General features: G+C 65.4%; 108 protein-coding genes, 2 tRNA genes and 2 pseudogenes (2 of these 112 cut by a window edge). 57 read left to right on the forward strand and 55 right to left on the reverse strand.

The features are described from left to right. From AAIO73_RS05330 to AAIO73_RS20270, 10 genes and pseudogenes are all read right to left on the reverse strand, one after another. A protein-coding gene (locus AAIO73_RS05330) for a DUF1376 domain-containing protein (RefSeq protein WP_345876705.1) crosses the window boundary here: on the reverse strand, positions 1-552 show its 5' portion. 411 nt of this gene lie to the left of the window's left edge; only the first 552 of its 963 coding nucleotides appear in the window; its start codon is at positions 550-552; the stop codon falls past the left edge of the window. A gap of 14 nt (positions 553-566) precedes the next feature. Continuing rightward, positions 567-923 (reverse strand): DUF1064 domain-containing protein, encoded by a 357-nt coding sequence (locus AAIO73_RS05335; RefSeq protein WP_345876706.1) that lies wholly within the window; start codon positions 921-923, stop codon positions 567-569. 10 nt (positions 924-933) lie between these two features. Next, the gene (locus AAIO73_RS05340; protein ID WP_345876707.1) at positions 934-1,617 is read right to left on the reverse strand and encodes a hypothetical protein; all 684 of its coding nucleotides are present in this window, start codon (positions 1,615-1,617) and stop codon (positions 934-936) included. A gap of 31 nt (positions 1,618-1,648) precedes the next feature. Next, positions 1,649-2,257: pseudogene (locus AAIO73_RS20265) on the reverse strand (DNA cytosine methyltransferase); the annotation flags it as partial. Then, on the reverse strand, positions 2,145-2,468 hold the full coding sequence (locus AAIO73_RS05345) for a hypothetical protein (protein ID WP_526023763.1): 324 nt from the start codon (positions 2,466-2,468) through the stop codon (positions 2,145-2,147). The gene AAIO73_RS05345 and the pseudogene AAIO73_RS20265, both read right to left, overlap by 113 nt. Next, the gene (locus AAIO73_RS05350; RefSeq protein ID WP_345876709.1) at positions 2,465-3,643 is read right to left on the reverse strand and encodes a DNA polymerase III subunit beta; all 1,179 of its coding nucleotides are present in this window, start codon (positions 3,641-3,643) and stop codon (positions 2,465-2,467) included. Before AAIO73_RS05350 ends, AAIO73_RS05345 begins: the two co-directional genes overlap by 4 nt. Further along, a complete protein-coding gene (locus tag AAIO73_RS05355; protein ID WP_345876710.1) occupies positions 3,640-4,674 on the reverse strand; it encodes a DNA-methyltransferase in 1,035 nt (344 codons plus the stop codon). The genes AAIO73_RS05350 and AAIO73_RS05355 overlap by 4 nt, the downstream gene beginning before the upstream one ends. Next, entirely contained in the window at positions 4,674-5,258 is a 585-nt protein-coding gene (locus AAIO73_RS05360) for a hypothetical protein (RefSeq protein WP_345876711.1), read from the reverse strand. Before AAIO73_RS05360 ends, AAIO73_RS05355 begins: the two co-directional genes overlap by 1 nt. A 40-nt stretch (positions 5,259-5,298) precedes the next feature. Next, complete coding sequence (locus tag AAIO73_RS05365; RefSeq protein ID WP_345876712.1) at positions 5,299-5,724, reverse strand: hypothetical protein; 426 nt, start codon at positions 5,722-5,724, stop codon at positions 5,299-5,301. A gap of 222 nt (positions 5,725-5,946) precedes the next feature. Further along, a complete protein-coding gene (locus AAIO73_RS20270) occupies positions 5,947-6,186 on the reverse strand; it encodes a transcriptional regulator (RefSeq protein WP_526023764.1) in 240 nt (79 codons plus the stop codon). 87 nt (positions 6,187-6,273) lie between these two features. On the opposite strand from AAIO73_RS20270, the gene AAIO73_RS05370 reads away from it, so the two are divergent. The 14 genes from AAIO73_RS05370 to AAIO73_RS05435 all read left to right on the forward strand — a co-directional run bounded on the left by AAIO73_RS05370 (position 6,274) and on the right by AAIO73_RS05435 (position 11,907). Further along, on the forward strand, positions 6,274-6,963 hold the full coding sequence (locus AAIO73_RS05370) for a S24 family peptidase (RefSeq protein WP_345876713.1): 690 nt from the start codon (positions 6,274-6,276) through the stop codon (positions 6,961-6,963). Positions 6,964-6,974: 11 nt separating this feature from the next. After that, a complete protein-coding gene (locus AAIO73_RS05375) occupies positions 6,975-7,382 on the forward strand; it encodes an HIRAN domain-containing protein (protein ID WP_345876714.1) in 408 nt (135 codons plus the stop codon). Between the two features lie 82 nt (positions 7,383-7,464). Continuing rightward, the gene (locus tag AAIO73_RS05380) at positions 7,465-7,923 is read left to right on the forward strand and encodes a hypothetical protein (RefSeq protein WP_345876715.1); all 459 of its coding nucleotides are present in this window, start codon (positions 7,465-7,467) and stop codon (positions 7,921-7,923) included. Next, positions 7,920-8,060: a hypothetical protein gene (locus AAIO73_RS05385; protein ID WP_345876716.1), complete on the forward strand. Its 141-nt coding sequence runs from the start codon at positions 7,920-7,922 to the stop codon at positions 8,058-8,060. The genes AAIO73_RS05380 and AAIO73_RS05385 overlap by 4 nt, the downstream gene beginning before the upstream one ends. Next, the gene (locus tag AAIO73_RS05390; RefSeq protein WP_345876717.1) at positions 8,057-8,290 is read left to right on the forward strand and encodes a hypothetical protein; all 234 of its coding nucleotides are present in this window, start codon (positions 8,057-8,059) and stop codon (positions 8,288-8,290) included. The genes AAIO73_RS05385 and AAIO73_RS05390 overlap by 4 nt, the downstream gene beginning before the upstream one ends. Then, on the forward strand, positions 8,290-9,024 hold the full coding sequence (locus tag AAIO73_RS05395) for a DUF1281 family ferredoxin-like fold protein (RefSeq protein WP_345876718.1): 735 nt from the start codon (positions 8,290-8,292) through the stop codon (positions 9,022-9,024). The genes AAIO73_RS05390 and AAIO73_RS05395 overlap by 1 nt, the downstream gene beginning before the upstream one ends. Then, a complete protein-coding gene (locus tag AAIO73_RS05400; RefSeq protein WP_345876719.1) occupies positions 9,017-9,211 on the forward strand; it encodes a conjugal transfer protein TraR in 195 nt (64 codons plus the stop codon). Before AAIO73_RS05395 ends, AAIO73_RS05400 begins: the two co-directional genes overlap by 8 nt. Next, positions 9,211-9,378 carry a hypothetical protein gene (locus AAIO73_RS05405; protein WP_345876720.1) on the forward strand — a complete coding sequence of 56 codons (168 nt, stop codon included), beginning with the start codon at positions 9,211-9,213 and terminating at the stop codon, positions 9,376-9,378. Before AAIO73_RS05400 ends, AAIO73_RS05405 begins: the two co-directional genes overlap by 1 nt. Next, positions 9,375-10,130 (forward strand): hypothetical protein, encoded by a 756-nt coding sequence (locus AAIO73_RS05410; protein WP_345876721.1) that lies wholly within the window; start codon positions 9,375-9,377, stop codon positions 10,128-10,130. Before AAIO73_RS05405 ends, AAIO73_RS05410 begins: the two co-directional genes overlap by 4 nt. Continuing rightward, on the forward strand, positions 10,127-10,507 hold the full coding sequence (locus AAIO73_RS05415) for a thermonuclease family protein (protein ID WP_345876722.1): 381 nt from the start codon (positions 10,127-10,129) through the stop codon (positions 10,505-10,507). The genes AAIO73_RS05410 and AAIO73_RS05415 overlap by 4 nt, the downstream gene beginning before the upstream one ends. 30 nt (positions 10,508-10,537) lie before the next feature. Continuing rightward, on the forward strand, positions 10,538-11,032 hold the full coding sequence (locus tag AAIO73_RS05420) for a DUF1643 domain-containing protein (protein WP_345876723.1): 495 nt from the start codon (positions 10,538-10,540) through the stop codon (positions 11,030-11,032). Continuing rightward, complete coding sequence (locus AAIO73_RS05425; protein ID WP_345876724.1) at positions 11,029-11,184, forward strand: hypothetical protein; 156 nt, start codon at positions 11,029-11,031, stop codon at positions 11,182-11,184. Before AAIO73_RS05420 ends, AAIO73_RS05425 begins: the two co-directional genes overlap by 4 nt. Next, positions 11,166-11,699 (forward strand): hypothetical protein, encoded by a 534-nt coding sequence (locus AAIO73_RS05430; RefSeq protein ID WP_345876725.1) that lies wholly within the window; start codon positions 11,166-11,168, stop codon positions 11,697-11,699. The genes AAIO73_RS05425 and AAIO73_RS05430 overlap by 19 nt, the downstream gene beginning before the upstream one ends. Then, positions 11,692-11,907 (forward strand): helix-turn-helix transcriptional regulator, encoded by a 216-nt coding sequence (locus AAIO73_RS05435; RefSeq protein ID WP_345876726.1) that lies wholly within the window; start codon positions 11,692-11,694, stop codon positions 11,905-11,907. Before AAIO73_RS05430 ends, AAIO73_RS05435 begins: the two co-directional genes overlap by 8 nt. On the opposite strand, the gene AAIO73_RS05440 is transcribed toward AAIO73_RS05435, so the two are convergent. Further along, positions 11,861-13,147 carry a tyrosine-type recombinase/integrase gene (locus AAIO73_RS05440; RefSeq protein ID WP_345876727.1) on the reverse strand — a complete coding sequence of 429 codons (1,287 nt, stop codon included), beginning with the start codon at positions 13,145-13,147 and terminating at the stop codon, positions 11,861-11,863. The genes AAIO73_RS05435 and AAIO73_RS05440 overlap by 47 nt on opposite strands. 163 nt (positions 13,148-13,310) lie before the next feature. Here AAIO73_RS05440 and AAIO73_RS05445 point away from each other — a divergent pair. Together AAIO73_RS05445 and AAIO73_RS05450 are read left to right on the forward strand one after the other, a co-directional pair. Further along, a tRNA-Pro gene (locus AAIO73_RS05445) sits at positions 13,311-13,387 on the forward strand. Between the two features lie 107 nt (positions 13,388-13,494). Further along, complete coding sequence (locus AAIO73_RS05450; RefSeq protein WP_345876728.1) at positions 13,495-15,531, forward strand: hypothetical protein; 2,037 nt, start codon at positions 13,495-13,497, stop codon at positions 15,529-15,531. A 5-nt stretch (positions 15,532-15,536) separates the two neighbouring features. On the opposite strand, the gene AAIO73_RS05455 is transcribed toward AAIO73_RS05450, so the two are convergent. The 7 genes from AAIO73_RS05455 to AAIO73_RS05485 form a co-directional block, all read right to left on the reverse strand. After that, positions 15,537-15,866, reverse strand: a complete 330-nt coding sequence (locus AAIO73_RS05455) for a type II toxin-antitoxin system YafQ family toxin (protein WP_345876729.1) — start codon at positions 15,864-15,866, stop codon at positions 15,537-15,539. Further along, on the reverse strand, positions 15,859-16,122 hold the full coding sequence (locus AAIO73_RS05460) for a type II toxin-antitoxin system RelB/DinJ family antitoxin (RefSeq protein WP_272815364.1): 264 nt from the start codon (positions 16,120-16,122) through the stop codon (positions 15,859-15,861). Before AAIO73_RS05460 ends, AAIO73_RS05455 begins: the two co-directional genes overlap by 8 nt. Before the next feature lie 177 nt (positions 16,123-16,299). Further along, positions 16,300-17,016, reverse strand: a complete 717-nt coding sequence (locus AAIO73_RS05465; protein ID WP_345876730.1) for a MobA/MobL family protein — start codon at positions 17,014-17,016, stop codon at positions 16,300-16,302. Positions 17,017-17,104: 88 nt separating this feature from the next. After that, positions 17,105-17,662, reverse strand: a complete 558-nt coding sequence (locus AAIO73_RS05470) for a hypothetical protein (protein WP_345876731.1) — start codon at positions 17,660-17,662, stop codon at positions 17,105-17,107. Positions 17,663-17,723: 61 nt separating this feature from the next. Continuing rightward, a complete protein-coding gene (locus AAIO73_RS05475) occupies positions 17,724-18,371 on the reverse strand; it encodes a hypothetical protein (RefSeq protein WP_345876732.1) in 648 nt (215 codons plus the stop codon). A 94-nt stretch (positions 18,372-18,465) separates the two neighbouring features. Beyond that, complete coding sequence (locus AAIO73_RS05480; RefSeq protein WP_345876733.1) at positions 18,466-19,296, reverse strand: 3'-5' exonuclease family protein; 831 nt, start codon at positions 19,294-19,296, stop codon at positions 18,466-18,468. A 269-nt stretch (positions 19,297-19,565) separates the two neighbouring features. Further along, on the reverse strand, positions 19,566-20,165 hold the full coding sequence (locus tag AAIO73_RS05485; protein WP_345876734.1) for a hypothetical protein: 600 nt from the start codon (positions 20,163-20,165) through the stop codon (positions 19,566-19,568). Positions 20,166-20,791: 626 nt separating this feature from the next. Here AAIO73_RS05485 and AAIO73_RS05490 point away from each other — a divergent pair. The 13 genes from AAIO73_RS05490 (at position 20,792) to AAIO73_RS05550 (ending at position 37,803) form a co-directional block, all read left to right on the forward strand. After that, positions 20,792-21,493: a hypothetical protein gene (locus tag AAIO73_RS05490; protein ID WP_345876735.1), complete on the forward strand. Its 702-nt coding sequence runs from the start codon at positions 20,792-20,794 to the stop codon at positions 21,491-21,493. A 79-nt stretch (positions 21,494-21,572) separates the two neighbouring features. Beyond that, positions 21,573-22,277 carry a Clp protease/crotonase-like domain-containing protein gene (locus tag AAIO73_RS05495; RefSeq protein WP_345876736.1) on the forward strand — a complete coding sequence of 235 codons (705 nt, stop codon included), beginning with the start codon at positions 21,573-21,575 and terminating at the stop codon, positions 22,275-22,277. Beyond that, entirely contained in the window at positions 22,277-22,798 is a 522-nt protein-coding gene (locus AAIO73_RS05500; RefSeq protein WP_293966106.1) for a hypothetical protein, read from the forward strand. The genes AAIO73_RS05495 and AAIO73_RS05500 overlap by 1 nt, the downstream gene beginning before the upstream one ends. A gap of 493 nt (positions 22,799-23,291) precedes the next feature. Next, complete coding sequence (locus AAIO73_RS05505; RefSeq protein ID WP_293966110.1) at positions 23,292-23,642, forward strand: hypothetical protein; 351 nt, start codon at positions 23,292-23,294, stop codon at positions 23,640-23,642. 4 nt (positions 23,643-23,646) lie between these two features. Next, the gene (locus AAIO73_RS05510; protein WP_345876737.1) at positions 23,647-26,124 is read left to right on the forward strand and encodes an Hsp70 family protein; all 2,478 of its coding nucleotides are present in this window, start codon (positions 23,647-23,649) and stop codon (positions 26,122-26,124) included. A 32-nt stretch (positions 26,125-26,156) separates the two neighbouring features. Beyond that, positions 26,157-27,488: an ATP-binding protein gene (locus tag AAIO73_RS05515; RefSeq protein ID WP_345876738.1), complete on the forward strand. Its 1,332-nt coding sequence runs from the start codon at positions 26,157-26,159 to the stop codon at positions 27,486-27,488. Between the two features lie 2 nt (positions 27,489-27,490). Next, positions 27,491-28,258 carry a hypothetical protein gene (locus AAIO73_RS05520; protein WP_345876739.1) on the forward strand — a complete coding sequence of 256 codons (768 nt, stop codon included), beginning with the start codon at positions 27,491-27,493 and terminating at the stop codon, positions 28,256-28,258. Between the two features lie 7 nt (positions 28,259-28,265). Next, entirely contained in the window at positions 28,266-29,846 is a 1,581-nt protein-coding gene (locus tag AAIO73_RS05525; RefSeq protein ID WP_110152610.1) for a hypothetical protein, read from the forward strand. Positions 29,847-30,008: 162 nt separating this feature from the next. Continuing rightward, positions 30,009-30,602 carry a hypothetical protein gene (locus AAIO73_RS05530; protein WP_345876740.1) on the forward strand — a complete coding sequence of 198 codons (594 nt, stop codon included), beginning with the start codon at positions 30,009-30,011 and terminating at the stop codon, positions 30,600-30,602. A gap of 60 nt (positions 30,603-30,662) precedes the next feature. Then, positions 30,663-33,509 carry a class I SAM-dependent DNA methyltransferase gene (locus AAIO73_RS05535; protein WP_345876741.1) on the forward strand — a complete coding sequence of 949 codons (2,847 nt, stop codon included), beginning with the start codon at positions 30,663-30,665 and terminating at the stop codon, positions 33,507-33,509. Between the two features lie 173 nt (positions 33,510-33,682). Continuing rightward, positions 33,683-34,522 (forward strand): hypothetical protein, encoded by an 840-nt coding sequence (locus AAIO73_RS05540; protein ID WP_345876742.1) that lies wholly within the window; start codon positions 33,683-33,685, stop codon positions 34,520-34,522. A gap of 13 nt (positions 34,523-34,535) precedes the next feature. Beyond that, positions 34,536-36,611 carry a DEAD/DEAH box helicase gene (locus tag AAIO73_RS05545; RefSeq protein ID WP_345876743.1) on the forward strand — a complete coding sequence of 692 codons (2,076 nt, stop codon included), beginning with the start codon at positions 34,536-34,538 and terminating at the stop codon, positions 36,609-36,611. Then, complete coding sequence (locus tag AAIO73_RS05550; protein ID WP_345876744.1) at positions 36,604-37,803, forward strand: GIY-YIG nuclease family protein; 1,200 nt, start codon at positions 36,604-36,606, stop codon at positions 37,801-37,803. The genes AAIO73_RS05545 and AAIO73_RS05550 overlap by 8 nt, the downstream gene beginning before the upstream one ends. A gap of 568 nt (positions 37,804-38,371) precedes the next feature. On the opposite strand, the gene AAIO73_RS05555 is transcribed toward AAIO73_RS05550, so the two are convergent. The 3 genes from AAIO73_RS05555 to AAIO73_RS05565 all read right to left on the reverse strand — a co-directional run bounded on the left by AAIO73_RS05555 (position 38,372) and on the right by AAIO73_RS05565 (position 42,377). Beyond that, positions 38,372-39,289, reverse strand: coding sequence for a DUF4238 domain-containing protein (locus AAIO73_RS05555; protein ID WP_345876745.1), 918 nt, complete (start codon positions 39,287-39,289; stop codon positions 38,372-38,374). Between the two features lie 126 nt (positions 39,290-39,415). Further along, positions 39,416-39,766, reverse strand: a complete 351-nt coding sequence (locus tag AAIO73_RS05560) for a hypothetical protein (protein WP_345876746.1) — start codon at positions 39,764-39,766, stop codon at positions 39,416-39,418. Positions 39,767-40,310: 544 nt separating this feature from the next. Beyond that, entirely contained in the window at positions 40,311-42,377 is a 2,067-nt protein-coding gene (locus AAIO73_RS05565; RefSeq protein ID WP_345876747.1) for a DUF4238 domain-containing protein, read from the reverse strand. A gap of 217 nt (positions 42,378-42,594) precedes the next feature. On the opposite strand from AAIO73_RS05565, the gene AAIO73_RS05570 reads away from it, so the two are divergent. Further along, positions 42,595-43,458: a DNA N-6-adenine-methyltransferase gene (locus tag AAIO73_RS05570; protein ID WP_345876748.1), complete on the forward strand. Its 864-nt coding sequence runs from the start codon at positions 42,595-42,597 to the stop codon at positions 43,456-43,458. A 199-nt stretch (positions 43,459-43,657) separates the two neighbouring features. On the opposite strand, the gene AAIO73_RS05575 is transcribed toward AAIO73_RS05570, so the two are convergent. Together AAIO73_RS05575 and AAIO73_RS05580 are read right to left on the reverse strand one after the other, a co-directional pair. After that, a complete protein-coding gene (locus AAIO73_RS05575) occupies positions 43,658-44,749 on the reverse strand; it encodes a hypothetical protein (RefSeq protein ID WP_345876749.1) in 1,092 nt (363 codons plus the stop codon). A gap of 628 nt (positions 44,750-45,377) precedes the next feature. Beyond that, a complete protein-coding gene (locus tag AAIO73_RS05580; RefSeq protein WP_345876750.1) occupies positions 45,378-46,766 on the reverse strand; it encodes an aminotransferase-like domain-containing protein in 1,389 nt (462 codons plus the stop codon). A 110-nt stretch (positions 46,767-46,876) separates the two neighbouring features. Between AAIO73_RS05580 and AAIO73_RS05585 the strand changes: the two genes are divergently transcribed. Together AAIO73_RS05585 and AAIO73_RS05590 are read left to right on the forward strand one after the other, a co-directional pair. After that, on the forward strand, positions 46,877-47,725 hold the full coding sequence (locus AAIO73_RS05585; protein ID WP_345876751.1) for a PhzF family protein: 849 nt from the start codon (positions 46,877-46,879) through the stop codon (positions 47,723-47,725). Continuing rightward, entirely contained in the window at positions 47,725-48,330 is a 606-nt protein-coding gene (locus AAIO73_RS05590) for a DJ-1/PfpI family protein (protein ID WP_345876752.1), read from the forward strand. The genes AAIO73_RS05585 and AAIO73_RS05590 overlap by 1 nt, the downstream gene beginning before the upstream one ends. Positions 48,331-48,495: 165 nt before the next feature. Here AAIO73_RS05590 and AAIO73_RS05595 read toward each other — a convergent pair whose 3' ends face one another. Both AAIO73_RS05595 and AAIO73_RS05600 read right to left on the reverse strand, forming a co-directional pair. After that, the gene (locus AAIO73_RS05595) at positions 48,496-48,735 is read right to left on the reverse strand and encodes a DUF3253 domain-containing protein (RefSeq protein ID WP_345876753.1); all 240 of its coding nucleotides are present in this window, start codon (positions 48,733-48,735) and stop codon (positions 48,496-48,498) included. 86 nt (positions 48,736-48,821) lie between these two features. Then, the gene (locus AAIO73_RS05600) at positions 48,822-49,724 is read right to left on the reverse strand and encodes a LysR family transcriptional regulator (RefSeq protein ID WP_345876754.1); all 903 of its coding nucleotides are present in this window, start codon (positions 49,722-49,724) and stop codon (positions 48,822-48,824) included. Between the two features lie 98 nt (positions 49,725-49,822). On the opposite strand from AAIO73_RS05600, the gene AAIO73_RS05605 reads away from it, so the two are divergent. Continuing rightward, entirely contained in the window at positions 49,823-50,995 is a 1,173-nt protein-coding gene (locus AAIO73_RS05605; protein ID WP_345876755.1) for an MFS transporter, read from the forward strand. A gap of 87 nt (positions 50,996-51,082) precedes the next feature. Here the strand turns inward: AAIO73_RS05605 and AAIO73_RS05610 are convergent, their stop codons facing one another. Beyond that, positions 51,083-51,979 carry an AraC family transcriptional regulator gene (locus tag AAIO73_RS05610; RefSeq protein WP_345876756.1) on the reverse strand — a complete coding sequence of 299 codons (897 nt, stop codon included), beginning with the start codon at positions 51,977-51,979 and terminating at the stop codon, positions 51,083-51,085. A 150-nt stretch (positions 51,980-52,129) separates the two neighbouring features. Between AAIO73_RS05610 and AAIO73_RS05615 the strand changes: the two genes are divergently transcribed. Next, a complete protein-coding gene (locus AAIO73_RS05615; RefSeq protein WP_345876757.1) occupies positions 52,130-53,146 on the forward strand; it encodes an aldo/keto reductase in 1,017 nt (338 codons plus the stop codon). Between the two features lie 300 nt (positions 53,147-53,446). Here AAIO73_RS05615 and AAIO73_RS05620 read toward each other — a convergent pair whose 3' ends face one another. The 4 genes from AAIO73_RS05620 to AAIO73_RS05635 form a co-directional block, all read right to left on the reverse strand. Then, a complete protein-coding gene (locus AAIO73_RS05620; protein ID WP_345876758.1) occupies positions 53,447-54,274 on the reverse strand; it encodes a hypothetical protein in 828 nt (275 codons plus the stop codon). A gap of 76 nt (positions 54,275-54,350) precedes the next feature. Then, complete coding sequence (locus AAIO73_RS05625) at positions 54,351-54,668, reverse strand: hypothetical protein (protein WP_345876759.1); 318 nt, start codon at positions 54,666-54,668, stop codon at positions 54,351-54,353. A gap of 250 nt (positions 54,669-54,918) precedes the next feature. Next, on the reverse strand, positions 54,919-55,164 hold the full coding sequence (locus AAIO73_RS05630) for a putative periplasmic lipoprotein (RefSeq protein ID WP_242116191.1): 246 nt from the start codon (positions 55,162-55,164) through the stop codon (positions 54,919-54,921). Positions 55,165-55,306: 142 nt separating this feature from the next. Then, positions 55,307-56,665 carry a M28 family peptidase gene (locus AAIO73_RS05635; RefSeq protein WP_345876760.1) on the reverse strand — a complete coding sequence of 453 codons (1,359 nt, stop codon included), beginning with the start codon at positions 56,663-56,665 and terminating at the stop codon, positions 55,307-55,309. 303 nt (positions 56,666-56,968) lie between these two features. Here AAIO73_RS05635 and ettA point away from each other — a divergent pair, with 303 nt between their 5' ends. Both ettA and AAIO73_RS05645 read left to right on the forward strand, forming a co-directional pair. Next, complete coding sequence (gene ettA, locus AAIO73_RS05640) at positions 56,969-58,648, forward strand: energy-dependent translational throttle protein EttA (protein WP_242116198.1); 1,680 nt, start codon at positions 56,969-56,971, stop codon at positions 58,646-58,648. A gap of 10 nt (positions 58,649-58,658) precedes the next feature. Further along, positions 58,659-59,834, forward strand: coding sequence for a sensor histidine kinase (locus AAIO73_RS05645; RefSeq protein WP_345876761.1), 1,176 nt, complete (start codon positions 58,659-58,661; stop codon positions 59,832-59,834). 282 nt (positions 59,835-60,116) lie between these two features. Here AAIO73_RS05645 and AAIO73_RS05650 read toward each other — a convergent pair whose 3' ends face one another. Continuing rightward, entirely contained in the window at positions 60,117-60,893 is a 777-nt protein-coding gene (locus tag AAIO73_RS05650; RefSeq protein ID WP_345876762.1) for an NYN domain-containing protein, read from the reverse strand. 32 nt (positions 60,894-60,925) lie between these two features. Continuing rightward, the gene (locus tag AAIO73_RS05655) at positions 60,926-62,572 is read right to left on the reverse strand and encodes a cation:proton antiporter domain-containing protein (RefSeq protein WP_345876763.1); all 1,647 of its coding nucleotides are present in this window, start codon (positions 62,570-62,572) and stop codon (positions 60,926-60,928) included. 174 nt (positions 62,573-62,746) lie between these two features. On the opposite strand from AAIO73_RS05655, the gene AAIO73_RS05660 reads away from it, so the two are divergent. Continuing rightward, positions 62,747-63,277 carry an isochorismatase family protein gene (locus AAIO73_RS05660; protein ID WP_345876902.1) on the forward strand — a complete coding sequence of 177 codons (531 nt, stop codon included), beginning with the start codon at positions 62,747-62,749 and terminating at the stop codon, positions 63,275-63,277. Here the strand turns inward: AAIO73_RS05660 and greB are convergent. Continuing rightward, entirely contained in the window at positions 63,268-63,750 is a 483-nt protein-coding gene (gene greB / locus AAIO73_RS05665) for a transcription elongation factor GreB (protein WP_345876764.1), read from the reverse strand. The two genes, AAIO73_RS05660 and greB, sit on opposite strands and share 10 nt — an antisense overlap. Continuing rightward, positions 63,747-65,786, reverse strand: a complete 2,040-nt coding sequence (locus AAIO73_RS05670) for a lytic transglycosylase domain-containing protein (protein WP_526023771.1) — start codon at positions 65,784-65,786, stop codon at positions 63,747-63,749. Before AAIO73_RS05670 ends, greB begins: the two co-directional genes overlap by 4 nt. A 78-nt stretch (positions 65,787-65,864) precedes the next feature. Between AAIO73_RS05670 and dapA the strand changes: the two genes are divergently transcribed. From dapA to AAIO73_RS05710, 8 genes are all read left to right on the forward strand, one after another. Then, complete coding sequence (gene dapA, locus AAIO73_RS05675) at positions 65,865-66,749, forward strand: 4-hydroxy-tetrahydrodipicolinate synthase (protein WP_345876766.1); 885 nt, start codon at positions 65,865-65,867, stop codon at positions 66,747-66,749. A gap of 65 nt (positions 66,750-66,814) precedes the next feature. Next, a complete protein-coding gene (locus tag AAIO73_RS05680) occupies positions 66,815-69,427 on the forward strand; it encodes an ATP-binding protein (RefSeq protein ID WP_345876767.1) in 2,613 nt (870 codons plus the stop codon). 74 nt (positions 69,428-69,501) lie between these two features. Beyond that, positions 69,502-69,984: an SsrA-binding protein SmpB gene (gene smpB, locus AAIO73_RS05685; protein WP_242116223.1), complete on the forward strand. Its 483-nt coding sequence runs from the start codon at positions 69,502-69,504 to the stop codon at positions 69,982-69,984. After that, positions 69,977-70,552, forward strand: coding sequence for a DUF2062 domain-containing protein (locus tag AAIO73_RS05690; RefSeq protein WP_345876768.1), 576 nt, complete (start codon positions 69,977-69,979; stop codon positions 70,550-70,552). Before smpB ends, AAIO73_RS05690 begins: the two co-directional genes overlap by 8 nt. A 394-nt stretch (positions 70,553-70,946) precedes the next feature. After that, positions 70,947-73,013, forward strand: a complete 2,067-nt coding sequence (locus AAIO73_RS05695; protein WP_345876903.1) for a M13 family metallopeptidase — start codon at positions 70,947-70,949, stop codon at positions 73,011-73,013. A gap of 213 nt (positions 73,014-73,226) precedes the next feature. Beyond that, entirely contained in the window at positions 73,227-75,614 is a 2,388-nt protein-coding gene (locus tag AAIO73_RS05700) for an ATP-binding protein (protein WP_345876769.1), read from the forward strand. A gap of 56 nt (positions 75,615-75,670) precedes the next feature. Next, entirely contained in the window at positions 75,671-76,024 is a 354-nt protein-coding gene (locus AAIO73_RS05705) for a response regulator (RefSeq protein WP_345876770.1), read from the forward strand. An 85-nt stretch (positions 76,025-76,109) separates the two neighbouring features. Next, positions 76,110-77,684 (forward strand): MFS transporter, encoded by a 1,575-nt coding sequence (locus tag AAIO73_RS05710; RefSeq protein WP_345876771.1) that lies wholly within the window; start codon positions 76,110-76,112, stop codon positions 77,682-77,684. 44 nt (positions 77,685-77,728) lie between these two features. Here AAIO73_RS05710 and AAIO73_RS05715 read toward each other — a convergent pair whose 3' ends face one another. After that, a complete protein-coding gene (locus AAIO73_RS05715; RefSeq protein ID WP_345876772.1) occupies positions 77,729-79,519 on the reverse strand; it encodes a sensor domain-containing diguanylate cyclase in 1,791 nt (596 codons plus the stop codon). A 376-nt stretch (positions 79,520-79,895) separates the two neighbouring features. Between AAIO73_RS05715 and recA the strand changes: the two genes are divergently transcribed. Then, positions 79,896-80,990 (forward strand): recombinase RecA, encoded by a 1,095-nt coding sequence (recA, locus tag AAIO73_RS05720; protein ID WP_345876773.1) that lies wholly within the window; start codon positions 79,896-79,898, stop codon positions 80,988-80,990. A 221-nt stretch (positions 80,991-81,211) separates the two neighbouring features. Further along, the gene (locus AAIO73_RS05725; RefSeq protein ID WP_345876774.1) at positions 81,212-81,856 is read left to right on the forward strand and encodes a glutathione S-transferase family protein; all 645 of its coding nucleotides are present in this window, start codon (positions 81,212-81,214) and stop codon (positions 81,854-81,856) included. Positions 81,857-82,049: 193 nt separating this feature from the next. Here AAIO73_RS05725 and AAIO73_RS05730 read toward each other — a convergent pair whose 3' ends face one another. From AAIO73_RS05730 to AAIO73_RS05735, 3 genes and pseudogenes are all read right to left on the reverse strand, one after another. Next, positions 82,050-83,501 (reverse strand): autotransporter outer membrane beta-barrel domain-containing protein, encoded by a 1,452-nt coding sequence (locus AAIO73_RS05730; protein WP_345876775.1) that lies wholly within the window; start codon positions 83,499-83,501, stop codon positions 82,050-82,052. 105 nt (positions 83,502-83,606) lie between these two features. Continuing rightward, a pseudogene (locus tag AAIO73_RS20275) lies at positions 83,607-83,774 on the reverse strand (autotransporter-associated beta strand repeat-containing protein); the annotation flags it as partial. After that, entirely contained in the window at positions 83,707-86,856 is a 3,150-nt protein-coding gene (locus AAIO73_RS05735; RefSeq protein ID WP_345876776.1) for a beta strand repeat-containing protein, read from the reverse strand. The gene AAIO73_RS05735 and the pseudogene AAIO73_RS20275, both read right to left, overlap by 68 nt. 1,185 nt (positions 86,857-88,041) lie before the next feature. On the opposite strand from AAIO73_RS05735, the gene AAIO73_RS05740 reads away from it, so the two are divergent. Then, positions 88,042-88,503: a hypothetical protein gene (locus tag AAIO73_RS05740; RefSeq protein ID WP_345876777.1), complete on the forward strand. Its 462-nt coding sequence runs from the start codon at positions 88,042-88,044 to the stop codon at positions 88,501-88,503. Positions 88,504-88,638: 135 nt separating this feature from the next. Then, the gene (locus AAIO73_RS05745; protein ID WP_345876778.1) at positions 88,639-90,126 is read left to right on the forward strand and encodes a ComEC/Rec2 family competence protein; all 1,488 of its coding nucleotides are present in this window, start codon (positions 88,639-88,641) and stop codon (positions 90,124-90,126) included. A gap of 216 nt (positions 90,127-90,342) precedes the next feature. Here AAIO73_RS05745 and AAIO73_RS05750 read toward each other — a convergent pair whose 3' ends face one another. Continuing rightward, positions 90,343-90,549 (reverse strand): hypothetical protein, encoded by a 207-nt coding sequence (locus AAIO73_RS05750; RefSeq protein WP_345876779.1) that lies wholly within the window; start codon positions 90,547-90,549, stop codon positions 90,343-90,345. A gap of 203 nt (positions 90,550-90,752) precedes the next feature. After that, positions 90,753-91,328 carry a hypothetical protein gene (locus AAIO73_RS05755; RefSeq protein WP_345876780.1) on the reverse strand — a complete coding sequence of 192 codons (576 nt, stop codon included), beginning with the start codon at positions 91,326-91,328 and terminating at the stop codon, positions 90,753-90,755. Between the two features lie 119 nt (positions 91,329-91,447). Between AAIO73_RS05755 and AAIO73_RS05760 the strand changes: the two genes are divergently transcribed. Continuing rightward, on the forward strand, positions 91,448-92,188 hold the full coding sequence (locus AAIO73_RS05760) for a helix-turn-helix domain-containing protein (RefSeq protein ID WP_345876904.1): 741 nt from the start codon (positions 91,448-91,450) through the stop codon (positions 92,186-92,188). Between the two features lie 127 nt (positions 92,189-92,315). On the opposite strand, the gene AAIO73_RS05765 is transcribed toward AAIO73_RS05760, so the two are convergent. Continuing rightward, positions 92,316-92,392, reverse strand: a tRNA-Arg gene (locus AAIO73_RS05765). Positions 92,393-92,448: 56 nt separating this feature from the next. On the opposite strand from AAIO73_RS05765, the gene AAIO73_RS05770 reads away from it, so the two are divergent. After that, positions 92,449-93,198: a queuosine precursor transporter gene (locus AAIO73_RS05770; protein WP_345876781.1), complete on the forward strand. Its 750-nt coding sequence runs from the start codon at positions 92,449-92,451 to the stop codon at positions 93,196-93,198. Position 93,199: 1 nt separating this feature from the next. Here the strand turns inward: AAIO73_RS05770 and purQ are convergent, their stop codons facing one another. Further along, complete coding sequence (purQ, locus tag AAIO73_RS05775; RefSeq protein WP_345876782.1) at positions 93,200-93,868, reverse strand: phosphoribosylformylglycinamidine synthase subunit PurQ; 669 nt, start codon at positions 93,866-93,868, stop codon at positions 93,200-93,202. After that, positions 93,865-94,095, reverse strand: a complete 231-nt coding sequence (gene purS, locus AAIO73_RS05780) for a phosphoribosylformylglycinamidine synthase subunit PurS (protein ID WP_242116258.1) — start codon at positions 94,093-94,095, stop codon at positions 93,865-93,867. Before purS ends, purQ begins: the two co-directional genes overlap by 4 nt. Positions 94,096-94,227: 132 nt before the next feature. Here purS and AAIO73_RS05785 point away from each other — a divergent pair, with 132 nt between their 5' ends. Continuing rightward, positions 94,228-94,707: a PH domain-containing protein gene (locus tag AAIO73_RS05785; protein ID WP_345876783.1), complete on the forward strand. Its 480-nt coding sequence runs from the start codon at positions 94,228-94,230 to the stop codon at positions 94,705-94,707. After that, positions 94,704-96,125 carry a PH domain-containing protein gene (locus AAIO73_RS05790; protein ID WP_345876784.1) on the forward strand — a complete coding sequence of 474 codons (1,422 nt, stop codon included), beginning with the start codon at positions 94,704-94,706 and terminating at the stop codon, positions 96,123-96,125. Before AAIO73_RS05785 ends, AAIO73_RS05790 begins: the two co-directional genes overlap by 4 nt. On the opposite strand, the gene AAIO73_RS05795 is transcribed toward AAIO73_RS05790, so the two are convergent. The 6 genes from AAIO73_RS05795 to AAIO73_RS05820 all read right to left on the reverse strand — a co-directional run bounded on the left by AAIO73_RS05795 (position 96,114) and on the right by AAIO73_RS05820 (position 103,294). Then, positions 96,114-97,388, reverse strand: coding sequence for a cell wall hydrolase (locus AAIO73_RS05795; protein ID WP_345876785.1), 1,275 nt, complete (start codon positions 97,386-97,388; stop codon positions 96,114-96,116). The two genes, AAIO73_RS05790 and AAIO73_RS05795, sit on opposite strands and share 12 nt — an antisense overlap. Beyond that, a complete protein-coding gene (cysK, locus tag AAIO73_RS05800) occupies positions 97,385-98,305 on the reverse strand; it encodes a cysteine synthase A (RefSeq protein ID WP_345876786.1) in 921 nt (306 codons plus the stop codon). The genes AAIO73_RS05795 and cysK overlap by 4 nt, the downstream gene beginning before the upstream one ends. Beyond that, positions 98,302-99,630 (reverse strand): MFS transporter, encoded by a 1,329-nt coding sequence (locus AAIO73_RS05805; RefSeq protein ID WP_345876787.1) that lies wholly within the window; start codon positions 99,628-99,630, stop codon positions 98,302-98,304. Before AAIO73_RS05805 ends, cysK begins: the two co-directional genes overlap by 4 nt. A 180-nt stretch (positions 99,631-99,810) precedes the next feature. Continuing rightward, a complete protein-coding gene (locus AAIO73_RS05810; protein ID WP_345876905.1) occupies positions 99,811-100,638 on the reverse strand; it encodes an alpha/beta fold hydrolase in 828 nt (275 codons plus the stop codon). Between the two features lie 84 nt (positions 100,639-100,722). Continuing rightward, on the reverse strand, positions 100,723-100,914 hold the full coding sequence (locus AAIO73_RS05815; protein ID WP_345876788.1) for a hypothetical protein: 192 nt from the start codon (positions 100,912-100,914) through the stop codon (positions 100,723-100,725). Between the two features lie 103 nt (positions 100,915-101,017). Then, on the reverse strand, positions 101,018-103,294 hold the full coding sequence (locus tag AAIO73_RS05820; RefSeq protein WP_345876789.1) for an ATP-dependent helicase: 2,277 nt from the start codon (positions 103,292-103,294) through the stop codon (positions 101,018-101,020). Between the two features lie 192 nt (positions 103,295-103,486). Here AAIO73_RS05820 and AAIO73_RS05825 point away from each other — a divergent pair, with 192 nt between their 5' ends. Together AAIO73_RS05825 and AAIO73_RS05830 are read left to right on the forward strand one after the other, a co-directional pair. Beyond that, on the forward strand, positions 103,487-103,789 hold the full coding sequence (locus AAIO73_RS05825; RefSeq protein ID WP_345876790.1) for a UrcA family protein: 303 nt from the start codon (positions 103,487-103,489) through the stop codon (positions 103,787-103,789). 116 nt (positions 103,790-103,905) lie between these two features. Then, positions 103,906-105,171, forward strand: coding sequence for an MFS transporter (locus AAIO73_RS05830; protein WP_345876791.1), 1,266 nt, complete (start codon positions 103,906-103,908; stop codon positions 105,169-105,171). Positions 105,172-105,173: 2 nt separating this feature from the next. Here AAIO73_RS05830 and AAIO73_RS05835 read toward each other — a convergent pair whose 3' ends face one another. The 3 genes from AAIO73_RS05835 to AAIO73_RS05845 form a co-directional block, all read right to left on the reverse strand. Next, positions 105,174-106,361 carry a GGDEF domain-containing protein gene (locus AAIO73_RS05835; protein ID WP_345876792.1) on the reverse strand — a complete coding sequence of 396 codons (1,188 nt, stop codon included), beginning with the start codon at positions 106,359-106,361 and terminating at the stop codon, positions 105,174-105,176. A 67-nt stretch (positions 106,362-106,428) separates the two neighbouring features. After that, complete coding sequence (rsmD, locus tag AAIO73_RS05840) at positions 106,429-106,983, reverse strand: 16S rRNA (guanine(966)-N(2))-methyltransferase RsmD (RefSeq protein WP_345876793.1); 555 nt, start codon at positions 106,981-106,983, stop codon at positions 106,429-106,431. Then, on the reverse strand, positions 106,983-108,512 hold the full coding sequence (locus tag AAIO73_RS05845; protein ID WP_345876906.1) for a pseudouridine synthase: 1,530 nt from the start codon (positions 108,510-108,512) through the stop codon (positions 106,983-106,985). Before AAIO73_RS05845 ends, rsmD begins: the two co-directional genes overlap by 1 nt. Before the next feature lie 116 nt (positions 108,513-108,628). Here AAIO73_RS05845 and AAIO73_RS05850 point away from each other — a divergent pair, with 116 nt between their 5' ends. Further along, complete coding sequence (locus AAIO73_RS05850) at positions 108,629-109,063, forward strand: response regulator (RefSeq protein WP_345876794.1); 435 nt, start codon at positions 108,629-108,631, stop codon at positions 109,061-109,063. A gap of 302 nt (positions 109,064-109,365) precedes the next feature. Further along, positions 109,366-111,003: an AmpG family muropeptide MFS transporter gene (locus AAIO73_RS05855; RefSeq protein ID WP_345876795.1), complete on the forward strand. Its 1,638-nt coding sequence runs from the start codon at positions 109,366-109,368 to the stop codon at positions 111,001-111,003. Positions 111,004-111,233: 230 nt separating this feature from the next. Here the strand turns inward: AAIO73_RS05855 and AAIO73_RS05860 are convergent, their stop codons facing one another. The 3 genes from AAIO73_RS05860 to trpA all read right to left on the reverse strand — a co-directional run. Further along, entirely contained in the window at positions 111,234-112,538 is a 1,305-nt protein-coding gene (locus AAIO73_RS05860) for a bifunctional folylpolyglutamate synthase/dihydrofolate synthase (RefSeq protein WP_345876796.1), read from the reverse strand. Between the two features lie 153 nt (positions 112,539-112,691). After that, positions 112,692-113,543, reverse strand: coding sequence for an acetyl-CoA carboxylase, carboxyltransferase subunit beta (accD, locus tag AAIO73_RS05865; protein WP_345876797.1), 852 nt, complete (start codon positions 113,541-113,543; stop codon positions 112,692-112,694). Beyond that, on the reverse strand, positions 113,540-113,672 hold the 3' end of the coding sequence (gene trpA, locus AAIO73_RS05870; protein WP_345876798.1) for a tryptophan synthase subunit alpha. It continues 671 nt past the right edge of the window; 133 of the gene's 804 nt are visible here — the last part of the coding sequence; its start codon lies beyond the right edge, outside the window; the stop codon is at positions 113,540-113,542. The genes accD and trpA overlap by 4 nt, the downstream gene beginning before the upstream one ends.

Below are 113,672 nucleotides of genomic sequence, written 5' to 3' on the forward strand. Positions count from 1 at the left end.
CTGTCTCTTGGATGCGTTGTCACCAGTGACATTTTCGCCTGTCACTGGTGACACGCTGGTATTGTCACGGGTGACAGCATCGTCACCACTCAGAGACAGATAGGGAACAGACGACGGGTGCTCATCCGCCACCCATTCGGCAAACGTCCGCTTCGCCTCAGCCGGACCGCCGCGCACCGCGCGCTGCTTGATCCGGGCGCATTCGGTGCGGTGCCGCTGGCGCAGCTTGCTTTCCCAGGCGGCATTGGCCTGCTCGGCGACGACCGGGTGATAGAGGCGGCCGTCGGCGCAGGCAACGAACCCGCGCAACGCGTCGGTCCGGTGCTTGCGCCATGTCCGGGTGTCGCGCCCGAGGCCGCACAGCTTCGTGAGCACCGCATCGTTATCGGGCAGCGACCCGGCTGGTAGCTGGTGCCACGCCGCCGCCCACAGCAGCACCGCGTACCAGCAGCCCTCAGGGTCGCCCTCGGCGGCAAGGTCGCTGTCGCGCAGCCGCGCGACGTGCAGCGGCATGAACGGGAAGTCCTGAAGGTCCGCTTCGGGCGCGACCATGGGGGGCGGGGGGCTCATGATTCTATGACCTCGATGTCGGGATAGCAGGCGCGGAACAGCGCCTTGCGCAGCGGCCAGTCGCGCACGCGCATGCCCTTGGCGTCTTCGACCACCGCACGGTTGTCCTTGACGCGCCGGTAGCGCCAGTCGGGCGTATAGACCGCCCGCCGGCCGTTATCGTGGACGAGCGGTCGGCCGTTGATCTCAAAGAAGAAGCGCGGACCGACCTCGAGCTCGTCAATCTCGCCCGCACGCTGAAGGATATGCAGGTCGGCGCACCGCTTCGCCTCGCGGCGCGACGGATGCGGCTTCGTGCAGAAGCCGCAGAGCGCCGCCTTGGCGCCGTATTTGTGGCCGCCAAGCCGCTTCATGCCGCCGCACTCACAACAGCAGTCCCTGCGCGGGCGGATCGATCGTCAGCAAATCGGACAGCATCGCCCGCTGCTTGGTCAGCCAGCAGTCCATGCAGCCGCACCCATGCGAGGGCTGCGGCGAGTGGCACGACCCCATTGCCGCAGTGTCGAAGCCGCTCAATCCTTCCGGCCACCCCATGAGCCACTCGACAAACAGCGGGTTCAAGCGACGGCGCGTCTCGGACGATGTCGAGCCAGAGGGGGTCGGCTGGTCCGGGCGCGAAGGGTCGCAGGCGTCCAGCGGCTGCCAAGCCTCCGCCCGCCAATCCAGCATGTCCATCCGGGTCTTGCCGTCCGATCGGACCGTCGCATCCCCGCCGCCCTTGTGGTCCCTCGCCATCGGCGATGGCCAGCGTGCCGCCTGCGACGGCAAGGGCGTTCCGCCCGCCCCGAATGCCATATTCGGCCCGCCCTTCTCGCCATCCGATGCTCGAGGCGTTGACCACTGCTCGGCTTGTTGCGTCAGGCCGGTCTGAGCCATGCGACCCGTCTCCGCGTCGTATGCACGCTGGCCCGGCGTCCAGTCGCTCCCGTCGACCGTATGCAACCGATCCAGCGTAATGCCCGGGTCCGCGACCGCCGGTGTCCGCCATTGCTCCGCCGCACCGGCAAGCGTCGGCGTGACGACCGGGGGATCCCGCCGAGCATCCAATTCGTACCCGCCCGACGCCACCTTCGCGGTAGGCCAAGAGGAAGAACCGCTCACGGCGGTGACTTGCTCCGGCCTCGGCCGCGCTGAAAATTCCGCACGCAACGCGGCAGCCCAACCGCTCCAATGCCGGGACGGCGGCGGCGATCTGTCCTGTGAGGTTCCCGACGACGTTCTCGCGGAAGAACACAGCAGCCCCGCTTTCGTCGAACACCTCGATCGCGCGGTCGAGCAGCCATCGGTCGTCGGCAGCGCCCAGCCGCTTTCCGGCGACGCTGTTCCCTTGGCAGGGGTCGCCCGACAGGACGCAATCCACTGCGCCGCGCCATGCGCCAGCATCGAAGGTTCGCAGGTCAGACCAGACAGCAGCCGGATGAAGCCGCCCCGCTTCCATGCTCGCGACCAAGCTTGCGGCTGCTGAAGCTTCCCTCTCCACGAAAGCGACACAGCGCGCGTCGGGTCGGGCAATTCGGACGCCGAGGTCGAGCCCTCCGACGCCGGCGCAGACACTGATGGTACGAAAAGCCATGTCACTGCGCCGCCTCGCGCATCTGGTTCGCCAGCGCGGCCAGTTCGCTCGCCCGCTGGTCGACGGCATCTGCCGCTCGCTGAAGGTCGGCATTGGTGATGCCGCGCGTCGCATCGAGCTTGCTCTGAAGCGTGCGCAGTTTCATATCCATCGCATCCGCCAGCGGCTGCTGCTTCAGGTGGCCAGCCGCCCGCTCGAGCAGAACCATGCGCGCCGCGATCGTGCCGATCGTCGGCGCGTTCGTCTTTTCACGAACGGGTGCGGCCTCTTGCGGCACGGCGGCTTGAACCGTGCTGCTGTTCGTTTTTTCACGAACGGCTCTCACGGCAGGCGCATCGGCATGAGTACGCCGGTCCACGCCGTATCGGCCGGGTTGCGCACGATCGCCGGCGCCGACGGATCGGTAGCGTCGAGCAGGACTTCCCCGCCGCCAGCCGCGGCGACGATCGACGCGAGATACCCGCCGTTAAAGCCGATAACGAGCCCGCGCATATCGTGATTGCAGGCAACGTCGATACTGGCCGACAGGTTCAGCGATACGTGCGACGCCGACAGGTTCACGACATCCGGCTTCGTGAAATCCATTCGCACCGCGCGATAGCTTTTCGCGCCGCCGGATATGGCGCGCAGGGCCCGACCTAGGTCTGGGGATGGCAGCAAAGCCTGGCGATCGCTGGCGGCTGGGACGACGCGCTGGCAGTCAGGGAACGTGCCGTCGATGGCCCGCACCACCAACCGCACCTCGGCGCCCGGCATCGAAAGGGAGGCGGATACCATGGGAGCGCCAGACCTGGGCGGGGCGGTGCTAGAGACGTCATTCGTGGGCGGCGCATGCCCGACCGATAGGCGAATGCCGTCAAGCGCATCCTTGCCAAGGGCGAGCAACAGGCCGACAGCCTTGCGCGGGATGATGACGCCACCGTCGGGTAGCGCCCCCTGCGCGTCCGGCACGACTAGTTCGACGAAATAGAGCTGGTGCCCGTTGGTGGCGGTGACACGAACTCGGTTTTCGCCGATCGAAGCAAAGTGCAGACCGTTGAGGTAATAGCGGGTCGCCTCGTCGGACATCGCGCCAACAACCCGCCCGATCTCGGTCAGGTGCTCCGTCGATAGGGTAGCACCGAAGGACTGCACGACGTCGCGGTCCAGCGACATTGGGAACTCGTCCGCCGGCAGGGTGGCCGACGACACCGAGAGAGCGCCCGATACGATGTCGACCATCCCGTCACGCGGCGCGATTGCGACATCGTTACTACCGGCGGCGTGCACGGCATGCACAACCTCGCGCGGATTGAGCAAGGCGAACGACACGTCCGGGCCCGGCTGGCGCGGGACCTTCACCGCCAACAGAATGTCGAGGTCGGTACCGACCACTTCGAGCGACCCGTTCGCGTGACAGCGAACGCCGCCGATAATGGGGATTGTGTTTCGCCGCTCGGTGACGCGAGTGGCGATGTTTACGGCGCGACGGAAGTCGGCCGTCGAAGCGACGACGTTCATGCTGCAACTCCTGTGGGGAGGGGGAGGGGAAGCGGCTGCTCGGCTTCCATGATGCCGAGCATGTCGCCGCGGTCGGCGGCGAGGCGGCGCTGCGCGATCACCGCATATTCTGGGTTCAGTTCGATCAGTACCGCGCTGCGTTGCATCCGGTCGGCGACCAGCCCGGTCGTGCCCGCGCCGCCGAACGGGTCGATCACGGTCCCGCCGACCGGGCAGCCGGCGAGCAGGCACGGCGCGACCAGCGCGGGCGGGAAGGTGGCGAAGTGCGCTTCGCTGAACGGCGCGGTCGCGATCGACCACACCTCGGGCGGCACGATCGGCGAGAGGTCGGGCTCCCAATTGCGGAGGAGGCGGCCGGCAGGCTGGGTGCTGTCGTTCCGAGCGACGACGTCGCCCTGTCCCGCGCCGAGCGACTTCCGATTGCTCCCGATATGGAGGTCGCCGCCGCCCTTCGTCCCGGTCACGTCGCGTTCGGCGGGCATGCGAACCGCAGCCGCATCGTAATGACTCTTAGCAGACTTCGTCAGCAGGAAGATCTTCTCGTGCGCGCTCGACGGCCGATACCGGCCGCTGCTGTCGGGCATTGGGTTCGGCTTGCCCCAGACGATCTCCGACCGGACCCACCAGCCGGCATCCTGCAGCGCGATCGCCAGCCGGTTCGGGATCATGCACAGATCCTTCGGCTTCAGGCTGCCGCCGATCGTGCTGAACGGCTTGTCGCGGAACGTGCGGTCGTCGTTGCCCGCCGCCTTCGTGTCCGCCGCGCTGCGCCCATTGGGCTTGGTCGCGTAGCAGTCGCCATAGTTGAGCCAGAGCGTGCCCTCGGGCTTGAGCACCCGGCGCACTGCGTCGAACACGCGGACCATGACGTCGAGATGCTCGGCGAGCGTCGGCTCGAGCCCGATCTGCCCGGCCACGCCATAGTCGCGCAGGCCCCAATAGGGCGGGGAGGTGACGCAGCAATCAATCGAGTCCGCCGGCAGTTCCGCCAGCCGATCGAACACGTCGCCGATGAGGATCGAGACGGGCATCAGTATGCCTGCGCTTTCTCGCGCTCGGCGCGGATGCGCTGCGCGTCCTGGTGGTTGGCGATGGCGCGACGCGCGTGCTCGGGGGTGCCCGGAACGTCGGCAAGGATGATCGCCTTGCGCTCGGCGAGACCGTAGCCCTTCGCCTTGAGGCTGGCGTTCAGCCCGTAATATTCGGGCGGACACCAGCCGAGGTGTCGTGCGCGGGTCGCAGCAGCGGCGCGGCCGCGCGCTTCGGGTGTGTTCGCCAAGGGGAAGTTCGGCGCCCCGTGCTTGCGCCCATTCTCGCGCAGGCGCTCCATTGCCGCCGGGTCTTCCAGCCGCTTCGCGATAGCCGCCCGCGTCGCGGCCTTGTGCCTCGCGCGGACGGTCGCGTCGGCTTGGTACGTCGCCAGCGCCGCCCGCGACCGGCGAGCGACGACGTCCGGGTCAGCGCTCAGCGCGCGGCAGCGGCACGCACGGCAAAGGCCGTGCTGGTTCTTGATTCCCAGCGTCACGCCGCAAGGGCAGGTGCCCCTCGCGGCAGCGCGCGACTGTTCGCTCGCGGAAACGGCCCCAGCCGCGCCCGCGCCATTCGTGGCGGTCATGGTCGTATCCTTCGGCCAGCGGCGGCTGGCGGTTAGAGCCTCAGTCTTCTTCCGTGAGATCGCTCAGCACGGCGGTTACGGTGCGCGCTCGCGCCCGAAGGGACGCGCGCTCGACATGGTTGATGACGCCGTCCGACCGGGCGACGCAGATCTCGGCGACCAGTCCGGCGGTTAGCGCGGCGGCCTCGTCCCAGCAGGCGTCCGTGTGCTGCACATCGACCAGCCGCATGCCAGCCGGCTCGGACAGCATGTTGATCGCCTCGCGCGGCAGGAACTTCGCCAGCGCCAGCACCGTGTGGAACGGCATGGCCGCGCCGGCGGCGTAGCTCTTGAGCGTGCTGGTCGGGATGCCGCTCGCCCGCGACAGCGCCGCACGGCTGGTGAACAGCCCGTCGCCGACGAACATCGCGAACATCGCGGTCTGCCGCTCGGCGATATCGCACCCGAAACGACTATCAGCGGACATGATGACGCACCTCGGTTTTGGTACCACCCTGCATATGAACAGGGGGCAGATCATTGGCGGGAACGGGCGCGACGACGTGGGGGGCTGCTGGCGACAAGTGGGAAGCGCCAGGGGCCGTCGCGCCCGCCTTCGGGGCATTATGCCCGCGAAGCTCACAATTGGTGTTGAGGCAGCTGCGCACCTCGGGGTGCCAGGCGCTCGCGCCGCAGCGGTTGCAGGCGGTCATGCAGCAACCTGCTCGCGGGGGTACAGATCGGAGCGCAAATCGTGGCGGGAGCCGTATCCAGCCGCTTCGGCCTTCAGAACGTACTCTGCCGGTAGGGCTCTGCCCTTACGAAGCCAGTACGAAACGAGCTGTTGGGATGTGCCGATGTCGGCGGCAAACCTTGATTGGTTGCCGCCGGCTATTGCAACCGCATCCCGGAGCGCTTGATGATGCGCGCTGACTGTCTCGCTGCTCATACCACGAGGACATACAGCAAAATTGTAGGTTTACAACAGGACTTTTGTAGAACCCGTAATCGCAGTATTTTTGTAGAGCGGTCTACTATGGAAACCTACCCGATAGACCCCGCCGAGGCCGCCGAATGGCAGAAGCGCGAACGAGCGAAACGAGGCTGGTCCACCACAAAGCTGGCAGACGTCGCGCGAGCGATTGCGCAACGCGAGCGCGCCACCATTAAGCTGACGCAACAGTCCGTTTCGGGCTTTGAGCAGCCGGGAAAGGTCAAAAAGCTGCCGGATTGGATACGTTACGTCGAGATGGCCTTCCAAGAGGGAGAGGCGCCGCACCAGGGTGAGGTCGAAGCACGGGACGAACTGGCGTATGTTCGGCAGGTCGACATTCGCTACGCAATGGGTGATGGCGCGGTAATCGATGACTATCCCTCGTCCCGGCTGATACCGTTCAATCTCAACTTTTTGCAGATGGTTAGCCGCGCGCCGGCTGATCGGCTTTTCCTTGCGACCGGACACGGCGATAGCATGGAACCAACGCTGCAGCGGGACGACGTTGTTTTAATCGATACGACCGAGACACGGGCCACGCTCGGCGATCTTATCTGGGCAATCGAATACGCTGGCAGCGGATACATCAAGCGGCTGCGTCGCGTGCGCCGAGAAGGAAGGGATCGCATACTTATCCTTTCGGACAACCCAAGCGTACCACCCGAAGAGGCCGACCCGGCAGAGGTAACGATCGTTGGAAAGGTCGTCTGGATAGCGCGGACGATGCGCTGATGCCTGGGCGCGTGCTGAGCCTGCATGTTGTCGGCGCCGCCCATTTGAACGCGAACGGCACGAACCGGCGATCGGAGATCATATTCGCCAACCCCGGTGATCCTATTGAACTCCGGCGTGAACCGAAGAACCCGGTCGATCCCTATGCAGTCGCCGTCTACACTGCCCGCGGTTTCCAAATCGGCTATCTGACCGCTGAGCGAGCACCTTGGATTGGAGGCATGCTCGCGCAGGGGAAGGAGGTCGCCGCAATTTTCCAAACCGAGACACCTTGGGGCGCGATGCTCCGCGTAGGATTGGATGGTGCCGTCCCGACGCTCCCTCCACAATCCGCCGATAGCGAAAAGGACGAGGTCCGTGAGTACGACGACGACGGATTCTGGCCCGATCCTGAGCCGCCCGACGACTTCGACTATTGAACGTCTACAAAACTACTGTTGACATACCTACAAGAGATTTGTAGGCCAGCTTCAACGGCCACCCCGGCCGGTGGAGCGCAACGTGTTGCACGAACCCATCATTCAAGCCGGTGATGTCGACCCCGACGTCACGCAGGCAATCCGAGATTTCCGCAGCGTCGCTGCCCGCATTCGCGATCTGAGCGGCCGCGCGATATCGCTTCCGGCCGACGACAAGCGCCGCAAAGCGCACGAGGCGCAGATCGCGGCTGATATGGACCTGTTCCGCGCTCGCGCCGAACGGATCGGCGGCGGCTGGACCGAGCAGTCGCTACTGATCGCCGTCCAGGCCGATATCGACGCCCAAGCCCGCCGCGTCCGACACCCGCGCTACGCTACCGAACGGGTCTATGCCGACCGGGTGCAGCAGGCGATGGCTCGCGAGGCGACGGCGAAAACTGCGCTCGACGCGGCGCAGATGGAGCTCGACGCGGCGACCAGCGAGCGGGAAGCGGCAGAGCACGCCTCGCGCGAGTTCGACGCGCGGAGGCGGCGGGCATGATGCGGCGGCTCCCCAACGGCGCGAGCGAAGCGCTGCTCGACATCGCCCTGACCGTGGTGGTCATCGTCGCCATTCTCGCGACGGTATCGCTGATTTGGTACGCGTTCGACTGCATCAGCAAGGCGGTGCTGTCGTGACCGCGCGCACGGTTCGCGTCAGCGGCGCCATGGCGCGCGCCGCCACCGTCACCGTTGACGCCGCCCCGGCGCAACCTGCGCGCGGCGATCGCGGGCGCGGCGACGCGCTGGTCGCGGTCGGTATGTGGATCGATCAGCGGCTTGAACGCGCGCTGGTGCCGTTCGGCGCGTTCGCCGTCGCCTACTTTGCCGGCCACATCGCGCTGTCGTGGGCGAGAGGGATGCTCTGATGCCGAACTACGTAACCTCCACTTGCCGGGTGCATGGGCCGGCGGACGATGTCGCTCGTTTGAAGGCGGCCGTATTCCGGACGGCCCCAGCCGACCATTCGGACGCGGGCGGCACGCTGTTCGACTTCAATGCCATTATTCCGATGCCGGGTTCGGTTTCAGCGGCTAGCGAGAGCACGGCGGCGGAGGAAGGCATGGCCCTGATCGCCGCTCGCGGATCGCGAGGCGCGCCCTATGATCGACTTGGACTGTATCAAGCGCGCATCGATTGGATTCGTCAGGAAGCGGGCCTGCCGGCTGACGCGCCCATCGCCGATGTCGCGACCGCCTTCCTGAAGAAGTACCCGGATTGGGAAGAGCAGGGCAAGGCACGCATCCGAGCGTTGCTCGATAGCGGGTACGCAAGCTGGTATCCTTGGGCGATCGCCAATTGGGGTACGAAGTGGGGCGCTTTCCGGTACGCTGAGACAGGCAGCGAACCGTTCGCCTTTCGGTTCGAAACGGCGTGGAGCTTCCCGACTCCGATTTTCGAAGCGCTCATCGCGCAGTACCCGACACTGTCGTTCGAATGCGCCACGTTCGACGAGGGATGGTGCTTCGCCGGACAGGGGTGGTTCAACGGGCCCCCGGGATCGGCACCGTTCGCTGAGGGCAAGGCCACCGACGATCTATACCGTCTGGTCTACGGTGAAGAGCCGCCGCAGGACGACGACGAGGATGACGTCGATGGCTGACACCGGAGACTTCGCCGCGATCCTCGAACAGCAGCACCTCGAACGCAGCCTCGCCGCCGCGCGCCAGCCGGTGCCGGTCGGCGAACCGGGCGAATGCCAGCGCTGCGGCGACGATAGCCCGCGCCTCGTCAATGGCTGGTGCGCGCCGTGCCGCGACGCCGAGCCGCGCCGGGTGAGGCGGGTCTGATGCCCGTCCAGCACCGCCGCGTAGAGGTCGCGCCCGGCCACTGTCTGCTGGTCCGCCGTGCGCGCGGCGCCACCGACGAGCCGGGCTGCATCATGGTACGGACACGCACGCTGCCGCCGTTCGCGCTGGCGGTCGAGAAATGGGACGCAGGGGAGATACAGAAATGACGACCTTTCAGGAACGCGTTCGCCCATGGCTGCTCGCCTGCTTCGGCGAGATGATCGCTGGCGATCGGGAGGAGCGGAATCATCGCTTCCTCGAGGAAGCACTGGAACTGGTGCAGGCGTGCGGCTGCTCGGCGAGCGAGGCTCATCAGCTGGTCGATTATGTGTTCGGCCGCGAGGTCGGCGATCCGCCGCAGGAAGTCGGCGGCGTGATGGTGACGCTCGCCGCGCTTTGCCTCGCCAATGATCTCGATATGCACGACAGTGCCGAGACCGAATTGGCCCGCATATGGACCAAGGTCGAGGCGATCCGCGCGAAGCAGGCAGCGAAGCCCAAGCATTCGCCGCTGCCCATTGCGGTGCCGGCGACGTCGCAGGCCAGTAACCCGGCCGCATGGTTCTACGCGTTCAGTGAGGACGCCGAATGGTGGCATCGCGGTGCTGCGACCTATAGCGAAACCTTGGACAAGGCTCTGCCGGAGGCCGAAGGCCGACCGATCTATATCCAGCAAGCAAAGAGCCTGACGCCTCGTCTGACCGACATTGCTGGTGCGGAAGAGGTGATTGAGCGCATCAGCGAGGACGAATGCTGGGGTGAGGATGGCTGGGAAGGCGATGGCAGCACAGACGGGCTGCAGCGTCGGCTCGATGCGGCAGTCGCGGAATGGTTCGCCGAGGAATGCAGCCTGACGGGCGCGTCGCTGGACTTCATTGGCGATTGCAAGGTTATCCCGGCACCGGAAGGTGGCGCATGATCGACCAGCCGCCCGCCTTCACCTGCACTGTCGTGCGCGTCCACGACGGCGACGGCCCGCTATGGTGCCGCGAGGGGCCAAAGGTCCGCATCGCCGGCGTCCAGAGCCCCGACTTCGCAAGCGCCGCGCCATGCCGCGCCCGCCGGCCGGGCTATACCTGCTCGGACGTCAAGGCGCGCGCCAGCCGCCGGATCGTCGAGCGCCTGACGCTCCGCAAGGTCATGCGCTGCCAGCCGGTCGACCGTAGCTACAGCCGCGTCGTCGCCCGCTGCACGCTGCCGGACGGGCGCTCGCTCAGCTGCGCGACGATCGCCGCTGGCGCGGCCGTGCGCTGGGACCGGTATTGGCGGCGCTATCGCATGGGCGGCTGCGTCTGACGCCCCGATGATTGGAAGGGAATACCCAGCATGCGCGCGGTTATCTCCGATTGTGGCCTGTACCGTTATCGGCTCGAACGGCTGTGTCAGGGCGGCGGGGTCACGGGCGTAATCATGGTCAACCCGTCAACCGCCGACGGCTCGGCCGACGACCACACGATCCGCAAGCTTCGCGGGTTCGGTGATCGCAACGAGTGGGGCCGATTGCTGGTCGGCAACCTGTTCGCCTATCGCGCGACGGATGTTCGTGAATTGGCGAACGCTGCCGATCCGATAGGTCCGCTGAACGACGGGCACCTGAATATCATTTTCGGCGAGGCAGATCGGGTGGTCTTCGCGTGGGGTCCGGTGACGAAGCAGCCGCCGGGCGTCCGTCACCGCTGGATGCACGTGGCGCGCATGGCTACCAGCTTGGGCCACCAGCCGCTATGGATCGGCCCTGTCGCGAAGTGCGGGCATCCGAAACATCCCCTGACGCTTGCGTATTCCCTGCCACTCTCGCGCTGGACGGCGCCGAGCGCATGAAGCCGATGGAGCGCCTCGCCCAGCTGCGCGCCCTATCCGGCAAGGGGCTGCCCAAGGCGGACGCGGCGGCTCGCGTCAGCATGACCGTCGCCGGCGTCGACACGTTGCTGTACCGGCTCGAAGGAACGACGAAATGGCCGATCGCCAGATGACCGCTGCGCTCAACCGCGGAACGGCCCGACCGCGCGGCGCTGACGGTGATGCTTGCACCTGGTGCCTCGGACACCAGCCGCCCGACTGCTATTGCCAGGGTGTCGTCGACTATCCGGGGCTGGACGGCCTCAACGCATATGCCAGCCGCACCCACGGTCGGTCGCTGATTGCCCTTTGCTCGCTGGCGATCGACGATCCAGACGAGGACCACTCGGTTGCCGAGGCGGCGTTCACGACGCGCGACCGGCTGGTGGCGAAGCACGGCATGCCCGATCCGGCATGGCTGGCGCGGGAGCGGCAATGGCTGCGGCCCCGGTACGATTACGCCAAGCGGGCGCGGGCGCAGTTCCGGCATCTGGATGCCGCGTGGGCGGCCGATCCGCACCGAACAGACCGGACGCCGCCCAGTCATACCGCTGTCGTGTTCGCCGCGATGGGCCGGTCGATGGGGCTCGCCATCGACATGAGTTACGGCACGAAGCCGACCGAGAGAAAGGAAAAAAGCGATGGGTGAAGCCATCATGAGCATCGGCGACGTCCGCCGCCGCACCAGCTTGTCGACCGCGACGATTTATCGTCGCGTCGACGCCGGAACGTTCCCGCGCAAGGTGCCGCTCGGTGGCCGGCGCGTCGGCTGGTACGAATCCGAGGTCGCGCGGTTCGTGGCCGACCCGGTCAACTTTCGCGTGACGGAAGGCGAGGGGGCGGGAGACCGTCCGTAATCATGTCCGCCCAAATCGCGGCAAGCTCGCGTCGCCGTTTCGAATATTTCGCCCGGTTATAGGCGAATTCGCTGCCAGACATGCCAGCCGGCCGGTGCGCCAGCATCAGATCGACCATCAGCCGGTCCCCCTCGCGCCCGTGCTCGATCGTCCACTCGTTCATGATCGTCGAGAACGCCGCGCGCCAGCCGTGCGGCACATGTCGACCCTTATAGCCCAGCCGCTTATATGCCGTAGAGATCGCGGCGTCCGACATCGGCAGGCGGGTTGCCTTCGCGCTCGGGAAGAGCAACGCCAGCCGCCCGGACAGCGGGCGCAGCGCATGTAGAACAGCGACCGCCTGGGGCGGCAACGGCACGTCGTGGTCGAACGCCTCGTCGTCCTTCGCTTCGACGTCGAGCTTCATTCGCTCCGCAGGTATTCGCCAGGTCGCATCGGGGGCAGGGGCGTCGGGTGCTTCCCAATCGATCCCGCTGAACTCGGACCACAGAGCGGTGCGCAGAACGCCGACGCGCACGCCGGTCAGCGCCAGCAAGCGACTGGCATGCTTGACCAGCAGGCCGGCCGTTGAGCGCTCGACCGCCAACTGCAGTTCGAGCAGGCCGGGCAGATCGGTGATCGCGGGCTGTTTCGCGCCGCGCGGCGTCGGCTTGAGCGCGCGGCCGATCTCGGCGGCCGGGTTGCTCGTCACCAGATGCTCGCCCTTCGCGCGCACGAACACGGCCGAGACATAGCCACGGATGCGCTTGGCGGTCTCGATCGCGCCGCGGCGTTCAACCTTTCGGAGCATGCGCAGCACGGTCGGCCCGTCGATCTCGGCAATAGGCAGCTTCCCGATCTCGGGAAAGACGTCGCGCTCGAGCGCTCGCACCACAAGCGTGGACTGCCCGGCCGACCAGCGCGCCTGTTCGTCAGCGTGCCACGCGCGGGCGGAAGCCTCGAACGTGCTGCCAGCCGCCGCGACCGCGCGGTGCTTTTCCAGCCGCGCCTCGATTGCCGGATCCTTGTTCGCGCGCAGCGTGCGCTTGGCCGCCTCGCGCATCTCCCGCGCTTCGGCGAGCGACACGTCGCCGTAGAGGCCGAACGTCAGCACCTTCTCCTTGCCGCCGTACCGGTACTTCATCCGCCACGACTTCGCGCCGGTCGGCGACACCCAAAGGTACAGGCCGCCGCCGTCCGCCAGCTTGTAGGCCTTTTCCGTCGGTGCGGCGCTACGGGCCTGGGCTGCGGTCAACGGCACGGTAGGTATCCTCGCACTCTTGGGGGTATTCTTGGGGGTATCTGTACGTTCTCTATTCGTTCCAGTCACGCATTTCTGCGGTGGATTGGATTGAATTCGATAGGTGCCGGGCCCACCAAATGCTTGCGTCGCGGCCGATACCGGCCTAGGCGCAACCCTTCGTCGGGGAGTGGCGCAGTCTGGTAGCGCGCCTGCTTTGGGAGCAGGATGTCGCAGGTTCGAATCCTGTCTCCCCGACCACTTTATCGCGAAAGCGACGGATTTTCGCCATTTTGCGTGGCTTGCTATCGTGGTCTGTAACACGGACCGACTACACGATGGTAGGACACGCCGAAAGGCAAAGGCCCTTGGCCCATATCCCCCATACCCGTCGAACGAACGGCCGCTATGTGTTCCAGCGTCGCGTTCATTACCGAAATCTTATCTCGAAACCGGTACCGCTCGCGCTGGGCACCGCCGATCCGAAGGTCGCGCGCACCCGCGCGGCGATCCTGTCGGCGCGCTTCGTCCGGGTTAAATCGAGCGTGGATGCAATGCTGGAAGACGGAAGACGCCTCACCGGACCCGAGATCGAGGCGCTGTTCCGCAATGCGCTCGAAGCCGAGCTCACCTCTTATGTCCACAGTGCGTATGAAAATGCGTCCTGGTCGTCGTCCGTGCCCGAGGTCGCCGCGCAGGAAGCCGAGGCCTATCGGATTATCCGCCGCCCCGACCGTCATCTCGGGCTGACGGACCAAGACCGGGCCGAACTGGTGGCGCGCGGACTTGGTGCCGACGTCCCGGCAATCGAGGACTATGCGCAGCAGATTCGCGATCTGCTGACTGACGCTGTGGTCGCAAAGCGGCTCGACGCGATCGGCGCGCCGATTCACGCGGACACCATCGCCGTCGCCCGGACGCACCTGATCCGCGCCGCGGCAAGTGCTTGCACCCGGGTCCAGCGCGTATTCGACGACGACATCATGGACGCGGCCGACCCCATCGCCGCGCTGATGGCAGATCTTGGTCCCCCAGCCACACTGCCGAAGCCGGTAGCAATCACCGAGCCGGTGGTCGTCCCGATCACGCCGCCGATCGACAGCCAGTTTCAGGTCTATGACCCGCGTCCGTTCAGTGCCGCGATCGACGACATACTGACCGACCTGAAAACAGACGGTATCTGGAAGGGAGACTTGCGGCAGCAGCGCCGCATCATGGAAACATTCGCCTGGATCACCGGGGACAAACCGCTCGGCGCCTACAATCACCTCGATGCGGCGACGTTCAAGAAGGGCATGCAGAAACTGCCTGCCCGCTTCTATTATGGCTCGCTGACCGAGGGTGCCATGTCGCGCCCGTTCGCGGACGTCCTCGCCGAGCTGCCGCCGGTTGCTCCCGCCGATCGGCGCAATCCCAAGACCATCAACCGCGACCTGTCGACCATGGCAACCGTTGCCAGGCACCTGGCTACCACGTCATGGAAGCCGCGCCTGCCGGGCACGACGGTGATGGATTTCAGTGCCGGGCGCATCGCGATCAAGGTCGATCCCAATATCGACACCCGCCCGCCGTGGACCACGGCGCACCTCGAACATCTCTTCGCCTCTCCGCTCTACACCGGCGGCGGTGGCGCGCTGAAACGCCTGCGCGACGCTGGACGCGACCGGCAGGTCTGGCACGACGCCGCGTATTTCCTGCCACTGCTCTGGTTCTACCACCATAGTTGCCGCGAGGAGACCGCAGGGCTTGAGGTCGCCGATGTCGTCACGGACCACGCCGTCCCACACTTCCACATTCGCGATAATCTGACCCGTGGTCGCGACGGCGAAATGGCAGGAGAAAAGCGCGGTGCGCGCAACCGCAAGCTGCCGATTCATGCAGAACTGATCCGGCTCGGCTTTCTCGACTATGTCGATGCGATCCGGGCCGAGGGGCATGTCGCGCTTTTTCCCGAACTCTACGTCAACGAGGAGAAGCGCGGCGGCGCGCATTTCTACGAACGCGCCTGGCAGCATATGGTCGATTACATCGCCGAGCGGCTACCACTGCCCATGAACCCCGCCGGCAAGGGGCCGGACATCCATTCGATCCGCGCGCTCGGGTCGAGCTTCTACGAGGTCGATGGCGTCAATGCGTTGATGCGCGCGGACGTCATGGGCCATGCCCGTGAAGGGACGAATGGCAAGCACTATTCGAAGCGCATGGCGACGGAAGGACTCGATGTCGTCCTCCCGGAGCGGCGCGACTTCATCGAACGCTACGTCCCGACAATTACCGGCAACATCGAGCCGCATCCGATACGGCTGCTGCCGCTCGAAAAGCGTTCGCGGGTCGGTTCCGGCATCACGCGCAAGCGTCGCAGCGATGCCGGGGTGTCACGGACCGGAGACGGTGGCGATCGATAAGACCGTTACTCGCCGAACAGGTCGGCGTGCGTTCCAGCCCTGACGAAGATGATGGTGCCGCCCTTACCGGCACCGTCGTCTGTTTTGTAGATGAGCAGAAAGTCCCCGCCGACATGGCATTCGCGGTGCGAAGACCATTCGCCCTTAAGCGGGTGATCCTTCCACTCCGGCCCCAGCGGCGCGTCGTTGGCGATGAGCAGGAGCATGACGGCCTTCAGCCGGTTCATGTCATACCGGCCCGAACCGGACAGGCGCGCCCAATCCTTGCTGAACGCCTTCGTATAGTCGCAGGCACGGGGATGAGAGGCGCGCTTGGTCCGAGCGCCCTTAGCCATCCAACGTGCCGATCATCGCCTCGCCATTCTCGAACCGGTCCGCACGCGAGGCAATGATGGCATCCGCTTCGAGCATCGCTTGCCGGGTGGCGGCGTTGGGTACCTTCAGTTCGAGCGGGAGCGCCTGATCGGCAACGATGCGGTGATAGAGAAGCCGCACCGCATCCGCCGCCGACAGGCCCATCGCGGCGAGCGCTGCATTGCCCTTGGTCTTGATGTCTTCGTCCAGCCGGACGTGAAGCATGGTAGAGGCCACCGTCGACTCCTGTATCTCAAATGAGATACATAGAACCAAGGCCATCTTGGTCAAGGTTCTATGTATGCCGCGGTGGGCTACTGCCTTCCAATCGGCCGGCCCTGCCTTCCGCCCATCCGCATCCAGCGGCCGGCTATGCCCGAACCCAGCCGACTGCCGGGTCACTGGGTCTCGCTGCTAGGACAGGATCGGCAGCGTCGACCAGCGAAAGCCCGCCTGCGCCATCAGACGGGTCGTGGCGCACCGCCTTCGCCAAGCCACACCAAGTCGCCGCTGCTGTTCCGAGGACGCGATCCAGGCCGGATGACGCTCGCCCTTTCTGACGCCTGTCTTCCAGCGCCGTGCCGTGACGATCGCGTGGCCATGCGGCGAAACGAGCCATTCGCCACCAGTTCCCTCGAGCGCATGGATTGCCCAGGCGACGGCGGCGCCTTTGCTGGACAATTCACGCTCAAGGAAACCCCTGAACATCCAGTGCCAATGTGACGGCGATACGCTTTCCGGAATCTGCGCCATGACGTGCCAGGCGCTGACGGCGGTCGGATCGCCGGTTGCGAATGCCGCCTCGTCGGCATCCTGCCAGATCCGATAGCCCTCGGTCGCCCATAGCGGAGCGTTGGCCGGCAACAGCAGGCCAGCGCCGCGGAGCTCACACCGTCGTTCCGCGAACGCGGCAGGCATCGGACCAAAGCGGTCGTCGACGTTCGAGTCTCGCCAGATGTAGGCCGCGTTGCACGTCGCTGTCTTGTAGCTCGGCATGCGGTGAACCAGCCGCCAGTCCTCGGAGATTGGCCGAATCTTGAAGTCGATCGCGTCGGCAGGCCGGCGATTGCGGGGCGGAGCTGAGAGGAGGGCACGACGGGCGTCGGCAAGTTCAGCCTTGGTTATGAACATGGGCGTCTCCTAGAAACGACGACGCCGCCCGAATCAGGGGCGGCGTCGTCGGAAGCATCGTGATTCACGATGTTGATGGTGAGGGATGTCAGGCGGCGATCTTGAGCCGCTCGTGTGAGATGGCGTCCTTGAACGTGCCCCCTGGCGGCACCCAGAGCGCCCCTTCCAGTTTCCGCGGTGCCTCTATCGCGGCCGCGTGTTGCCAGCGACGCCAGGCGATCTCCTCTCCCCGCGCCCTGCGGTGTTTGGGCGGCAGCTTGGCGCTGGTCAGGAACGACCGTGGGCCGATGAACCAACGGCGATCACCGGCCAGCAGTTCGAGCGGTGCTTTCTCGTCCGCCGCATACAGATGGACGTCTGGGATCCATGCCACGTCTGCACCTTGCCGAACCGCCAAGGACACGCCCAACGGTTCGTCGACGTCCAGCGCGAAGGCGACGTGGACCAGATCACTTCCCTTGTCGGCCGCGACCTGCGTCAATTCCAACGCTTGTGAAACGTCGCGCGGCGAGCTGGAGCACCATGCCGTCGTATGGAACGGCAGCGCGTAGGCCGGATAGTTCATCAAGGTGCGCAGGGCGATGCACCAAGCCTGTGCACGTTCGAGATATGGTGAGGTCATTATGGTCTCCTGTTCGATGATCACGGTCTGTCTGCCCCGGGTTCTTTTTCCGCTCTGCAACAGACCCTGCCTTCTTCATTTCTCGTCAGGCAGGACTGCCGGTTGGCACCACTGCGTTCATGCGCCGGCGGCGCAGAACCCAGGCGTCGGTCGCCGCCTCGGCCTCGAGCCCGGACACGCTGGCCGCGCGGACGAAGGTTCGCCAGATCGCCAGCGCCTCGTCCGCGAGGTCGCGGCGAAGCCGGTCGGTCGCGCCAACCGCCCAGTCGCCAGTCATCGCATCGATGTTCCAGGCGGGCGCATAGATCGCCATCTCCTTCGCGACTTCGGCAAACGGGGGGGCACCAGCACCGCCATGCTGCAGTGCCATGTCGACGACGCCGCCGGTGAGCAGCAGGCGGAGCCGTTCGAGGAAGCGATGGGCGATTGCTGGTGGAGCTATCGCGGCCGCGTCGAGCAGTGCCGGGATGAGGCCGTGGTCGACGTTCCAGCCGATCAGCATGGCCTCGCCCGGCAGGCGGGCTGCCGCCCATTGCAGCAATGTGCTCTCTGCCTCGCCTGCCGGAATAGCATGGGCGCGACGTGCAAAGCGCCACTGCCCCTTATCATCGCGTTCGGCGATGAAGAGCGCGATGCCGATGAGATGCTGCCCGGCAGCGTGAGCGCCATTGAGGGAGGCCGGCATCGAGACGGTTGCGGCGGTTACTGCGACATAGATGGGGTTCGTGATCATTCATGCTCCGATGGACACATGTCATCGCGCCGCCGGCATTGCCGGCGGCGGATGTCTCCGTTGATGGATGGACCGGGCCTTGCTGCCCGGCGGATCAGTGTGCGCTGGCGGCGAAGGCCTGCTCGTCGCGCTCCTGCGCGAGCCGGAGCTCGGCATCGGCGAATGCCCTTGCGGCGCGAAAGCCCGGTGCATGGGCCAGCGCCCAGCGGGCGGGTGGGCACTCGGCGAACCCGCGAAAGGGTTTGAGGTCAGGCGCCGTCTGGAGCCAGACGGCGAAGTCCGCCAGCGGCAGCGCCAGTTCGGCCGGGTCAGCGTTCTTCCACGCGGCCCAATGGAGCCATACGATCCATGTGGCGATGGTGTCCTCGGCGACGTAGCCCAGAACCGCTTCGACATCGCCCGCACGCCACAGGGCGCCAACGTCGGATCCGTGGATCGACGTCTTCACGGGGATTTTCAGCGTCTCGCAGACCGCCGCCAGTGACAGTGTACGCGACGAACCATACCCGGACATCTGATCGGCAAGATCGCAATGGGTCGTATCGTAACGGCCGGCCTGAGCCTGCCGCGCCAGACCCGGGAGGCCGAACAGATGGTGGGACATCGCCTGCAGCCGAAGAACCGGAAGATCGAACCCCTTCGAGTTCCAACCGATGCCGACGACTCCGGCCGGGAGGCAGGCATCGACCTTGCGGTAGAACGCCTCCTCTTCGTTGTGGTGACAGACCAGCACATTCAGTCGGAAGCTGTGCGCGCCATCGGTACCGCGCGTTGCAGCCAGAAACGCCGCCGCTACCGGCCGGTGCCGGGGGATCGGCGGAAAGCTGCCGTCCGTCGGTTCGTCCTGGACGATAGTTTCGATGTCGAACGCAACCACCCGCTCCGTAGGGTGATCGTCGCGGGGACGCTGTTGCCAGATACCCATATGCTATTCCTTAGGTCGAAGGACGCACCGCCCGGTGGCGGTGCGGATCGATCGGAGCGGCGGCCGCGACATGCAGCTTTTCCCCAACTCCTGACCGATCACGACGTCCGCTTCAGACAGGGCTCTGCACACGCCGCACACCGACACAGGAATGGCGCACACCAATTGCTGTCCGCATTGGGATATGCCTTTTCTCGGAAGGTCCCGGCGATTGGCGCCGTCGTGTTCCCGCCTCGACAACGTTCACGGCACGATCTGGACCGACTGGATTATGAGGCTTTGCCGCGAACCGGCATCCGAAAGGGATTCCAGAACGGATGACGCTTGCCACCGGGACTGCGCATATCCGCAGCGGTACGGATCGGCGGCAGCGACCTCAGACGTTGCTCGACCTTGCGACGGATATAGCGCGCGATCGCCTCGATCTCGACAGCAGTCAGGACGGTGTAGTTGCCTCGCGACACGCCGTGCCTGCGCAATGCGGCGATCAGCGGACCGTATTCCGTGCTATCGGCTTCCTGCCGTTCCGCCGCACCTTGCTCCTGCCAGCGGCGTCGTTCGGCGGCATCGACCTCTGCGATCATTTGCTCAGCCAGTTCGATCGTGACGATATGGCCAAGCGCCTCCGCGAGCGGCTTTTCCAGCTTGCGGATCGCGTTGGCGCGGTCCGTCCGGAGGCGGTCTCGCGTGTCGTCGACGTAGGTCTGAACGCGGAAGGCGTTCACGAGCATCCGCCGCGCAGGCTCTCCGGCGGTGCCCCGCTGGTCCCCGTCGTTTGCGCGGATGCGGGCGAGCGCGTCGTCGATGGCACTCCATCGGCCATTGAAGCGGTGGGCAAGGTATTTAAGGGTGGTAGTCAGGTCCTTCACAATTGATCTCCGACAATGTCGGCTGTTGTAGGTTCGCTTCCTGTTCGCTCCAAGCGAACGCGCAAAGTCCCGATGGGGTCGAAGACGCAGCGGGGCGCCCGAGGACGCCGCGCGTCCGATCAGAGGCGCGTCAGCGCCGACCCAGACGAGCGACAGTAAGGACACCCGCCTGAAGAGGCGGCGCAGCAAACGTGATGCCCTGCACCACGTTTGCGGTATTGCGCCTAAATTTCTTGATCGTTCAAATGATGGATTTCCTATCGTAAGTCAATCCGATGCCACCCTTACGGCATGAAAGCATATTGTTCGTAAAGTTTACCTGCATGTTTCGCTCAGGACATTTCCGCTTACGCAAGTATCGTTCTTGCGAGACATGGCAGATTTTGGGATGTAAATGGATCTCCGCCTGAGATCGGACTTCTTCCGAACCGGCGGAGGACTTCACGTTGCAACATCTTCAGACGGCTCTTGATGCATTGATCGGCGTCGCAACCGACCTGGTCGTCAATGCCGCCGCATCGTCGGCGCGCGGATATACATCGGTTCGCGAGACCGCGACCAACCTGCGGAGCGAGGCGGCGCTCCAGCAGATTGTCGGCCCCGCGCTGTACAAGTTCGCCAGCGGCATGTCGGCAGAAGTCGAACGCCGTGCGACTCCGCGGTTCAAGTCGATCCTCGCGCATCCGCGTCACGGGCGTGAGCAGCTCATCGACGAACTCGACGACGCGGACACCGAAATCAACACAGCCATTCATGGGGTCGGGTCATCGCCCACCGCAGCAGCGCACTTCCGCGTCGCGCTTGCGGTCGTTCGCGTCCGTGCCATCACCATGGCGTTGGGCCAGAATGCATTCGCAGGTCCCCGGGGAACCAAAGGGGGCGGCGGACCGACGCCACGTCGCCGGGCGATCAGGGCGTCCGATCTCGGCGAGGACGTGGCGCGATGTGTGATCGCTGCCATCGACGCCGGCGATGGGTGGCATGCGGCCTTGGAACCGCTCCGCATGATGGAAACGACCGATGCGAACCGCAACGGCGTGGCAACCAAGATTCTGGCGTTCGCGGACATGGAGGATGGCCACACCATTCTGGAACGCATCGCCTCCAGCGTGCGCCCGCACTTCCCGCCGCCGGTCCAGCCGGCGTCGACAGATTCGCCGGCATCCGATGTCGTGGTCCAGAACGTCAGCAAGCGGATCGAAGTCGCCAAGGCAGATCGCGTGGTTGCCACGGCCGCCGAGCGCCGTCCAGCTATCGACGGGATGGGTCGCCGGCCGTCCGCTCGGGAAATCGCGCGTCGGCGCAAACAGGAGAACTCGGCGCGATGAACCTCCGAATCTCGCCATTCGCCCGCGCGCCGCCCGATCGACAGTCCGTGAAACTGCAAAATCATACCGGAGATGTGAGATGAATATGAATAATTCTTATCGCTACCTGCACCTGTTCGAGAAGGAGAAGGGCGGCGTCGGATCGACGGGAAGCCTCGTGTCGGCTGCGCATGCCGTGATGATGCGTGGCGAGCCCGTGGTCTTCATCGAGTGCAGCGTGACCCAGAGCGACGTCTCGAACGCCTATGCGAACCGGCACACGGTGCATGAGGTTGACCTGAAAAGCGACGACGCCGCAGACCAGATTCTCAGCGCTGTCCAGCAAGCGGAACCCGGCGCGCGGATCTTCGTCAACGTGCCCGGGGGGCACCTCGACGATCTCGATCGCGTCCACGATCTCGTTCGATATGTGAAGAGCAAATACCCCGATCTCATGCAGGTCGCCGTCACTTGGACGATGGGCCTCGATGCCGCCTCCCGCACGACGCTGGATGTGCTGCGGGAGACCGACATCCCGGGTCAGCTCATCCTGAACCTGCCGGAGTGGCATGGCGAGCTGAAGAACTACAGCCACGTCGACCAGGATCTGCTCGACAGCATCCAGGCGGAAGGGGGCATCGTCCTGGACATGCCCAAGCTCCACCCGCACCTCTACGACCGGTTTCGCAAGGACGAAATCGGCTTGGACGTGCTGTCCCAGGCTCGGGGCATGTCGTTCGGAAACGTCGCCGCATTCGAAATGTGGCAGGACCGGATCGCCGCGAAGCTGGCGGACATCTACTGATGTCCGGCGGCACGTCAGCGATCGTCAATGTGTACATTGCGATCTACGGCCACGCGCCTTCGCCCCAGACGACGAAGGCGCTGATCCGCGCCGAGCAGGTGCTCGGCATCACTGAAGAAGATGCGCTCGCGAGATTCTACGTCGTCCTGCTGCACTCCGCCGATCGCATCGACGATGCCATCGATCAGCGTAAGGCGGACGAGAAGGAGTTAATCAAAGATCTGCGTGGCGCGACGAGGAACCTGGCGACGATTATCCGCGAAGTCGACGACGCCGGTCGCAAGGTGATGCGTACCGCGAAGCGGCGTGGTTCGGTGCTTTCGGACGACGATGTGGTTGCAGTGGATCGGTCGGCGTCCCCGCTGTTCGCCTATCTGCGTCACGCCTTCTATTTCACCAGCTTCGGCGAGGACGACGAGGAGCGTATCCACGCCGCGCGCCTGGACCTCTTGGCTACGGTCGTGCTGTTGGTTCTCAGCGCTGGCACGATCTGGGGGATGTTCCGGCTGTTCCCAGTGTGACACCGTGACGGCGGGCCGGACGCTGCCTGGTCCGCCTATTGATTATATTAAGTCACCGGGGGGCCTACTACCGACGGAAACCGGCTTTGCAGAAAGCCCGCGCGGCGACCAGGATCTGCGTGTGGCTGAGCTTGCGGTGCGCGGAGATCGTGCTGCGGCTGATGGAGAGCCACTTGCGGCAGGCCTTCGCCTAGCACTTCCAGCGGCACCAATTCTTCGGTTCCCAACTGTCGTGTGACGCGAAATGGCCGCGGACCGGCTCACCGCCGTGTTCTTCGTGTAGGACACGGCGGCTATCAGAGCCGACTAGATGCGGATCCCGTCGGTTGTTCAGTTGGCCGTCCGCCGAGGCATGGGGAATTACGGAGCGCAGGAACTCGCAAAAAGTCGACCGGCGCCGATCGTGATATACGGCGACGCTTGGCGGGTCGGTATCGCCGTCCTAGAACGGTGACAGGGAGCGTGACGACAGCCAGAGCTCCGACGAGGGCTTATGGAAGAATCAGTCGATACTGAAGATCTGCTCATCAATTTGGCGGTCGAGAGTTGGCGGCTGTGCCGTATGTTTCAGCGTTCGATCGACGCCAGCGACATCCGTGCGGCGGGCCGCCAATCGAACCAGATCCGATATTTCCAGCGTAAGCTCGACGATAGCCTCGCGCCCCTTGGTCTTCGTCTCGTCACTTTGGATGGGCAACCATACGACGTCGGCATGGCGGCGACAGCGCTCAATGCAGCCGACTTCGGCCCCGAAGACACCCTCTACGTCGATCAGATGATGGAGCCGATCGTGATGGGCCCCGATGGCGTCCGTCGCACCGGCACCATGATGCTCAGGAACTAGGCCAGTGGAATACGTAGGAATCGATCTCGGCACGACCAATAGCGCCATCGCCAGCTACGATGGTGAGGCAGTGGCGCTCTACAAGAGCCCCGAGCAGCACGACGTCACCCCTTCGGCCATCTTCATCGACCGGCGCGGCAACAAGTTCGTCGGTTCTCGTGCATACGCCAACGCCGCGCGCAATCCCGACAACGCGGCCACGCTGTTCAAGCGCATGATGGGGACGAGCACACCGGTCCGCCTGTCCGCCGTCGACAAGGTCATGACGCCGGAGGAGTGCTCGGCGGAGGTTCTGCGGACCGTGTTCGGCTATCTTCCCGAGGCGATGCGACGTGATGGTGACACGGGCACCGTCATTACGGTGCCGGCCGCGTTCAACCAGATGCAGAAAGACGCGACGCTGGCGGCGGCGGAGTCGGCCGGCATCGGCCGGGTGGCGCTGATGCAGGAGCCGGTCGCGGCCGTCATGAGCGTCATGCGGCAGCGCAATCGCGACGGCACGTTCCTGGTCTTCGATCTCGGCGGTGGCACGCTGGACATCGCCATCGCCCAGAGCATGAAGGGTCGCGTCAGCCTCCTCGCGCACGGCGGCGTCGAAATGTGCGGTGGTCGAGACATCGACCGCGCGCTGATGGACGAGGTGGTGAAGCCTTGGCTGGTCGAAACCTTCGATCTCGGTGAGGACTTCGTTGCCGACAAGCGCTTCAAGTCGCTCGTGCGGCTGGCGACCTGGGCCGCGGAGCGCGCGAAGATCGAGCTGTCGCGTGCCGATGACGCCGTTATCGCGCTGTCGGAAACCGAGATCGGCGTCCGGGATAACGCCGGCGAGGAGATCTACATCGACATCCCTATCGATCGGGCGAGTCTCGACCGGTTGATCGCGCCGATTCTCGACAAGGCGATCGATTCCGCACGCGCGACGCTCGATCAGGCTGGCATCAGCGCGCACGACGTCGATCGCGTCGTCTTCGTCGGCGGGCCCACTCAATACAAGCCGCTGCGCGACAAGGTGGCATTCGAACTCGGGATCGCCGCCTCCACGGACGTCAACCCGATGACGGCGGTCGCCGAGGGCGCGGCCATCTTCGCCGAGTCGATCGACTGGTCCACGCAGAGCCGCGGTCGCAAGGCCTCGCGCAGCTCCCTGTCGGCCACCGGGCTCGAATTCTCGTTCGTCGCGCGCACACCTGATGCATCGGCGCGGATCGTGGCGCGGAAGGTGGGTGCCGCCATCGGTGAGTTCCAGGTCGACAGCCTCGACACGGGGTGGTCCTCCGGTCGCAAGGAGCTGGAGGAGGGGGCGGCCATTGATCTGCCCTTGGCGAAGCCCGGCGAGAACGGCTTCCGCGTCTTCGTCTTCGACGCGAGCGGTGGCCCGGTGGGAATCGCCAACGATCGCATCGTCATCAGCCGGACGGCCGCGTCGATCGACGCCATCCCGGCCTCCCACACGATCAGTATCGAGGCGCTCGACGCCCGTGGTGGGGCAACGATCCTGGAGCCGCTCGTCCGCGCAGGCGACCCTCTTCCCAAGAAGGGCGTGGTCAAGTTTCGCGCCGGCGAGGCTCTTCGCGCGGGCAGCCCCGGCGCGCTCAACTTCAAGCTGTGGGAAGGCGACATCCGCGAACCCGTCGAGGACAACGTGTTCATCGGTACCTTCCGGGTGTCGGGATCCGACTTCGAGGACGGCGTGATCTCGGTGGGGTCGGAAATCCGGTGCGAATACGAGATTACCGACGGGGGGACGATCCGCCTCGACGTGTCGGTGGACGAGATCGGCGGCTCCTTCACGAGCGGGCACAACTACTACGCACGTCAGGATGCGCAGCTCGACTACGCGCAGGCGGCCGGCTTGGTGGCCGTCGAGGCCCAGACGACTATCGGACGGCTTGACGAGTTCGGCAGGCACATCGACGATCCCCGGGTCGGCGCGATCCGCGATCGGATCGCCAAGGCGGCGAGCCTTGATGTCGACCGTGCCGAACCCGAGGAGACCAAGCAGGCCCTCGACGAAATCCGCGCAGCACGCCGCGACATCTCGCAGGTCCGCAAGGATCATCTGAAGGTCATTCGCCAGATCGACCTCGATGCGATCGTTGCGAACTTCGATGGTTGGGGACGAGAGTTCGCGCGTCCCGAGGAGGCCAAGGCGTTCGATGCGCTCGTGCGGACGGCGCAGCATTCGATCGATATCGACGGCACGGACTTCGAGGCGCATCTGTCCGAGCTACGCTCGAAGAACATCGCGGCGTTGTGGCGGTCCGACGAGTTCATCGTCGAGCGCTTCCACTGGCTGTCGCGCAGCCCGGAGCAGTTCATCGACCAAGTCCGCTACGGCGCGCTCGTCCAACAGGGGCGCGCCGCCCTCGCCCGGCCAGACATGGCGACACTTCGCGATCTCCTCATCGCGCTGGACGAGCTGCGCTTCACGCGTGGCGGCGAGGAGGAGATGCTCGCGATGACCAACATCGTGAGGGGCTGATGCCAAGCTCACCGCTTCCCCAGGGAACGCCGTTGTCCGAGGGCAATGCTTTGGGTCACGTCATCCGCTCCGTCGACGACGCCTTCTGGATCCACGCGGTGAAGGGTGGGCGGCGCGTAGTCGTCATGATGCCCGCGTTCGTCTCGGCGGTCGGACTTGAGGCGGTTGGGTTCAAGAATCTGACGTTTGGCGGCGTCGACTACCGCTGCCATCTCGCCTCCGGTGCGCTCGACCTGCTTGAGTACCTGCCGCGGCCAGCTACGGTAGATCAGGCGCTGGCCTTCGCCAGCGCCCTCGCAGCGCTCGACGAGCCAGTGCGTGGCATCATCTACGACGAAATGGCGGGCATGCTCATTCCGTTCGATGTGCCCGCGATGCAGCCCTTGTCGAAGGCAGACGTCCTCGGCCGCTACATGACAGGCGGCGTCGAGGTTTCGGGTGATGACATAGTCGCGCTCACGCGCATCTGCCCCAAGTTCGATGAAGACGATCTCGAAGCGATCGCCGCGGCTGCCGGCTTGGCGGCAAAGAAGCCGATGCGGTCTGGCGGAGCCAGGACTCGGAAGGCCAGTGCCTCCACTTCGGGGGCATCACTGACGCCTATCGGACGCTTCGAACTGCCTGGGCGCAGCGCGCTTGCCGACTTCTTCAACGAGCACGTCATCGACATCGTGGCCGACGAGGAGCGCTACGCTGCGCTCGGGATCGGCTTTCCGGGCGGGATCATTCTTGAGGGGCCGACCGGTTGCGGCAAGACGTTCGCCGTCGAACGACTGGTAGAGCACCTTGGCTGGTTGAGCTTTCCCATCGAGGCGTCCAGCGTCGCCAGCCCATACATCCACGAGACATCGCGCAAGGTCGCTCAGGTATTCGCGGAGGCGATCAAGGCCGCCCCCTCCGTCATCGTCATCGACGAGATGGATGCGTTCCTGTCGAGTCGCGAAGCCGGGTCCCAGCAGCATCACGTCGAAGAGATCGCGGAATTCCTGCGTCGTATCCCGGAAGCGGCCAGGAACCGCGTGCTGGTGATCGGCATGACGAACCAAGTCGATGCGATCGATCCTGCCATCTTGCGTCGCGGCCGCTTCGACCACGTGATCCACGTCGATAACGCCGGTCGGGAAGAGATTGTCGGCCTGCTGCATTCCTTGCTCGCCGACATCCCGAACGACGTGGACGACCTTAACGGGATCGCGAACCGGCTGGCCGGCCGTCCGCTATCGGACGTGGCCTTTGTCGTCCGTGAGGCTGGACGACTGGCCGCACGCGCACGCAAGGAGCGTATCGGGGCAGATGAAATCGCAGCGGCGCTGTTGAAAAGTCCGTCGCGCAATGCCGACGACCAGCGCAGGATCGGGTTCTGACGATGACCGACTCAACCGGCAGAGGCTTTTACGGCCTTTCCGAATTCAGTACCGACGTCGATGCCGCGATCGCGAAGGCGGACCGGATCGCTGCCGGCCCGCGCCCCGCACCAGCTCCGGCGCCCGCACCTGCAACGCCGTCCACGCCGGTCCACAGCGATGGCGGAGCGTTCACTGGTGCCTTGAAGAAGGTGGGAGGGTGGATTCTCGCCATCGGCCTTCTCTTCGCGATCAAGGCCTGCATATTTGGCGGGATTCGTGCCGTGAGCGACAGCGGCTCCACGTCACCGTCCTATTCATCGTCAAGTTCCACGGATCAGTCGGGTGAATACGTCACCGACATGAACGACCCAAGCTCCATGACGGATAACATGACCGCGGTCGATGGGGCAGAAGGCACCTCTACGATCGGCGAGGCGCTGGACGCGGCGGATGCCGGCACGTCCACCACGCAGGAGCAAGTGGCACAGGATGATGGCGCGATGGCCAAGCCGATGCCGGGCTACGCCAACCTCAGCGTATCTGAGGTCCGCTATTGCCTCGCGGAGGACGTTCGCATCGCCGCGCAGAAGGCGGAACTCGACGGCTTGCAATACAGCGATGTGGACCGCTTCAATCGCAACGTGGACGGCTTCAACGACGCCGTGAACGACTACAACAGCCGCTGCGTCAATCGATCCATCATGTCGAGCGATCGGCCGCTCGCCATGTCGCAGGTCGAACAGCAGCGTTCGCAGCTTCAGGCGGAGGGGCGCGATCGTGTCCAGTGAGAGCCACATGACGACAACCAACCCCTTTGCCGTGCTCGGCGTCACGACGCGGGATGACCGGGCGCGGATCATGGAGGCAGCTGAGGATCGCTCTGACGTTCTCGACCCGGAAATCTGTTCGCAGGCGCGGGCGACGCTCACCAACCCCCGCAAGCGCCTTGAGGCGGAAATCGGCTGGTTTCCAGGCACGTCGCCGAAGGTCGCCGAGCAGGCGCTGTCGACACCGGTGACACGCATCAGCCAGTTGCCGCTTGCGGGGCTGGCCAAGGCCAACGGCCTCACGATCGCCGCCGAGAACTGGACACCTGCCGGGATTGCGGAGCTCCGTTCGTTCCTGGATGAGCTGAGCGCCGCTGTCGACGAAGTCGATCTCCATCAGGTCCTGCGCGAGATCAACGAGGACCGCGAGATCGCGGGCTTCCCATCGTTTTCATCCGCCGAGGCTGCCGAAGACATCCTGCGTGATCGCCGCCAAGGCTGGCGCCGGTCAGCGATGACGGTGATGGAGCGGACGCCGACGGCCGAGATGGCGGAAGCGATGTTCCTGCTCGTCGACGAGCTCGAGGCCGAGGAACGCTTTCCCCTGTTCATGCACGAACTGATCGCAGACTACGCTCTCCGCGCCCAGCCGTTCATGACCAAGGAGGTTGATGGCGCCGAGCGTCTCGTCGCCAAGGCAAGGGACCTTGCTGCTACGCGCCCGGACGCCCTTCCGCCCCTGTTCGAGGCCCTGAAGGAGCTTCTCGTCACATGGGACGAACTGACCCACCCGATCCAGGTCAGCGCGACGTTGCTTGGTCGCAAGGACTCGGACAGCGAAAACCTCGCATTCGCCGTCCGTGGGCTGTCGATCGACCTGTATAACGATCACCACCTGATCGATGAGGCGCGGCAGGTTTCCGCCATGGTCGGCGCGAGCTTCTCAGCCCTGCCTCGCATCGCGAATCAGGTCGCCGAGGACGCCAAAGCGCTCGAGAAGCTGGCCGCCGAGGCTGCGCAGGAAGATGCCGACCTTTCCTATGCAGCGGACATCGGCACGTTCAGCAAGACCCGTCTCGCCATCGACAAGGCGGGAATCGAGTGGCGAGGCAGAAGGACGGCGCTGTCCTCGGTCCGTGGTGTGCGATGGGGTGCGGTGAGAAAGTCGGTCAACGGCATTCCGACCGGCACCGACTACCTGATCGCCTGGACCGACGGTAGCTCGACCACCACAGCCGAGTTCAAGAACGGCGCCATCTTTGAGGCGTTCGTCCCGAAGCTATGGAAGGGCGTCGGATTCCGGCTCGTCAACGAGATGATGAAAGAACTCGGCGCGGGCGGTGAACTGCGGTTCGGCAGCATGATCGTTCACGACGACACAGTGGTGCTGACAAAGCGCAAGTTCCTCGGCAGCGAGCCGGCGGAGTTCGCTTGGGCGGACGTAAGCGTTTCGACAGCCGATGGAGCGTTCATCGTCAACGGCCCGAAGGGATCCAAGGCTTCGGCCTCCATGGCGTATCGGGAGATCGACAACATCCACTTCTTCGAGGGTCTGGTCCGGCAGGCCTTTAAGAACGGACGTGTTCGACTGAGCGAAGCCTTCGGCTAAGGCGGCGATTGCGCCACACCTGCAATTCGTGACCGCTTTCCGGAAGCCAACTGGCCTACCCATTGATTATATTAAGTCACCGGGGGGCCTACTACCGACGAAAACCGGATTGCGGTGGTATTAACGATTGCCTGGTAGCGCCCGGTTATGTGGCGATCCTCGATGACCCCGGGCGTTGCCCAATTGCCGAAAGGCATGTGCCTCAGGCCGGAAAGCGCCCGAGCGCTGCTGCACGCCGAGCGGTTCGCGCGCAAGGCCCTGTCGCCGATGGATACCTCGATCACCATCGAGTTCAGCTCGGCGCTGGCTAGTAGGATGCAGCCCTATATGCTGTTCCGGAAAATCTGGGAGAACACGCGGCGCGCGTGGAACTACCGCGTGAAGCAGGGCAAGGCGCACGGCACCTTCGATGCGATCGCCGTGTGGGAGCAGCCAGCGCACGGACCGATCCATGTGCATTGGCTGCTGCGCTGGTCCCCGCTCGACCGGGACGACCTCGAACGGCGCATCCGCCGCGCGCTGAAGAAGCTCGCGCCCGCCATGCCCGACCGCTGCCTGATGGTGCAGCCTGCGAAGACGACGAGCAAGTTCGCCAAATACATGGCGAAGGGGATCGACGCTCCCTACGCCGCCCATTTCTATCTGACGCACTCGCCGCAAGGGCCGATCCCCCATCGCCGGATCATCATCTCCCGGTCCCTGGGACCGACGGCGCGCAAGATCTATCGCCAGAAGACCGGGCTTTCGCCGATCTGACGCCCGCGCCGATCGAAAGCGGATTGCATGTCCCCGTCGCGGACAGGCAAAGGTGTCGCCATGAACGCCGTCGAAATCGAAGAAGCCGTATCCGATCTGGCGCTCCAGCCGTTCGACCCCGCCGAGTTCGCCTTCCGCTTCCTCGCGGCGTTCAGCGCGCGGGACACCACCCTCAAGCGGCTGCGCAAGGGCGACTCGAACCAGTCCGACGTGCCCGGCGGCGTGTTGTGGCGCGGGAACATCCACCTCGCGGCCGCCCCGGCGGGCCAAGTCGCCACTACCCTTGCGGCCCTGCGTGCCAGCCCCAGGACGACGGCACAGAAGGCCAAGTTCATCCTCGCCACCGACGGCGAGACGGTGGAGGCCGAGGACCTGATCGGCGGCGACGTCATCGCCTGTGCCTATGCCGACCTGCCGCGCCACTTCGCGACCTTCCTGCCGCTGGCCGGAATCTCGACGGTCAAGGAGATCAAGAACAACCCCATCGACGTGAAGGCGACGGGGCGGCTCAACAAGCTGTATGTCGAGCTGCTCAAGGACAATCCCGACTGGGCGACCGAGAAGCGGCGGCACGAGCTGAACCAGTTCATGGCGCGGCTGATCTTCTGCTTCTTCGCCGAGGACACCGGCATCTTCCACGAGAACCAGTTCACCGCGACCATCACCCAGATGAGCCACGCCGGCCACGGCAGCGGCGACGAGCAGTGGGGCAACACCCACGACGTGCTGACCGAGATGTTCCGCGCCATGGACACGCCGGTCACACATGAAGGCAACCTTGATCCCCGCCACCGCATCGCCGCCGCCATCCGGCCCTATGCCGATGTCTTCCCTTACGTGAACGGCGGCTTGTTCACCGGAGCGACCGACAGCCCGCGCTTCAGCCGCACTGCGCGCGCGTACCTGCTGCGTGCGGGCGAGCTCGACTGGAAAGAGATCAACCCCGACATCTTCGGATCTATGATCCAGGCGGTCGCCGACGACGGCGAGCGCGGCGAGCTCGGCATGCACTATACCAGCGTGCCCAACATTCTGAAGGTGCTGAACCCGCTGTTCCTCGACGATCTGCGCGCGAGCCTGGAGGCGGCGGGCGACAGCAGGCAGCGCCTGCGCAACCTGCGCAAGCGGCTGGGCAGCATCCGCGTGTTCGATCCCGCCTGCGGCAGCGGCAATTTCCTCGTCATCGCCTACAAGGAGATGCGCGCCATCGAGGCGGCGATCGTCGCGAAGCTGGGCGGCGAGGACAACCTCAAGCTGGCCGACCGCCGCAGCGTCATCCCGCTCTCCAATTTCTACGGCATCGAGATCAAGGGCTTCGCCGCCGAGATCGCCCGCCTGGCGCTGCTGATCGCCGAGTTCCAGGCGGACTGCCTGTACCTCAGCCAGCAGGAAGCCCGCGCGATGGTGTTGCCATTGCACAAGACCGGGCAGATCACCGTGGGGAATGCGTTGCGGCTGGATTGGATGGAGGTGTGTCCGCCGGTGCGAGGGGCAACGGGCGCGGAGCATGCTTTGGGCGGGCCGACGGGGCGGCTGGCGCTGGACGCCAGCGGGAGTGAAGCTGTTGTTGAAGACGAAACATACATCTGTGGAAACCCGCCCTACAAAGGCTTTACCTACCAAAGTGCTGAGCAGAAGGCAGATTTAGAACATTTGCTTTCACAGCGCCTTAGCAGCTTTAGATCACTCGATTATGTTGCGGGTTGGTTCGTAAAGGGGAGAGATTATATTTCGGCCCAAACCGGCTCACTCGCATTTGTTACTACCAATTCGATTTGCCAAGGCGAAGTCGTCCCGAACCTATGGCCTATATTGTTGGAAAACGGTTTCCGTATTTCGTTTGCCCATACGTCGTTCAAATGGCGAAATCTTGCCAGTAACAATGCAGGCGTAACCGTAGCCATTGTTGGCTTGACCAAGTCTCGCATCAGCTCTGCGTGGCTATACGATGACGTGGAGGCAGGTGAAATTCAGGCCCGCGCGGTCGAGGCAATCAGTCCGTATCTTGTCGCGGGTCAGAGCCGGATTGTTGTTGGCAGACCGCTGCCCGGACAGGGCACAGCTCGAATGCTATGGGGCAACAAGCCAACAGACGGAGGTAATTTGATCCTGGATGAAGCCGAACGCCATGCTATCCTTGAGACGTTTCCAGAAGCAACACGCTTCATTCGGCCATTCTTGGGATCAGCCGAATTCATCAGAGGAACGCAGCGTTATTGTCTTTGGATAGAAGACGAAAACGTCGCTGCCGCGGAAGCGATACCGGCCATTGCTACTCGCCTTGAGGCGGTGCGGCAGTTTCGGGCTGCGAGCGTAGCTGCAAGCACGCGCCCGGCCGCTGCGTATCCCCATCGATTCCGTCAGATACAGGAAACCGCCAAACGATCGACGATCATCGTCGCCAGTGTTAGCTCTGAGGGACGCCCTTACCTGCCGGTTGACCTGTTACAGGGCTCCGCAATTATTTCGAACCTTGCCTTTGCTCTATATGATGCACCGCTGTGGACGATGGCTCTTATCGCGTCGCGCTTGCATCTTGTCTGGATAGCTACAGTCTGTGGGAAGCTGAAAACCGACTTCCGTTATTCCAACACCCTCGGCTGGAACACCTTTCCTGTCCCAAAGCTCACCGAGCAGGACAAGGCGGACCTGACCCGCACTGCCGAGAACATCCTGCTCGCCCGTGAGGCGCATTTCCCCGCAACCATCGCCGATCTCTACGACCCCGAAGCGATGCCAGACGACCTGCGCCGCGCGCATGACGAGAATGACGAGGTGTTGGAGCGCATCTATATCGGCCGCCGCTTCCGCAACGACACCGAACGGCTGGAAAAGCTGTTCGACCTCTATACCAAGATGACTGCGGCGGCCGGTGTAAAGGCCAAACCGCCGCGCAAGATACAATGACGCAGATTTGCACTCATTGCGGCGAGCCCGTCGAGTTTCGCTTCATAGATGGGCGTCGAGTACCACTCCACGTATCCGGCACCTGTGGGAACGTTATTTATGCTGGTGATGAGCGGGTCATAAAGCAGAATGGAAACGGCGACTGCCGCATGACGTCCTGCCCATCATGCCGAATGGAGGTGTTCTTCCTGCGGCATAACGGCGGTTCAGTATGGATCGAGCCGCCGCTTGGCCCACCATGGACGATCCATCCCTGCTTCGAAAGGGAGCAAGCTGCGGCCGGCGCTGATCGTATTTCGCCGGCAACATTCTCTCGCCTTGGTGCATGTGATGGCTTGATAGTTGGTGTGGTGCAAGGCTCGGAAGTCGGCCAAAGCCGCGATCCTACCGTGCTTCGTATTGCAGTCGGAATGAACGCCGACTTAGTAATTGTGGTCAAGGGTGGAGCAGACTGGCTTGTTGGGAAACTCGTCGGTATTGTTCCATTTGCTCGAATCATTCATCCGCTCGACGATTCCTCAGTGTCAATGCAGATTGTCGGAACTGTTAGCGGCCCCAGCCATATTATCGGCAAAGGAACTGGGCTGAACGCGCCGATGTCCGAGGCGGAAGCATTCAAAATCAATATGGGAATTCGACATGGGTCGCTAACGCCGCTGCAGTTTCGTGCCCTCCTAAAGCACAAAGGGAGCGGTCTCTCGGGAAAGTGGAAGCTGACGGAGCTTCTAGCGCTTGTTCCATTCCTTGTAGGCCGAGAATTTGATCGTGCGGTTCATGCTACCGCAATTGCTGTCCTTGAGGCAGCGGCCTTGCACGGCGATTGCTCGGCAGCTGTAAATTTGGCCAGATTGCTCCCGAAGCCTAAGCGGAAGCGCTTCGATCGATGGCTCCGCATCCATTCGCCGATTTCGCTCGACTTGACGCGCCGGGAGCGCAAGGCCTTCATCGTGAAAGCGCGCGATGGATCACACCATCCATACTGCCTCGATCTAGCTAGAGTGACGGCTATATGAGAGTGAATTTTCAGTGAGTTCTGCGACCATCCCCGCCGTCCGCCTCGTCACCGGCCAGACCGGTGCGTCCTCAAGCGCCAACGAACTCGGCATGCGCGTCATGCAGGCGCGCGCTTATGCCCGTCGCGGCGAGCAATATCTGCTCATCAAGTCGCCCCCCGCCTCGGGCAAGTCCCGCGCGCTGATGTTCATCGCGCTCGACAAGCTGCACAACCAGAACGTTCCCCAGGCGATCATCGTCGTGCCCGAACGCTCGATCGGCGGCAGCTTCGCCGACGAACCGCTGACCGAACACGGCTTCCATTGGGACTGGACGGTCCGGCCGCACTGGAACCTGTGCAACACCCCCGGCGCGGAGGACGTGCGGGTCGCGAAGTCGAAGGTGAAGGCGGTGGCGGAGTTCCTCGGCAGCGATGACAAGGTTCTTGTCTGTACCCACGCCACCTTCCGCTTCGCCATCGACGAGTTGGGGATCGATGCCTTCGATCGCCGCCTGATCGCGGTGGACGAATTCCACCACGTCTCGGCCAACCCCGACAACCGGCTGGGCGCGCAGCTCGGAAGCCTGATCGCGCGGGACAAGGTGCATCTGGTCGCGATGACCGGCAGCTATTTTCGCGGCGACTCCGTCGCGGTGCTGACGCCCGAGGATGAGGCGCGGTTCGTCACGGTCAGCTACACCTATTACGAGCAGCTCAACGGCTACCGCTGGCTCAAGACGCTAGATATCGCCTACAGCTTCTACACCGGCCGCTATGTCGACAAGATCAACACGCTACTCGATCCGGCGGTGAAAACGATCGTCCACATCCCCTCGGTCAACAGCCGGGAAAGCACCAAGGACAAGCACCGCGAGGTCGAGGAGATCATGGATCACCTCGGCCGGTGGCAGGGCACCGACGAGGCGACCGGCTTCCACCTGATCGAGACGGCGGACGGCCGCACGATCCGGGTCGCCGATCTGGTCGACGACGATCCTGCCCGGCGCGACCGCGTGGCGGCGGCGCTGAAGAGCCCGGCGGCGCGTACCGACCGCGATCATGTCGACATCATCATCGCGCTGGGCATGGCGAAGGAGGGGTTCGACTGGATCTGGTGCGAACATGCGCTGACCGTCGGCTATCGCTCTAGCCTGACCGAGATCATCCAGATCATCGGCCGCGCCACCCGCGACGCGCCGGGCAAGACGGTCGCGCGCTTCACCAACCTGATCGCCGAACCGGCCGCCGCCGACGACGTGGTGGCCGAGGCGGTGAACGATACCCTGAAAGCGATCGCCGCCAGCCTATTGATGGAGCAGGTCCTGGCTCCTCGCTTCGAGTTTACGCCGAAGGGCACCGGGCCGCAGCAGGGCTACGACTATGGCCCCGATGGCTATGTCGAGGGGCGCACCAACGTGGGCTTCAACGAGGAACGCGGCCAGTTCCATTTCGAGCTGAAGGATCTGGTGCAGCCAACCACGCCCGAGGCGCGGCGCGTGTGCGAACAGGACATCAACGAGGTCATCACCAGCTTCATCCAGGACCGCCAGGCGATCGAGCGCGGCATGTTCGATCCGGAGGTCGTGCCCGAGGAACTGACCCAGGTCCGCATGGGCAGGATCGTGCGCGATCGCTACCCCGAGATGAGCGAGACCGACCAGGAGGCGATCCGCCAGCACGCCATCGCCGCGCTCAACATCACGCAGCAGGCGGCGAAGATCGTGACCGAGACGGCGACCGAGGACAGCGGCACGGGCGAGCTGAAGGCCAACACCAACTTCGTCGATGGCGTACGCAAGTTCATGAACGTCCGCGAGCTCGACATCGACCTGATCGACCGGATCAACCCGTTCGACGCCGCCTATGCCATTCTCGCCAAGGCGATGAACGAAAGCACTTTACGCCAGGTGCAGGCGGCGATCTCCGCGCGCAAGGCCACGCTGACCGAGGACGAGGCCCGTGCCTTTGCCGTGCGCGCCGTGCAGTGGAAGCGCGAACGCGGCCGCGCGCCCGAAGCGACGTCGCAGGACCCGTGGGAACGCCAGCTGGCGCAGGGCGTCGCCGCCTTCGCCCGCTTCCGTCAGAAGGCAGCCGCCGCCCATGGCTGACATGACCGACGACGACATCCTCGCCGAACTGGGCGTCGACCTGACCCCCAAGAAGGTCCGCGTCCGCACCCCGCGCGAGGAACGGATCATCGCGGGGTTCGAGGATATCGTGAAGTTCCGCGCGGAACATGGCCGCGCACCCCGGCACGGCGAGGATCGGGACATCTTCGAACGCCTCTACGCCGTCCGCCTGGACCGGCTGCGCGCGCAGCCCGACTGCCGCGCCCTGCTGGCGGACCTGGACACATACGCCCTGCTCGACGACGCACCGGACGAGGTGCCCCTCGACGATGACGCACTCCTAGCCGAACTGGGCATCGAAACCCAGGCCGCAGAGGACATTACCCAGCTACGCAACGTTCGCTCGAATGCCGAGCGATCCGCCGCCGACCAGGTCGCCACCGCGACACGCTGCGAGGATTTCGCGACGTTCAAGCCGCGTTTCGAGCAGGTCCAGGCCGACCTCGATGCTGGCACGCGGACGACACGCCCATTCGTCCGCGATCTTGGCATGTCGAAGGCAGACATCAAGCAGGGTGAGTTCTTCATCGTCGGCGGGCAAATTGCATACGTGGCAAGTGTCGGCGATCCGATCGCAGCACCCAATGGGGAAGTCGATGCCCGCCTGCGCGTCGTCTATTCGAACGGCACGGAAAGCAACCTGCTGCTTCGCTCGCTTCAGCGCGCCCTGTATAAGGACGAGGGTGGTCGTCGGATCAGCGAACCGAACGCCGGCCCCTTGTTCGGCGACCATGGTGGTGCCGAAAGCGAACCTGAGCGCTTGTCGACCGGCACGCTATATGTCCTGCGCAGTCGGTCGACTCATCCTACCATCGCGGCCCATCGCGAACTGATCCACAAGATCGGCATTACTGGCGGCAAGGTAGAAACCCGGATCGCCGGCGCCGCCGACGACGCGACTTACCTTCTCGCGGATGTCGATGTGGTTGCCACCTACACCCTGCACAATGTGCATCGCTCGCGGCTGGAAGCTCTTGTCCATCGCATCCTTGCCAGCGTTCGATACGACGTCGAAATTCCCGATCGGTTCGGCAAGCCTGTCCGCCCACGAGAATGGTTTCTCGTGCCACTCTCGATCATCGACGAGATCGTGGACCGGATCGACGACGGGACGCTAGTTGGCATGACCTATGATCCCAAGACAGCAAGGCTGATATTGGAAGCTGTCTGACCGTTGTTGGACGACCGTAGCGTATGCCGTCGTCCGGCTAGCCGGCACATTCTGGCTGGGTTAGGCAGCGCCAATCACATGATGGCATGACCAGAATGTGATCCTCCTTGAGAACACATCCTAATCATCTATTTCTGATCGGGCCGACCCAGTCGCAGATATTCCGGATCCCATTCCCGCTCCCAGCTTCAGACACTCGTTCATGTCTGGTCGGCGTCTCGAACGGCAACCGTGAAATGAAGAAATCTGGGACAAACCCGTCATTCCCTCCCTATTCACCAAATGTCGGCTTCCGACGCGAGCGGACTTGGCACCTCAGGCGAGCCGCAAGGAAAAGGAGCAAGGCTAGCGCAGGCATCCCAAGGGAAACGGGGGCCGAGGCGACGTGGGTGCGAGCTAAACCAGTTGACTTAGGAGGGGGCGAACCAAGATGGGGAAGGTTCCGACAAGGCCGCTGACGGGCATAATCCCCAGAACGTCGAGTTCCGGTTGGCTTCAGGAACGGCTCCTATCAACGGATTGCGGAAAAGCCAAAAGCCGGATGCCGACGAAAGGAAAGTCAGAGCGACTAGCGTGACGGCAGAGGTTCGCCGTTCACTTGCGATTTGACGATGTCCAGTGCGACCTTAGCTCCAACAACCCACCGGCGGCTTCTGGCCGCTGACTCATAGTTTATCGCGCTCGGCTCGTAGCTTCGGGCCGGACGCTTGCAAATTTGGGTCGACCGGGTGTTCGTTGCCGGCGCAAGGATGAGGGCTGTTGATGCATCGAGAGGGACACGCAATCCGCGTCTGAGCTGTCCAGGATCGAAGAGAACGCCCTGATCACCAAGCACAAAGCTGTGCGGCGGCGCGGTTATCAAGGTCCATTCGAGGGCGAGAAGAACGTCCCGCAGCTTCTCCCGTCCATCTGATACCCGGATCAAATCCGTGAAGGGCAACTCGACCATCCAGTCATCAGCCTCAAGGCTGAGCTGAATTTTGGCTATCTCGAGCGCAGCCTGCTTCAGGCCGAGATCTTTGATATGATCATAGTCCTGCTCTGGTACTAGATCGCCAAAATACGTCTGGAAATCTGTAAAGTCTTTAGAAGAGAATACCTCAATGAAAAGCCGGGACAGGAAGCGCTGAGCTCCACGAGAATAGTCAAATAGCCGCTGCGGATCGCGCATGATCTGGACAGAGAAATATTCGGCGAGCGCAGTCCTCGCATTATCCGATGTGTCGCCCCCAAGGACGGCAGACATTGCCTTGGCGCCCCTATCATCGATTACCTGCAGATCCTGCGTTTCGATAGACGTGTCATCAGCACCCGCGCGGTCCAGCGTATAGAGGTCTGTGATCTTCATGATCTTCTTTGACGATCGAAACTTCACTTCGCCGGTGTCATGATCGTAGGAATAAAGCTGTCCGTCGTCGTCGCCAAAGCGTTTGATCCACGATTGAGTCACGAAATGATGTTCGCGAGGCGGGCTTGCTGCCGTCATGCCGAGGCTCCCTTAGTAGCGGGACAGAGCGTGGCGATCGTCTCGCGCGCATTCCTGCCGATCAGTATGATCATGTAGAAGTTGCCGTACAGCCGCCCCGGCTGATTAGCGCGCTTGCCTTCCCCCTCATTCGTACATGGGGTCGTTAGAGCCTACGGAGGAACCGGAGCGCCAGCCTTCCGCCTGAGCTTCGCGACTGATCTCCAGAGCCGCGTGGAATGGGATGGTATCTTCCGGCGGCTTCGACACAATCATACCGAACTTAGTGCGGTTGCAGGTAAATCCTGCCCCTTCGAGCATCTGCACGACCGGCGCGACAAAGCCCTCTTTGAGCCGCTTACGCTCAGCGAATTCCTTCAACTCTGCGTTGGCGATGGTGACCGCCTGCATTGAGTTATGAACGGCAGCAGCAATGCCCCTCGCTGTCTCTTCCGCTGTCTTTCCACTCATATCCAGCCTCCAACCCTTGCCCAGCATAATTCCCTGTAAGGTTCCGTAATGCCTTCTAAGCGATCGTAACTCGGCCGTCAACGCAGGCGGTAACGCGTAAGCGGGCCTTCTTCCGGGCCGAGGCCTCTCCCGTTCGAGTTCGTGGAACCACATTGCCCCCGCGCACCAGTTCTAGGGGCGCTCTCTCCGGTTCGACGAAACCGTTGTCGGGGACGGAGGCGAATAATCCGTCTGGCGACCGGCAAAAAATCTCTTAAACGCCAATTGTGGAGCAGTCGCTTCCGACACTCGTCGATCGCAGTTGGCGACGCAGGCGGTTCGACGACGAACAGGCCGTTGTGCTCGGGCGCACCGGCTTGGTCTCATAGGTGACGCGGCGTCGAGCCCTGCAACCGAGACAACTGGCGCGCGGCATATAGCCCGCTCGGGTCGGCTAAACGGCTACTTTTGTCGCAAGCAGCCGTTCACGATTAGATGCGCGAACGTCGAGGTCTGGTCGTGAGCCGCCAGCGTTGCGACAACGCAGCCCCCCACCAGCGTCCTTCTTCAATTCCTTCGATCGAAAGTGACGTCACCCGCCCAGCAGTGGAAGCTCGCCGAAGACCAGCCCATGTTCGGTGACGCTACAGCGGACGCCGCCGCCCTCTGGCCAGCAGAACAGGCCAAGGCTCCAAAAGAGGCGCTCTACATGCCTGCTGAGCGTCGTCACGACGTTAAGGTCAAGCGCGCCCTCCTCCGTGTAGCAGGCCGCGAGGTCGCGGCCAAACAGCGTGATCCAGCTGCCCAGACCGTACATCGCGAGCCGCTCAGGCAGATCGTCGCCGTCAAACGGCTGCCCCTCGGCCAGGCCGTCCCGATGGCCAACCCAGTCGGCTGCATGGCCCAGCACCGCAGCTACAGTCTCGATTCCCACGAGGAAGGTATCATTGACGTCGCTCGGGCCGCTCATCCGCGACCGAGCAAAGGCGATCTCAGCCTTGGCGTGCTCAAAGCTGTCGATAACCAGATCGGCGTAGACCGTGCCCTCTGCAGGTGACACGTAGGCCGCATGCTTCGCGCTCCAGTATTTCGACGGGGCCCGTGCCACCGATAGATGCAGCTCGCGGCCCATTTCGTCCGGCTTAAAGGTAGTGCCCTCGCCGAACCGCGAGCTGTTGGCTATCCCAGCAAGCATCTTGACCAGCAGATGGAGGCACATCGCCCTCACGGCCGGGTCGCTTGAGGTCCACCCTTCCGCGACGCCCGCAGCCACGACCAGATGCTCCTTGTGCTTCCCATCGCGCAGCACGGTGACCGGCATTGCGACACCAGCGCCGTATGCCAAGGCACCGCTTGCGACCGGCGGGAGATCGGGGTCGCCGCGGTCGAGCTTGGCGAGAGCGTCCGGGTAGTCGGCGGCGATCGTGACGCCGTCCAGATCCTGCAGTGGAATGTCGCGGGACAGGGTTCCGACCACCGCCTGGAGGACGTCGGCGTATTCCTTCGCGAGAACGTCGTCGCCGAAATCGTGCAGCGTCACCCGGTATGAGAATTGCTCCCACTCGAACTGGCGCGGCACTGCGGGGGCGAACTCGCTTGGCGCCAGCGATCGCGCCTTCTCCGCATCCGCCACCGCCTCGGCGATCCCGTCGGCCATCGCCTTCGCTGGGCCACTCCCGATCGTTGCGGCGACACCGTCCTCATCTCGCGAACGCGCGCTGATGAAGAAGCCCTGGCAGGCCGCCGCGGCCTCGACGCCGAACGTCGAGAGATCGACCGGTTCGCTGGGGTTGAGGCGCCCCACGAGCATTCGATCGGTCGATAGCGGGAGAAGGACCAGCGTTGCGTAGGCTCCTCCAGTGAACAGAAGCGCTTCCAGCCTGCCATCGCCGGCCCGGGACAGGGCGACCGCGTCCGGCAGGATGAGGTCCGCTCCAGCTTCAACGGTCCAGGTGAAGCCCGCGAGTATTCCCACCCAGCCATGGTCATCGAGTGGCTTTGCGATCATGGTGTTGTGGCTGTCACGCACCATCGTGCCTAGCCCGCCGGACAGCCCTGGCAGCAGCGGCGACAGCACAGCCGCAACCTGCGAGGCGAATTCATCGCCACGCTCGCGCATCACGAACGTCAGGAGCCGCTCGCTGAACGCCGCCGGGATGCCGGCCGGCACCAGCTTCTGCGCGGAATCCTGGATCGCTTCCGTGACCGACGACGCCAGCGCCGGCCCAGAGAATCCGAGCATGCCCGCAAGGCGCGCAGGGTCCGTGAACAGGCTCTCGATCTCTTGGAAGAGGCTTGTTACGCCGATCGACAAGGTCTTTCGCAGATGGGCCGTCCGCATGACGAGGTGGGTAACCGTCCGCGCGGCGTGTTCCGGATCGATCACAGTCCCCGGATCAGAGAGGCGCAGCTCCTTAACGCCCCGGCTGAAGCTTTTCTCGAACTCGGTGATGGCGTCGTCCAGCGTGACCTCGCCGGGAATGCCCTTGCGAGAGTAGAACCAGTCCTCCACGCCGACGTCGGCGATCCCGACCAAGCGGGCGGGCGAACCCTGCCGATGAAGCCAGGTGCGCTCCGCGCCATCGCCTGAGCCGTTCGATTCGGACAGGAAGCCGCGCTGCAGAAACTTTGGAACGTAGTGCTGACGCTTTCCCGCCACTCGTCATTCCTCTCTTATCCGAAGCTGTCCTTTGCGGTCCTAACACACCGTATGAAGGGACGGCAGCTTACCGCAATCGCTGCTCGAAAGAGGACTGCCCAGTTTCCACCCCAACGCTACTGCAGATTAACCCTGCAGCACTGATCCATTGCGGCAATTGGCACAAACCAGTAGGTCAGGATATGAGCCAAGGAGGGGTCAGATATTAATCGAGGAATTGCGGGACGTCCGCCGCGCATCGGGTCTATCACAACGGGCTCTAGCCGACCGGATCGGAGTGGATACGCAGACCATCAAAAGGTTGGAAGGCGGCGTAGGCTCGGTGGCCACATTGATCGCGGCGATGACGGCATTGAACTTCCGGGCAACGGGCGTCGGTCGTGGCAGTTCGCTGTCCGAACAGCTGCGGGATTGTCGAAGCAAGCGCGCATGGTCGTTGGAACAGGTGGCGGCCAAGACTGGCTTGTCGAGGACCACCGTCGCCAGCCTGGAGCGCGGCGGAGGATCGGTTGCCAGTCTCGTGAAAGTGCTGGCGGTCCTCGCGCCCAATGCTCGTCGGCAAGCGCCCGAGCGCTCGTACTGGGGGCAAGGGGACAGGGCCGATCGAGACAGTCGCTTCACGCCGCCTGATTTCATGGATGATATCTACACTGCCTTCGGTGCCGTCGATCTCGACCCGTGCGCTGACGTGCGTAGCCCTGTCATCGCAAATCGCAGGATATTGGTGAGCGAGGGCGGTGACGGACTCGTAGAAGACTGGTTCGGTGGACTGGCTTACGTCAATCCGCCCTTTTCGAACATGCTGGCGTGGTTACGACGCGCCTACGAACAATGGCGTGTCGGCAATGTTCGGACCGTGGTCTGCCTTGTCCCGGTCCGAACCGACTCGGCCTTCTTTCATGATACGCTGATAGCCGAAGCTGATATCTTTCTTTTGCAAGGGCGGGTTAAGTTCCTCAGCCCGCAAGGCAAGTCACAACATACACCATTCTCGCTCATGGTCGTGACATTGGGAACGACGGCCGAGCAACGGCGACGGTACGCCGAACTTGCGTCCGGCCATTGGTTGGCGCGCATCTGACGTGTCACGACTGCCAACCGAACAGTTCGCTTTTGAATGCCAAGAACGCCTCCGCGCGCGATACCGACCTTCCGGTGCAACGGCGCATGATCGATGCAATGCGTCTACCAAACCGCGGTTTGACGGTTCGCTGTCTATACCCTCAGCCCATGCAGTGGGGGCGGCGAACATGTCGGGGACGTTCTCGACAGGAGATGCCTCAGACAGTTGATTGGGCCGCCTCGTCAAGCTCGGCAGGGCGGATGAAGCGCCTGGGTATTTTGAGCCGGACGAACGTTTGCATGCCGTCGCGCTGCGCGGACGTAATCCGTATGTTTTGCAGCATTGGGTGATCGATGACCGTGGTAGCGCTTTGTCCGGGGAGCGCATCCGTCACGGTTTCGGGAAACGGGCGATTAATAATAAACGTGTGCCCGGCAACCAGGCCAACATCAACGATCCGCACACTGGCCATGATACGCCCCGATCGCAGATAGATCGACGTCCGGCTCCCTGCGTTCTCACCAAGAACCATTTCTTGGCCGCCCCCCTCACGGAGATCGCAGCCTCCTAACAGACTTGTTGCACACACCGCCAAATCCGCGCCAGCGAGCGCAATTGCGCGTTCCGCGAGTATATCAATCTCGAACACAGCAGCGCTTGCCGTCATCCTTGCCAACGCACGCTGACGCTTGCGCTGTTCCGATGCGTGGCAGCTGATGCTGCTCATCAACTCACGTGGTGTCCAATCGACAATCCGCTGGGTATATGGCTTCAGCGCATCGTTCAGCATCGACACATTCGCCTCAAGCTGGAGATGACGGCCGGCTAGGTTGAAATCTACCCGCTGTGGGGCCGTTTTGAGGGACACAAGCGCCATGCCGGCTACCGATCGCTCGATCGCCGCATCAATCATCCGACGAGCTTGGGCAAACCGGTCTGTGTGCCGTTGCCGGGCGCGGTGAACCTCATGAACCCGTTGAAAAACGAGCTCAGGCAAGTCCGGCAGACCCGGCCCACCCATCTCGCTCGTAAGCCTGTCAGGGGCGAACAGGCAGAGGACTACGGCCCCGATACCAACTTCTATGGCGACCCCTGCCTCCCTGAACTGGTCGCCGGCCGCCACGCGCCGCACGAGCTGTACGACCGGTGCCGAAGCGGCCATGGCTTCGCAGGCGGCAATGCGTTGGCGCAGGCGCATCTGAAGATCGTGGATTTCTAACGCAGTCAGTTCGCTCGATACGTCGGTCACATCTGGTCCACCTTCGGTGAGAAAGCATTGGTCGACGGCTTGGTTCATGACTTCGTCCATTCTCCGGAGGTGCGGCTTTTCCACTCTTTCTGCGGAACTTACCTACATTCGCTTAATGCGAGGGACCTTCAGGGCGTTGTTCGGCGCCAGCTGCCTGGACGATGTCTGAGGAGACAATTCGCGTCAGCTTGGATCGAAAACGAGGTGGAGAGCTGCCTCAATCACGTTGAACCGAGGCTTGCGCGGTGCCCCACAGTTCATCGCAGGGCGAAAGGACATCTAAGCCGTATGATCCAACAGCCGGCATGCTAACCGACGTGGCCGTGCCGGGCAGTAGGAGACAACAAGGCCGCGTGGACCGCGAACGAAATGCGATATGGGCCACTTCAGCAACGTCTCGTCGACGCCCTGCCAACGGCTTGGAGTTGATCCGACTCGACTCATCGCAAGGCCTCTGGACCGATATACACAACCGATGCACAAGGACGCCGCGATCCTGCAAGAACCGCGGAAATCCGTGGGTTTGTGGCGACGGTATTTCGGGTTCGAATCCTGTCTCCCCGACCACTTTATCGCCAAGTCATTGATCTCAAGTCGCCAACCCGGCGATCGGAACAATTGTACCCCTCCCTGTACCCATTAGGGGCCAAGGCGTGGTATTGCCGAACCTGAAGCTGCGCGCCGGCGGCTATCGCTGCGCGCGTTCCAGGAAGGTGGACAAGCGATCGTCGTCGCTCATCGCGACGTTGAACCGCATGTGGTCGCGCCATCCGCCGCTGGTGCTGAACACCGGGCCGGGCGCCAGCACGATGCCGTCACCGATGGCGCGACGAGCGAGGTCGACGGCATCGACACCGTCCGGCAACCGTGCCCAGAGGAAAATGCCCGCCGCCGGCTCGATCCACGGTTCGATGCCGACCGCGCGCAGCCGCTTGCTCACCCGCACCGCGGCCCGGGCGAGCTGGGTGCGCACGCCCTCGACATGGCGGCGATAGCTGCCGTCGGTCAGCACCGCATGGAGCAGGGTCGCCGACAGCGGGCTGCCCGCCATCGAGGTGGCGATGCGCAGGTCGGCAAGCGCTTCGATCCAGTCCGGTCGCGCGGCGATATGCCCGCAGCGCACCGCCGCCGACAGCGACTTGGAGAAGCTGCCGATCCGGATCGTCCGGTCGAGTCCATCGAACGCTGCCAGGCGCGGCGACGCCACATGCTCGAAATCCGCGAAGATATCGTCCTCGACGACGGCCATGTCGTGCGCCTCGACGATCTTGAGCAGGCGGTGCGCGGTCGGCGCGCCTGTCGCGGCACCGGTCGGGTTATGGATGCCGGAATTGGTCAGATAGAAACGCGGGCGATGCACCGCGGCCGCTTCGGCGAACGCTTCGACATCCGGTCCCGTCGGCGTCATCGGCACGCCGATCGCCGTGGCCCGGTGCGCCCGCAGCAGCGCCAGAAAGTTGAAATAGCAGGGATCGTCGACCAGCACGGCGTCACCCGGTTGCAGCAGCAAGCGACACACGAGATCGAGCGCGTGGGTGCCGCTATCGGTCAGCAGGATCTGGTCGGGACCGGCCTCGATCCCCTGATCGGCCATCCGGCGCGCCAGCAGCACCCGAAGCGGCAGCGAGCCGTGGGGCGATGCATAGCCGGCCAGCGCGGCATCCTCCATCGTCCGCGCGGCACCGCGCATCGCCTTGCGCAACGCATCCCCCGCCAGCCAGTCGTCGGGTAGCCAGCCGCACCCGGGCTTGAGGTCGTGCCGATCGTCGCGCAGCGATTGGCGCAGCATCCAGAGCGGATCGACTTCGCGTTCGCGCCCCGGCGCGAGCCGGTCCAGCGCCAGCGGCGCGAGCGGCGCGGCCACATAGAATCCGGATCCGGGCCGGGATCGAATGACGCCTTCTCCGGCCAGTCGCTCATATGCCTCGACCACGGTCGACCTTGCGACGCTACTCGCCTCCGCCATGGCCCGGATCGAGGGAAGGCGTGCGCCGGGCGTCAGCATGCGCGCCTCGATGCGGTCGCGGATGATCCGGACCACCATCCCGGTGCGGGTTTCGTCGGGCTGGGCTGCCATCGTTCCGGTACTTTCACCAATACAGTTCGGCGCGATCGTATAGGTCCGTGCCTGTTCGCGCCAGTCGCCGCGAGGTAGCACGCGTCACCAATTGCAGGAGAACCGAAGCCGTGACCCGCCCCTTCCGCCTCGTCGACGTGTTCGGCACCGATCCGCTGACCGGCAATCCGCTCGCCGTGATCGCCAACGCCGAGGGGCTGTCGGGTGAGGACATGCAGCGCATGGCCAACTGGCTAGACTTCGCCGAGACGACGTTCCTGCTTCAGCCCGACGACACGGCCGCCGATTATTTCGTACGCATCTTCACTAGGGAGCGCGAACTCCCTTTCGCGGGACATCCGACGCTCGGGAGCGCGCACGCTTGGCTTGAAGCGGGCGGGCAACCGAAGCAGGACGGCGTGGTCGTGCAGCAGTGCGGCGTCGGGTTGGTGACGATCCGCCGTGATGAGGAGCGCCTGTCCTTCGCTGCCCCGAAACTGCTGCGGCGCGGCGCGCCCGACGAAGCGGACCTGATGCGGGTCGCGGACTTGCTGCGGATTGACCGCGGTGCGATCGTCGATGCCAGCTGGGCGGATAACGGACCGGGTTGGCTGGCCGTCATGCTGGAGTCGGCCGATGCGGTGCTCGCGGTGGAGCCGGTTTGTCCGCCAGCGGGATCGGAGCGCCTGAACGTCGGCGTGGTCGGGCCGCATCGACCCGGCGGCGTCGCATCGTTCGAGGTGCGCGCGATCATTTCGCCGGGCCACGGCAGCCTGCTGGAAGACCCGGTCACCGGCAGCCTCAACGCCTCGGTCGGCCAGTGGCTGTTCGCCAGCGGCCGGGCGAGTGGCAGCTACGTCGCCGCGCAGGGTGCCCGGCTGGGCCGCACCGGGCGCATCCACGTCTCGCAGGACGACGCCGGACAGGTATGGGTCGCCGGTGCGACGCGGACACTGTTCAGCGGTTCGGTGCAAGGCTGATGCAGGTCGCGATCCTCACCTTCGACGGCTTCAACGAACTCGACTCCTTCGTCGCCGCCGCGATCCTCAACCGGTTGCGCCCGCACGGCTGGACTGCGCACATCACCGCGCCGACCGAGACGGTGACCTCTTTGAACGGCGTCATCGTCCACCGCCAACGGCCGCTCGAATTCGTCGAGGAGGCGGACGCGGTCCTGATCGGCAGCGGCCATCGCACCCGCGAGATCGCCGCCAATCCTGCGATGCTGGCTCGCCTGCGCCTCGATCCGGCGCGACAGCTGATCGCGGCGCAATGTTCGGGCACGCTGTTGTTGGCCAAGCTGGGACTGATCGGCGACCTACCGGCGTGCACCGATCTCACGAGCAAGAAGTGGGTCGTGGAGGCCGGCGTCACCGTCATCGACGCGCCCTTCGCGGCGCATGGCAACGTCGCCACCGCCGGCGGCTGCCTTGCGGCACCGTATCTTGCCGGCTGGATGATCGCGCGCGGCGGCTCGCCCGACCTTGCGCGCGAGGCGCTGCACTATGTCGCGCCGGTCGGCGAAAAGGATCGGTTCGTAAATCACGCCCTGGCCGTGATCGCACGCGAGATGACCGACGCCTGAGAGACGGAACAACTGGAACGTAGGATCGCCCGACGCGAGCACCCGAGCGGCTGAGCCATCCCGCCCTCCGCGCCATTTCGACGTCGACGTGTTGCGGCAGCAGTACGTCGCTTGCTCGCCATTATCGGCTGCGCACTGCCGATCGGCGCGACGGGGGGGGCGGCTTCAATCGCGGTCGGGAAGACCGATCCGGTAAGGTCCCGATCGTGTCGTCAACCGCTCTCCCTTCCAGCTCAACCGCACCGCCCCATCGCGGACCAGCCCGTCGATCGCCGAATGCACGGACGGCATTGCACTGCGCCAATCCTCCGGCGACAGCGCGCGTGCCACTTCGCTAGGGCAGATCGTCGCCCCCGCTGCGCGGCGCATGAGAAGGTCCAGTGTCGCGGCGCGAGCATCGTTCATTCGTGTCGTATAGCATGGCTTGCCGCACCGACGACGGCGCGGCGCGCGTGCGCGCGCGGAGCAATCACCGCGCCCGTCGCCACCTGCTATTCGATCCCGGCAGCGAGCCGCTCGACCAGGAAGTCGACGAACACCCGCACCCGCGCCGGCATGGTGGACCCGCCGACGAACAGCGCATGCAGCGGCTCGCGATCCTGCGGGTTGAACGCCTCCAGCAGCGGCACCAGAGCCCCGCTGGCGAGGTCGTCCTCCACCGCGAACCGTCCGACCCGCGCGATGCCGACGCCCGCACGGGCAAGCTGCGCCAGCGACTCCCCGTTGTTCGCCTCGATCGATCCCTTCACCGCCAGCGCACGGTCCTGCCCGTCCTCGCGGAAGGGCCAGCCGGGCTCGGCGCGGCGGAAGTTGAAGCTCAGGCAATTGTGATCGGTGAGGTCGTCGGGAACCTGCGGCGTGCCGTGTCGCGCGAGATAGCCGGGTGAGGCAACCACCACCCGCCCGGTCTCTCCCAGCTTGCGCGCGGTGAGCGGGCTGTCGGCGAGCACGCCGAAGCGGATCGCGACGTCGGCCTGCCCGCCCAGCACATCGACGATCCGGTCGGACAGATTCAGGTCTACGACGATGCCGGGATAGCGCGCGGTAAAATCGCCGAGCAGTGGCACGATATAGAGTCGTCCGTGCGCCAGTGAGGCGGTGACGCGCAGCCGCCCGCGCGGGGAAGCCTGATCGGCGATGGCATCCTCGACCTCCGCCATGTCGGCGAGGATGCGGCGCGCGGCGCGCAGATAGGCTTGTCCCTCGGCAGTCAGCGCCAGTGCCCGTGTCGTGCGGACCAGCAATCGCACGCCCAGCCGCGCTTCGATGCGTGCGACGATCCGGCTGACCGCCGATGGCGTCAGTCCCAGAGCGCGGGCGGCGGCGGACAGGCTGCCTTGTGCCGCGACGGCGGCGAACACCGCCATCTCACCCGATCGTCCGGCAACGTCCATCTGTGAATCCCCGGCAAAAGAGCTGGTCTCATTCTGCGGCTACACGCGCTGGACGCAAGCCATCATTTCGGTCCGCGCAACAACGAAAGGCGGGCGCGATGCGCTTCAATCCACCTCTTCTGGCGCTGGCGATCGGCGCGTTCGGCATCGGCGTGACCGAATTCGCGCCGATGGGCATGCTGCCCGACATCGCCGGCGATCTCGGCGTGTCCATCCCTGCGGCGGGCCTGCTGGTCAGCGCCTATGCGATGGGCGTGCTGGTCGGCGCGCCGCTGATGACGCTGACCACCGGCCGGATCGACCGGCGGACGCTGCTGGTCGCGCTGATGGGCATCTTCACGCTCGGCAACGCGCTGTCGGCGCTGGCGGACGAATATTGGATGCTGATGGCGGCGCGCGTCGTCACCTCGTTCAACCATGGTGCTTTCTTCGGCGTCGGATCGGTGGTGGCGGCCGGGCTGGTTCCTGCCGATAAGCGCGCCGGCGCGGTCGCGGCGATGTTCACCGGGCTGACCGTCGCCACGATCGGCGGCGTGCCGCTGGCGACCTGGGCGAGTGGGATATTGGGCTGGCGCACCGCCTTTGCCGGGATCGCGGGCGTGGGCGCGGTCGCGATGCTGTCGCTGCGCCTCGCACTGCCGGCGCTACCGGCGGCGGAGGGCGGCGACATGCGCGCCGAATTGCGCGTGCTGAGGCGCGGGCCGGTGCTAGCCGCGCTCGCGCTTACCGTCGTGGGCGCCAGCGCGATGTTCACCGTCTTCACCTATATCGTGCCGATCCTGCGCGATGAGACGCACGCGTCGACCGGCTTCGTGACGGCGATGCTGATGCTGTACGGGATCGGGTTGACCATCGGGAACACGCTTGGCGGCCACCTCGCCGATCGCTCGATCGAGCGCACGCTGATCGGCAGCTTCGCGGTGCTCGCCGCTGCGCTGGTCGTGTTCGCGGGCGTCATGCACTGGCCGTGGCCGGCGGCGATCGCGATCCTGATCTGGGGCATCGCCAGCTTCGCGATCGTGCCGCCGCTGCAAATGCGCGCGATGGTCGCCGCGGCGGACGCCCCGAACCTTGCCTCGGCGATGAACGTCGGTGCGTTCAACCTCGGCAATGCGTTCGGTGCGGCGCTGGGCGGCGGGGTGATCGGTGCCGGATTGGGTCTGCCGACCGTATCGCTGGCCGGCGCCGCGATGGCGGCCGTCGCGCTGGTCATGCTGTTGGCGTTCCGGCGTCAGCCGCGCTTTGCCGGAACCGCGCAATCATGCGGCTGAGATAACCCCGCGTCCAGGCCCGGCGCGCCGATCGTCTGCGTCTTCCCCGGTCGTGATGCCGGCCCAGTTACCTGACCGGGTGGAGTATCACGGCAGCGCCGGTTCCGGCATGAGTTGCGCGCGGATCGCGGCGGCATCCCGGCCCGGCGGCGCACCGAACAGGCGACGATAGTCGCGGCTGAACTGTGACAGGCTCTCATAGCCGATGGCAAAGCCGACACGCGCGACCTCCTCGGCGGCGATCAACCGTCGGCGGGCTTCCTGCAATCGTACCTGCTTCTGGAACTGCACCGGCGTCATCGTCGTCACCGCCTTGAAATGGCGGTGGAAGCCGGGGACGCTCATGCCTGCCAGCGTGGCGAGCTCGGCGACGCGCAGCGTGTCGGCATAATGATCGCGGATATGGGCGGTGGCGCGGCCGATCCTTGCCGCATGGGTATCGGCGAGCCCGATCTGGCGCAGCGACGGTCCCAACGGGCCGCCGAGCAGCCGCCAGACGATCTCGCGCCGGATCATCGGCACGAGCACCGCTTGGTCATGGGGGCAGTCCAACAGTTCGAGCAAACGCCTGAAAGGATCGCGCAGCGCCGGGTCGTGATCGCTGGTCGCCAGCGCGGCGAAGCCGGGCAACGCGTCGCGTGCCGCCGTTTGCTCGATTAGCAGTTCGGCCACGATCGCCGGATCGATCGCAAGCGACAGCGCGAGATATGGGCGATCAGGACTGGCCTCCGTTATCCGCGACGTCACCGGCAGGTCTACCGAAGCGAGCAGGCACTGGCCGGCGGCATAGCGATAGGCCACGCCGCCCAGCACCGAGATCTTGCCACCCTGCACGACGAGACAGAAGGAAGGCCGGTACAGTGCGGGGATCGGGCCGCACGGCGTGTCCGCACGGTTGATCAGCAGGCCATCGATCGGTGTCTCCCGGCCATGGGTCCGCCAGTGGCGTTCGATCAGCGGCGCGAGATCGCATAGGCTCGTCATGGACCGCACGATAACCGCCGGTGGGTGCGCATGCACGGCTCAATGCGATGCTTTGATAGGATCGGGCAGGACATTGATCGGATCGGCGTCGCCGTGCCGCACGTTCGCCGTCTATTTCGGTCCCAACCGATCCCGTCAGGAGAACGACCCATGCGCATGCGCCAGCTCGGCCACAGCGGCCTCTTCGTGTCCGAACTCTGCCTCGGCACCATGACCTTCGGCGGCAGCGAGGGCATGTGGGGCCAGATCGGCAAGCTCGGGCAGGAGGAAGCCGACGCGCTGACCAAGACCGCACTCGACGCCGGCATAAACTTCATCGACACCGCCAACGTCTATGCCGGCGGCGAAAGCGAACGTATCCTTGGCCAGTCGCTGAGGAACCTCGGTGTCGCCCGTGACGATGTCGTGATCGCGACCAAGGTGCTGGGACCGATGGGTGACGGCCCCAACGCACGCGGCGCCTCGCGCGGCCACATCATCAGCCAGTGCAAGCAGAGCTTGCAGCGCCTCGGGCTCGACCATATCGACCTGTACCAGATCCACGGCTTCGACCCTGCGACGCCGATCGAGGAGACGTTGGAGGCGCTCGACACGCTCGTCCGTCACGGTCATGTCCGCTATCTCGGCCTTTCCAACTGGGCGGCGTGGCAGGTGGTGAAGGCAGTCGGCATCACGCAAGCGCGGCGGCTGGCGCCGATTCTGTCGCTTCAAGCCTATTATACGTTGGTCGGCCGCGATCTGGAGCGCGAGATCGTGCCGATGCTCCGGTCCGAGAAGATCGGGCTGATGGTATGGAGCCCGCTCGCCGGCGGCTACCTGTCGGGCAAGTATGACGGCGAGGGCAACGATCCGGACGGCCGGCGCGCGACCTTCGACTTTCCGCCGGTCGACCGCACCCGCGGATCGGCGGTCCTCGCGGAAATGCGCCGCATCGCCGGGGGGAAAGGTTGCACCGTGGCACAGGTGGCGCTCGCCTGGCTGCTCCATCAACCGGTGGTCACCAGCGTCATCGTCGGCGCGAAGCGGGTCGACCAGCTTGCCGACAATATCGCCGCGACCGGCGTGTCGCTCGACGCGCACGATCTTGCCGCGCTCGATGCAGTGACGAAGCTGCCGCCGGAATATCCCGGCTGGATGCTTGAACGGCAGGGCGGCTATCGCGCGTGAGGAACTGCCGGGGCGAAGGGGACGGCGCGTTCTGCACTTGCTACGACACCGTCTTCCCGCCAGCGACATGCGGGATCAGACGAGGGTCATGAGGGATGTCAGCCTCGCTAGCGTGCCGGTCTCGCGACAGTTGAGACACGAACAGGCGCATCTCCAGTCGACCAGCCGCCCTCGTCGCTGCGCGCAACATCGTTCGCAGTTGCGGTTCCAGGCGTCGGGAAAGCTGATCTGACGGCTGGCCTTATTCAGGATGGGCGCGCACGAGACTGGGCACCCGACGTGACGCCCACGCGCAGATCGCTACTGCCCGCCAGCCTTGGCGGGAACGACGCGACCGGTGCGCGGGGGGATCTGCCGCCATGCCGCGTAGAGCAGTGCCCCGCTGGCCATCGCGGCAGCGACCGCCAGCGGTGCGGGCGGAAGCTCGGTCAGCAGCGTCACGCAGCGTTCCCATGCCTCGGTGCCACCGATCGTCTCGAACGCGATCATCTGTGCGGCAGTAGCGACGGCGGCAAGGGTGAAACCGATACCACGCCCTGGGGTGCGCGCCGCGAGCAGGGTAGCGATCAGCAACGTCAACAGGTTGGCAAGGTGGAACGACAGGCGAAAGCCGCCAAATCCTGCCGAGCCGCCGACCGGAAAGCCGGGGATTATCGGCAGCAATCGGCCAAGGATCGGCGGCAGGACCAGCAGCGCCGTTGCCAGCATGGCCGACCCGTGCGCTACTACCTGGCGGCGTCGGGTAAGGGCATAGGCGACCATGGCGATTACCGAGGCTCCGGCGATCATGTCGGCGCTCGCCAGCCGCGCGCCATAGGTGGCATGAAACGGGTCGGCGCCGCTTCGCCACAGCGATACCATGCTGTGCAACGCGAGCGGCCCCGCCGCCGCGAACAGTGGCAGAATGACGAAAGTGGCAAGGCCGTACCGCCGATGCCACGCGACCCGGTGGGTGGCGATCGACCAGCTCTGGACCGTCAACAGTGCCAGCCAAGCGGTCGCGGTGATGCCATGCGCATGCAGCGCGAACGGCGCCTCGCGCAGCCGACCGAAATAGCCGGGCCAGAAGGCGAGGACGATGAGCGGGAACAGGAGCGATAGCCAGCGATGGGCATGACGATATGGCATGATTCCCTTCCTCGAAAGACGCCTCCGATCCAGTGCTACTGCGCGTCGGCGATCGTCGCCTGCCGCGCGTTCGGCTTCACGCATCGCTGCGCTGGTTCCAGACGTGGGTGAAGGGCCGCGTCACCTGTTTGCCCGCGCCCGGCTGCTGGTCGAGACCATCATCCCCCACGACCGAGATCAGCTCGGCGTCCCAGTCGATCAGCGTGACGTGTTTGCGGGGATCGCGACAGTCGAGCAGGTCCTGCGCCATCGCCTTGCCAAGTCGGGAATAGGCGACACCGAGTCCGGGCGGCACCGTCACGGCGCGGGCAAGTTGCGCGGCGGACGGGACCGAGAATAGCAGCGCTGCGACGGCGACGCAGCATTGTCCGTATGTTCCTGCCCGCCCGAACATCGATCGCCTCCCGCTGCACGACGGCATATCATAGGGCAGTCGCCGGACGCTTCCTGTCCTTCATTTGGAGTAGGCGGCGAAGGGCGCGCATTTACGCTGCGCAATGTCCCGGCCGCAATCATGCCCCAATCGCGCCACCGTGACACCGGGGGCGTAACGATCGATTTCGCGCACGAAAAAGGGCGCCGCCGTTGCCGGGGCGCCCTTTCCGAAATCCGGTTTCCCGTGGCCCGAGGGCACGGGAAGGGGATTACATGCCGTTGTGCTCGGCCGAGTTCTCGATCGCGTCCGACGCGTCTTCGGCGTTTTCCGAAGCGTTCATCAGGTCGGCAGCGACGGCTTCGTTCGAGGTGTTCTCAGCCTGCGCTTCGAGGTTGTCGGCCAGCATTTCGAGGTTGTCCGACGCTGCGTCAGCGGCGTTGTCGGTCGGGGTGTTCTTGCAAGCGGCGACCGAGAGGAGGCCGGCTGCGGCGGCGACGAGCATGATCTTCTTCATAAGGGTAACTCCCAGAGAAATCCATTTCGCGAAAGGCCGGCGTCACCGCCGTCGCGAAGTTGCCGCAATAGCGCCTTCCGCGCCGCCGTCAATCGCCAATTGTGGCAGGAATGCGGCTTTGCGACCAATGGTGGGCCGTTTCCTACTTGCGACGAAACGGCCCGATGGGCTCCGGCGCGTTGGCGACGACGGCCAGCATCGCGGTCCATGCCGCTACGTTTTGCTGCAATTGCACAGGGTCGACTTTGTCCAACGTGTCGTCGGGGGTGTGGTGCAGATCGAAATAGCGTAGGCCCGATTGGGTGAGGTCGACGGCAGCGACATGTTGCGCCAGCGTCGGTCCGATATCGGTGCCGTCGCCGGCGACGGCGGTGCCGCGCGTGATGCCGAGCGGGGCTAGCGCCGTGGCGAGCCGGTCACCGATCGCGGCCGATTCGGGGGGCAGGGCGACATCGAACCGCCACACCCGGTCGGCGCCGAAATCGCTCTCGGCGGCGAGGACATGGGCATCGCCGGCATGCGCCTTCGCATAGGCCGCGCCGCCGACGCCGCCGACTTCCTCGGCACCGAACCACACGACGCGGATCGTGCGTCGCGGGCGACCGGCTTCCATGATCCGTTTGGCGGCGGCGGTGGTGATGCCGAGGCCGGCGGCATCGTCGAACGCGCCGGTGCCGAGGTCCCAGCTGTCGAGATGCCCGCCGATCAGCACGATCCCGGCGGCGGGATCGCTCCCCGGGACTTCGGCGACGACATTGCCCGATTCACGCATGCCGATCTGGCGCGGTGTCAGCGTCAGGCGCAGCCGGACCGGCCGTCCGCGCTTCAATACGCGTTCGAGCTGTTCGGCATCGGGCACCGACAGCGCACCCGCCGGTATGGCCACGGTGCCTGCCGGAAAGACGGTACTGCCGGCATGGGGGTTGCGGTGATGGTCGGTGCCGAGCGACCGGATGACGATCGCCGCCGCACCCTTTTGCGCGGCGATCGCCGGACCCGCCCGACGGACCGCGCCGAACGCGCCATAGCTCGATCCGTCCTGCGTCGCGGCCATCGCATGGCTGACGAACGCGATCTCGCCCTTCAGGCTGCCCGCCGGCGCGGCCTTCAGATCGTCGAGCGTCGGGAAGAAGGCGATTTCGGCTTCCAACCCCTTGGCGGGCGTCGCGCCCGAATTGCCGAGCGCCGCAATCGCAAGCGGCTGCGGGAAGGGGCTGACGATCGCGGCGCGTTCCTCGCCCCGGACCCAGACCGGCATTTTATACGGTTCGATGTGGACGTTGCTGAACCCCAGTGCCTTCAGCCGCACCACCGCCCAGTCGCGGGCGCGCGCTTCGCCGGGCGTACCGGCGAGGCGCGGGCCGATCTCGGTGGTGAGGCCTTCGGTAATGTCCCACGCGACGGTATCGGTCAGCGCGGCATCGCGCAGCGTCGCAACGTCCATCGACTGGGCAAAAGCGGGGAGGGGCAGGGCAAGGGCGGCGAGGAGCAGGCGGCGCATTGGGTTCCCCTTGTTCGGTTCTTTTCCGCTCCATACGGACAGCTTCAAAGAACGCAAATTCTCCCCGCCTGCGGGGAGGGGGACCAGCGAAGCTGGTGGAGGGGGAGGGCCGCGCAACGCAACCGTTCCGTATGCTGCCACCCCCCTCCACCGTCCTGCGGACGGTCCCCCTCCCCACGATGTGGGGAGGATTTGTCGGTCCACGTCGCCTGATGGGCCGCGCGTTGCCAAGTCCCTGGCCCATCGCTACATCGCGGCTGACGCTTATTCCCCATCCAGACATTCGAAACGGAGCCTTCGGCAATGGCCGTACAGTACAGCTATGTGATGAAGGGTCTGACAAAGACCTTCCCCGGCGCGAACAAGCCGGTGCTGAACAACATCCACCTGCAATTCCTGCCCGATGCCAAGATCGCGATCATCGGTCCCAACGGCGCGGGCAAGTCGACGCTGATGAAGGTCATGGCCGGCATCGACACCGAATTTACCGGTGAAGCGTGGGCCGCCGAAGGCATCAAGGTTGGTTACCTGCCGCAGGAGCCGAAGCTCGACCCGACCAAGACGGTCATGGAAAACGTCAAGGATGGCGTGCGTCCGGTCGCGGACCTCGTCGATCGCTTCAACGCCATCTCGGCCGAAATGGGCGATCCGCAGGACGACACCGATTTCGACGCGCTGATGGAGGAGATGGGCGAGCTCCAGGCGAAGATCGATGCGGTCGATGGCTGGAGCCTCGACAACCAGCTCGAAATCGCGATGGAGGCGCTGCGCTGTCCGCCGGGCGACGCATCGGTCGAAAACCTGTCGGGCGGTGAGAAGCGCCGCGTCGCGCTGTGCAAGCTGCTGCTCGAAAAGCCGCAGATCCTGCTGCTCGACGAACCGACCAACCACCTCGACGCCGAAAGCGTCGCGTGGCTGGAAAACTACCTCAAGGAATATACCGGCAACGTCATCCTCGTGACCCACGACCGGTACTTCCTCGACAATGTCGTGAACTGGGTGCTCGAGCTCGATCGCGGCCGCTACTACACCTACGAGTCCAACTATTCGGGCTATCTGGAGAAGAAGGCCAAGCGCCTCGAACAGGAAGAGCGCGAGGAAGCCGGCCGGGCCAAGGCGATCCAGGACGAACTGGCCTGGATGCGGCAGACGCCCAAGGCGCGCCAGACCAAGTCCAAGGCGCGTATCCGGGCGTTCGACGAACTGGTCGAACGGCAGGAGAATCGCGCGGTCGGCAAGGCGCAGATCCTCATCCAGATTCCCGAACGCCTCGGCGGCAAGGTGATCGAGGCCGAAGGTTTGACCAAGGCCTACGGCGACAAGCTGCTGTTCGAAAATCTCGACTTCAACCTGCCGCCGGGCGGCATCGTCGGCGTGATCGGCCCGAACGGCGCGGGCAAGTCGACGCTGTTCAAGCTCATCACCGGCCAGGAACAGCCCGATGGCGGCAAGATCGAGGTCGGACAGACGGTGAAGCTCGGCTATGTCGACCAGTCGCGCGACGACCTCGACCCCAACAAGAATGTCTGGGAAGAGGTGTCGGACGGCCTCGACGTGTTCCGTTTCGGCAAGCAGGAACTCGGCACGCGTGCCTATGTCGGCGCCTTCAACTTCAAGGGGCAGGACCAGCAGAAGAAGGTCGGCCAGCTTTCGGGCGGTGAGCGCAACCGCGTCCATATTGCCAAGATGCTGAAGGAGGGCGGTAACGTCCTGCTGCTCGACGAACCGACCAACGACCTCGACGTCGAAACGCTGCGCGCGCTCGAAGAAGCGCTGGAATCGTTCGCGGGCTGCGCCGTGGTCATCAGCCACGATCGCTTCTTCCTCGATCGGCTGTGCACCCACATCCTGGCGTTCGAAGGCGACAGCCATGTCGAATGGTTCGAGGGTAACTTCGAAGCCTATGAGGCCGACAAGCGTCGTCGCATGGGCGATGCCGCCGACCGTCCGACGCGGCTGGCGTACAAGAAGCTGACCCGCTGATCCTATGCCGGTGGTCGAGGAAAATGGGGCGGGGTCGAACGATCCCGCCGACGCGATCCGCTATCGCCTCGACCAGCAGCGCATCCTGGCCGAGTTCGGCGGGATCGCGCTGCGCAGCCGCGATATCGACGAGATCGTCCGCGCCGCGGTCGAACTCGCCGCGCGCGGGATGCGGACCCGGCTCGCCAAATTCCTGCACCATGATGCGGCGCGCGGCGGACTGATCGTCCGCGCCGGCATCGGCTGGAACGAGGGTGTCGTCGGTGGTGCGGAGATGGGCGACGATCTCGGATCGCCGGCCGGCTTCGCCTTCCAGACCGGCGAGGCGGTGATCTCCAACCATCTGCGCGACGAGAAGCGCTTTCGCACGCCGGGCTTCATGGCCGACCATGGCGTCAAGCGCGCGATCAATGTGCTGGTCGAGGCGAATGGCAAGCGTTTCGGCGTGCTCGAAGTCGACAGCCGCTCGGACGGGCGGTTCGAGGAAGACGACCTCGCCTTCATGCAGGGCTTTGCCAATCTGATCGGCGTCGCGATCGAGCGGCTCGAGGCGGAGGCCAATCTGCGCGCTGCGATCGAGCATCAGGAATTGCTGACGCGCGAGGCGTCGCACCGGGTCAAGAACAGCCTCGCCATGGTGTCGGCGATGCTCAACCTGCAGATGCGCGAGGACGACGATCCGCGGGTGCAGCGGATGCTGGGCGATGCGCAGGCGCGGATCGTCGCGATCGGGCAGGCGCATGATCAGTTATGGCAGGGTGAGCGCGTCGGCGTGGTCGCGCTCGACCGGCTGCTATGCGGCATCGTCGACCAGTTGCGCGAACAGGCGCCCGACCATGCGATCGACTGCGATATCGCTCCGTTGACGGTCAGCGGCGATACCGCGATCCCGATGGGGCTGCTGCTGACCGAACTGGTCACCAACGCGGTCAAATATGCCTATGGCGAGGGCGGCGGTCCGGTGCGGATCGAAACGCGGTGCGACGACGGCGCGCTGACGTTGACGGTGATCGACCAAGGCGTCGGCCTGCCGGCGGACCTCGACCCGACCGTGGCGCGGCCGACGAGTCTCGGGATGCGGATGGTGAACAGCCTGTCGCGGCAATTGGGGGGCACGCTGGCGTTCGAGAATGCTCGGCCCGGGACGCGGGTGGTGTTTTCGATGCCGTTGCCCGAGGGAGTGTAGGGATTCGCCCCATCCTGCCGTTTGCTTCGAGCAGGTTCGGGCGCAGTCGAGAACCGCCCGTCGGTGCCCCACACCGTTCGTCCTGAGTAGCCATTCAGCCTGTCGAAACGGCGTATCGAAGGACTCGTGGCACAAGTGCTTCGATACGGGCCTTCGGCTTCGCTCAGTCCCTACTCTGCACGAACGGCGGCGTTCGTGGCACCGCCTTCTCGACGGTCGATTCTCGACAGGCTCGAAGCAAACGGAAGCGGGGAGGCAATGGGCTGGGTAAGGGCAGCCTCCTCAGACCAGCTTTACGAACACCCCGGTATCGCGCCGCTCCACCTCGAACGCCTTCACCTTCTCAATCAGGTCCGACAGCCGCTTGAACCCGTAGTTGCGGGTATCGAAGCTCGACCGGTTCGCCGCGCGCTGGCCGACTTCCGACAAACTCGCAAACCCTCGCTTATCGACCTTTGACGCATCGTATGCATCGGACAACAGCTTCACCAGCGCCGCGTCGATCTTTTGCTGCTTGCGCGCCGGCGCGGGGGCAGGTTTGGCCGCGGGCGCCGCGGCCGGTGCCGCGACCCCGCCGATCGCGGGCGGCAGCGGCATGTTCGCCACATCCTCGACGTCCAGCGAGGCGACGTCGATGAACCGCGTGCAGCTTTCGCGAAACCCTTCCGGCGTGCGGTCGGTGCCGAAACCATAGACCGGCACGCCTTCCTGCCGGATGCGCTGGGCGAGCGGCATGAAATCGCTGTCCGACGACATGATGCCGAAACCGGTAATGCGGCCGCGCAACAGCAGGTCCATCGCGTCGATGGTCATGCGCATGTCGGTCGCGTTCTTGCCTTTGGTAATGTCGAACTGCTGGAACGGCTCGATCCCGTGGCGCATCAGCAGCGCCTTCCAGCTTTTCAGCCCCGGCTTTTCCCAATTGCCATAGGCGCGCCGGACGTTGACGGTGCCAAACTCGGCCAGCACCGTCAGTACCGAATCGAGATAGGCGGCGCCGGCATTGTCGGCATCGATCAGCAACGCGACGTTGCCGGTGGGCGGAGTGTGGGTGACCATCGTTACTCCCTACTGCACGCCGCTCCCGGCGGCTATGCTTCCTGCGCGCGGCGTTCCTCGGCCCGGCGCAACATGGTGTGGGCCAGTTCCTCCTCGCCCAACACGACCTGATCGACGCCGTGCCGCTCCAGATAGCTGACTTCCTCGGCGGAATGCGCGCGCGACAGAATGTAGAGACCGGCGTTCATCCCGCGCGCATGCTGGACGATCGCGCCCGCCTCGAACCCGCAGGGGATGGCGATCAGCAGCTTGGTCGCCTCGCCGACACCCGCGTCGCGCAAGACATTGGGGTCGAGGGCGTTGCCCAGCACCACGCTCCAGCCATGGGCGGCGGCAGCGCGTGCGGTATCGGCCTGATCCTCGATCACGACGAAGGCGCGGCCGGCGTCGCGCAGCCCTTCCGCGATCAACCGCCCGACCCGGCCCGCACCGACCAGCACGACATGATCCTCGCGCGCCTTTTCGCGCTCGGTCTCCTGCGCCTCGTTGACCGATGGTTCGTCGCCGCGTCCCGCAACCGCGCCGAACAGGAACGGATTGACCATGATCGACAGGATCGCGCCCGCGAGGATCAGGTCGCGCCCAGCGTCGGGCAGGATGCCGAGATTGGTGCCGATCCCGGCAAGGATGAACGAGAATTCGCCGATCTGCGCAAGGCTGGCGGCGATGGTCGCAGCGGTGCGGTTTGGGTGGCCGAAAGCGCGGACGATCACCCACGCTGCAGCCGATTTGCCGACCACGATGATCGCGACGGTGGCGAGCAGCGGTCCGGGTTGTTCCATCACCACCTTCGGATCGAACAACATGCCGACCGACACGAAGAACAACACCGCGAACGCATCGCGCAAAGGCAGCGTCTCCTGCGCCGCGCGCCGGCTGAGCGGGGTTTCGCCGAGGATCATGCCGGCGAAGAACGCGCCGAGTGCAAACGACACGTCGAACGCCAGTGCCGCCCCGAACGCCACGCCCAGCGCGATCGCCAGCACCGCCAGCCGGAACAGCTCGCGCGATCCGGTATGCACCACCCAATGCAGCGCCCATGGAATGACCCGCCGTCCGACGACCAGCATCAGCGTAACGAAGCCGGTGACCTTCAGCAGCGTCATCACGACCGCGGTGACGATCGCGCCGGGCGCCGCCGCCTTGGCCGGATCGATCGCGGCGGCGACGACCGGCAGCAGGACCAGCGCCAGCACCATGGCGAGATCCTCGACGATCAGCCACCCGACCGCGATTCGCCCGCGTTCGGTCTGCACCAGCGCGCGCGCCTCCAGCGCCCGCAGCAGCACCACCGTGCTCGCCACCGCGAGGGCAAGGCCGAACACAATCCCTGCCATCAGCGACCAGCCGAGAAACTGGCTCAGTCCCCAGCCCATCGTCGTCGCGACCGCGATCTGCACGACGGCCCCCGGCACGGCGATGCGCCATACCGACAACAGGTCCTTCAGCGAGAAATGCAGCCCCACCCCGAACATCAGCAGAATGACGCCGATCTCCGCCAGTTCGGTCGCGATCCCCGAATTGGCGACGAAGCCCGGCGTGAACGGCCCGATCAATACACCGGCCATCAGATAGCCCGCGATCGGTGACACGCGCAGCTTCTGCGCCGCCGCCCCCATGACGAACGCCGCGACCAGTGCGGTGACGATGGTTCCGATCAGCGGCGTGTAATGGGGCATCGGTTCTCCTCGGCCGGTTCATAAATCCAACGGGCGTGGCGACACTTGGGTTCGCCAGCGTACCGTTTTTCGTCGTCGATGTCGTTCCGGACGTCGGAACGATGATGGCAAGCGATATCGGAACCGCTATCAACCCGCCTGCCATGCGGCAGGGGGGACGCCATCGACAAGGCACTGGTCATTATCGACATGCAGCAGGAGATGCAGGCGCGGATCGATGCGGGTCGTCCGCACGTCCATGGCGATGCACCGACGCGGATAGCGGCGTTGGTCACTGCATTCCGGCATGCGGGGCAGGGGGTGGTCCATGTCCGCCACGCCGAAACCGATCCTGCGTCTCCGCTGCATCCCGACGCGGCCGGCTATCCGCCAATGCTCTGCACGACGGAGGCGCCAGGGGAGCCGGTGTTCGTGAAGCACAGTTCGTCCGCCTTCGCCACGACTGATCTTGCGAACCATCTTCGCGCAATCGGTTCGCCAAAACTCTACGTGGTCGGAGCGGTCGCGGAGTTCTGCGTCAACTCGACCGTCCGCGCTGCCGTCGACCTTGGTTTTCTAGTAGAAGTCGTCGCTGATGCCGTGCTCGGCTTCGACCTTCCTAGCCATGATGCGCAGACTATCTTTGACGTGACGATGGCGTTGCTCGCCGCAGACTTCGCCAAGGTGACCGACAGTGCCGCCGTGATCACGTCGCTTCACGGATAGGCGATCGCCATTACCTCATATTCCTTCGCCCCCGCCGGCAGCGCGACCGTGCGCACGTCGCCCACCGCACTCCCGCGCAAGGCCCGCGCCATCGGCGAGTTCCAGCCGATCCGCCCCTTGCCGGCATCGGCTTCGTCGTCGCCGACCAGTTCGAGCGTGCGATGGTTGTCGTCCTCGTCGGCGATCGTCACGGTCGCGCCGAACCACGCCCGGCCGCGTTCGGTCTGCGCGGCGGGATCGACGACCCGCGCCGCCTTCATCCGCTTGGCGAGGAAACCCAGCCGCCGGTCGATCTCGCGAAGGCGTTTGCGGCCATAGATATAGTCGCCATTTTCCGACCGGTCGCCATTCCCTGCGGCCCAGGCGATGACGTCGACCAGCTTAGGTCGCTCCTCGCCCAGCAACTGGTCATATTCGGCCTTCAACACGGCATAGCCCGCCGGGGTGATGTAGTTCGGACGCGGTTCGCTCATCCCGGTCGGTTCTTCCCCAGATACCAGCTAAGGTTGTTCGGCCCGCGCGACCGCGCCTTGTCGGCATGGATCAGGTCATAGACGACCGCATTTTCCAGCACGCGCTGCACATAGCCGCGAGTTTCGGACAGCGGGATCTTTTCGATCCATTCGATCATGTCGACGCCGGGCGTGCGCGGGTCGCCATTGGCGCGGATGAACTTGTTCACATTGCCCGGCCCGGCATTATAGGCGGCGATCGCCAGTGGATAGCTGCCGCCATAATAATCGAGCATCCGCTGGATATAGCTCGACCCCAAGGCCATGTTGAACGCCGGGTCGTTGAGCGCGGTCGGGCTGTAGGTCAGCCCCAGCTTGGTCGCGGTCTCGCGCGCGGTGCCCGGCATCAACTGCATCAGCCCGCGTGCGCCCGCCCGGCTGACGGCGGTACGGTCGAACTGGCTTTCCTGTCGGGCGATAGCATGGATCAGCGTGAACTGGTCCTGTTGCGGCCCGCCCACCGGCACCGACGGATAGCCCGCCAGCGTATAGTCGCTATGCCCGTTCAGCAGCGCGCTGCGCCCGACCATCACCGCCAGGTCGGGGCGGTCGATCGCCTTGGCCAGCTCGACTGCCAGTGCATGGTCGGTGTCGCTGCGCGCATCCTCGGCGATCTTGCGGATGAACAGGCTCTGGTCGGCATATTGGCCGGTGCGACCCAGATAGCGGGTGGCCCGCGCCATTTCGCCATTCATATAGGCGGCGCGCAGATCGGCCGGCACGGCGGTCGCGACGGCGGTGGCGGGCGGCGCGCGCAACGGGCGGCCGATCCGCTCGCTCGCCAACTGGCCATAGAACAAGTCGCCGAGATCGGCCGCCTGCGCATACCAGCGGTCGGCAGTGGGACGATCGCCCGCCGCCTCCGCCGCGCGGCCTGCCCAATAATAGCCCTTGGTCCGGACCGTCGGCGTCCGCGACCCGCTGGCGTAACGTGCGAACATCCCCGTCGCGTCGCTCGGCCGGTTGAGTTGCTGCAGCGCGATGGTGCCCGCCAGCCAGGCGAGGCTGGTATAATCGTCGCGCTCGCCATAGCCGGCGTCGGCGACGATCGTACCCGCCGGAAAGGCATCGTCGATCTGCGAGGCGATACGATAGGCGAGGTCGTACTGGCTGTCGGCCTGCGCCGCCCGCGCGTTGGTCAGCAGGACTTCGAGCCATTCCTCGATATCGCCGGGCGTCCGCGACAGCCGGCGCGGCTGCGCCAGATAGGCACGCGCCGCGCCCGACTGGCCCGATGCCCGCAGCCAGCTTGCCCGATCGGCGATATAGCCCGGATCGGCGCGGTCGACGCCCGGCTGTTCGCCGCGCACGCTGGCATCGGCGGCGTTGGTGCGGAACGCCATCCGCGCGTCGAAGGTCGGGCGCATCGCCGCCGAGACATAGCCGATCTGGCGCAGCCCGGCGGTCGTCGCCCCCTGCCACAGCATTTTATCCATCCGTGCGTCGTGGTCGGTCGGCGCCAGGGCGCTCGCAAAGCGGCCAAGCAACGTCGCTTCGTCGGCCGGACGCAGCACGCCGCGCCGCCACGCCGCCCGCGCCGCCGCCTGCGCTTCGGGCAGCCGTCCGCTGGCCGCCAGCGCCTCCGCATAGCGCAACTGCCCGGCGGCGGTGCGCGGCGGGAAGCGGGTGAAGAAGCGCAGCACCGTCGCCGCATCCTGTCCGCCATCGGCCAGTACGGTTTCGGCAGCGGCGCGGCGGCTGGTCTCACCCGGAAACCCCGGATGCGCCAGCAGGAAGCGGGCATAGTCGGCGAAGGGGTAATTGTCCGACTGCTGTAGCCGTTTCCAGTCGGCCAGCACCGGCTGGATCGGGTCGTAGGGTACCGGCGCGGGCACCGGCTGCACCATCGGCTGGGCAGCGGGCGCGACCGGTTGCACGATCGGTCGCGGCGTGACGGGGGCAGGGGCCTGCGGAGCGGTCTGCAACAGCCCGGTGGCCATGGCGGCGCTCGCGACGCCGGTGAGCAGGAACGCGCTCTTGAACACGGTGGTCAGCATACTGGACATGATATGGAAGCGCGCCCTATCTGTCGCCACCTTTTCGGCTCGAATCCCTGTCCACGGAGCGCAACCACCATGTTTTCCGGATCGATCCCGGCCCTCGTCACGCCGTTCGCCGACGGCAGGTTCGACGAAGCCTCGTTCCGTGCGCTGGTCGACTGGCAGGTTGAAAGCGGATCGAGCGCGCTGGTCCCGTGCGGCACCACCGGCGAAGCCGCGACGATGACGATCGAGGAGCATGACCATGTCGTGCGCGTTTGCGTCGATCAGGCACAGGGCCGGGTGCCGGTGATCGCCGGTTGCGGATCGAACGACACCGCGGTCGCGCTGCACCACATCCATGCGGCCAAGGCGGCGGGCGCCACCGCCGCGCTGCTCGTTCCGCCCTATTACAACCGCCCCAATCAGGAAGGCGTGTTCCGCCATTTCGAGGTGCTTGCCTCGCAGGGCGGCCTGCCGATCGTCCTGTACAACGTGCCCGGCCGCACCATCACCGACATCGCGGTCGAGACGGTCGAGCGTATCGTCAGGGCATTCCCCGAGGTGGTCGTCGGCATCAAGGACGCGACCGGACAGATGGCGCGCGTGTCCGAACACCGGCTGCGCTGCGGCACCGGGTTCGCGCAACTGTCGGGCAATGACGACATGGCGCTCGCCTTCAACGCGATGGGCGGGGTCGGCGCGATTTCGGTGACCGCCAATGTCGCGCCGGCGATGTGCGCCGAGTTTCAGGACGCGTGCGCGGCGGGCGATTATGGCCGGGCGCTGACGATCCAGGACCGTCTCTTCCCGCTCCATGCCGCGCTGTTCAGCGATGCGTCGCCGGGGCCGGTCAAATATGCCCTTGGGCGCGTTCGTCCCGGCTTCCCGACCGACCTTCGCCTGCCGATGACGCCGGCGTCCGAAGCGTCGCGGGCGGCGGTCGATGCCGCGCTGGCGCATGCCGGACTGGCAGGTTGAACGAAGGCGCCGGACCGATGCACGTTATTGCGATTGCTCGGCGGCGCTCTTAACACGTGCGGCATATGCCTAACGGACATTTGTCGCTTCAAACGGTTACCGGTCGGGAAATCGCCGACCGTGACTGGTCGGGCACTCCGCTCGGCCCGATCGAATCCTGGCCGGTATCGCTGCGTTCGTTGCTGGCGATGATGTTGTCCTGCCCGACGCCGATGTTCCTCGCCTGGGGTCCGGACCTGCGGTGTTTCTTCAACGATGCCTATCGCCCGATCCTCGGCGTCCGCCTCGACGGGGCGCTGGGCGAGCGGTTCGATATCGTCTGGGCCAATATCTGGGACGAACTGATCCCGCTGGTCGAAGAGACCATGGCCGGGGGCAGCATCACCGCCACCGATATGAAACTCGATCTCGCCCGTACCGGCGAGCCCGAGGAGAGTTGGTGGACCTTCACCTATTCGCCCGCCTTCGATGACGAAGGCCGGGTCGCCGGCCTGCTCTGCGTCACCGGAGAGACCACCGCCCGCGTCGTGGCCGAGCGGGAACGCGCCGCTGCCGACGAACGGCTGCAACAGGCATTGTCGGCGGGGCGCAACATCGGCGCATGGGACTGGGACGTGCAGAACGATATCGTCCGCGCCGATTCCCGCTTTGCGCTGCTTTATGGCGTCGACCCTGCGGTCGCGGAACAGGGTGCGCCGATCGGCACCTTCTTCGCCGGCCTGCACCCCGACGACCTACCGCATACCCAGCGACAAATTGCGGTGGCGATGGATCCGTCGGGCGATGGCACGTTCATTTCGGAATATCGTCTGCTGCGCGCCGACGGCACCAGCCGCTGGGTCTCGGCGCAGGGTCGGTGCAGTTTCGACGACGACGGCCGTCCTACCCATTTCCCCGGTGTCAGCTACGACATCGACGACCGCAAACAGGCCGAACTGGCGGCACTGGCGGCAAAGAACGAGCGCGAATTCGTCCTGTCGCTCAGCGCGCGTCAGCGGGCGGCGACCGATCCCGACGCGATCATGCGCTTCACTGCTCGCGCGCTGGGCGAGCGGCTCGACGTCCACCGTATCTGTTTCGCACGGGTGGGCGAGAACCGGGTCCGCTACATCGCCGGCTGGAACGACGGAGCGCTGCCGCCGCTGACCGGCGATCATTCGATCGACCGGATGGGGCGGAGCAATACCGCGCTGCTGCGCGCCGGGCGGACGGTGGTGTCCGATGCCTTCGCACAGGACGACCGGTTCGAAGCCGAGACCGTCGCCAGCTACAGCGCCCGGTCCGGCCTTGCCGTGCCGCTGCGACGCGACGGGCGCCTCGAAGGGCTGCTGATCGTCGGCCATGGCGAACCGCGCCACTGGCTGCCGGGTGAGGTCGCGCTGGTGCAGGAGATCGCCGAGATCAGCTGGGTCACCATTCAGCGCGCCGATGCGCTGCTGCGGTTGGAGGCGAAGGTCGGGCGACAGGGCGCGCAGCTCGAACGGGTCGCGACCGAACTGCACGATGCCGCTTCCGCCCGCGCCGCTGCCGAGACGCAGGTGCGCCAGCTGCAGAAGATGGAGGCGGTCGGCCAGCTGACCGGGGGCATCGCCCACGATTTCAACAACATGCTGGCCGTAGTGATCGGCGGGCTCGACATGATCGATCGCCGCCTCGCCACCGGCCGCAACGATGTCGGCCGCTATGTCGAGGCGGCGAAGGAAGGGGCCACGCGCGCCGCTGCGCTGACCCAGCGTCTGCTCGCCTTTTCGCGTCAGTCGCCGCTGTCGCCCGAACCGATCGAGGGCAACCGGCTGATCGCCGATCTGACCGACCTGCTGACCCGGACGCTGGGCGAGCGGATCGCGGTGGAGACGGTGCTCGGCGCCGGGCTGTGGCGGGCGGAGGCGGATCGCGGGCAGTTGGAGAATGCGCTCGTCAACCTCGCGGTCAACGCGCGCGACGCGATGCCCGATGGCGGACGACTGACGATCGAGACCGCCAACGCGCATGTCGGCGACGACTATGCGCAAGAGGCCGACATGGCTGCCGGGCAATATGTGCTGATCGCGGTTAGCGACACCGGCACCGGCATGGCGCCCGACGTGCTGGCCAAGGCGTTCGACCCGTTCTTCACCACCAAGCCGGTCGGGCGCGGTACCGGGCTGGGTTTGAGTCAGGTGTTCGGATTCGTCCGCCAGTCGCGCGGCCATGTCCGCATCTATAGCGAACCCGACGTCGGCACGACTGTCCGCCTCTATCTGCCGCGCTTCTATGGCGAGGCGCCGACGCCCGCAGCGCGCGCCACGCTGGCACCGGTCCGCGGCGGCGGCCTGCATGAATCGATCCTCGTGGTCGAGGACGAACCGCGCGTCCGCAGCTTCTCGGTCGAGGTGCTGCGCGATCTCGGCTACAACGTCTTCCACGCTTCGGACGGACCGGAGGCGATCGGCCTGCTCGAAGACGGATTGCAGGTGACGTTGCTGTTCACCGACGTGGTGATGCCCGGCATGACCGGCCGCGAACTCGCCGACCGGGCGCTGGCGATGCGGCCCGATCTGCGCGTGCTGTACACGACCGGCTATACCCGCAACGCCGTGGTGCATAACGGCGTGCTCGATCCGGGCACCCGGCTGCTGCCCAAGCCGTTCGACGTCGACGAACTGGCGCGGAAGGTCAGGGAAGCGCTCGACGCCTGAATCCTACCCGCGGAGCGGGGAGGAGTTTGTGAGCGGCGCTTCCCCTCCGCCCCCTGACCCCCTATGTCCGCGGCATGAGCCGTCCGCGTCCCCAACTGTTCGACAAGAAGAAGACCGTCGCCGAAAACCGTCGCGCGCGCTTCGATTACGAGATCGACACCGTCTACGAGGCCGGCATCGCGCTGACCGGTACCGAGGTGAAGTCGCTGCGCTTCGGCGAGGGGTCGATCACCGAAAGCTATGCCGATGTCCGCGACGGACAGGTATGGCTCATCAATTCGAACGTGCCCGAATTCAGCCACGGCAACCGCTTCAACCATGAACCGCGCCGCCCGCGTAAACTGCTGCTTCACGAACGCGAGATAAACAAGATGCACGGGGCGGTGGCGCGCGACGGCATGACGCTGATCGCGCTATCGGTGTATTTCAACGGCAAGGGGCGGGCGAAGGTCGAACTGGCACTGGCCAGAGGTCGCAAGAACCACGACAAGCGCGAGCATATCAAGGAGCGGGACTGGAAGCGTGAACAGGGAAGGTTGCTCCGCGACCGTGGCTGATCCGGTGGGCGAAGACCGGGGGCTGGGCAGCCGTGCGCTGCGCTGGATCCGTGCGAACCTGCCGACGCGCGAATCGATCGAATCGATCCGGTTCCTGCGCCCGGTCGCCCACCGCGTGCTGGCCCCCGAACTGTGGCGCTTCACCCGCCGTTCGGTCCCGCGTGGCGTGGCGCTGGGCATGTTCACCGGCATCCTGATCCCGCTCGGCCAGATCCCGGCATCGGCCGTCCTCGCCCTTCCGCTACGCGCCAACGTTCCCGCCGCGGCGCTGACGACCTTCTTCACCAACCCGATTACGACGCCGCTGCTGTTCATCCTGTATTATAAGGTCGGCGCGTGGCTGCTCCACCTCGACCGCGTCGTGCCGGGCGACCCGATCGGCAATGCGGTCGCCGCACCGCCGGGCTGGCTCGACTGGCTGGTGGCGGAGGTCGGCCCGGCGACCGCGCTCGGCATGCTGGTATGTTCGGTGGTCGGCGCGGTGCTCGGCTATGCCATCGCGGCGCTCGGCTGGCGGTGGTGGATCGCGGCGAAGTGGAAGCGGCGCGGCCATGGCGCGCGGTCATAGATCCTCCAAACCCGTTCGTGCAGAGTAGGGGCTGAGCTTGTCGAAGACCCGTATCGAAGCACTCTTCGCGGTCCTTCGATACGCCGCTTCGACAAGCTCAGCCCCTACTCAGGACGAACGGGTTTGGGAAGTTCCCGACGTCACAACCTGACCCGTTCGGTTCGAGCAGCTTCGAGCTTGTCGAGAAGAGGGTTGGGTGAACCATGCCCCGCATGGTTCAGGATTGTCCGGGGGACAACCCGACCCGGCCCTCGTCGAGAACTGGGTCGTTTGGGACACGCCCTTCTCGACTACGGTTCTCGTAAGCGTGACATTCAAACCAACCTAGATATTGACGATCGATATGCCTTGGGTGCAGCATGACCGTATCACCCGATACGAAGAGGCTTTCCCGATGCGGCGTAGTTTCGTCCTGACCACCTTGCTCGCGGCTTCCGCTCTGTCCGCTTGCGCGACGCAGCCGACCGCGCCCGTGGAAACCGCCGCCGTACCGGCGCCTCCGCCTGCCGAAGCCGCCCCGGCACCCAAGCCCGAGATCGGCGATTTCGGTTTCGACGTCGCCGGCATGGACCGCGCGGTGAAGCCCGGCGACAATTTCTACAAATACGCCAATGGCAGCTGGGAAAAGATCACGCCGATCCCGGCCGACAAGTCGAACTACGGCATGTTCACCGCGCTCGACGACCTGTCGAAGACGCGCACCCGCGAACTGCTCGATACCGCGAAGAACGATCCCAATTCGAAGATCGGCACGGCCTATGCCACCTATCTCGATCAGGCGGCGATCGAGGCCAAAGGACTGGCCCCGATCCAGCCATGGCTGAACGAGATCAAGGCGCTGAAGTCGAAGGCCGGCTATGCCGCGCTGGCGGCCAGGGCGTCGCAGGCCGGCGTCGGCGCGCCGTTCGGTGCCTATGTCGGCCCGGACGACAAGCAGCCGACCGTCTACGCGCTGCAGACCGCGCAGGCCGGCCTCGGCATGCCCGACCGAGACTATTATCTCTCGACCGATGCCAAGCTGGTCGAACAGCGCAACGCATATCAGGCGCATCTCGCCAAGATGCTGACGTTGGCGGGCGAGCCCAACGCCGCCGCCCGCGCCGCCGCGATCGTCGCCTTCGAAACACGGATCGCCAAGGCGCACTGGACGCGGATCGAAAGCCGCGATGCGAACAAGACCTATAACAAGATGACCGTCGCCCAGTTGCAGCGCCGCGCGCCGGGCTTCGACTTCGCCACCTATTTCCGGGGTCTGGGCGCCAGCACCACCGATGTGATCGTCGCGCAGCCGACCGCCTTCACCGGCATGGCGAAAGTGATCGGCACGGCACCGTTGTCGGTGCTCAAGGACCAGATGCTGGTGCGTTCGCTCGATAATTTCTCGAGCGTACTGCCGCAGGCGTTCGATCAGGAAAACTTCGCCTTCTACGGCACCGTCCTGTCGGGCACGCCGCAGCAGGAGGAACGCTGGAAGCGCGCGGTCGACTTCACGTCGGACGCGGTCGCCGATGACGTCAGCCAGGCCTATGTCGCCAAATATTTTCCACCAGCGACCAAGGCGGCGGCCGACGAACTGGTCCGCAACGTAACCGAGGCGATGGGCCGTCGTATCGACAATCTCGATTGGATGGCTCCCGAGACCAAGGCGAAGGCGCGGGCCAAGCTCGCCGCCTTCACGCCCAAGATCGGTTATCCCGATCAGTGGCGCGACATGCGGGACCTGACGATCACGCCGGGCGATGCGTTCGGCAACATGCTGCGTGCGAACCAGTGGCAGCAGCGCTACAACGTCCAGCATCTCGGCAAGCCGATCCAGAAATGGGAATGGTTCATGACGCCGATGACCGTGAACGCCTATGCGAACCCGGTGATGAACGAGATCGTGTTCCCCGCCGCGATCCTGCAGCCGCCCTTCTTCGATCCGAACGCCGATCCGGCGGTGAATTACGGCGCGATCGGCGCGGTGATCGGGCACGAGATCAGCCACCATTTCGACGATCAGGGCCGCAAATACGACGTCAACGGCAGTCTTACCGACTGGTGGACCGCCGAGGACGTCAAGCGCTTCGAGGAACGCACCGCCGCGCTGGTCAAGCAATATGACGCCTATGAGCCGCTGCCCGGGCTGCACGTGAAGGGCGAATTGACGCTGGGCGAGAATATAGCCGACCTTGCCGGACTGACCGCGGCGTGGGACGCCTATACCCATGCCTATCCGGGCGAGCAGAAGGCGATCGACGGCTTCACCCCCGAACAGCGTTTCTACCTCGGCTGGGCGCAGGTGTGGCGGCGCAGCTACCGCGAGGCGAATCTGCGCCAGCGTCTGCTGACCGACCCGCACAGCCCCTCCGAACAGCGCGCCTGGGTCGTCCGCAACCTCGACCCGTGGTACAAGGGCTATACGCCCGCGACCGGCGAATATCTGTTCCTCCCGCCCGAACAGCGCGTCCGCATCTGGTAACCCGTGATCCCTCTCCCCATCAGGGGAGAGGGATGCGCAGACTTGGTCTTCGCGTAAGCGAAGGCCTGGTCGAAGCTGGGTGAGGGGAGGCGCTCGCTTATGCGAGCGCGCGAGCCAAAGGCTCGCGTCGCTCAGGCTTCAACCCGCCCGTTCCCCGCTGGCCGGGCCCCACAACGCTTGACGGACGCAGGCCGTCACCCCAACAGCCTATCCATGCTGCCGAAATTTTCCGCCGGGCCGTCGCCGGTACTGCCGTTGATTACCGCGCTCGCCGCCGGGGTCGTCGCGGGTGCCATCATCCTTTGGATGATCGGCAGCGTCCCCGTTGCGGCGGGCTTCGCGGCGGCGGCGGTGGTGCTGGCGGGCGTCGCGCAGGCGGTGCTGCACTGGACCGATACCCGCGCGCCGATCGAACCCGGTATCGACTGGTCGCTGGTGCAGACCATCGCCGCCACCTGTCCGCATGCGCTGGCGGTGACCGACCGCGCCGGACGGCTGGTCAGCGCCAACGACCGGTTCGCGACGATGTTCGGCGGCTACCCGACTCCGCCCGGCGTGCTCGGCGACGGGGTCGATGCCAATACGCTCGCCGGCGCTGCGCGATCGGCATGGCGCGACGGGGAGGCGAAGGCGACGGTGCGGCAGGGCGACGCCCCGCTCAACGTGACGCTTTACCGCGCCGGCGACAATATGCTCGTCTGGCAGTTCGAGGGCGGGCAGGTCATCGCCGAGGCGGTGTCGATGCGCACCATGATCGCCGGCACCGCTGGCGACCGGCTGGGGGCGGCGGGGGTGATGCTCGCGCTGCTGACCCCCGATGGTCGCATCCGCGCCGCCAACCGCGTGTTCCGCGCCCGCGCCGTCGGCAACGAGGACGCGGCTATCGAAGGGCGAGACTTCGCGCGCTTCCTCGTCACCGACCATCGCGGCCGGGTCCGTTTCGAGCGTGAGGGGCTGGGCGGCGACCCGTTGCGGATCGTGCAGGTCCCGATCACCGATGACCCTGCCGGGCCGATGCTGGTCGCGCTGCTCGACGAGGAAGAGGCGCCGGTCGGGCTGATGCCGATCGCCGCGCCGGGTTCGGCGGGGCAGGTGCGGGCGCTGGTGTCGCTGCTGCCGGTCGGCATGGCGCTGGTCGATCGCGACGGCCGCTTCCTGCACATGAACGACGCCTTCATCCGCGCGACCGGCGTCAATCCGGTCGCGCCGCCGCTCTATCCGGGCGATCTGGTGGTGCGCGAGGACAAGGCGGCACTGGCCGACGCCGTGCGCCGTTTCGCCGGGGGCGCGCAGCACAATGCCGACATGGCGGTACGGCTGGCCGATCGTTCCGACGAACCGATCGCGCTGACGATCGCCGGTGCGCGCGGGCTGGGCGAGGCCGCCGTCGTCCTGTCGCTGCGCGATACGGGCGAGGAGGGCAAGCTCAAGCGGCAGGTGGCACAGGCGACCAAGATGCAGGCGGTCGGCCAGCTCGCCGGTGGCGTCGCGCACGACTTCAACAACATCCTGACCGCGATCATCGGCCATTGCGACCTGATGCTGATGCGCCATTCGCCCGGCGACAGCGACTATGACGACATTCAGCAGATCCGCGCCAATTCGAACCGCGCCGCCAGCCTAACCCGCCAGCTCCTCGCCTTCTCGCGCCAGCAGACGCTGCGCCCGCAGGTGTTGCAGCTGCCCGACGTCATTTCCGAAGTCTCGAACCTGCTGAAGCGCCTGCTCGGTGAAACCGTACAGCTCGTCGTCAATCACGGGCGCGGGCTGGGGTCGGTCCGCGCCGATCCGGGGCAGCTGGAACAGGTCGTCGTCAACCTCGCGGTCAATGCCCGCGATGCGATGCTGTCGCAGGGCGGCAACCGCAACGTCCTGACCATCGAAACGCTGGCGACCAGTGCGCAGGAAGTCCGCGCGATGGACGACGACGTCCTGCCGGTCGGCGATTATGTGACGCTCAAGGTCTCCGACACCGGCACCGGCATCCCGCCCGAAATCCTGCCCAAGATCTTCGAACCCTTCTTCACCACCAAGGAAGTGGGGAAGGGGACCGGCCTCGGCCTGTCGACCGTCTATGGTATCATCAAGCAGTCGGGCGGCTATATCTTTGCCGAATCGCGCGCCGGGCGCGGCGCGACCTTCGTCATCCACCTGCCGGTCCATGCCGCCGCCGCCGAACCGCCGCGCATCGGCACCAATCCCAGGCTGAAGACCGAACCGACCGCGCCGACATGGGGATCGGGCACGATCCTGCTGGTCGAGGACGAGGATATGGTCCGCGCCATCGCCGAACGCGCGCTCACGCGGCAGGGCTATACGGTGATGACCGCCGAGAATGGCGAGGCGGCGCTGGAACTGCTTGCCGACCAGCCGCATATCGATCTGCTGATCTCCGACGTAGTGATGCCGACCATGGACGGCCCGACGATGGTCGGCCACGTACGCAAGGTCTATCCGACCTTGCCGATCCTGTTCATGTCCGGATATGCCGAAGAGCAGTTGCGTCGGTCGATTGATCTGGATCAGGTTTCGTTCCTGCCGAAGCCGTTTTCGGTCCAGCAACTTGCCACGGCGGCACGCGACGCCTTGGCAAAGACCTGAGCCATCGCCGAATCCTGTTGCGGTGTTCCCGCTTTGACCGCTAAGGACCGCCGGGTATGACTTCGCCCGCGCGTATCCTCGTTGTTGAGGACGAACCCCTGATCGCCATGATGCTCGAGGATTTCCTCGACCTGCTGGGGCGAACCGTGACCGGCACCGCCGACAGCGTCGCTTCGGCGATGGCTGCCGTCGATCAGGGCGGCATCGATGCGGCCATTCTCGACGTCCATTTGCGCGCCGGCGAAAAGAGCTGGCCGGTCGCCGACAAGCTGGCGGCGGCGGGCATTCCGTTCGTGCTCGCGACGGGAGGATCGGGCGACATGATCGAACCCGTCCACCGCGACCGCCCCGTCCTGTCGAAGCCGTTCACGATGGACGCGGTCGAGAAGGTGCTGAACGAACTAGGCTGATGCGCGCGGATATCCGCAACGCCCGGCCGACATAACCGCTTCACCGCACTGCCTGCACCCGCTAACCCCGCCACGGGAGAGGCGCATGGGTTCGATCAAGTCGACATTATCCGACCGGCAGGCCGTCTGGGCGTTCGTGCTCGGCTGTATCGCGGTGACGATCGGCGTCGTCGCGCATCTGCCGATGTTCGCAATGGCGCGGTCGATGGGTTATCATCTGGCGGGCATGCCGATGGACGGCATGATGCTGGGCGGGATGGCGTTGATCGTGCTCGGCACGCTGGTCGCTGCCTATGGCCTGTTGCCCCGCGACCTAGCCGCACAGCGTGCCGCCGCCGCCGACATCCTCGTCGCCGCACCCGAGGATGCCGAACTCGGCCTCGCCCATTGGGGGCTGATGGCGGTGCTGGTCGTCGCGCTCGTCATCGACGTGATGAAGCCCGCCTCGCTGGGCTTCACCGTGCCCGGCATGATCTCCGAATATGGCGTGCCCAAGCGCACCGTGTCGCTGGTGCCGTTCTTTGCGCTCGCCGGCACCGTCACCGGATCGGTGCTGTGGGGCTGGATCGCTGATGTCTATGGGCGAAAGGCGTCCATCCTGCTGTCGGCAGTGATGTTCGTCGGCACCTCGATCTGCGGCGCGATGCCCAGCCTCGCCTGGAACATCGCGATGTGCTTCATGATGGGCGCCGCCGCCGGAGGCATGCTGCCGGTCACCTATGCGCTGCTCGCCGAGATGATGCCCAACCGCCATCGCGGCTGGAGCCTCGTGCTGGTCGGTGGCCTCGGCGCGGTCGGCGGCTATTTCGCCGCCAGCGGCATCTCGGCGATCCTGCAACCGATCTTCGGCTGGCGTATCCTGTGGCTCGCCAACCTGCCGACCGGGCTGACGCTGGTGCTGCTCGGCGCGCTGATCCCCGAATCCGCCAAATTCCTGCTGGCGCGCGGTCGGGTGCAGGAGGCGGAGGCGGTGATGCGCCGCTTCGGTGCGAAGGCCAGCCGTGCGCCCGTCCGCATCACCGGCCCACGCGCGACCGCGCTGACCGGCATCAAACTCCATGGCAAGCTCGCCGCGCTCAGCATCTGCGCGCTGTCATGGGGCCTTATCAATTTCGGCCTGTTGCTGTGGCTGCCCGCCGATCTGGTCGCCAAGGGCTATTCGGTCGGCGTGTCGAGCCGCCTGCTGGCCGAAAGCGCGCTGATCGCCTTTCCCACGGTGTTCCTAGCCGCCTTTCTCTACAGCCGTTGGAGCACCAAATGGTCGCTCGCCGTCATGATCGCGCTGACCCTTGCCGGCCTGTTGCTGGTGTTGCAGCTCGAACTGGCGGGCAGCGGTAGTCCGGTGCTGCCGGTCGCGCTGCTGATCGTCGGCACCAACGGCATCATCGCCATCGTTCTACCCTATGCCGCCGAAAGCTTTCCGATGCGGGTGCGCGGGCGCGCGACCGGCTGGGTCGCCGCCTGTACCAAGGCGGGCGGGTTGATCGCACAGGGGCTGACCATCGCCGGCGTGGCGCTGTCGATGGGATCGTCGTCGCTGCTCGTCATGGTCCCCACCGCGCTGTCGCTGGCGCTGGTCGCGTGGTTCGGGCGCGAGACCCGCGGCCGCGACCTGCGCGATCTCGACGCCGACAACGGCCAGATCGGTCACGCGGCGTAGGGTCTGATCCGTTTGCTTGGAAGCGGCACAGGTCGGACCCGCCGCTACGCCGCCAGCCGCAATGCGTTGCGCCCTTCGCGCTTGGCGATATATAGCGCGGCATCCGCCCGGCGCAGCAGCCCCTCGGCGCTTTCGCCCGGCATCAGTTGCGCGACACCGACGCTGATCGTCACTCGGGGATTCTGTCCGCCAGCCTCGATCGCGCACCGCACCCGCTCGGCTGCGCCCAACGCCGCCTCGGCACCCGCGTCGGGCAGGACGATAACGAACTCTTCGCCCCCGAACCGGCCCAGCGTATCGGTCGCCCGCAACTCGGCGGCGGCGTTGGCGACGACGCGCTTGAGCACCTCGTCCCCGCCATGATGGCCGAACTGGTCGTTGATCCGCTTGAAATGATCGACGTCGAACATCGCCACCGATACCGGCCGGCCATGGTGCAGCGACGCCCGAACCGCTTCGTCGAGCGCCAGCGAGGTGCGCCGCCGGTTGGCGATACCGGTCAGCTGGTCGGTCTCGGCCATGATCGTGGCGCGCGCTGCCGCTTCCTCGGCCCGGATGCGCGCCGCTTGCAAGGCGGCCTCGTGTGCGACCTGTGCGGTAATGTCCTGGATGATTCCGAACAGCGCCGGCGGGCCGTCATCGTCGCGCCCGTCGATCTCGCCGCGCGACAGCACGTGCCGGACCTCGCCATCGGGCCGCACGATGCGCGCGGTGAATACAAAGCCATGCCGCCGTTCGATCGCCGCGCCGATCCGTTCGGACACCAGCGCGCGGTCCTCGGGATGATAGGCGTTGATCGCCGCATCTAGCGCGGGCGGGACGTCGCCGTCGATGCCGTGGATGCGGAATACCTGCGCCGACCAGCTGATCGTGCCGGTCCCGGTGTCGAGCCGCCAATGACCGACATTCGCGGCACTTTCCGCCAGTTGCAGCAACCGCATCTTCTCGGCCAGCCGGTCGATCAGCGCCCGGCGCGCCGCCAGCAACGCGGCGACCGGCAGCGACGCGGCGAACAGCGACACGAGGTAGAACTGCACGAAGATGCCGCGCGGGAGCATACCGCCGCGGTTCAGCCCGGGCAGGTCCGAATCGACGGCCAGCGTGATCGAACTGACGATCGCGACGATCAGCACGCCGCCCGCTGCGCCGATCGGACCCAGTCGGAATGCCGCGAACAGCACCGCCAGCATCGGCAGGAACAGCAACGGATAACTTTGCTGGGCAAATGCGATGGTGGTAACTGCCAGCACCGCTGCGAACACTCGCAGCATGACGGGTCTGTCCGGCAGGTTCCCGTTCTTGGGACGGCGCAACGCGTCCGCCACGATCAGCAGCAGCGGCGTGACGACCAGCATGCCCAGCAGGTCGGTCGTGAACCATGCAATCCATGTTTGCATCGTTGGATGGTGGGTCAGGATCGCGGCGATCGTCGCGCTGCCTGCGGTGGCGATGGTCGCGGCCATGCAAAAACAGGTCAGCCCGGTCAGGTCGGTGAAAGAGATGCGGCACCGTGCGCGCTTGTGCAGCAACCACACCGCAAGGACGGATTCGGCCATGTTCGCCACGGTGAAGACCGCGGCGATCCACCACCCGTTTCCGGCACCCAGATTGGCAGCGATACTGGCGATGGCGGCGGCGGCGACGTGCCAGCCGGCCTGTCGCCTCGGCGCGATCAGCAACGCCGCGAACAGGATGCCGCTCGCGGGCCACAGCGTCGCGATGCCGATACCGCCCTGCGTCAGGAACAAGGCGATCGCAGCGGCGAGATAATAGGCGATGCCGGTCGCGAGGACGGGCAGGGAAGGGCGGAGAATAGGGGCGACCTTCTGTTCCATCGGTTTTGGATATAATCGAATGGTTGATGAAGTGTTTGTATTTGTTCGGTTCGAGCATCGATACGCGGTGTGCTTCACGATCGCATCGCACCGGGCGGGCGTGTCCGGAATACTCGACGGAGGCCATTACCGTCATCGGATGATGAATCGTTTGCTGAAGAAGACGGCGCATTGGCTCTCTGCCTCGAACCACTCGCAGCCTCGTTCCGTTGCGACGCCTATCCGCGCCCGGTTAACGGAAGGTGGAACACGGTACCCGGAGCGCAGGAACTGCCCGACAACGCACCACTTGCGAAACGGGAACAAAACGAATACATGGAAATCCAACAAGGCGCGTTGAACCCTCGACGCGGTTGCTCTACGCGAAAGGCTGGACATGGCGGCAAATCTGAAGGCGGTCGATAGCAAGATGGCGGCGGCAAACGACAAGGCGGCGGGCGAACGGCAAAAGGCGCTCGACGCTGCGCTGGCGCAGATCGACCGTGCGTTCGGCAAGGGTTCGGCGATGAAGCTGGGCCAGAAGGAAGCGATGCAGGTTGAGGCGATCTCGACCGGGTCGCTCGGCCTTGACATCGCGCTTGGCGTCGGCGGCCTGCCGCGCGGGCGCGTGATCGAAGTGTACGGGCCGGAAAGCTCGGGCAAGACCACGCTCGCGTTGCACGTGATCGCCGAGGCGCAGAAGAATGGCGGCACCGCCGCGTTCGTCGACGCCGAACACGCGCTCGACCCGGTCTATGCGAAGAAGCTGGGCGTCAACATCGACGAACTGATCGTGTCGCAGCCCGATACCGGCGAACAGGCGCTGGAGATCACCGACACGCTGGTCCGCTCGAATGCGATCGACGTGCTCGTGGTGGATTCGGTCGCCGCCCTCGTTCCGCGCGCGGAGATCGAGGGCGAGATGGGCGACAGCCATGTCGGGCTGCAGGCGCGTCTGATGTCGCAATCGCTGCGCAAGCTGACCGGTTCGATCAGCCGTTCGCGCTGCATGGTGATCTTCATCAACCAGCTGCGCATGAAGATCGGCGTGATGTACGGCAATCCGGAAACGACGACCGGCGGCAACGCGTTGAAATTCTACGCCTCGGTCCGTCTCGACATTCGCCGCACCGGGCAGATCAAGGATCGCGATGAGATCATCGGCAACGCGACCCGCGTGAAGGTGGTAAAGAACAAGGTCGCCCCGCCGTTCAAGCAGGTCGAATTCGACATCATGTACGGGCAGGGCATCTCGAAGATCGGTGAGATCCTCGACCTCGGCGTCAAGGCCGGGCTGGTCGAGAAATCGGGCGCGTGGTTCAGCTATGACAGTGTGCGGATCGGGCAGGGGCGGGAGAATGCCAAGACCTTCCTGACCGAACATCCCGAACTGCGCGACAAGCTCGAAGCATCGATCCGCCAGCGCACCGAAAAGGTCGCGGAGGAGATGATGACCGGTCCCGACGCCGAGGACGGCGACGACGATTTGTAACAGGTGACAATATCGGGCGGCAAAGGTGCCGCCCGATCCTTGTTTGCCCATCCCTTAGCTGTTGAACCAAAACGATTTTTCGACGTAGATCCGGACCCGGCCAACGTCCGTTTCGTGTAACCTTCGTCAACTTCCACCGATCGCGTAACGTCCTTGTGCAACCTCGTTCGGCCTGCCGCATTGGTTCGGCCAAGCCGCTGATCGCACACAGGGATGTTCCGATGATTGTCGTTCACCACCTCGAAAATTCCCGCTCGCAACGCGTCCTCTGGCTGCTCGAGGAACTTCGGCTTCCCTATGAGGTGAAGCGCTACGAACGGAACAAGGCGACGATGTTGGCGCCCCCCGAATTGCGCCGCATCCATCCCCTGGGCAAATCCCCGGTGATTGAGGACGGTAGCGCTGCTACGACCGGCGGGCCGCTGGTCGTCGCCGAAACGGGGGCGATCGTCGAATATCTGGTCGAAAAGGCCGATGGCCGGCTGGGGCTACCCGCGCACCGCCGGGCCGCGCTGCATTATCGTCACTTCCTCCATTATGCCGAAGGCTCGCTGATGCCGCCGCTGCTGGTAAAGCTGGTGCTGGGCCGCGTTCCCTTGCTGGGAAAGGCAGCGCAGAAGAAGATCCAGCCGATGATCGACGTCCATCTCGACTATATCGAATCGCATCTGGCGGCGAACCCATGGTTCGCCGGCGACACGCTGACCGCCGCCGACATCATGATGAGCTTCCCGCTCGAAGCCGCACGCAGCCGCGCCGGCCTCGACGCGACCCGCCCCCACACCATCGCTTGGCTGGACCGCATCCACGCCCGCCCCGCCTATCAAACCGCGCTAAAAGCGGGCGGCGCCTACGCCTATGCCTGATCGGCGGCGGTGGCACGGCACACGAATGGATATGCCAAGCGCGAACGATGAGATGCGGTACGGCTCGAGACGGTGGAAGCAGCCGCGCACCTAACAGAAGCGTGAATGTAGCTTTGGCCGATGCCGCAACGGGATCGACATCTCGCTGCGGCATCGTTGTCACCATCTCAAAGGAGGGCAGGGAACGCTCTCGTTACCAGCGATGGAGGAAGTTCACCTTCAGACCATGATCCTGCGTGCGCTGGCTGCCCAGCTGACCGTTATAGGCGAGCGACAGGGTGGTCGCCGAAGAGACGCGCCAATCGATCCCGCCCTGCGCCACCAACGCATCTTGGGCGATCGGTGCACCGACGACGGTGAAGCTTTGATCCGCTTCGGCGAAACGAACCACTGCCGAAGGATTCACATCGCCATAAGCGTGGCGATAGGCGAGAAGCCCGCGCAGCAGGAGCGGCGTTTCGGCACCCAGCACGGCACCGGGACGATCCTGGACCTGTATACCCACAGTCGAAGTGGCGATGTCATAAGCGTCCGAGTTGGCCGTCAGCGCCGATGCGCCGCCGCGTTCCGCGAAACCTTTACGCATCATGTGCAGCACCGCGCCGCCGACGAAGGGCTCGACATAGCCGGTCGCGGACCGGATTTGGTAGCCGGCCTCGCCGAACGCTTGTCTGAGATCGCCGCTATAACGGGACATTGCGGTGTCGCTGAACGTCGGGAAGGACGGCATCCGCTTCGTCCTGAGGGTCGCGTCGCTGTAGCTGGCGCCAAACCGTAGCTGGGTCGCGCCGAACGTGGTGCCAGCATAAGCGCCCCCGAACACGCCCTGGATCGACGCATCGGAATTGCGGTCCGCTACGTCGAGTGAGTTATGGGTGTAGCCGCCCGCGATGCCCAGCCGCCATGTCGAGCTGGCCAGGGTATCGACGCCGAGTAGCAGCCCGCTGTGCTGCTGCCGCAGGCGTGCGGCGTTGCCATTGCTGCCGGTCGTGCCGAAGGTACCGAAGCCCTGTCCCCAGATAGCCGAGCGGCGCGGCCTGACCCCCTGCGCAGGTGCACCAGCGGCACGATCGCCGCTGCCGATCTCACCATAGCGCAAGCGGTCCAGAATGGTCTCGCGCACGATATGGGCGGTTTCGTAGCGCGCGCTCACGGCGCTGGCGTTGACTTCACCCGATAGCATGTCGAAGGCTCGCCGTCCCTGATCGGCCGAAAGCGTGACGATCGCGTCGTACAGCGTGCCGCCGACGCCCAGCGATTGCGACGCCAGGCCCGCGGCATGCTGATTGGGCGTCGACGCGACGGCGATGAACTGCACGTCGTTGCGCGAGAGCGTCAGATAGGCGTTGTTCGCGTCATACGAGAGGTTTGGCGTCAGAAAGGCGAAATTCGTGGTCACCTCGGCGAACTGCCCCGCCACGCCGCCCGCCGCGGCGAGGATCGTGTAGCGCGTCCGTGGCGCATACACCCCCGTGTCGGCATTCACCAGGACGGTGCCGCCCTGAAGCGTGGCGACGCCGGAGGACAGTAGGCGATCAGAGGCTCCTGCCGCGTTGGCGTCGATCCGGTAGAACGACCCGGCGGCGAACAGCAGGTCGCCCTTCACCGACAGCGCGCCGATCGTCCCATTCGTTCCCGGTGCCACGTAGGCGCCTGCCGCCACGACTAGGCCACCGGCACTTCCGGTGCCACTCAGCGTCGCGCCCCGTGCGACCGATACGGTAGAGGCGAGCGTGCCGGTGACATGCAGCGTGCCGGCATTGAGTATGGTGGTGCCGGTGTAATGGTTGTTGCCGGTGAGGGTGAGGGTTCCGGTGCCGACCTTGGTGAGGCCGGTGATGTTGGCGCCATCAGCGATGATACCGGCATAGGCGGTGGTGGTGCCGGCCGCACCAATGACGAGCTGGCCGTTGCGCAGTACCGCGCCGCTGTTGCAGCGCGCCGAGGTTGAGGGTGGTGCCGCCTAGGTCGACGAGCCCGTCGTTGGTCAGCGCGCCGATGCCGGTGACGGGCCCGGTGACGAACAGGTTGCCGGTATTGGCGACCTCGCCGGTCAGGGTGCCGGAGAGCTGCATGGTGCCGCTGTTGGCGAGGCCGCCCTCAAGCGTACCGGTCGAGACGAGCAGTCCGGCATTTTGGAAGCGTTGCGTGGCAGTCGTGAGCGTGCCGCTGTTGGTGACCGTTGCCCCGGCTGCGTTGCTGACATCACCCCGGAAGGTCCCGGCATTGGTCAGGTTGCCGGCATTGTCGAGCAGTCCGGTCAGTCGATAGCTGCCGGTATTCGTGACCGTGACGGCGGCAGCGGCGGCGTTGGCTAGCGTGGCATTGCCGGTGACGAAGCCGGAGATGGTCAGGTTGCCTGCCTGGTTGACGACCGCGCCGTCGATCCGCCCGCCGCTCGCGATGACCGTACCGCTGTTGGTCAACCCGCTGGTGAGGATGCCCGAGGTGGTGAAGTCGCCGCTGTTCGACACCGGAGCGCCGATGGTGCCGGTGTTGTCGGCGGTACCGGCGTTGTTGAGGCCTGCCGCCAGCGTGCCCGCATTCTGGAAGCTCGCGCCGCCGGCGACCGAGACGGCCGAGACGAGCGATCCGCCCGCCCCCAGCACCAGCGTGCCGGCGGTCACGCTGGTCGCGCCGCCATAGCTGTTGGCGCCGGTCAGGATGAGCGTACCCGCGCCGATCTTGTTGAGCCCGAAGCTGCCGCCGGTGCTGGTAAGTGCGCTGTCGATGGTCGCGCCGACGCCGCCGTCGACGTTGACGAAGCTCTGCCCGGGGGTCGAGAAGGGATCGCCGGTCAGGTTGAGGCTGCTGCCGATCAGGCGATAACCGTAACCGTCGACCGTGAACTGCAGACCCTGCATGTCGGGCATGCTGGCCAGCGTGACGGTGCCCGCCGTGCCGCCGAAGATGCCGACGCCCGACAGCCAGCCGGTGTTGATGACGCTGGCCGGGCCGCCGGTCCAGTTGGTGTTGCCGGCATTCCAGGTGGCGGTGCCCCCTTGGCCGCCTGGCCCGGCGCCGGTCGTGTCGGTGCCGTCCCAGAATTGCAGCGCCTGACCGCCATTGGAGACGAGCAGGTTCACCTGTCCGGGAATGTCGGTGAAGACGTTATAGGTCTGCGCGGACGGCGAGGTGATCGTCGCGAAGGTGCCACCGAGTGCACCGCCATAGTTGAACAGGCGATAGCTGCCCGCGACCGGAGAGGCCGCCGCATTGGCGCTGTCGACGAGGCTGCCCGCGCCGGTGGTCGTCGCGGAGATGCCCCTGGAGGCGCCAACCACCGTGTCGGCGGTGAGGGCGATCGCGCCACTGCCGCTCACGGCGACGTCGATCGCATGGCCGCCGCCGCCTGTCACCGTGCCGAGCGGCGCGGCCGAGGTTCCGAGGGTGATGTTCCCGCTCGTCGTGTCGGCGTGGATACCGATGTAGGAGGTGCCGGTCACCGCGCCGTTGCCGCTGACGGTGATATCATTCGTCCCGGTGCTGGCGTAGATGCCGTAGCCACCGGAGATCAAACCGGTGCCGGTGTTCGTTATCGTGCCGCCGAGCTGCGCGTACACGCCGCTGCGGACATTGTTCGGCGCGATCACCGAACCGGTGTTGTTGAAGGTACCGCCCTGAAGGTGGATGCCGTCCGAGATCAGGCCGCCCACGGTGATAGTGCCAGCGTTGGAGAACGTGCCCCCCGCGGTGAGTTCCACCGCCTGTATGGTCCCGCCGGGGACAAGCTGAACACCGTCGGTGGTGAGCGTTCCAGCGGCGCCGAGCGCGATGGTGCCGGCGTTCGCCACGATCGAGCCACCGGATAGCGCCCCGGTCAGGGTCGTGGTGCCGCCGCCGATCTGCTGCACCACACCGCCGCCGGTGATCGCCCCCGCCACCGTCAGCGCGTCCGACCGGTTCAGGGCCAGAACGCCGTTGTTCGTGATCGCGCCGGGCAACGTGCCCGCCGTGCCGCCCGCACCGATCTGCAAGGTGCCGCCCGCCGTGATGGTCGTGCTGCCGAGGAAGCCGTCGTTATTGCCGCTGAGGAGAAGCGTGCCGCCATCGACCGAAATCGTCGGTGTATTGGATCCCAGACCGCTCAGGCTGCCCGAGATGGTCCAGGTGCTCGTGCCGTCCTTGATGATCCTGCTGAAGTTGAAGAGGCTGCCTGGGATGATCGAGGATGGTCCGGGGTCGCTCGCGTTGCCGAGCAGGCGCAGCTCGTTCGTTCCGCCACCGCCGTTGATGGTGCCGGTGAAGGTCGCTCCCTTGTAGAATTGCAGGAGATCGTCACCGGATCCCATCGACATGGAGCCGTTGAACTGCGACCCTCCGTTCAGGGTGATGGAATTCGCACCACTGCCCAGGCTGAGGTTTCCGTTGACGACGCCGGTTTCGCCGTTCGTGAAATTGACGGCGACGTTACCGCCGCTGCCGATGACCGCGCCGTTCCCTGACGTTCCGGCCTGGATGGTGCCATTATTGGTGATGGTGTTCGCCAATGTATTGGCGCCGGCGAGATTCTGAAACCAGATCGTGGGGCCGCTGTCGTTCAGCGTGGCGATTTTACCGCCTTGATAGATATTGATCGTATTGCCGTTGCCGGTCGGGTTGATGACCTCGTCGCCCTGGCCGGTTCGACCGAGCCCCAGCGCGTCGGATTGAACGATGCCATAGATGTCGATGAGCGAGTTGTTGCCGACCTCGATCGTATTGGCGCCGATCCCTTGAGGGCCGGTGCCCGTCGGATGCCCGTTCAGCGCCGGCCCGCCGCTATGGCTGTGGACCGTGGCCTTGGCGTTGATCGTGATATGGGTGTTATCGCCCAGGCTGATCGCAGTGCCATTACTGTCGAAGGTGCCTTCGGTGGTACCGTCGCCAACCGTGACCGTGGTGATCGTCGTCCCCCCAGCCGATGGACCGATGACGCCGTCGCCATTGTTCGTCGGTACGGTGCACGTGACGCTGCCCGCGCTCCGGACGCACGCAGCATGCGCGTCCGTGGCCGCCATCGCAACGATCAAGGCGGTGATCGATACACCGATTTGCCCCCGGGTCCGGCTATTGTTCGGAAAGGGAAAGAGGGCGCGAGCGGCAATTCTGCGCGACGACGTACCAAGACTTTTATAAGTGTGCATGTGGTCCCGACCGGTGCATCAGCAATGAAAGTATCGCTAGCACTTCTCCTGCCATGCAATGGTAAGCAATCAATTAATTAGGATTTCCTACTTATAAGCAACGGAATATACTTTTGATATTCCATAAAAAATACGTGCGAGGATCAATGATAAGCTTAGACAAGTGGCGGTATTGCTGTTTTCAAGGCCAGTTCGATCGAGGGTCTTTGGTCCATTAATGTCGGTCGGAGACGAGCCGGACATGAAAATGTTCATGTATGTCGCACAAAAAAGCCTCTATTCTGAAGCCGGCCAAGGCGAACACATCGTTCGATGAGGCGATTCGCCGGATGGCGATTCCGGTCCGGGATCGAGACCGTCCGAAAACGTTCCAGCGGCGGAGCGGGGGTGAGCGCTGTGCGGGAAAGTAGCGCGAGAGCCGGCGTTCTCACGCCCCCGGGCGCCAGATAGGGCGGGATGAACGTCGTGGAAGGCCGTATCGGGCGTGAGGGTGGCACGTTCGGGGGCCGGATCAAGCCTGCATCGCTCGGGTCGATCCAGGCACGCCGATGAGGGTGATGGCGCGTCTGAGATTATTGGCCAACGTGGTCAGGCTAAACTCGGCGCGGACCTTCTCTCAGGCCACGCAGTAGGTAAGCACCCCGGTTCGTCCACTGCTTGATCGAGCCGAACGAGTGTTCGACCGTGGATTCGCGGATGAGAAGGATACCCGGCTGTTTCGCGAGGTGTTCTGCCAGGCGCTCGATGATCGCTACAATTGATACGCCGCCAACGAACCTTGGTACAGCGCGCCCTGATCTGGCAGCCAGCGCAGGCGGCGGGAAGGAAATACTGGACCGATAGATGCCCACGCGTCACCGAGGCGTAGCGGGTGTCCAGCACCTGTCCGACGGGGCAGTCATACACGTCGACCTCGGAATCGTAGCGGAACCGCTGCTTGGCGAAGGGACCGTTGCCGACGGCAGTGCCACGGTGCGGGCGTGGAATGTGCGGCGTGGTGCCGTTCGCCGCGTACGCGACGATATCGTCGCCCAAGTGATACTCCCTGTCGGCAACCGCATGATCCGCTCGACCCCGCGTGCGTCCATCGCTGCTACGGTGGTGGACGTCAGCAGGAAGGAGGTCGCTCACCCGGAGAGGGGGCTCGCGACATCCTTCAAGCTGGACCCCAAGCAGATGACGGACCTCATCCGACAGACGGGATCGTCCTTCTACCTCTTTCAATGCCCGGGACTGCTCGACCGAGGCGTGCCGATCGTCCCGACGCAGCTGGTCGAGGACTTGGCCCGGCATCACGCCGCAAGCGCGAAGCAGATCCCGGCCGATCTCGTCGGCCCGGCCTCGCGCCCGTTCGCGGAGTGGCTGACGTACATGGTCCTGGGACTGCGCACCGGTGATCCGTTGGCGGAGCTCGTGGCGAAGGCCGAGGGCGGTGATGGACGACGTCCACGCCCGCTGGCGAGGTTCGGTACCGTCGAGATCGCGCTCCGCGTAGGTGAGACCAAGCCGGACGACCGTTGAGTCGCGTCGCCTGGGCTGCGGCTATGTGAGATGCTTTCCGTCGTGCGTCCTGGATCCGCAATGGTGCCGGTTATGTGATACGCTGATCGCCAGATCCGACAGGTCGGGAAGTCACGCAGCAAAGGGGGTAGCGCGATGTTCAGGTATCTCGACGACGACATCGTTAATCTCCGCCGAGAGGACGGGGCCGAGGCTCAGTTCTACTGGGGTGACAAAGTCGAGATACTGGACGAGACGGACGACGTGATGCACGTCGTCGTGCATGGCTCGCGCGGCGAGGTCGCCCGCGGCACCATCAGCGCGAAGACGGGGCTGCGGGACGCCGGCATCCTCCGGCTGTCGATGGTGGACGTCCAGCAGGGTGACGGCCTCATACTGGAGACGCCGGGCGGGCGTGTCGTATTTATTGATGGCGGCGACAACCAGCTATTCGCCCGCCATGCGAACGCCCGCTTCCCCAACACGAGCGAGGACGATCCGCTGCTTGTCGATCTCATGCTCGTCACCCATGGCGACGCCGACCACTTCGACGGGCTAAGCGAGCTTCGCAAGTCCGAGACGGACACCCGCCCGGGTAAGCGGATCTTCGTGGCGCCGCTCCGGGTCTACCACAACGGACTGGTGAAGCGACCCGGGAAGAAGCCGGACGGGGGCGATCGCGCCGACCGGGACATGTTCGGTGCGACCGCCGAGAGGGAGGGGGAGACCTACGTGGTCGATCTCGTCGACGACCCCGCCGCCGTCGATCCCGCTGAGCGGAACACCAAGTTTGAGACTTGGGTCGAGACGCTGAAGGCGTGGGAGGATCGCGTCGAGCGTATGACGGGCTCCGGCATCGAACGACGCCGGATCGATCACCTGTCGACGGGAGCCTTCGATTTTTTTGCAGACGACGGTGTGGCGGTCGAGCTGCTCGGTCCGATCGTCGAGGACTTGGGCGGGATGCCCGGCCTGCCCTTCCTGAAGTCGCCACCCGACGATGCGGACCTGATGCTCGGCACGGTAGCGCCGGATGACCGTGGCTCGCTCTCGGCCTCGCACACCATCAACGGGCACTCCATCAACTTCCGCCTGCGCTACGGCAACGTCCGGTTCTTGTTCACCGGGGACATGAACCAAGAGTCGAGCCGGCGATTGCGGGAGGCCATGCCGGCGGCCGCGCTGCGCGCCGAGGTCCTAAAGGCGCCGCACCACGGATCGGCCGACTTCGATATGGAGTTCCTAAAGGAGATCGGTCCGGTCGTCTCCCTGATCTCGTCCGGGGACGAGAGCGCTGCGAAGGAATACATCCACCCACGCGCGACGCTGATGGCGGCGCTCGGCAAGGCGTCGCGCACCACTCCCGCGGTGATCTTCTGCACCGAACTCGCCGCGTTCTTCAGGACGCTCGGCTATGTCGAGGATCCGAAAGACCGCCAAGACCCGAAGCGGCGCGTGTTCGCGTTCGAGCGCACCAACTTCGGGATCGCGCACGTGAGGACGGACGGGCATCGAGTGCTCGCGTTCACGCATTCGGGAAAGCGGTTCATGAACGAGGCCTACCGCTTCACCGTCTCTGCGACAGGCGAGGTCGAGTTCGCCAAGGCGGTGGTCAAGCGGTCGGCACCTAGAAGGTCCGACTAGGCACCCGGATCCGATACCTCGCCGGCTTCGCAGACCGGTTCTAGCCGTCGTGTACCCTACACGGGAACCATCATCGATGCGTCCGGTGAGATGGTTGTCGACAGGTTCTCGGTCGACCGGTCCATCAAGGGAACGGGGCAGGGTCAGAAGAGGCGGGCATGAACAAGCCGAGTCTTGTGACCTCCCAGCGCGAACACATGCCGGCGAAACATGGCCTTACCTGCTAGGTCCCCGCGCCGCCTCTATCAGTCGCTCGTCAGCCGCCGAACCAAATGCGGCGGCGATTTCATCGTCCCCGAGCTCCGGCAATATATCGTCCACGTATGAGATGGCGACCGCCTCGTTGTCGGCGACTGCGACGAGCGCGGAGCCGCTGCCGTGATACCGAACGGTGGCGGCATCTGCGAGCTGGTAGCTGATCACCCCGTTTTCCTCCTTGTGAGACTATCCGCCGGAGCTAGCCGCGTCGACAGGACGTCACCAACACCGGAAAGCAACGGACCAGGAGATTTCTGATCGGAACCGCCGCAGGAATGCGAGTGTGCCACGAGCGAAGCCCGGCGGCGCAACGTCATTGCGGGGACGGGAGTTCGCACCCCTTCGATACAACCAGATGTTCCGAACGATCAGGGCCGCGCTCGTTCAAGCGTCGATTCGAGCGGAGCGCCGAATCTGTCTCTGACGGCCCCCAGGTGAGCGCGAAGGAAGGTTGGGCCATGCTCCACAGCGGCTGCCGCAAGGTTGCGGTCGGCATCACGAAGGGCGGACTTCATTTCGAGCACCGCATCGTCAACGGCATGCCACTCAGGTGATGATTCGTCCGGCGGCGTGAGTGCCCGGGCGAACTGGTATCGATCGGCAGCCTTGGTGAGGCGCGATGCCACCGTGGTCGCCCGGTCGAGCAGCGAGGCATCCCCGATGCTATCCGGATCGAGGTGGCGCACCTCGATGGCGAGAACGACTAGATCATCGAGCGCCTTTCTTATCTGGTCCCTTCCGCCGCGCGCGACCGGTTTGGGCGTCAGGAAATAGGTGACCAAGCCGCCGATGAGCGCGCCGATGATGGTGTTCGGGAGGCTGAGAAGGTCACCCGCATCAATGCCCTCAACTGTGTGCCCATAGGCGAATACGAGCGGGCCGGTGATCGCAGCGCCAATTGCGGCGGCGGTAAGATGCGTCGCGACTGATCTGACCTTTCCCATCGTCGCAGTATGAAGACGGGGAGGGGGCGTCTACAAGTGATTGAGGGTTCGGCGAGGGTTCCCGACGTGGCCTGGAGGGAGAGACCTCCTGCATCTGATCGCCACCGAGATTGAACGAGGTGCTCATGATCAAATACGCTTTCGAGATGACCATCGCGGATCGCATCCGACAGCTTCGTGCCAATCACGCGATGACGCAGGAGGATCTTGCGGCGAAATCGGGACTGGGCGTGACGACGATCCAGCGAGCGGAGCGTGGAGGTCGCCCTTCTGCAGACACCATCGCTTCGCTTGCGGCCGCATTCGACCTTCAGTCCTCCGACCTCACGAATCCCCCTCCCGAAGTTGATGGCCAGCCCTACCTCCCTCTAAAGGTGGTTGAGACCGGCCGGCAGCTTCTCCACCTGCTGCTTGCCTCCGACACCCTCGACTTCGGCTTTGCCGAGCTCACCGATCTGACGCTGGCCGAACTGGTCGATCGTTTGCAAGGTTGGTGCGCTGGCTATGATCGGCGACGGGCGCCCGCCGGCGCGGTCGCACAGGTGACAAGCGAGATCGCAGGGACGGAGCTGCTGAAGGAACTGTCCACCGCCGGCCTTTCTGTAACCGGTGCCACCATGACCGTGACCGCCTACGAGGTGGACGACGACTGCGGGATCGGCCAGCCCGTCCTCTTTGGTCAATACGACTATGTTTCCGCCGTTGTCCGTGTTGGCACGCCCGCGGAGTTCATCGACCGAGCATACGTCATGGAATCGCTCGGCAAGTGGGAGAACGCCGGCAGCGAGGTTGTGTGGCCGAAGCAGCCGGCGTCGGAATCTACTGAGGCATGGATCGTCGGTTCCGACGATCAGGGCTGATCCACTTTCCGCAAAGAATTCGGAGTGTTGCCGAATCTTCTCGGCCGTTAATGGACGGGCGCTCGTTCGGCACCAGGATCATCGTTGTGCGTCTCCGGCGCATTGTATTTGGCACCGGACAAGTAATTGGCGCACCCGGAGGGATTCGAACCCCCGACCAAGGAGGTAGAAGCTCCTTGCTCTATCCAGCTGAGCTACGGGTGCCCGCCGCTTCGTTAGCGTGGATTGCGGCATAGCGGAACCGCTATCATAACGCCGCCATGCACGAACCGTCCGATCCTCCCTTGTCCCGAATCGACGCCGATACGCTTCCGGCGCACGGGTTTCGTCATTTCGATATCGTCATGGCCGCGTTCGTCGCCATTCTGTTGCTGTCGAACATCATCGGTGCAGGAAAGGTTGCGGCAATCGACGTCGCCGGCACGCCGTTCGTGTTCGGTGCGGGCATCCTGTTCTTTCCGGTGTCTTATGTGATCGGCGACGTGCTGACCGAAGTCTATGGCTATGCCCGTGCGCGACGGTGCATCTGGGTTGGGTTCGCCGCGCTGTTGTTCATGGCGTTCATGGCCGCCACGGTCGTCGCCATGCCGCCGGCGCCCGGCTGGGTCGGGCAGGGTGCCTATGAAACCGTGTTCGGACAGGTGCCGCGCATCGTCTTCGCCTCGATCGCCGCCTTCTGGGCGGGCGAGTTCGTCAACGCCTATGTCCTGGCGCGGATGAAGATCTGGACCGGGGGACGCGCGCTGTGGACGCGGACAGTCGGATCGACGGTGGTGGGGCAGGCGGTCGACAGCGCGATCTTCTATCCGCTGGCGTTTCTAGGGGTGTGGCCGACGCAACAGGTCGCCACGGTCATGGTCACCAACTGGGCGATGAAGGTCGGCTGGGAAGTGGTGCTGACCCCGGTCACCTATGCCGTGGTCGGCTGGCTGAAGCGTCGCGAAGGCGTCGACGTGTTCGATGCCGCGACCGACTTCTCTCCCTTTGCGGGCGAGCGCCGGTCGCGATAATTCAGGCGCCGACGCGTGCCAGCAGCCCTTCGAACAGCGCGCGACCGTCGCGGCCGCCATGCGCGGCTTCGATGCGGCGTTCGGGGTGCGGCATCATGCCCAGCACGTTGCCCCCGGCATTGACCAGTCCGGCAATGTCGCGCGCCGATCCGTTGACCGGCTCGGCATAGCGAAACGCCACCTGACCCTCGCCCTCGATCCGGTCGAGTGTCGCATCGTCGGCAACATAGTTGCCGTCATGATGCGCCACCGGCACACGGATCGTGTCACCGGCGCGATAGCCGCTGGTAAAGGCCGACCTGGTCTCGCCCACGCGCAGCGCGACGTCGCGACAGACGAAGGACAGGCCGCGATTGCGCATCAGCGCGCCCGGCAGCAATCCCGCTTCGGTCAGAATCTGGAACCCGTTGCAGATGCCGAGGACCGGCAGCCCCTTGCCCGCCGCATCGACCACCGCGCGCATCACCGGCGATCGTGCCGCGATCGCGCCCGAGCGCAGATAGTCGCCGTACGAGAAGCCGCCGGGTACCGCGACCAGTCCGATATCGTCCGGCAGGTCGGTGTCGCGGTGCCAGACCATGGTCGGGGCGGTGCCGGTGACCGATTCCAGCGCCACCGCGATGTCGCGGTCGCAGTTCGACCCCGGAAAGACGATGACGGCGGTCTTCATGCCCGTTCGACCCGATAGTTTTCGATCACCGTATTGGCGAGCAGCTTGCGGCACATCGCGTCGATCGTCTCGTCATCGGTGCCGTCGGCGACCTCCAGCTCGATCAGCTTGCCGACCCGCGCCTCGCCCACGCCCGCAAAGCCGAGCGAGGCCAGCGCATGTTCGATCGCCTTGCCCTGCGGATCGAGTACGCCGTTCTTGAGCGTCACGACGATGCGGAGTTTCATGGGGATTGCCTCAAGTCCGAATGGGGAGTTGTCGCGGGCGCTATGGCCCCCCGTGCGCCTGCGCACAAGAGGCGTGGGGCTCCGCCGCCGGATTCGCTTGAGCGCGCCGTATTGCCTGCCTATCACACTGCCATGGACCATATGCCCCTTACGCTTGCGCCGCTCGACCGGCGGTTCGTCACCGTCCTGCGCTGGCGGGCGGCGGTCGCCGCCCTCATCGTCCTGGTCGTCTGCGGTATTGGGGAGGCGATCCTGTATCAACAGGGCTGGCCGAACGGGATCGCGGGGGCCGTGGCGATCGCCATCGCGCTGTGGCTGATCGGGATCGCGCCGCCGCGTCGCTTCGTCCATTGGGGGTTCGCGCTCGACGAACGCGAACTGCATATCGCCCATGGCTGGTTGACGCGGGTGCATACCATCGTGCCGATCGGACGGGTGCAGCATATCGACCTGACCCAGGGGCCGATCGAGCGCGGCTGCGGCGTGGCGACGCTGGTCCTGCACACCGCCGGTACCGACCATAGTCTGGTAACCGTGCCCGGCCTCGCCCGCGAACAGGCGGAAATGGTTCGCGACCGCATCCGCGGCGCGATCGAAGCATCGCCGTGGTGAATGAGGGGCCACGCCGGCTGCATCCCGGCACCATCGTCCTGCGCATCGTCACCAAGGCACCGCAACAGGTCGCCGGCCTGATCGCACTCGCCGCGGCCACATCGCGTTCCGGTATCGCGGTGATGCTCGGCATCGTCACGGCGCTGGTGATCGGGGCGGGGCTGTTTACCTGGATACGGTGGCGATCCTTCACCTACACGATCGCCGATGGTGCGTTGACGATCGCGGACGGCGTTCTGCATCGCAAGCGCCGGTCGATCCCGTTCGAACGAATTCAGGACGTCTCGATCGACCAAAAGTTGCTGGCACGACCGTTCGGGCTGGCGCGGGTGCGGATCGAGACCGGCGGCGGTGAAGCGGACGAGGCGACGCTGGACAGCGTGACGCTGAGCGAAGCGGCGCGGCTCCGTGCGGTCTTGCGCGGGGCCGTGCCGTCAGTCGCCGTCGATGCCGCCCCCGAGGCGCCGGCGCACGACATCGTGTTCGCCATGTCGCCCCGGCGCGTTCTCATGATGGGGATGTTCGGCTTCTCGCTGGTCTGGGTCGGTCTGTTGTTCGCGGGTCTCAACCAGGTCGGCGATGTGATCGGATGGAACTGGGTCGATGTCCGCGACTGGGCCGGTGTCGCTCGGCAGGAGGCGATGGCGCTTGCCACGCCGTTGTTCGCGGCGATGGCGGCGGTCGTCGCGGTGCTGGTCGGCGCGATCAGCGGCGTCCTGCGCACAATGTTAGTCGAATATGGCTTCCGGTTGGAGCGCGAAGGCGATCGGTTGCGTCGTGTCCGTGGGTTGGCCACGCGGACCGAGGTCGTGGTGAGCCTGCGCCGTATCCAGCTAGCGCTGATCGAGCGCGGCATGGTCAGCGGGCGGCTCGGCTGGTCGGGGCTGCGGCTACAGACGCTGGGCGGCAGCGACGATGCCTGCGGACGGCAGAGCGTCGCCCCGTTCGCGCGCGAGGACGAGGTTGCGCGCGTGCTGGCGGCGGCGGGCTATGCCCCGTTCGATCCGCTGCCGCTGCGGCCGGTGGCGTTCGGCCACGTCCTGCGGACCGCGATGGTGCGCGGCGGGGTGCCGTTGATCGTTGTGATCGTCACGACATTCTTCCTCCCGCTGACAGGGCTGGCGCTGCTGCTGGTGCCGATTCCCGTCGCCCTCGCGCTGCTGGCGCGGCGGCGGCACCGTTATGCTATCGTCGGCGATACGTTGCAGGTGATGCGCGGCGTTCTGTCCAAACGGGTGTGGATCGTGCCGCTCGCGCGTATTCAGGCGGTGTCGGTGCGGCGGTCGGTGTTGCAGCGGCTGCTAGGGCTGGCGACCGTCCATGTCGATACGGCCGGTGCCAAGGGGTTGGGCCGGCCGAACGTCGTCGATGTCGCGATCGAGGATGCCGAGCGGCTGGCCGCGACCCTACTCCGCTGACGGTGCGGGAGCCAAATCGCTCGCGCGGCGTACGCCTGAAAGCGGTGCCACCTCGCTGCGGGCGGCGGGCGGCGCGGGGGGCGGGGCGGGCAGGGCGCGGCGCATGCACGATGCGGCGGGGCGCGAGACGAGCTGGCAATTCCACAGCTGTTTCTCGACGCCCGCGCCCCGATCGCGGAGATAGCTGAACGACATGGTATTGAGCGCGGCCGGCTCCCATGCCAGCCCGGCACGGGCTGGGACGGCGGCGGGATCGCGCCAGCCGAGGAACTTGCACCGCGTCCGCTCGCCACAGGTCGCCTGCGCAAGGGCGGGCCATTTGTCGGGGGTCAAGCTGTCCAACGGCACGAGAAAGGTGACCGGATCGTCGCTGCTCGGCCGCGGCAGCGCAGCGGGGGCGAAGCTGCCGGTCAGCACGCCCGCTTCCTGTTCGACCGCCAGCACTTCGGGCAACTTGTGCGCAGGTGAATAGGGGGCGAGCTGTTCGATGCGCGGCTCGACGGTGCCGACAATGCGGCGGAATGCGCCCGGCGTGCCCCACCATCCCGCCCAGCGGAAGAACAGATGCGTGTCGACCGCCGCGATCTTGCTCAGGCTCGACTGCCAATAGGGGACGACCCAGTCGGTATGGTAATGCGTCGCATAGCCGACCGGCGCATAGACACTGCCGGCCAGCGCCGCCGCCGCGACCTTGCGCGCGCGGTCCCAGAAGGGCTGCGGATAGACGCGGGCGAGCGCACCGTCGCAGGTGAAGGTGAACTGGCAACCGGTGGCCCGTTCCGACCCCTGAAACACCACGCCACACACGCTCTTGGGAAAGGCCGGATGGCGCAGCCGGTTGAGCACGACCTGCGCGACCGCACGCTGCCCCTTCGCGTCGTCGCCCGCTTCGTAGAGGACGGCGGCGGCGAGGCAGTCGGTCGCGCGGGTACGGTTATCGACGTCGCCGGCAAAGCGGAACGGTCGCGCCGCCGGATTCGGCCCGGTGACGAACGGCACCTTCGCATTGAAGGCACGGGCGTCGTCCGGCTCCAGCGCACGATATTCGATCGGTTCGACCGGGGGAGGGGGCGCTTCAGGCGACGGCGCCGCCGCCTGCCGCGGTTGCTCCGTCTGTTGTGCGGCAGCGCGGATCGGCGGGGTCGACCGGATCAGGATCGCGGGCACGGCGACCGCCGCGACCGACAGCGCCACGAGGACGCCATTGATCGCGATCGATCCGCTGCCGATCCTGCTCCGTTCGACCACCGCCGCGTCGCTCATTGTTCGGGCAGGAAGTCGGGGACCGACAGATAGCGTTCGCCGGTGTCGTAGTTGAAGCCGAGGACGCGGACGCCATCGGGCAGGTCGGGCAGCTTTTGCAAAATCGCCGCCAGCGTCGCCCCCGACGATATGCCGACCAGCATGCCCTCTTCGCGCGCCGATCGTCGTGCCATGTCCTTGGCCACGCCGGCATCGACCTTGATGACGCCATCGATCGCGCGGGTGTGGAGGTTGGCGGGGACGAAGCCCGCACCGATGCCCTGGATCGGGTGCGGACCCGGCTGGCCGCCCGAAATGACCGGCGAAAGGTCGGGTTCGACCGCATAGACCTTCAGGTTCGGCCACTGCGCCTTCAGCGTCTCGGCGACGCCGGTGATATGGCCGCCGGTGCCGACGCCGGTAATGATGACGTCGATCGGCGCATCGGCGAAGTCGTTCAGGATTTCCTGTGCCGTGGTACGGACATGGACGTCGATGTTCGCAGGGTTCTCGAACTGCTGCGGGATCCACGCGTCCGGCGTCTCGGCTGCGAGTTCATGTGCGCGCTCGATCGCGCCCTTCATCCCCTTTTCGCGCGGGGTCAGGTCGAAGGTCGCGCCATAGGCCAGCATCAGACGGCGGCGCTCGATGCTCATGCTTTCGGGCATGACGAGGATCAACTTATATCCCTTGACCGCCGCGACCATCGCCAGCCCGACCCCGGTGTTGCCGCTGGTCGGTTCGATGATCGTGCCGCCCGGTTTCAGGTCGCCCGATGCTTCGGCCGCCTCGATCATGGCCAGCGCGATGCGGTCCTTGATCGACCCGCCCGGGTTCGACCGTTCGGACTTGATCCAGACCTCGGCATCGCCGAACAGCCGGCGGACGCGGATATGCGGCGTATTCCCGATCGTTTGCAGGATGGTATCGGCCTTCATGGCTGGGTCTCCTTAGCCGTGACTTCGAGATCTTTGGGGGGCGTGAAGCTACGCGCGGCGCGCAGTTCGGGGAAGAGTTTCGACCAGAGCATGGTGACGCCGATCGCCAACACCCCGCCGCCCGCGACGGCCACGACCGGCCCGACCAGCGCCGCGAGGAAGCCCGAGCGCGCCTCGCCCAGTTCGTTCGAACCCGATACGAACAGTGTCGACACCGCACCGACCCGTCCGCGCATCGCGTCCGGCGTGTGCAGCTGGATCAGCGATTGGCGGACATAGACCGAAACCATGTCGGTCGCCCCGACTACGAACAGCGCGGCGAGCGCCAGCAGCACGGCAGGCGCAAAGTCGCTGCCGATCGCCGCCTGCCCGAATAGCGGGAGCAGCAGCGGCGCGGACAGGCCGAACAGCGCGGTGGCGGCGCCGAAGCCCATGACCGACAACAGCATCTTGGCGCCGACCTCCTTCGACAACGGCTTCACCGCGAACACCGCGGCGACGACCACCGCGCCAAGTGCTGGCGCGGCGCGCAAATGCCCAAGGCCGTCCGCGCCGATCTGCAGGATGTCACGGGCATAGATGGGCAGCATCGCTGTCGCCCCACCCAGCAGCACCGCGAACAGGTCGAGCGAGATCGCACCGAATACCAACCGGTTACGCCTGACATAGGACAGGCCGTCGAGCATCTGTCGCCACGGATTGGCCTTCCCGGCGATCACCGCGCGCGGGATCGGCGGGATCAGGAACAGCATGGCTAGGCCGAACAGGAACAGCCCGGCCGACACCGCATAGGGGACGTAATGGCCGGCGGCATAGAGATAGCCGCCCATCGCCGGCCCCAGCACCGATCCGCCCTGCCACGCGATCGAACTCATCGCGATCGCCGTCGGCAATACGGCTGCGGGGACTAGATTGGGGGCAAGCGCCTGCAACGCCGGCCCGGCAAAGGCGCGCGCGACGCCCAGCATTGCCGCGACGAAGAACAGCCAGGGCAGGGTGATGCCGCCGCTATAGGTCAGCCAGGCGAGCAGCAGCGCGCAGCTTCCCTCCAGCGCAACCGATCCGCGCGCGATCCAGCGCCGGTCGATCCGGTCGGCGACCCAACCCGCTACCAGGGACAGGACAAGCAGCGGCAAAAACTGCGCCACCCCGATCAACCCCAGCTGAAACGCCGATTGCCGGATCGTCATCGTTTCACGCGCGATGTCGTACACCTGCCATCCGATGACGACGACCATCGCGATCTGCGCCAGCGTGTTCGACAGCCGGGCGAGGAAATAGGCGCGAAACGCCGGGATGGCGAAGGGGTGCGGGGACGCGGACATGGGGTGGGGGTTTAGGTCCGCTGTTGGGCCGGGGCAATGCAGATCGGCTTGGGGGGTATTGGTTTGGGCTTTGGCATCGTCATTCCGGCGAAAGCCGGAATCCATGGACATGCCCGAGATCGGTTGATCGATGCCGGACGTGTTCATGGATCCCGGCCTGCGCCGGGACGACGTCGGTCGTTACCGCCGCCCGAGGAACGACAGCAGGTCGTCGGTCAGCCTGTCGCTCTCGGTCGCGAACAGCCCATGCGGGGCGCCATCATATTCGATCAGTTCGGCATTCGGCAGCGCCTTTGCCAGTGCGCGGCCGGTGGCGTCGATCGGCACGGTCTGGTCGGAAGTTCCGTGGATGATCAGCGTCGGCACATTGACCGACGGCAGGTCGGGGCGGAAGTCGGTGGTCCCGAACGACTCGGCGCAGGCCAGCGTCGGCTTCAGCCCCGCGAGCATCGCCGTGTTCCACGACAGGTCGAGCACCTCTTCGCTGACCGGGCTGGTGATGAAGCCGACCCCGTAAAACTGGTCGAAGAAAGTGCGGAAGAATTTCGGTCGATCGGCCTTGATATTGTCGGCGATCTCCTGAAGCTGGTCCTGCGGCACGCCGTCGGGATTGTCGTCGGTCTGCAGCATGAACGGCACGACCGATCCGATGAAACCGACCCGGCTGACGCCCTTACCGCCATGGCGCGACATGTAGCGCGCGACCTCGCCTCCGCCCATCGAGAAGCCGATCAGCGCCGCGTCGTCGTTGACGCCGGTTTCGGCCATTACATCGGCCAGATCGTCGGACAGGCTGTCATAGTCGTAGCCCGACCAGGGCTGATCCGACCGGCCGAATCCGCGTCGGTCATAGGCGATTACCCGATATCCGGCATCGGTCAGCGCCATTGCCTGCGGGTCCCAGCTATCGGCCGATAGCGGCCAGCCATGGATCAGAATGACCGGGCGCCCCTGTCCCCAATCCTTTACGAACAGGTTGGTACCGTCGCGGGTCTTCACATAGGGCATCGATCGTTCCTTGTCCGGAAATTGCCCGACCTGAACGACCGACATGCGCGGGGGTTGCCTGTCGCCGCGCCTTCGTACGCTGCGTCAATCGCGCGGAACGATCCCCAGCACCGGCGGCGCGAGTCGGCCGCGCTCGGCATCCTGCAACATCACCGAGTAGCGTTCCGCCATTTCGCGATGGACGCGCCGCACCTCCGGAAGCAACGCGCTGTCGGCACGCGTCCGGGCCTCGTCCAGCCGGCGACGGTAATATTCGGTATTGTCGATAATCGACATCGGAACCTCCTGACGGTCCGTAGTTTGCCGGTCGAACAATATAGCAAGCTGGAAATCGGGTCGCTGACATACGTTAAGCACGGCTTCGCCGCGCATCAACACATCAACCTGGCGTCACAAAACTGTCGAGCACCCGTTTCTGTCCGGCGGTCTCGAACTGTACTTCCAGCTTGTTACCCTCAATCGTCTCGATCGTGCCGTAGCCGAATTTCTGATGGAACACTCGCTGCCCGGTCGACAGATCGCTGCGCCCTTTATTGCCAAGGCTGATCGCGCTCGCGCGCGCCTCGACCACCCGCGACGGAGTGGTGGTGAAGCTCGACCCCTGCGACGCGGCGCGCTGCCAGCCCGGACCGCGCCCCGTCCCGCGCGCGACGTCGGCGAACGGGTCGGCCCGCTCGCTCCAATTGGCACGCCACAGGCTCTCGCCACCCGCCATGGTGGTTTCCGTCTCGATATGCTCGGGCGGGAGTTCGCCGACGAAGCGCGACGGCAACGACGAATTCCACTGGCCGTAGATGCGACGATTGGCGGCATGGAACACCACCGCCAGTCGCCGGGCGCGGGTGATCGCGACATAGGCGAGGCGGCGTTCCTCCTCGAGGCTCGCCGTGCCGCCTTCGTCGAGCGAGCGTTGCGACGGGAACAGCCCTTCTTCCCAGCCGACACAGAACACCGTGTCGAATTCCAGCCCCTTCGCGGCGTGAATGGTCATGATCGTGACCTTTGGCTCCTCGGCCGACGCCTCATTGTCCATGACCAGCGAGACATGCTCGAGGAACGCGCCGAGCGACTCATATTCCTCCATCGCCCGCACGAGTTCGGTCAGATTCTCCAGCCGTCCGGCGGCCTCGGCGGTCTTTTCCGCCTGATACATGGCAGTATAGCCGCTTTCGTCCAGCAACTGCCGCGCCAGTTCGGCATGGGGCAGGCTCTGCGCCATGTCGCGCCAGCGTGCGAAGTCGCCGACCAGCCGACCCAGCGACTTGCGCGCCGCGCCGGTCAGTTCGTCGGTGTCGAGGATGCGCGCGGCGGCGGTCATCAGCGAAGTGCCGGTGGCGCGGGCGTAGCGGTGGACGGTCTGCACCGCCTTGTCGCCCAGTCCACGCTTGGGCACGTTGACGATCCGTTCGAAGGCGAGATCGTCGGCTGGCTGGTTGACGACGCGCAGATAGGCCAGGGCATCGCGGATTTCGGCGCGTTCGTAGAAACGGAACCCGCCGACGATCCGGTACGGCATGCCGATGCCGATAAAACGTTCTTCGAACTCGCGAGTCTGGTGCTGCGCGCGTACCAAGATCGCGAACTGGTCGAGATTCTTGCCGTCGCGCTGCCCGCGCTCGACCATCTCGCCGACGCGGCGTGCTTCTTCCGGGCCGTCCCACACGCCGATGACGCGGACCTTCTCGCCGACATCGGTTTCGGTCCACAGCGTCTTGCCAAGCCGCCCGCCATTATGCGCGATCACGCCCGATGCCGCGCCCAGGATATGCGGGGTCGACCGGTAATTCTGTTCCAGCCGGACGATCTTCGCGCCTGGAAAGTCGCGTTCGAACCGCAGGATATTCTCGACCTGCGCACCGCGCCACGAATAGATCGACTGGTCGTCGTCGCCGACGCAGCACAGGTTGCGCCGCTCCTGCGCCAGCAACCGCAGCCACAGATACTGGACGCTGTTGGTGTCCTGATATTCGTCGACCATGATGTAGCGGAAACGCTGCTGATACCCCGCCAGCACCTCGCGATGCGTGCGCAGGATCGTCAGCACATGCAGCAGCAGGTCACCGAAATCGCAGGCGTTCACCGCCTTCAGCCGGTCCTGATATTGCTGGTACAATTCGCCGCCACGCCCATTGGCGAAGCGTTCGCTTTCCCCGGCATCGACATCGGCCGGGATCATCCCCTTGTTCTTCCACCCGTCGATCAACCCAGCCAGGCTGCGCGCGGGCCAGCGTTTTTCGTCGAGGTTCGCGGCGACGATCAATTGCTTGAGCAGCCGCAACTGGTCGTCGGTATCGAGAATGGTGAAGTTGGATTGCAATCCGACCAGTTCGGCATGCCGCCGCAGCATCTTGGCACCGATCGCGTGGAAGGTGCCGAGCCACGGCATTCCCTCCACCATATCGCCGACCAGCCGCCCGACGCGCTCGCGCATCTCGCGTGCGGCCTTGTTGGTGAAGGTTACCGACAGGATTTCGGACGGGTACGCCTTGCGGGTATAGAGCAGATGCGCCAGCCGCGCGGTCAGCGCCGCGGTCTTGCCGGTGCCTGCGCCCGCCAGCACCAGCACCGGGCCGTCGGTAGTCAGCACCGCGTCACGCTGTGGTTCGTTCAGCCCGCTTAGATAGGGCGGATCGGCAGGAGTGGGAACAAGCGACATCGTCGAACAGGTAGGGAACGAAGCCCGACGCCACAAGCAATGAAATTGTTTCGGAACCGTCATCGTCCCGCCATCGACGGTTCGCTGCGTTGCAACAATTTCGGTCTAGCAGCGCGTTGCCGGCGGACGGCGGCGTCCGATTCGTGGACGACTGCTGCCGCGACGGGCACCGAATTCGCAGGAGCTACCATCATGACCATCCGTATCGTCGCCCTCGCGGCGACCGCTTTCGCGTGTCTGACGTCCGTCGCCCATGCCGAGGAGCGCGAAACCGTCTCGGCTCGCGTGTCCTATGCCGGACTGGACCTGACCAAGGCCGAAGACCGTCGCGTGCTCGACGCGCGTATCGACCGTGCGTCGCTCAAGGCCTGTCGTTCGAACGCGTTCGGCCTGCGCCGGATTGCCGACGAAAACCGCTGCCGTGCCGAAATGCACCGCGACGGTCAGGTCCGGGTCGCGCAGTTGCAGCCGGTGACGGTCGCCAGCGCGAAGTAAAGAGTGCGGTTCGTCACCCCGGCCACGGTGCCGGGGGCGGCTATATGAATAGTTGCGTAGCGTTGCGTGTTCGGGAAACCTTCTTGCGCAACGATGCCAAATCGTTAGGCGGGGGCATGACAAGCCTCCGCCCCATGCTGGCCCATCGCCGCATCCTGATCGCCAGCCTGATCGGCACCTCGGTCGAATTCTACGACTTCTATATCTATGCGACCGCGGCGACCCTCGTCTTCGGATCGCTGTTCTTTCCGTCCGAAAGTGCGTCCGCCCAGTTGATGGCCAGCTATCTGTCGATCGGTCTCGCCTTCGTCGCGCGGCCGCTGGGCGCGGTGGTATTCGGCCATTTCGGCGACCGGCTCGGCCGCAAGTCGACGCTGGTCGCGTCGTTGATGCTGATGGGTGGTTCGACCCTGCTGATCGCGTTCCTGCCGACCTATGCACAGGTGGGCTGGGTTGCGCCGCTGCTGCTGTGCACGTTGCGGTTCGCACAGGGGCTGGGGCTGGGCGGTGAATGGGGCGGGGCGGCGCTGCTTGCGGTCGAGAATGCGCCGCCCGGCTGGCGCGGACGTTTTGGCATGGTCCCGCAACTCGGCGCGCCGGTCGGCTTCATCGCCGCCAACGGACTGTTTCTGCTCCTCGGGCTGACCCTTTCCGAGGCCGATTTTCTCGCCTGGGGTTGGCGCCTGCCGTTCCTGTTCAGCGTCGCGCTGGTCGGGCTGGGTCTGTGGGTCCGGGTTAAACTAACCGAAACTCCCGCCTTTGCGCAGGCACTGGCGCATGAAGCGCCGCCGAGCGTCCCGATCGCCGAACTGGCCGGCAGCCATTTGCGCGCGACGCTGGCTGGCACCTTCGGCGTGATCGCCTGTTTCGCGCTCTATTACATCGCGACGACCTTCGTACTCGGCTATGGCACCACCACGCTCGGCTATTCGCGCGGCGCGTTCCTGCAGACACAGCTGGTCGCGATCCTGTTCATGGCGCTGGGTATCGCGCTAGCCGGTTGGCTGTCGGACCGTTCGACGCCGACGCGGGTGCTGGCGGGCGGTTGTTTCGGCGTGGTGCTGGCGGGCGGCCTGCTCGGACCGATGATCGGCGGAGGATCATTGTTCGTCATCGGCGCGTGGCTGTCGTTCGCGCTGCTGATGATGGGCTTCGTCTATGGCCCGCTCGGCGCGTGGCTGCCCGCGCTGTTCCCGGCGCGCGTGCGCTATACCGGTGCGTCGATGGGGTTCAATATCGGCGGCGTGATTGGCGGCGGGCTGACCCCCAGTATCGCCCAGGCGCTGTCGATCGATTACGGCCTGTGGTCGGTCGGCATGGTGCTGGCCGGGGCAGGGGTAGCCAGCCTGATCGGTCTCGCCCTGGTTCCGCGCGCGCGCTGACGTCAGCCCGCGCGGCTGGCCCGCTGCGGTTCGACGGCGACCGGATCGGGGACCGGCCGGATGCAATTGCGACCGGCATCCTTGGCGGCATAGGCGGCGCGATCGGCGCGCTCCAGCAGGCTGTCGATCGTGTCCACTGGTTCCAGCACCGCCAGTCCGGCGCTGATCGTCACCGCCGGCAGATGCGATGCGGTTTCCGATAACGCCGTCCGCACCGTCTGCGCGCTCAGCCACGCCCCGCGCAGCGTCGTGCGTTCGAGCAGTGCGACGAATTCCTCCCCGCCCAGACGGCCGACCGCCGCGCTCGCGGGCAGGCGATCGGACAGGATCCGGGCAAAGGCGCGCAGTACCGCGTCGCCGGTGGCATGGCCGTAACTGTCGTTGACCCGCTTGAAATGGTCGAGATCGAACAGGATCGCCGCCATCGGTTGCTCGCGCGCGCGGGCATCGGCCATCATCGCCTGTGCCCGCCGGTCGAATCCACGCCGGTTGGCGATGCCGGTCAGCGGATCGGTCTCCGATTCGGCGATCGTCCGTCCCATCGCCGCCTGAACGACGAGCAACAGGACGAGCAACCCGACGGTCACGATCAGCATCCCGCCGACCGATTGCGACAGCAAGGCATAGCTGCTCGCGGCATAGGCGATCGGCGTCGCGCCGGATCCAAACGCCGCCGCGAACAGCGGCTTGATGATGAAATAGGTCGTCATCAGCGCCAGGGCGATGCCTAGCGCAAGCCATAACGGGTCGCGTCGGCGCCGCACCGCGTCCACCGCGATGACCGTCGCCATCCCCGATCCGACCATGAAGGGTGACTGGAACGCCAGCTCGTACCACAGCTCGTTGCGCGGACCGTCCCAGATCGCCGCCCGCAGCAGCGCGCCACACAGGATCAGCAGCCCGAACGCTCCCCATGGCCGCCGCCGCCCCGCCATCGGCGCAAGCCCCAGCAGCAGCATCGCTATGCTGACGAGGAACGATCCGTAGCTGAGCATCATGAACGGCGTGGTGAACGGCGTCAGCCGGACGCCCAGCTCGCTGAGTGGCGTCAGCCCGCCGATCAGATAGGTCAGCGCGAAATAGGTGACGTAACGCTGTCCCGGATAGGACAGGCGGATGATCGCGAACGTTACCGCAAACAGACCCGCGACGACCGCATTGACGATCAGGGCGTAGACCGCACTATCCATCCTTGCTTGTCCGGTATCCGTCTTTGCCGCGTCTGCGAGCGATCTTCGCCGCGAACGCGCCGGTCCGTCAATCCCCGTCGTTCATAGCAAGTCGCAATAGCGTTATCTTGGCCTTGCCATAGACACGCTCGGCATTGACCGTGAAGCGGGGCAGGTCGATCGGCTCGGCCTTGGCGGTTTCGATGCTGACCCACGTCGCCGGCCCGATCCAGCCGAGCCGCGCCAGCTTGTCCGCCGCCACCGCGCCGGCGCCGCTGCCATAGGGCGGGTCCATCATGACGATGTCGAGCGGACGCGGGGCGGGGCCCAGCGCCAGCACCGAGGTCGCACGCACGTCGCCGCCCGCCGCGTCTAGCTTGGTCAGATTGGCGCGCAGCGCGTCGAGCGCTGCCCGGTCCTGTTCGACGAACAGACAGGTCGCGGCGCCGCGCGACAATGCCTCGATCCCCAGCGCGCCCGATCCGGCGAACAAATCGGCGACCGCCAGTTCCTCGAAGCTGCCGACCCGGCTGGCCAGCATCGAGAACAGCGCCTCGCGGGTCCGGTCGGCGGTGGGCCGGGTCGCATCGCCCTTCGGCGCGACGATCGGACGGCCGCGCCACATCCCCGATATGACCCGCATCAGCGCTTGCCCCCGCCCGGACGGCCGCCGCCCCTGGGTTTACCCTTGCCTGGTTTGGTCGAAGGGGTAGCCTTGGCCCAGCCGGTCGGCTTGCGCTTCGGCCGGTCGACGAAGCTCGCCCGGTCGGCATCGGCCGCCTGTTCGCGCGTCATCCGCTTTTCGACCGGACCGCGTGGGGCCTCGCTGCGCTCGACGCGCGGTTTGCGCGCGACCCCGTCATAGCCCGGCCGATCGGCATGCGCGGCGGCACGGCGCGTGCGGGCATTATCGGGCCGCTCGCCATAGGCCCGCCGGTCGCCCAGTCCCGGCTGACGGCGTTCGGCGGGCGTCTGCCCGGCCTGCGTCAACGGGTCGAAGCCGTCGCGCCGTTCGACCGGCCGCTCGGTCGCATGGGTGCGCGGGCCTACCCGGCGCTGGTCCGGGCTGCGCGGTCGATCGCCGAAACCGGCGCGTTCCGGCTGCGTGCCGAAGCTGCGCCGTTCGGCGTCGCCCTGTGGCCGCGAACCGAAACTACGCCGTTCGCCATCGCCTTGCGGACGTCCGCCGAAGCTGCCCCGCTCGCCGCCGCCCTGCGGGCGGCCCGGACCGTCGCGATCGGGGCGGCGGCCGCTGAAGCCCGACCGTTGCCCGTCGCGTTCGGTCCGGGGTCGCCGTTCGTCGAAGCGCGACGTCGCCACCGGTTCGGGACGCGGCAACGGCGTCGCGCGCTTCCATGCCTTCAGCGCCGCCGGATCTGCCCCCTCGGGGGTCGGCTTGCTGGTCGGCCTGTTGGCCAGCGTCTTGCGGAACGCGACCAGTTCATGCTGCTTGATCTCGTCCACCTCGCCCTCGGGCAGGTCTTCGAGGAAGAAGGGGCCGTAGCGCGTACGGATCAGGCGCGACACCTTCAGCCCCAGATGTTCGAGCACGCGGCGAACCTCGCGGTTCTTGCCCTCGGTCAGCGTCATCTCGATCCACGTATTGGTGCCGGTGCGCCGTTCGAGATTGGCGTTGATCGGGCCATAGCGCACGCCCTCGATCTCGATCCCCATCATCAGTTCTTCGAGCGTCTGCTGGCTGATCTCGCCATAGGCGCGCGCACGATAGGTCCGCTCGACCCCGGTTGCGGGCAGTTCCAGACGGCGCTTCAATTCGCCGTCGGTGGTCATCAGCAACAACCCTTCGGTATTCAGGTCGAGCCGCCCGACCGGGATTAGGCGCGGCAACCCCTTGGGCAGCCGGTCGTAGATCGTCTCGCGCCCGGCCCCGTCGCGCTCGGCGGTCAACGTGCCGGCGGGCTTGTGGAACCGGAACAGCCTGGTCGGTTCGGGGGCGGCAACGGGCGCGCCATCGACGGTGACGCCCTTGAGGTTGGGCAGGATGGTCGCGGGCGTTTCGAGGACGACGCCGTCCAGCGCGACGCGACCGGCGGCGATCATGCGTTCGATGTCGCGGCGCGATGCGACGCCGGCACGCGCCAGCAGCTTGGCGATTCGCTGGCCTTCGCGGGGGGAATCGGTCGCGGATTTGGGGGGGGTAACGATGGTCAGGGTATCCGTTTGCGGCGATGTGACGAAAGTTTCAGCCGAAGCGGTTCCTTCGTCGCCTTCGCGAGTTTGTGCGTTCGTATAAGCTGTAAGCATCCCGGTGGAAAGCGAGTGGGGCAATGTTGTTCGGGCGCAAGAAGCGGCACATCAACCGGATCCTGGTCGTCGAGGACGAACCCTTGGTCGCGTTCGACACCGAACATTTCCTTGGGGCTTCGGGTTTCGAGATCGCGGCGACGGTCGACACGGTGGCGGCCGCGCTGGCGACGCTCGAATCCGGGCGCGATCTCGATCTGATACTGGTCGACATCAACCTGTCGGATGGCAGCGGGCTGGACGTGGCGCGATCGGCACATGAACGCGGCATGCCGGTGCTGCTTGTCACCGGTGCCTGCCCGCAGGAAGCGCAGGTCTTCGCCGCCGGGTGCCTTAGCAAACCCTATCCGCAAAAGGATCTGCTGAGCGCAATCGACGCGATAGACGCGGTGATCGGCGGCGCCAAACTGCCGCGCCGGTTACCGAGCGGGTTCAACCTGTTTCGCACGGCGGCGTAGGGGAGCTACCTTCTTTACCGCTTTGGCGTCAGCCACCATGGTAACCGCATCTTGAATGCGTGATAAGCGAGGCTCGCGGCAGTCATGGTGCCCTTCGTTCGTGCTGAGTAGGGGCTGAGCTTGTCGAAGACCCGTATCGAAGCACCTGCCAACAACGGTCCTTAGATACGCTGTTTCGACAGGCTCAACAGCTACTCAGGACAAACGGGTCGGTAGGAAGTCGGCGCGCCCAAAGACCGTTGGTTCACCTTGCCGCCATCGCCAACCGCATCTACGGTCGCGCCCCTTCCTGGAGGACTTGCATGACCGAAGCCGCGCCCAAGGGGCTGGCGCTTATCCGTATGGGGCTGGGCAATCGCAAGACGGCGGCGATGTTCGCGTTCGGCCTTGCCGCCGGGCTGCCCTTCACCCTGTTGCTCGGCACGCTTAACGCATGGCTGGCGGAGGCGAAGATCAACCTCGCCACCATCGGGCTGTTGTCGTGGATCGGGTTGATAGCGGCGTTCAAGTTCCTGTGGTCGCCGGTCGTCGACCGGCTGCGCCTGCCGCTGCTCGAACGCTTCGGGCGGCGCAAGTCGTGGCTGCTGCTATGTCAGGCGGTGCTGGTCGTGACCTTCCTCACCCTGTCGGCCAGCGATCCGGCAGTTGCCATCGGCTGGTTCGCGCTGGTTGCGGTGATCGGCGCGTTCGCGGCAGCGACGCAGGATACGGTGATCGATGCCTGGCGAATCGACGTCGCTGACGAACGCGCGACTCTCGGCATCCTCTCGTCAATCTATCAACTCGGCTATCGCATCGCCACGCTGATCGGCGGTGCGCTGGCGCTGGTGCTGGCCGATGCGATCACCTGGCCGCTGGTCTATGCGGTGATGGGCGCGTTCATGGCGGCGTTGCTGGTCGCGACGCTGTTCGCGCCCGACACACCGCGTCCGGACGTCGAGCGGCACATAGGCGGCGCAGTGGGCCCAAGCACCCGCGACAAGCGGACCGGCCTGGTCATCGTGGGCCTGTGCTGGGGCTGGGCGATCGTCACCATCGGCGCGTTCATGGTCCGCGTTCTGAACGTTGCGCCGGGCGAAACCCCGCCCAGCGTCGGCGATTTCACCCGGCTGACCGGGCCATGGATCATCGTCGTCACCGTCGTCGTGCCGGCGCTGGTCGCGGCATGGCTCAACCGGCAGGCGCAACTGGCGGAATGGCTCGGCTGGAACCGCGACGGGGCTGCGGCACCGACGCCCGGCATTATCGAACATGGCTATCGCGCACTCATCCTGCCGCTGTCCGAACTGGTCGGGCGGCTTGGGTTCGGTGCGGTCATCGTGCTCGGGCTGATCCTCAGCTACCGGCTGTGCGATTCGATCTGGGGGCCGTTCGCCTATCCTTTCTATCTCGAGGAGTTGCAGTACACGAATGCCGAGGTTGCCTTCGCTTCCAAGATTTTCGGCGTCGGCATGACCATCGTCGGGGTGTCGCTGGGCGGCATCCTGTTCGCGGTGCTGGGGCGGATGCCGACGCTGCTGATCGGCGCGATCGTCGCGGCGGCGAGCAACCTGCTCTATGCCGATCTGGCATCGGGCGCACCGGTGATCGACGTGGTGGCCGGGGCGACCGGGTTGCTGAACCTCGGCGTCGATGCGCGGATGATGCGGCTGATGGTCGCGATCTCGGGCGAGAATATCGCCGGCGGTTTGGCCGGCGCGGCGTTCGTCGCCTATCTTTCCTCGATCGCCAGCAAGGAACATAGCGCGGTCCAGTATGCGCTGCTGTCGTCGCTGACATTGCTGGTCGGCTCGCTTGGCCGGGCTGGCTTGGGCGAAGCGGTCGAGCAAATGGGCTATGCCCCGGTCTTCCGCTTCACCGCCGCACTGGGGCTGGTCGCGGTGGCGTTCGTGCTGCTCGAATGGGTGCGGTGGAAGCGGGAGCTTGCGCGCGCCAATTGACCCGAAGGCGCGGAGACGCGAAGTTCAAGAAGAAAGTGGTTTGCGCAGAGGCGCAGAGAGGTTGCGGACCCGGCAGATGGTATCGATCCGGCGAAGCCTCTTTCCCTTTCGGTTGCCTTCGGACGGAGAGCCGCTATCGCGGCGGACGCAACTTCTCTGCGCCGCCGCGCCCCTGCGCGAAAGCTGACCTTTCTGCTTCTTCGCGTCTCCGCGCATTTGCGTGAACTGATTTAGACCGGCACCTCGTCATTCGCCGACAACACGGTGCCCGCCAGGTACAGCGACCCCGCAATCAACACCGACTCCGGCTCCGAGCGCGCCAGCAGGTCGAGCGCCGCCGCCGGATCGGTCGCAACATCGGCCTGCAACCCTAAGGCCCGCGCCTGTCGCGCCAGTTCGGCCGGCGGATGGTGGGCGTGGCCCGGCACCGGTACTGCCACCACATGGTCGACCACCTCGCCCAGATGCCGCAGCACCGCGCCGGCATCCTTGTTCGCCAGCATCCCCAGCACCAGCGCCGACCCTTCGCCGCGGCTGATGCGGGGCCAGCCGCGCGCCATCTCGATCGCGGCGGATTCGTTGTGCGCCCCGTCGAGCCACACGCCATGGCGCGGATCGACCCGCCCGGTCAGCGGTCCGCCCGGCCGCAGCCGTTGCATTCGCGCCGGCCAGCGCGCGGTGCCGGCGGCGGTGCGGATCGCCGCGCCCGATACCGGTACCGCCGACTGATGCCGCAGCATTGCCGCCGCCAGCGCCAGATTGTCGCGCTGATGCACCCCCGCTAGCGCCGGTTCGGGCAGGTCGAGCGTCCCCATCGCATCGCGGTAGCGCCCGTCGACCGCGTCCCAAGCCGATCCCCGCGCGATCAGCGTGCCGCCCGCCGCATCGACCGTCGCTTCGACTCGCGCGGCAATCTCGGGCGGGTAGGCGAGGGTGACGACCGGCACGCCCGGCTTGGCGATGCCCGCCTTTTCGCCGGCGATGCCGACCAGCGACGATCCCAGAAACGCTTCGTGATCGATGCCCAGCGCCGCGATACCGCAGGCGACGGGCGCGGGCAGGACGTTGGTCGCATCGAGCCGCCCACCCAGACCGACCTCGATCACGCACGCATCGGCCGGCGTCCGGGCAAAGGCGAGGAATGCGGCGGCCGTCGTGATCTCGAAGAAGCTCGCCCCGATCCCATCGGCCGCGTCGAGCACCTCGCCCAGCAGCGCCGCCAGCGCCGGATCGTCGATCAGCGTCCCCGCCAGCCGGATGCGTTCGTTGAACCGCACAAGATGCGGGCTGGCATAGACGTGCACCCGCAGCCCGGCCGCCTCGATCGCCGCGCGCAGATAGGCACAGGTCGATCCCTTTCCATTGGTCCCCGCGACATGGAACACTGGCGGCAGATGGCGATGCGGGTCGCCCAGCCGCCCCAGCAGCCGGGTGATGCGATCGAGGCCGAGAATATCGGCGCCGGGCGACAGCAACGTCAGCCGGTCAAGTTGCGCCTGCACCACCGGATCGGTCGAGATAGCGAAATCAGCCACTTGCAAATCCTCCCCGCTACGCGGGGAGGGGGACCAGCCGCAGGCTGGTGGAGGGGGGTGGCCACCTCCACGACAATTGCGTTTGGCTGCGATCCCCCTCCACCACCGCTACGCGGCGGTCCCCCTCCCCGCGAAGCGGGGAGGATTTGGCCGTCACGCCGCTTCCTTGCGTCCCAGAAATTCGATCAACTGCGCCAGTTCGGCCGGCAGATCGCGCCGATGCGTCACGCGGTCGATCAGGCCGTGGTCGCGATAATATTCGCTCGTCTGGAAATCCTCGGGCAGCTTCTCGCGGATCGTGCTTTCGATCACGCGCCGCCCGGTGAACGCCAAGGTCGCCTTCGGCTCGGCGATCTGCACATCGCCCAGCATCGCATAGGCCGCCATCACCCCGCCCGAGGTCGGATCGGTCAGCACCACCAGATAGGGTAGGCCGGCATCGTGCAGCATCTCGATCGCCACGGTCGTGCGCGGCATCTGCATCAGGCTGAGAATGCCCTCCTGCATCCGCGCGCCGCCGCTCGCCGTAAAGACGATATAGGGCACGCCGCGTGCGATCGCCGCCTCGACACCGGCGATGAACGCCTCACCGACGAACTGGCCCATCGACCCGCCCATGAACGCGAAGTTCTGGACGCCGATCACGCAGCCGCGTCCGGCGATGGTGCCATAGGCGTTCTGATACGCGTCCTGCTCGCCGGTATCGGTCCGCGCCGCCTTCAGCCGGTCGACATAGCGCTTGCTGTCGCGGAACTTCAGCGGGTCTTCGGCTACCTTCGGATTGGGCAGGATCTCGACGCTGCCGTCATCGAACAGCTGCTGGAACCGCTCCTTCGGCCCGATACGGCCATGATGGTCGCATTGCGGGCAGACGTGCAGGTTCTCCTCCCAATCCTTGTTGAATATCATCTGCCCGCACCCCTTGCACTTGTGCCAGAGATGGTCGGGCGTTTCCTTGCGCGCGACGAAGGGCAGGGCGTTGCGGACGCGGTTCAGCCAGCTCATGCGGGTTCCTTGCTCGCCGTCGCGACCGCCGCGGCGAGGCTTTCGATATAGGATTGGACGGGGGCGGCGGCGTGCTGCCCATGTTCCGCGACAATTTCGACAATCGCCGATCCGACGACGACGCCATCG

The sequence above is a fragment of the Sphingomonas epibiotica genome (assembly GCF_039615155.1).
In the GTDB taxonomy this organism is placed as follows: Bacteria; Pseudomonadota; Alphaproteobacteria; order Sphingomonadales; family Sphingomonadaceae; genus Sphingomonas.

What these genes read in the sequence shown, in the direction of transcription:
- AAIO73_RS05335 (WP_345876706.1), bottom strand. Translation starts at nt 923, where the DNA reads ATGAAGCGGCTTGGCGGCCACAAATACGGCGCCAAGGCGGCGCTCTGC.
- AAIO73_RS05350 (WP_345876709.1), bottom strand. Translation starts at nt 3,643, where the DNA reads ATGAACGTCGTCGCTTCGACGGCCGACTTCCGTCGCGCCGTAAACATC.
- AAIO73_RS05355 (WP_345876710.1), bottom strand. Translation starts at nt 4,674, where the DNA reads ATGCCCGTCTCGATCCTCATCGGCGACGTGTTCGATCGGCTGGCGGAA.
- AAIO73_RS05360 (WP_345876711.1), bottom strand. Translation starts at nt 5,258, where the DNA reads ATGACCGCCACGAATGGCGCGGGCGCGGCTGGGGCCGTTTCCGCGAGC.
- AAIO73_RS05365 (WP_345876712.1), bottom strand. Translation starts at nt 5,724, where the DNA reads ATGTCCGCTGATAGTCGTTTCGGGTGCGATATCGCCGAGCGGCAGACC.
- AAIO73_RS20270 (WP_526023764.1), bottom strand. Translation starts at nt 6,186, where the DNA reads ATGAGCAGCGAGACAGTCAGCGCGCATCATCAAGCGCTCCGGGATGCG.
- AAIO73_RS05370 (WP_345876713.1), top strand. Translation starts at nt 6,274, where the DNA reads ATGGAAACCTACCCGATAGACCCCGCCGAGGCCGCCGAATGGCAGAAG.
- AAIO73_RS05385 (WP_345876716.1), top strand. Translation starts at nt 7,920, where the DNA reads ATGATGCGGCGGCTCCCCAACGGCGCGAGCGAAGCGCTGCTCGACATC.
- AAIO73_RS05395 (WP_345876718.1), top strand. Translation starts at nt 8,290, where the DNA reads ATGCCGAACTACGTAACCTCCACTTGCCGGGTGCATGGGCCGGCGGAC.
- AAIO73_RS05400 (WP_345876719.1), top strand. Translation starts at nt 9,017, where the DNA reads ATGGCTGACACCGGAGACTTCGCCGCGATCCTCGAACAGCAGCACCTC.
- AAIO73_RS05405 (WP_345876720.1), top strand. Translation starts at nt 9,211, where the DNA reads ATGCCCGTCCAGCACCGCCGCGTAGAGGTCGCGCCCGGCCACTGTCTG.
- AAIO73_RS05410 (WP_345876721.1), top strand. Translation starts at nt 9,375, where the DNA reads ATGACGACCTTTCAGGAACGCGTTCGCCCATGGCTGCTCGCCTGCTTC.
- AAIO73_RS05415 (WP_345876722.1), top strand. Translation starts at nt 10,127, where the DNA reads ATGATCGACCAGCCGCCCGCCTTCACCTGCACTGTCGTGCGCGTCCAC.
- AAIO73_RS05420 (WP_345876723.1), top strand. Translation starts at nt 10,538, where the DNA reads ATGCGCGCGGTTATCTCCGATTGTGGCCTGTACCGTTATCGGCTCGAA.
- AAIO73_RS05425 (WP_345876724.1), top strand. Translation starts at nt 11,029, where the DNA reads ATGAAGCCGATGGAGCGCCTCGCCCAGCTGCGCGCCCTATCCGGCAAG.
- AAIO73_RS05430 (WP_345876725.1), top strand. Translation starts at nt 11,166, where the DNA reads ATGGCCGATCGCCAGATGACCGCTGCGCTCAACCGCGGAACGGCCCGA.
- AAIO73_RS05435 (WP_345876726.1), top strand. Translation starts at nt 11,692, where the DNA reads ATGGGTGAAGCCATCATGAGCATCGGCGACGTCCGCCGCCGCACCAGC.
- AAIO73_RS05455 (WP_345876729.1), bottom strand. Translation starts at nt 15,866, where the DNA reads ATGGCTAAGGGCGCTCGGACCAAGCGCGCCTCTCATCCCCGTGCCTGC.
- AAIO73_RS05465 (WP_345876730.1), bottom strand. Translation starts at nt 17,016, where the DNA reads ATGTTCATAACCAAGGCTGAACTTGCCGACGCCCGTCGTGCCCTCCTC.
- AAIO73_RS05475 (WP_345876732.1), bottom strand. Translation starts at nt 18,371, where the DNA reads ATGATCACGAACCCCATCTATGTCGCAGTAACCGCCGCAACCGTCTCG.
- AAIO73_RS05480 (WP_345876733.1), bottom strand. Translation starts at nt 19,296, where the DNA reads ATGGGTATCTGGCAACAGCGTCCCCGCGACGATCACCCTACGGAGCGG.
- AAIO73_RS05490 (WP_345876735.1), top strand. Translation starts at nt 20,792, where the DNA reads ATGTCGGCAGAAGTCGAACGCCGTGCGACTCCGCGGTTCAAGTCGATC.
- AAIO73_RS05495 (WP_345876736.1), top strand. Translation starts at nt 21,573, where the DNA reads ATGAATATGAATAATTCTTATCGCTACCTGCACCTGTTCGAGAAGGAG.
- AAIO73_RS05500 (WP_293966106.1), top strand. Translation starts at nt 22,277, where the DNA reads ATGTCCGGCGGCACGTCAGCGATCGTCAATGTGTACATTGCGATCTAC.
- AAIO73_RS05505 (WP_293966110.1), top strand. Translation starts at nt 23,292, where the DNA reads ATGGAAGAATCAGTCGATACTGAAGATCTGCTCATCAATTTGGCGGTC.
- AAIO73_RS05520 (WP_345876739.1), top strand. Translation starts at nt 27,491, where the DNA reads ATGACCGACTCAACCGGCAGAGGCTTTTACGGCCTTTCCGAATTCAGT.
- AAIO73_RS05525 (WP_110152610.1), top strand. Translation starts at nt 28,266, where the DNA reads ATGACGACAACCAACCCCTTTGCCGTGCTCGGCGTCACGACGCGGGAT.
- AAIO73_RS05530 (WP_345876740.1), top strand. Translation starts at nt 30,009, where the DNA reads ATGACCCCGGGCGTTGCCCAATTGCCGAAAGGCATGTGCCTCAGGCCG.
- AAIO73_RS05535 (WP_345876741.1), top strand. Translation starts at nt 30,663, where the DNA reads ATGAACGCCGTCGAAATCGAAGAAGCCGTATCCGATCTGGCGCTCCAG.
- AAIO73_RS05540 (WP_345876742.1), top strand. Translation starts at nt 33,683, where the DNA reads ATGGAGGTGTTCTTCCTGCGGCATAACGGCGGTTCAGTATGGATCGAG.
- AAIO73_RS05550 (WP_345876744.1), top strand. Translation starts at nt 36,604, where the DNA reads ATGGCTGACATGACCGACGACGACATCCTCGCCGAACTGGGCGTCGAC.
- AAIO73_RS05555 (WP_345876745.1), bottom strand. Translation starts at nt 39,289, where the DNA reads ATGACGGCAGCAAGCCCGCCTCGCGAACATCATTTCGTGACTCAATCG.
- AAIO73_RS05560 (WP_345876746.1), bottom strand. Translation starts at nt 39,766, where the DNA reads ATGCTGGGCAAGGGTTGGAGGCTGGATATGAGTGGAAAGACAGCGGAA.
- AAIO73_RS05575 (WP_345876749.1), bottom strand. Translation starts at nt 44,749, where the DNA reads ATGGACGAAGTCATGAACCAAGCCGTCGACCAATGCTTTCTCACCGAA.
- AAIO73_RS05580 (WP_345876750.1), bottom strand. Translation starts at nt 46,766, where the DNA reads ATGGCAGCCCAGCCCGACGAAACCCGCACCGGGATGGTGGTCCGGATC.
- AAIO73_RS05590 (WP_345876752.1), top strand. Translation starts at nt 47,725, where the DNA reads ATGCAGGTCGCGATCCTCACCTTCGACGGCTTCAACGAACTCGACTCC.
- AAIO73_RS05595 (WP_345876753.1), bottom strand. Translation starts at nt 48,735, where the DNA reads ATGAACGATGCTCGCGCCGCGACACTGGACCTTCTCATGCGCCGCGCA.
- AAIO73_RS05600 (WP_345876754.1), bottom strand. Translation starts at nt 49,724, where the DNA reads ATGGACGTTGCCGGACGATCGGGTGAGATGGCGGTGTTCGCCGCCGTC.
- AAIO73_RS05605 (WP_345876755.1), top strand. Translation starts at nt 49,823, where the DNA reads ATGCGCTTCAATCCACCTCTTCTGGCGCTGGCGATCGGCGCGTTCGGC.
- AAIO73_RS05610 (WP_345876756.1), bottom strand. Translation starts at nt 51,979, where the DNA reads ATGACGAGCCTATGCGATCTCGCGCCGCTGATCGAACGCCACTGGCGG.
- AAIO73_RS05615 (WP_345876757.1), top strand. Translation starts at nt 52,130, where the DNA reads ATGCGCATGCGCCAGCTCGGCCACAGCGGCCTCTTCGTGTCCGAACTC.
- AAIO73_RS05620 (WP_345876758.1), bottom strand. Translation starts at nt 54,274, where the DNA reads ATGCCATATCGTCATGCCCATCGCTGGCTATCGCTCCTGTTCCCGCTC.
- AAIO73_RS05625 (WP_345876759.1), bottom strand. Translation starts at nt 54,668, where the DNA reads ATGTTCGGGCGGGCAGGAACATACGGACAATGCTGCGTCGCCGTCGCA.
- AAIO73_RS05630 (WP_242116191.1), bottom strand. Translation starts at nt 55,164, where the DNA reads ATGAAGAAGATCATGCTCGTCGCCGCCGCAGCCGGCCTCCTCTCGGTC.
- AAIO73_RS05635 (WP_345876760.1), bottom strand. Translation starts at nt 56,665, where the DNA reads ATGCGCCGCCTGCTCCTCGCCGCCCTTGCCCTGCCCCTCCCCGCTTTT.
- ettA (WP_242116198.1), top strand. Translation starts at nt 56,969, where the DNA reads ATGGCCGTACAGTACAGCTATGTGATGAAGGGTCTGACAAAGACCTTC.
- AAIO73_RS05650 (WP_345876762.1), bottom strand. Translation starts at nt 60,893, where the DNA reads ATGGTCACCCACACTCCGCCCACCGGCAACGTCGCGTTGCTGATCGAT.
- AAIO73_RS05655 (WP_345876763.1), bottom strand. Translation starts at nt 62,572, where the DNA reads ATGCCCCATTACACGCCGCTGATCGGAACCATCGTCACCGCACTGGTC.
- greB (WP_345876764.1), bottom strand. Translation starts at nt 63,750, where the DNA reads ATGAGCGAACCGCGTCCGAACTACATCACCCCGGCGGGCTATGCCGTG.
- AAIO73_RS05670 (WP_526023771.1), bottom strand. Translation starts at nt 65,786, where the DNA reads ATGCTGACCACCGTGTTCAAGAGCGCGTTCCTGCTCACCGGCGTCGCG.
- dapA (WP_345876766.1), top strand. Translation starts at nt 65,865, where the DNA reads ATGTTTTCCGGATCGATCCCGGCCCTCGTCACGCCGTTCGCCGACGGC.
- AAIO73_RS05680 (WP_345876767.1), top strand. Translation starts at nt 66,815, where the DNA reads ATGCCTAACGGACATTTGTCGCTTCAAACGGTTACCGGTCGGGAAATC.
- smpB (WP_242116223.1), top strand. Translation starts at nt 69,502, where the DNA reads ATGAGCCGTCCGCGTCCCCAACTGTTCGACAAGAAGAAGACCGTCGCC.
- AAIO73_RS05695 (WP_345876903.1), top strand. Translation starts at nt 70,947, where the DNA reads ATGCGGCGTAGTTTCGTCCTGACCACCTTGCTCGCGGCTTCCGCTCTG.
- AAIO73_RS05700 (WP_345876769.1), top strand. Translation starts at nt 73,227, where the DNA reads ATGCTGCCGAAATTTTCCGCCGGGCCGTCGCCGGTACTGCCGTTGATT.
- AAIO73_RS05705 (WP_345876770.1), top strand. Translation starts at nt 75,671, where the DNA reads ATGACTTCGCCCGCGCGTATCCTCGTTGTTGAGGACGAACCCCTGATC.
- AAIO73_RS05710 (WP_345876771.1), top strand. Translation starts at nt 76,110, where the DNA reads ATGGGTTCGATCAAGTCGACATTATCCGACCGGCAGGCCGTCTGGGCG.
- AAIO73_RS05715 (WP_345876772.1), bottom strand. Translation starts at nt 79,519, where the DNA reads ATGGAACAGAAGGTCGCCCCTATTCTCCGCCCTTCCCTGCCCGTCCTC.
- recA (WP_345876773.1), top strand. Translation starts at nt 79,896, where the DNA reads ATGGCGGCAAATCTGAAGGCGGTCGATAGCAAGATGGCGGCGGCAAAC.
- AAIO73_RS05725 (WP_345876774.1), top strand. Translation starts at nt 81,212, where the DNA reads ATGATTGTCGTTCACCACCTCGAAAATTCCCGCTCGCAACGCGTCCTC.
- AAIO73_RS05735 (WP_345876776.1), bottom strand. Translation starts at nt 86,856, where the DNA reads ATGGCGGCCACGGACGCGCATGCTGCGTGCGTCCGGAGCGCGGGCAGC.
- AAIO73_RS05740 (WP_345876777.1), top strand. Translation starts at nt 88,042, where the DNA reads ATGATCCGCTCGACCCCGCGTGCGTCCATCGCTGCTACGGTGGTGGAC.
- AAIO73_RS05745 (WP_345876778.1), top strand. Translation starts at nt 88,639, where the DNA reads ATGTTCAGGTATCTCGACGACGACATCGTTAATCTCCGCCGAGAGGAC.
- AAIO73_RS05755 (WP_345876780.1), bottom strand. Translation starts at nt 91,328, where the DNA reads ATGGGAAAGGTCAGATCAGTCGCGACGCATCTTACCGCCGCCGCAATT.
- AAIO73_RS05770 (WP_345876781.1), top strand. Translation starts at nt 92,449, where the DNA reads ATGCACGAACCGTCCGATCCTCCCTTGTCCCGAATCGACGCCGATACG.
- purQ (WP_345876782.1), bottom strand. Translation starts at nt 93,868, where the DNA reads ATGAAGACCGCCGTCATCGTCTTTCCGGGGTCGAACTGCGACCGCGAC.
- purS (WP_242116258.1), bottom strand. Translation starts at nt 94,095, where the DNA reads ATGAAACTCCGCATCGTCGTGACGCTCAAGAACGGCGTACTCGATCCG.
- AAIO73_RS05785 (WP_345876783.1), top strand. Translation starts at nt 94,228, where the DNA reads ATGGACCATATGCCCCTTACGCTTGCGCCGCTCGACCGGCGGTTCGTC.
- AAIO73_RS05795 (WP_345876785.1), bottom strand. Translation starts at nt 97,388, where the DNA reads ATGAGCGACGCGGCGGTGGTCGAACGGAGCAGGATCGGCAGCGGATCG.
- cysK (WP_345876786.1), bottom strand. Translation starts at nt 98,305, where the DNA reads ATGAAGGCCGATACCATCCTGCAAACGATCGGGAATACGCCGCATATC.
- AAIO73_RS05805 (WP_345876787.1), bottom strand. Translation starts at nt 99,630, where the DNA reads ATGTCCGCGTCCCCGCACCCCTTCGCCATCCCGGCGTTTCGCGCCTAT.
- AAIO73_RS05810 (WP_345876905.1), bottom strand. Translation starts at nt 100,638, where the DNA reads ATGCCCTATGTGAAGACCCGCGACGGTACCAACCTGTTCGTAAAGGAT.
- AAIO73_RS05815 (WP_345876788.1), bottom strand. Translation starts at nt 100,914, where the DNA reads ATGTCGATTATCGACAATACCGAATATTACCGTCGCCGGCTGGACGAG.
- AAIO73_RS05820 (WP_345876789.1), bottom strand. Translation starts at nt 103,294, where the DNA reads ATGTCGCTTGTTCCCACTCCTGCCGATCCGCCCTATCTAAGCGGGCTG.
- AAIO73_RS05825 (WP_345876790.1), top strand. Translation starts at nt 103,487, where the DNA reads ATGACCATCCGTATCGTCGCCCTCGCGGCGACCGCTTTCGCGTGTCTG.
- AAIO73_RS05830 (WP_345876791.1), top strand. Translation starts at nt 103,906, where the DNA reads ATGACAAGCCTCCGCCCCATGCTGGCCCATCGCCGCATCCTGATCGCC.
- AAIO73_RS05835 (WP_345876792.1), bottom strand. Translation starts at nt 106,361, where the DNA reads ATGGATAGTGCGGTCTACGCCCTGATCGTCAATGCGGTCGTCGCGGGT.
- rsmD (WP_345876793.1), bottom strand. Translation starts at nt 106,983, where the DNA reads ATGCGGGTCATATCGGGGATGTGGCGCGGCCGTCCGATCGTCGCGCCG.
- AAIO73_RS05850 (WP_345876794.1), top strand. Translation starts at nt 108,629, where the DNA reads ATGTTGTTCGGGCGCAAGAAGCGGCACATCAACCGGATCCTGGTCGTC.
- AAIO73_RS05855 (WP_345876795.1), top strand. Translation starts at nt 109,366, where the DNA reads ATGACCGAAGCCGCGCCCAAGGGGCTGGCGCTTATCCGTATGGGGCTG.
- accD (WP_345876797.1), bottom strand. Translation starts at nt 113,543, where the DNA reads ATGAGCTGGCTGAACCGCGTCCGCAACGCCCTGCCCTTCGTCGCGCGC.